Source organism: Ectobacillus antri (genome assembly GCF_003852715.1).
Classification (GTDB): Bacteria; Bacillota; Bacilli; order Bacillales; family Bacillaceae_G; genus Ectobacillus; species Ectobacillus antri.
The window spans coordinates 1-97,684 of the sequence record NZ_RIAV01000010.1; the positions used below are offsets into that span (position 1 = coordinate 1).

General features: G+C 38.3%; 107 protein-coding genes, 1 pseudogene and 3 riboswitches. Of the genes and pseudogenes, 72 read left to right on the plus strand and 36 right to left on the minus strand.

What is annotated here, in order from left to right:
* Positions 1–786 precede the first annotated feature (786 nt).
* Entirely contained in the window at positions 787–1,650 is an 864-nt protein-coding gene (locus EEJ45_RS10785; RefSeq protein WP_124564824.1) for a DUF1002 domain-containing protein, read from the minus strand.
* A gap of 184 nt (positions 1,651–1,834) precedes the next feature.
* On the opposite strand from EEJ45_RS10785, the gene EEJ45_RS10790 reads away from it, so the two are divergent.
* Together EEJ45_RS10790 and EEJ45_RS10795 are read left to right on the plus strand one after the other, a co-directional pair.
* Positions 1,835–2,269 (plus strand): peptidylprolyl isomerase, encoded by a 435-nt coding sequence (locus EEJ45_RS10790; protein WP_124564825.1) that lies wholly within the window; start codon positions 1,835–1,837, stop codon positions 2,267–2,269.
* A 404-nt stretch (positions 2,270–2,673) separates the two neighbouring features.
* Positions 2,674–3,036 carry a GNAT family N-acetyltransferase gene (locus EEJ45_RS10795; RefSeq protein ID WP_124564826.1) on the plus strand — a complete coding sequence of 121 codons (363 nt, stop codon included), beginning with the start codon at positions 2,674–2,676 and terminating at the stop codon, positions 3,034–3,036.
* Between the two features lie 9 nt (positions 3,037–3,045).
* On the opposite strand, the gene EEJ45_RS10800 is transcribed toward EEJ45_RS10795, so the two are convergent.
* A complete protein-coding gene (locus tag EEJ45_RS10800; protein WP_124564925.1) occupies positions 3,046–3,561 on the minus strand; it encodes a DUF309 domain-containing protein in 516 nt (171 codons plus the stop codon).
* 266 nt (positions 3,562–3,827) lie between these two features.
* On the opposite strand from EEJ45_RS10800, the gene EEJ45_RS10805 reads away from it, so the two are divergent.
* From EEJ45_RS10805 to phnF, 6 genes are all read left to right on the plus strand, one after another.
* Positions 3,828–4,565 (plus strand): segregation/condensation protein A, encoded by a 738-nt coding sequence (locus EEJ45_RS10805; protein WP_124564827.1) that lies wholly within the window; start codon positions 3,828–3,830, stop codon positions 4,563–4,565.
* 94 nt (positions 4,566–4,659) lie between these two features.
* A complete protein-coding gene (scpB, locus tag EEJ45_RS10810; RefSeq protein ID WP_124564828.1) occupies positions 4,660–5,235 on the plus strand; it encodes an SMC-Scp complex subunit ScpB in 576 nt (191 codons plus the stop codon).
* 267 nt (positions 5,236–5,502) lie between these two features.
* Complete coding sequence (locus tag EEJ45_RS10815; protein ID WP_380018249.1) at positions 5,503–6,399, plus strand: ComEC/Rec2 family competence protein; 897 nt, start codon at positions 5,503–5,505, stop codon at positions 6,397–6,399.
* A gap of 136 nt (positions 6,400–6,535) precedes the next feature.
* Positions 6,536–7,717 carry an N-acetylglucosamine-6-phosphate deacetylase gene (nagA, locus tag EEJ45_RS10820; RefSeq protein ID WP_124564829.1) on the plus strand — a complete coding sequence of 394 codons (1,182 nt, stop codon included), beginning with the start codon at positions 6,536–6,538 and terminating at the stop codon, positions 7,715–7,717.
* Positions 7,689–8,465 (plus strand): glucosamine-6-phosphate deaminase, encoded by a 777-nt coding sequence (gene nagB, locus EEJ45_RS10825; RefSeq protein WP_124564830.1) that lies wholly within the window; start codon positions 7,689–7,691, stop codon positions 8,463–8,465. Before nagA ends, nagB begins: the two co-directional genes overlap by 29 nt.
* Complete coding sequence (gene phnF / locus EEJ45_RS10830) at positions 8,407–9,138, plus strand: phosphonate metabolism transcriptional regulator PhnF (protein WP_124564831.1); 732 nt, start codon at positions 8,407–8,409, stop codon at positions 9,136–9,138. The genes nagB and phnF overlap by 59 nt, the downstream gene beginning before the upstream one ends.
* Positions 9,139–9,146: 8 nt before the next feature.
* On the opposite strand, the gene EEJ45_RS10835 is transcribed toward phnF, so the two are convergent.
* Positions 9,147–9,956 (minus strand): Cof-type HAD-IIB family hydrolase, encoded by an 810-nt coding sequence (locus tag EEJ45_RS10835; protein WP_124564832.1) that lies wholly within the window; start codon positions 9,954–9,956, stop codon positions 9,147–9,149.
* A 168-nt stretch (positions 9,957–10,124) separates the two neighbouring features.
* Between EEJ45_RS10835 and glcT the strand changes: the two genes are divergently transcribed.
* From glcT to EEJ45_RS10860, 5 genes are all read left to right on the plus strand, one after another.
* Positions 10,125–10,979, plus strand: coding sequence for a glucose PTS transporter transcription antiterminator GlcT (glcT, locus tag EEJ45_RS10840; RefSeq protein WP_124564833.1), 855 nt, complete (start codon positions 10,125–10,127; stop codon positions 10,977–10,979).
* A gap of 377 nt (positions 10,980–11,356) precedes the next feature.
* The gene (gene ptsG, locus EEJ45_RS10845; RefSeq protein WP_124564834.1) at positions 11,357–13,408 is read left to right on the plus strand and encodes a glucose-specific PTS transporter subunit IIBC; all 2,052 of its coding nucleotides are present in this window, start codon (positions 11,357–11,359) and stop codon (positions 13,406–13,408) included.
* A gap of 121 nt (positions 13,409–13,529) precedes the next feature.
* The gene (gene ptsH / locus EEJ45_RS10850; RefSeq protein ID WP_124564835.1) at positions 13,530–13,793 is read left to right on the plus strand and encodes a phosphocarrier protein HPr; all 264 of its coding nucleotides are present in this window, start codon (positions 13,530–13,532) and stop codon (positions 13,791–13,793) included.
* Positions 13,793–15,502, plus strand: a complete 1,710-nt coding sequence (gene ptsP, locus EEJ45_RS10855; protein WP_124564836.1) for a phosphoenolpyruvate--protein phosphotransferase — start codon at positions 13,793–13,795, stop codon at positions 15,500–15,502. Before ptsH ends, ptsP begins: the two co-directional genes overlap by 1 nt.
* 129 nt (positions 15,503–15,631) lie before the next feature.
* The gene (locus tag EEJ45_RS10860; protein WP_124564837.1) at positions 15,632–15,934 is read left to right on the plus strand and encodes an ArsR/SmtB family transcription factor; all 303 of its coding nucleotides are present in this window, start codon (positions 15,632–15,634) and stop codon (positions 15,932–15,934) included.
* 1 nt (position 15,935) lies between these two features.
* Here EEJ45_RS10860 and EEJ45_RS10865 read toward each other — a convergent pair whose 3' ends face one another.
* The 3 genes from EEJ45_RS10865 to EEJ45_RS10875 all read right to left on the minus strand — a co-directional run bounded on the left by EEJ45_RS10865 (position 15,936) and on the right by EEJ45_RS10875 (position 17,004).
* Positions 15,936–16,169 (minus strand): DUF3915 family protein, encoded by a 234-nt coding sequence (locus EEJ45_RS10865; RefSeq protein ID WP_124564838.1) that lies wholly within the window; start codon positions 16,167–16,169, stop codon positions 15,936–15,938.
* 97 nt (positions 16,170–16,266) lie between these two features.
* Positions 16,267–16,464 carry a hypothetical protein gene (locus EEJ45_RS10870; protein WP_380018264.1) on the minus strand — a complete coding sequence of 66 codons (198 nt, stop codon included), beginning with the start codon at positions 16,462–16,464 and terminating at the stop codon, positions 16,267–16,269.
* 81 nt (positions 16,465–16,545) lie between these two features.
* Complete coding sequence (locus EEJ45_RS10875; protein WP_124564840.1) at positions 16,546–17,004, minus strand: RNA helicase; 459 nt, start codon at positions 17,002–17,004, stop codon at positions 16,546–16,548.
* A gap of 78 nt (positions 17,005–17,082) precedes the next feature.
* On the opposite strand from EEJ45_RS10875, the gene EEJ45_RS10880 reads away from it, so the two are divergent.
* Together EEJ45_RS10880 and EEJ45_RS10885 are read left to right on the plus strand one after the other, a co-directional pair.
* Entirely contained in the window at positions 17,083–17,388 is a 306-nt protein-coding gene (locus EEJ45_RS10880) for an aminotransferase yhxA (protein ID WP_245999883.1), read from the plus strand.
* Positions 17,385–18,608 (plus strand): glutathionylspermidine synthase family protein, encoded by a 1,224-nt coding sequence (locus EEJ45_RS10885; protein ID WP_124564841.1) that lies wholly within the window; start codon positions 17,385–17,387, stop codon positions 18,606–18,608. The genes EEJ45_RS10880 and EEJ45_RS10885 overlap by 4 nt, the downstream gene beginning before the upstream one ends.
* Before the next feature lie 86 nt (positions 18,609–18,694).
* On the opposite strand, the gene EEJ45_RS10890 is transcribed toward EEJ45_RS10885, so the two are convergent.
* On the minus strand, positions 18,695–19,309 hold the full coding sequence (locus EEJ45_RS10890) for a nitroreductase family protein (RefSeq protein ID WP_124564842.1): 615 nt from the start codon (positions 19,307–19,309) through the stop codon (positions 18,695–18,697).
* A 260-nt stretch (positions 19,310–19,569) separates the two neighbouring features.
* Between EEJ45_RS10890 and EEJ45_RS10895 the strand changes: the two genes are divergently transcribed.
* Positions 19,570–20,856, plus strand: coding sequence for a sensor domain-containing diguanylate cyclase (locus tag EEJ45_RS10895; RefSeq protein ID WP_124564843.1), 1,287 nt, complete (start codon positions 19,570–19,572; stop codon positions 20,854–20,856).
* Between the two features lie 171 nt (positions 20,857–21,027).
* Positions 21,028–21,894 (plus strand): NAD(P)-dependent oxidoreductase, encoded by an 867-nt coding sequence (locus EEJ45_RS10900; protein WP_124564844.1) that lies wholly within the window; start codon positions 21,028–21,030, stop codon positions 21,892–21,894.
* Positions 21,895–22,054: 160 nt separating this feature from the next.
* Here the strand turns inward: EEJ45_RS10900 and EEJ45_RS10905 are convergent, their stop codons facing one another.
* The 6 genes from EEJ45_RS10905 to EEJ45_RS10930 all read right to left on the minus strand — a co-directional run bounded on the left by EEJ45_RS10905 (position 22,055) and on the right by EEJ45_RS10930 (position 26,872).
* Positions 22,055–22,318, minus strand: a complete 264-nt coding sequence (locus EEJ45_RS10905) for a hypothetical protein (RefSeq protein WP_124564845.1) — start codon at positions 22,316–22,318, stop codon at positions 22,055–22,057.
* A gap of 149 nt (positions 22,319–22,467) precedes the next feature.
* A complete protein-coding gene (locus EEJ45_RS10910) occupies positions 22,468–22,983 on the minus strand; it encodes a 1,2-dihydroxy-3-keto-5-methylthiopentene dioxygenase (protein WP_124564846.1) in 516 nt (171 codons plus the stop codon).
* Positions 22,961–23,590 carry a methylthioribulose 1-phosphate dehydratase gene (locus tag EEJ45_RS10915; protein ID WP_124564847.1) on the minus strand — a complete coding sequence of 210 codons (630 nt, stop codon included), beginning with the start codon at positions 23,588–23,590 and terminating at the stop codon, positions 22,961–22,963. Before EEJ45_RS10915 ends, EEJ45_RS10910 begins: the two co-directional genes overlap by 23 nt.
* A complete protein-coding gene (locus EEJ45_RS10920; RefSeq protein ID WP_124564848.1) occupies positions 23,562–24,245 on the minus strand; it encodes a 2-hydroxy-3-keto-5-methylthiopentenyl-1-phosphate phosphatase in 684 nt (227 codons plus the stop codon). Before EEJ45_RS10920 ends, EEJ45_RS10915 begins: the two co-directional genes overlap by 29 nt.
* Complete coding sequence (gene mtnW, locus EEJ45_RS10925; protein WP_124564849.1) at positions 24,242–25,483, minus strand: 2,3-diketo-5-methylthiopentyl-1-phosphate enolase; 1,242 nt, start codon at positions 25,481–25,483, stop codon at positions 24,242–24,244. The genes EEJ45_RS10920 and mtnW overlap by 4 nt, the downstream gene beginning before the upstream one ends.
* A 51-nt stretch (positions 25,484–25,534) precedes the next feature.
* A riboswitch (SAM riboswitch) is annotated at positions 25,535–25,639 on the minus strand.
* A gap of 42 nt (positions 25,640–25,681) precedes the next feature.
* Entirely contained in the window at positions 25,682–26,872 is a 1,191-nt protein-coding gene (locus tag EEJ45_RS10930; protein ID WP_124564850.1) for a pyridoxal phosphate-dependent aminotransferase, read from the minus strand.
* Positions 26,873–27,065: 193 nt separating this feature from the next.
* Here EEJ45_RS10930 and EEJ45_RS10935 point away from each other — a divergent pair, with 193 nt between their 5' ends.
* The 4 genes from EEJ45_RS10935 (at position 27,066) to EEJ45_RS10950 (ending at position 30,570) form a co-directional block, all read left to right on the plus strand.
* Positions 27,066–27,845 (plus strand): carbon-nitrogen family hydrolase, encoded by a 780-nt coding sequence (locus EEJ45_RS10935; RefSeq protein WP_124564851.1) that lies wholly within the window; start codon positions 27,066–27,068, stop codon positions 27,843–27,845.
* A 70-nt stretch (positions 27,846–27,915) separates the two neighbouring features.
* A riboswitch (SAM riboswitch) is annotated at positions 27,916–28,057 on the plus strand.
* A gap of 81 nt (positions 28,058–28,138) precedes the next feature.
* A complete protein-coding gene (mtnK, locus tag EEJ45_RS10940; protein ID WP_124564852.1) occupies positions 28,139–29,314 on the plus strand; it encodes an S-methyl-5-thioribose kinase in 1,176 nt (391 codons plus the stop codon).
* Entirely contained in the window at positions 29,311–30,357 is a 1,047-nt protein-coding gene (mtnA, locus tag EEJ45_RS10945; protein ID WP_124564853.1) for an S-methyl-5-thioribose-1-phosphate isomerase, read from the plus strand. Before mtnK ends, mtnA begins: the two co-directional genes overlap by 4 nt.
* A 63-nt stretch (positions 30,358–30,420) precedes the next feature.
* Entirely contained in the window at positions 30,421–30,570 is a 150-nt protein-coding gene (locus EEJ45_RS10950) for a YvrJ family protein (RefSeq protein WP_124564854.1), read from the plus strand.
* Positions 30,571–30,616: 46 nt separating this feature from the next.
* On the opposite strand, the gene EEJ45_RS10955 is transcribed toward EEJ45_RS10950, so the two are convergent.
* The 3 genes from EEJ45_RS10955 to EEJ45_RS10965 form a co-directional block, all read right to left on the minus strand.
* Positions 30,617–31,219: a DUF955 domain-containing protein gene (locus EEJ45_RS10955; RefSeq protein ID WP_124564855.1), complete on the minus strand. Its 603-nt coding sequence runs from the start codon at positions 31,217–31,219 to the stop codon at positions 30,617–30,619.
* 135 nt (positions 31,220–31,354) lie between these two features.
* Positions 31,355–31,615, minus strand: coding sequence for a hypothetical protein (locus tag EEJ45_RS10960; RefSeq protein WP_124564856.1), 261 nt, complete (start codon positions 31,613–31,615; stop codon positions 31,355–31,357).
* A 61-nt stretch (positions 31,616–31,676) separates the two neighbouring features.
* The gene (locus EEJ45_RS10965) at positions 31,677–31,997 is read right to left on the minus strand and encodes a hypothetical protein (protein ID WP_124564857.1); all 321 of its coding nucleotides are present in this window, start codon (positions 31,995–31,997) and stop codon (positions 31,677–31,679) included.
* A 702-nt stretch (positions 31,998–32,699) separates the two neighbouring features.
* Between EEJ45_RS10965 and EEJ45_RS10975 the strand changes: the two genes are divergently transcribed.
* Both EEJ45_RS10975 and EEJ45_RS10980 read left to right on the plus strand, forming a co-directional pair.
* On the plus strand, positions 32,700–33,155 hold the full coding sequence (locus tag EEJ45_RS10975; RefSeq protein ID WP_124564859.1) for an RDD family protein: 456 nt from the start codon (positions 32,700–32,702) through the stop codon (positions 33,153–33,155).
* A gap of 248 nt (positions 33,156–33,403) precedes the next feature.
* Positions 33,404–33,628, plus strand: a complete 225-nt coding sequence (locus EEJ45_RS10980) for a hypothetical protein (RefSeq protein ID WP_124564860.1) — start codon at positions 33,404–33,406, stop codon at positions 33,626–33,628.
* 20 nt (positions 33,629–33,648) lie between these two features.
* Here EEJ45_RS10980 and EEJ45_RS10985 read toward each other — a convergent pair whose 3' ends face one another.
* Positions 33,649–34,815, minus strand: coding sequence for an aminotransferase A (locus EEJ45_RS10985; protein ID WP_124564861.1), 1,167 nt, complete (start codon positions 34,813–34,815; stop codon positions 33,649–33,651).
* An 84-nt stretch (positions 34,816–34,899) separates the two neighbouring features.
* Between EEJ45_RS10985 and EEJ45_RS10990 the strand changes: the two are divergent.
* A pseudogene (locus tag EEJ45_RS10990) lies at positions 34,900–35,110 on the plus strand (CorA family divalent cation transporter); the annotation flags it as partial.
* Positions 35,111–35,229: 119 nt separating this feature from the next.
* Positions 35,230–36,207, plus strand: a complete 978-nt coding sequence (locus EEJ45_RS10995) for an HD domain-containing protein (protein WP_164464261.1) — start codon at positions 35,230–35,232, stop codon at positions 36,205–36,207.
* Positions 36,208–36,339: 132 nt separating this feature from the next.
* Here EEJ45_RS10995 and EEJ45_RS18445 read toward each other — a convergent pair whose 3' ends face one another.
* Together EEJ45_RS18445 and EEJ45_RS11000 are read right to left on the minus strand one after the other, a co-directional pair.
* Positions 36,340–36,486 (minus strand): hypothetical protein, encoded by a 147-nt coding sequence (locus tag EEJ45_RS18445; protein ID WP_164464262.1) that lies wholly within the window; start codon positions 36,484–36,486, stop codon positions 36,340–36,342.
* A gap of 134 nt (positions 36,487–36,620) precedes the next feature.
* Complete coding sequence (locus tag EEJ45_RS11000) at positions 36,621–37,391, minus strand: DUF3967 domain-containing protein (protein WP_124564864.1); 771 nt, start codon at positions 37,389–37,391, stop codon at positions 36,621–36,623.
* Between the two features lie 292 nt (positions 37,392–37,683).
* Here EEJ45_RS11000 and EEJ45_RS11005 point away from each other — a divergent pair, with 292 nt between their 5' ends.
* From EEJ45_RS11005 to EEJ45_RS11015, 3 genes are all read left to right on the plus strand, one after another.
* On the plus strand, positions 37,684–38,088 hold the full coding sequence (locus tag EEJ45_RS11005) for a DUF11 domain-containing protein (protein WP_124564865.1): 405 nt from the start codon (positions 37,684–37,686) through the stop codon (positions 38,086–38,088).
* Positions 38,089–38,454: 366 nt separating this feature from the next.
* Positions 38,455–39,252 carry a polysaccharide deacetylase family protein gene (locus EEJ45_RS11010; RefSeq protein ID WP_124564866.1) on the plus strand — a complete coding sequence of 266 codons (798 nt, stop codon included), beginning with the start codon at positions 38,455–38,457 and terminating at the stop codon, positions 39,250–39,252.
* A gap of 6 nt (positions 39,253–39,258) precedes the next feature.
* Positions 39,259–39,912 carry a YkyA family protein gene (locus EEJ45_RS11015; protein WP_124564867.1) on the plus strand — a complete coding sequence of 218 codons (654 nt, stop codon included), beginning with the start codon at positions 39,259–39,261 and terminating at the stop codon, positions 39,910–39,912.
* A gap of 10 nt (positions 39,913–39,922) precedes the next feature.
* On the opposite strand, the gene EEJ45_RS11020 is transcribed toward EEJ45_RS11015, so the two are convergent.
* Positions 39,923–40,360, minus strand: a complete 438-nt coding sequence (locus EEJ45_RS11020; protein ID WP_124564868.1) for a YkyB family protein — start codon at positions 40,358–40,360, stop codon at positions 39,923–39,925.
* A gap of 279 nt (positions 40,361–40,639) precedes the next feature.
* Here EEJ45_RS11020 and EEJ45_RS11025 point away from each other — a divergent pair, with 279 nt between their 5' ends.
* Together EEJ45_RS11025 and EEJ45_RS11030 are read left to right on the plus strand one after the other, a co-directional pair.
* Entirely contained in the window at positions 40,640–42,154 is a 1,515-nt protein-coding gene (locus EEJ45_RS11025; protein ID WP_124564869.1) for a Ppx/GppA family phosphatase, read from the plus strand.
* 117 nt (positions 42,155–42,271) lie between these two features.
* A complete protein-coding gene (locus tag EEJ45_RS11030; protein ID WP_124564870.1) occupies positions 42,272–44,380 on the plus strand; it encodes an RNA degradosome polyphosphate kinase in 2,109 nt (702 codons plus the stop codon).
* Between the two features lie 37 nt (positions 44,381–44,417).
* Here EEJ45_RS11030 and EEJ45_RS11035 read toward each other — a convergent pair whose 3' ends face one another.
* Positions 44,418–44,648: a hypothetical protein gene (locus tag EEJ45_RS11035; RefSeq protein ID WP_124564871.1), complete on the minus strand. Its 231-nt coding sequence runs from the start codon at positions 44,646–44,648 to the stop codon at positions 44,418–44,420.
* 324 nt (positions 44,649–44,972) lie between these two features.
* On the opposite strand from EEJ45_RS11035, the gene fadH reads away from it, so the two are divergent.
* A complete protein-coding gene (gene fadH, locus EEJ45_RS11040; RefSeq protein ID WP_124564872.1) occupies positions 44,973–45,737 on the plus strand; it encodes a 2,4-dienoyl-CoA reductase in 765 nt (254 codons plus the stop codon).
* A 27-nt stretch (positions 45,738–45,764) separates the two neighbouring features.
* Here fadH and EEJ45_RS11045 read toward each other — a convergent pair whose 3' ends face one another.
* The gene (locus EEJ45_RS11045; protein ID WP_124564873.1) at positions 45,765–46,775 is read right to left on the minus strand and encodes a BMP family lipoprotein; all 1,011 of its coding nucleotides are present in this window, start codon (positions 46,773–46,775) and stop codon (positions 45,765–45,767) included.
* Positions 46,776–46,853: 78 nt separating this feature from the next.
* A riboswitch (purine riboswitch) is annotated at positions 46,854–46,955 on the minus strand.
* A 402-nt stretch (positions 46,956–47,357) separates the two neighbouring features.
* Here EEJ45_RS11045 and EEJ45_RS11050 point away from each other — a divergent pair.
* Both EEJ45_RS11050 and EEJ45_RS11055 read left to right on the plus strand, forming a co-directional pair.
* Complete coding sequence (locus EEJ45_RS11050; protein ID WP_124564928.1) at positions 47,358–48,554, plus strand: EAL domain-containing protein; 1,197 nt, start codon at positions 47,358–47,360, stop codon at positions 48,552–48,554.
* A gap of 320 nt (positions 48,555–48,874) precedes the next feature.
* A complete protein-coding gene (locus EEJ45_RS11055) occupies positions 48,875–49,348 on the plus strand; it encodes a DUF3993 domain-containing protein (RefSeq protein WP_124564874.1) in 474 nt (157 codons plus the stop codon).
* A gap of 150 nt (positions 49,349–49,498) precedes the next feature.
* Here the strand turns inward: EEJ45_RS11055 and EEJ45_RS11060 are convergent, their stop codons facing one another.
* Entirely contained in the window at positions 49,499–49,732 is a 234-nt protein-coding gene (locus tag EEJ45_RS11060; RefSeq protein WP_124564875.1) for a glutaredoxin domain-containing protein, read from the minus strand.
* A 103-nt stretch (positions 49,733–49,835) separates the two neighbouring features.
* Between EEJ45_RS11060 and chrA the strand changes: the two genes are divergently transcribed.
* The 8 genes from chrA (at position 49,836) to EEJ45_RS11100 (ending at position 56,561) form a co-directional block, all read left to right on the plus strand.
* On the plus strand, positions 49,836–50,981 hold the full coding sequence (gene chrA / locus EEJ45_RS11065; RefSeq protein ID WP_124564876.1) for a chromate efflux transporter: 1,146 nt from the start codon (positions 49,836–49,838) through the stop codon (positions 50,979–50,981).
* Positions 50,982–51,120: 139 nt separating this feature from the next.
* On the plus strand, positions 51,121–51,357 hold the full coding sequence (locus tag EEJ45_RS11070; RefSeq protein ID WP_124564877.1) for a YkuJ family protein: 237 nt from the start codon (positions 51,121–51,123) through the stop codon (positions 51,355–51,357).
* Positions 51,358–51,652: 295 nt separating this feature from the next.
* Complete coding sequence (locus EEJ45_RS11075) at positions 51,653–52,162, plus strand: ribonuclease H-like YkuK family protein (protein WP_124564878.1); 510 nt, start codon at positions 51,653–51,655, stop codon at positions 52,160–52,162.
* 281 nt (positions 52,163–52,443) lie between these two features.
* The gene (gene cbpB / locus EEJ45_RS11080; protein ID WP_124564879.1) at positions 52,444–52,887 is read left to right on the plus strand and encodes a cyclic-di-AMP-binding protein CbpB; all 444 of its coding nucleotides are present in this window, start codon (positions 52,444–52,446) and stop codon (positions 52,885–52,887) included.
* Between the two features lie 55 nt (positions 52,888–52,942).
* Positions 52,943–53,815 (plus strand): transcriptional regulator CcpC, encoded by an 873-nt coding sequence (locus tag EEJ45_RS11085; protein WP_124564880.1) that lies wholly within the window; start codon positions 52,943–52,945, stop codon positions 53,813–53,815.
* Positions 53,816–53,887: 72 nt separating this feature from the next.
* Positions 53,888–54,610, plus strand: a complete 723-nt coding sequence (dapD, locus tag EEJ45_RS11090; RefSeq protein WP_124564881.1) for a 2,3,4,5-tetrahydropyridine-2,6-dicarboxylate N-acetyltransferase — start codon at positions 53,888–53,890, stop codon at positions 54,608–54,610.
* Between the two features lie 63 nt (positions 54,611–54,673).
* The gene (locus EEJ45_RS11095; RefSeq protein WP_380018234.1) at positions 54,674–55,798 is read left to right on the plus strand and encodes an N-acetyldiaminopimelate deacetylase; all 1,125 of its coding nucleotides are present in this window, start codon (positions 54,674–54,676) and stop codon (positions 55,796–55,798) included.
* Positions 55,799–55,892: 94 nt separating this feature from the next.
* Positions 55,893–56,561: a potassium channel family protein gene (locus EEJ45_RS11100; RefSeq protein ID WP_124564883.1), complete on the plus strand. Its 669-nt coding sequence runs from the start codon at positions 55,893–55,895 to the stop codon at positions 56,559–56,561.
* A 138-nt stretch (positions 56,562–56,699) separates the two neighbouring features.
* Here EEJ45_RS11100 and rnjA read toward each other — a convergent pair whose 3' ends face one another.
* Both rnjA and EEJ45_RS11110 read right to left on the minus strand, forming a co-directional pair.
* On the minus strand, positions 56,700–58,367 hold the full coding sequence (rnjA, locus tag EEJ45_RS11105; RefSeq protein WP_124564884.1) for a ribonuclease J1: 1,668 nt from the start codon (positions 58,365–58,367) through the stop codon (positions 56,700–56,702).
* Positions 58,364–58,576: a DNA-dependent RNA polymerase subunit epsilon gene (locus EEJ45_RS11110; protein WP_124564885.1), complete on the minus strand. Its 213-nt coding sequence runs from the start codon at positions 58,574–58,576 to the stop codon at positions 58,364–58,366. The genes rnjA and EEJ45_RS11110 overlap by 4 nt, the downstream gene beginning before the upstream one ends.
* Positions 58,577–59,041: 465 nt before the next feature.
* Here EEJ45_RS11110 and EEJ45_RS11115 point away from each other — a divergent pair, with 465 nt between their 5' ends.
* Complete coding sequence (locus EEJ45_RS11115; RefSeq protein WP_124564886.1) at positions 59,042–59,947, plus strand: DMT family transporter; 906 nt, start codon at positions 59,042–59,044, stop codon at positions 59,945–59,947.
* Positions 59,937–60,710, plus strand: a complete 774-nt coding sequence (locus EEJ45_RS11120) for a Cof-type HAD-IIB family hydrolase (protein WP_124564887.1) — start codon at positions 59,937–59,939, stop codon at positions 60,708–60,710. Before EEJ45_RS11115 ends, EEJ45_RS11120 begins: the two co-directional genes overlap by 11 nt.
* A gap of 150 nt (positions 60,711–60,860) precedes the next feature.
* Here the strand turns inward: EEJ45_RS11120 and def are convergent, their stop codons facing one another.
* Together def and EEJ45_RS11130 are read right to left on the minus strand one after the other, a co-directional pair.
* Positions 60,861–61,415: a peptide deformylase gene (gene def / locus EEJ45_RS11125; RefSeq protein WP_124564888.1), complete on the minus strand. Its 555-nt coding sequence runs from the start codon at positions 61,413–61,415 to the stop codon at positions 60,861–60,863.
* Between the two features lie 155 nt (positions 61,416–61,570).
* Positions 61,571–61,717 (minus strand): YjcZ family sporulation protein, encoded by a 147-nt coding sequence (locus EEJ45_RS11130; RefSeq protein ID WP_124564889.1) that lies wholly within the window; start codon positions 61,715–61,717, stop codon positions 61,571–61,573.
* Positions 61,718–62,286: 569 nt separating this feature from the next.
* Between EEJ45_RS11130 and pdhA the strand changes: the two genes are divergently transcribed.
* The 4 genes from pdhA to lpdA all read left to right on the plus strand — a co-directional run bounded on the left by pdhA (position 62,287) and on the right by lpdA (position 67,200).
* Complete coding sequence (gene pdhA, locus EEJ45_RS11135; protein WP_124564890.1) at positions 62,287–63,402, plus strand: pyruvate dehydrogenase (acetyl-transferring) E1 component subunit alpha; 1,116 nt, start codon at positions 62,287–62,289, stop codon at positions 63,400–63,402.
* A gap of 3 nt (positions 63,403–63,405) precedes the next feature.
* On the plus strand, positions 63,406–64,383 hold the full coding sequence (locus EEJ45_RS11140; RefSeq protein ID WP_124564891.1) for an alpha-ketoacid dehydrogenase subunit beta: 978 nt from the start codon (positions 63,406–63,408) through the stop codon (positions 64,381–64,383).
* Positions 64,384–64,488: 105 nt separating this feature from the next.
* A complete protein-coding gene (locus EEJ45_RS11145) occupies positions 64,489–65,781 on the plus strand; it encodes a dihydrolipoamide acetyltransferase family protein (protein WP_124564892.1) in 1,293 nt (430 codons plus the stop codon).
* A gap of 6 nt (positions 65,782–65,787) precedes the next feature.
* Positions 65,788–67,200: a dihydrolipoyl dehydrogenase gene (lpdA, locus tag EEJ45_RS11150; RefSeq protein WP_124564893.1), complete on the plus strand. Its 1,413-nt coding sequence runs from the start codon at positions 65,788–65,790 to the stop codon at positions 67,198–67,200.
* Positions 67,201–67,538: 338 nt separating this feature from the next.
* Here the strand turns inward: lpdA and EEJ45_RS11155 are convergent, their stop codons facing one another.
* Entirely contained in the window at positions 67,539–67,919 is a 381-nt protein-coding gene (locus tag EEJ45_RS11155) for a DUF1885 family protein (RefSeq protein ID WP_124564894.1), read from the minus strand.
* Between the two features lie 266 nt (positions 67,920–68,185).
* Here EEJ45_RS11155 and EEJ45_RS11160 point away from each other — a divergent pair, with 266 nt between their 5' ends.
* The gene (locus tag EEJ45_RS11160) at positions 68,186–68,308 is read left to right on the plus strand and encodes a GapA-binding peptide SR1P (protein ID WP_124564895.1); all 123 of its coding nucleotides are present in this window, start codon (positions 68,186–68,188) and stop codon (positions 68,306–68,308) included.
* Positions 68,309–68,342: 34 nt separating this feature from the next.
* Here EEJ45_RS11160 and EEJ45_RS11165 read toward each other — a convergent pair whose 3' ends face one another.
* Both EEJ45_RS11165 and EEJ45_RS11170 read right to left on the minus strand, forming a co-directional pair.
* A complete protein-coding gene (locus tag EEJ45_RS11165; RefSeq protein WP_124564896.1) occupies positions 68,343–69,167 on the minus strand; it encodes a protein-glutamine gamma-glutamyltransferase in 825 nt (274 codons plus the stop codon).
* A gap of 384 nt (positions 69,168–69,551) precedes the next feature.
* Positions 69,552–71,024 carry an aminotransferase class I/II-fold pyridoxal phosphate-dependent enzyme gene (locus EEJ45_RS11170; protein WP_465251911.1) on the minus strand — a complete coding sequence of 491 codons (1,473 nt, stop codon included), beginning with the start codon at positions 71,022–71,024 and terminating at the stop codon, positions 69,552–69,554.
* 526 nt (positions 71,025–71,550) lie between these two features.
* On the opposite strand from EEJ45_RS11170, the gene EEJ45_RS11175 reads away from it, so the two are divergent.
* From EEJ45_RS11175 to EEJ45_RS11190, 4 genes are all read left to right on the plus strand, one after another.
* Positions 71,551–72,510 (plus strand): NAD(P)H-dependent flavin oxidoreductase, encoded by a 960-nt coding sequence (locus tag EEJ45_RS11175; protein ID WP_124564898.1) that lies wholly within the window; start codon positions 71,551–71,553, stop codon positions 72,508–72,510.
* 9 nt (positions 72,511–72,519) lie between these two features.
* Positions 72,520–72,789, plus strand: coding sequence for a UPF0223 family protein (locus tag EEJ45_RS11180; RefSeq protein ID WP_124564899.1), 270 nt, complete (start codon positions 72,520–72,522; stop codon positions 72,787–72,789).
* 331 nt (positions 72,790–73,120) lie between these two features.
* On the plus strand, positions 73,121–73,309 hold the full coding sequence (locus tag EEJ45_RS11185) for a hypothetical protein (protein ID WP_124564900.1): 189 nt from the start codon (positions 73,121–73,123) through the stop codon (positions 73,307–73,309).
* A gap of 79 nt (positions 73,310–73,388) precedes the next feature.
* Positions 73,389–74,171, plus strand: a complete 783-nt coding sequence (locus EEJ45_RS11190) for an inositol monophosphatase family protein (protein WP_124564901.1) — start codon at positions 73,389–73,391, stop codon at positions 74,169–74,171.
* A gap of 101 nt (positions 74,172–74,272) precedes the next feature.
* Here the strand turns inward: EEJ45_RS11190 and EEJ45_RS11195 are convergent, their stop codons facing one another.
* Positions 74,273–74,452 (minus strand): DUF5325 family protein, encoded by a 180-nt coding sequence (locus EEJ45_RS11195; protein WP_124564902.1) that lies wholly within the window; start codon positions 74,450–74,452, stop codon positions 74,273–74,275.
* A gap of 349 nt (positions 74,453–74,801) precedes the next feature.
* On the opposite strand from EEJ45_RS11195, the gene typA reads away from it, so the two are divergent.
* The 3 genes from typA (at position 74,802) to EEJ45_RS11210 (ending at position 77,341) form a co-directional block, all read left to right on the plus strand.
* Complete coding sequence (typA, locus tag EEJ45_RS11200) at positions 74,802–76,652, plus strand: translational GTPase TypA (protein WP_124564929.1); 1,851 nt, start codon at positions 74,802–74,804, stop codon at positions 76,650–76,652.
* Between the two features lie 113 nt (positions 76,653–76,765).
* Positions 76,766–77,047 carry a YlaH-like family protein gene (locus EEJ45_RS11205; RefSeq protein WP_124564930.1) on the plus strand — a complete coding sequence of 94 codons (282 nt, stop codon included), beginning with the start codon at positions 76,766–76,768 and terminating at the stop codon, positions 77,045–77,047.
* A gap of 9 nt (positions 77,048–77,056) precedes the next feature.
* Complete coding sequence (locus EEJ45_RS11210; RefSeq protein WP_124564903.1) at positions 77,057–77,341, plus strand: hypothetical protein; 285 nt, start codon at positions 77,057–77,059, stop codon at positions 77,339–77,341.
* A 17-nt stretch (positions 77,342–77,358) separates the two neighbouring features.
* Here the strand turns inward: EEJ45_RS11210 and EEJ45_RS11215 are convergent, their stop codons facing one another.
* The gene (locus EEJ45_RS11215; RefSeq protein WP_245999884.1) at positions 77,359–77,760 is read right to left on the minus strand and encodes a hypothetical protein; all 402 of its coding nucleotides are present in this window, start codon (positions 77,758–77,760) and stop codon (positions 77,359–77,361) included.
* Between the two features lies 1 nt (position 77,761).
* On the minus strand, positions 77,762–77,962 hold the full coding sequence (locus EEJ45_RS11220; protein ID WP_124564905.1) for a YlaI family protein: 201 nt from the start codon (positions 77,960–77,962) through the stop codon (positions 77,762–77,764).
* Positions 77,963–78,077: 115 nt separating this feature from the next.
* Between EEJ45_RS11220 and EEJ45_RS11225 the strand changes: the two genes are divergently transcribed.
* Together EEJ45_RS11225 and EEJ45_RS11230 are read left to right on the plus strand one after the other, a co-directional pair.
* Entirely contained in the window at positions 78,078–78,533 is a 456-nt protein-coding gene (locus EEJ45_RS11225; protein WP_124564906.1) for a pyridoxamine 5'-phosphate oxidase family protein, read from the plus strand.
* Positions 78,534–78,679: 146 nt separating this feature from the next.
* A complete protein-coding gene (locus tag EEJ45_RS11230) occupies positions 78,680–80,008 on the plus strand; it encodes a PhoH family protein (protein WP_124564907.1) in 1,329 nt (442 codons plus the stop codon).
* Positions 80,009–80,087: 79 nt separating this feature from the next.
* Here EEJ45_RS11230 and EEJ45_RS11235 read toward each other — a convergent pair whose 3' ends face one another.
* A complete protein-coding gene (locus EEJ45_RS11235; protein WP_124564908.1) occupies positions 80,088–80,582 on the minus strand; it encodes a molybdopterin-binding protein in 495 nt (164 codons plus the stop codon).
* 258 nt (positions 80,583–80,840) lie between these two features.
* Between EEJ45_RS11235 and EEJ45_RS11240 the strand changes: the two genes are divergently transcribed.
* The 3 genes from EEJ45_RS11240 (at position 80,841) to pyc (ending at position 86,252) form a co-directional block, all read left to right on the plus strand.
* Positions 80,841–81,125: an Fpa/YlaN family protein gene (locus EEJ45_RS11240; RefSeq protein WP_124564909.1), complete on the plus strand. Its 285-nt coding sequence runs from the start codon at positions 80,841–80,843 to the stop codon at positions 81,123–81,125.
* A 122-nt stretch (positions 81,126–81,247) separates the two neighbouring features.
* Positions 81,248–82,417 (plus strand): FtsW/RodA/SpoVE family cell cycle protein, encoded by a 1,170-nt coding sequence (locus tag EEJ45_RS11245; RefSeq protein WP_124564910.1) that lies wholly within the window; start codon positions 81,248–81,250, stop codon positions 82,415–82,417.
* 388 nt (positions 82,418–82,805) lie between these two features.
* Positions 82,806–86,252, plus strand: coding sequence for a pyruvate carboxylase (gene pyc, locus EEJ45_RS11250; protein ID WP_124564911.1), 3,447 nt, complete (start codon positions 82,806–82,808; stop codon positions 86,250–86,252).
* A gap of 31 nt (positions 86,253–86,283) precedes the next feature.
* On the opposite strand, the gene EEJ45_RS11255 is transcribed toward pyc, so the two are convergent.
* Positions 86,284–87,180: a COX15/CtaA family protein gene (locus tag EEJ45_RS11255; RefSeq protein ID WP_124564931.1), complete on the minus strand. Its 897-nt coding sequence runs from the start codon at positions 87,178–87,180 to the stop codon at positions 86,284–86,286.
* A 964-nt stretch (positions 87,181–88,144) separates the two neighbouring features.
* Between EEJ45_RS11255 and coxB the strand changes: the two genes are divergently transcribed.
* From coxB to EEJ45_RS11285, 6 genes are all read left to right on the plus strand, one after another.
* Positions 88,145–89,194 carry a cytochrome c oxidase subunit II gene (coxB, locus tag EEJ45_RS11260; protein ID WP_124564912.1) on the plus strand — a complete coding sequence of 350 codons (1,050 nt, stop codon included), beginning with the start codon at positions 88,145–88,147 and terminating at the stop codon, positions 89,192–89,194.
* A gap of 20 nt (positions 89,195–89,214) precedes the next feature.
* Complete coding sequence (gene ctaD / locus EEJ45_RS11265) at positions 89,215–91,074, plus strand: cytochrome c oxidase subunit I (RefSeq protein WP_124564913.1); 1,860 nt, start codon at positions 89,215–89,217, stop codon at positions 91,072–91,074.
* Positions 91,074–91,697 (plus strand): cytochrome c oxidase subunit III, encoded by a 624-nt coding sequence (gene ctaE / locus EEJ45_RS11270; RefSeq protein WP_124564914.1) that lies wholly within the window; start codon positions 91,074–91,076, stop codon positions 91,695–91,697. Before ctaD ends, ctaE begins: the two co-directional genes overlap by 1 nt.
* Positions 91,698–91,700: 3 nt before the next feature.
* Positions 91,701–92,033: a cytochrome c oxidase subunit IVB gene (gene ctaF / locus EEJ45_RS11275; RefSeq protein ID WP_124564915.1), complete on the plus strand. Its 333-nt coding sequence runs from the start codon at positions 91,701–91,703 to the stop codon at positions 92,031–92,033.
* A 68-nt stretch (positions 92,034–92,101) separates the two neighbouring features.
* A complete protein-coding gene (ctaG, locus tag EEJ45_RS11280; RefSeq protein WP_124564916.1) occupies positions 92,102–93,007 on the plus strand; it encodes a cytochrome c oxidase assembly factor CtaG in 906 nt (301 codons plus the stop codon).
* Positions 93,008–93,077: 70 nt separating this feature from the next.
* On the plus strand, positions 93,078–93,431 hold the full coding sequence (locus EEJ45_RS11285) for an Asp23/Gls24 family envelope stress response protein (RefSeq protein WP_124564917.1): 354 nt from the start codon (positions 93,078–93,080) through the stop codon (positions 93,429–93,431).
* A 25-nt stretch (positions 93,432–93,456) separates the two neighbouring features.
* Here the strand turns inward: EEJ45_RS11285 and EEJ45_RS11290 are convergent, their stop codons facing one another.
* Entirely contained in the window at positions 93,457–93,819 is a 363-nt protein-coding gene (locus EEJ45_RS11290) for a YugN family protein (protein WP_124564918.1), read from the minus strand.
* 369 nt (positions 93,820–94,188) lie between these two features.
* On the opposite strand from EEJ45_RS11290, the gene EEJ45_RS11295 reads away from it, so the two are divergent.
* The 6 genes from EEJ45_RS11295 to EEJ45_RS11320 all read left to right on the plus strand — a co-directional run bounded on the left by EEJ45_RS11295 (position 94,189) and on the right by EEJ45_RS11320 (position 97,510).
* Positions 94,189–95,214 carry a CAP domain-containing protein gene (locus EEJ45_RS11295; RefSeq protein ID WP_124564919.1) on the plus strand — a complete coding sequence of 342 codons (1,026 nt, stop codon included), beginning with the start codon at positions 94,189–94,191 and terminating at the stop codon, positions 95,212–95,214.
* Between the two features lie 79 nt (positions 95,215–95,293).
* Positions 95,294–95,704, plus strand: a complete 411-nt coding sequence (gene ylbD / locus EEJ45_RS11300; RefSeq protein ID WP_124564920.1) for a YlbD family protein — start codon at positions 95,294–95,296, stop codon at positions 95,702–95,704.
* Between the two features lie 11 nt (positions 95,705–95,715).
* The gene (locus EEJ45_RS11305; RefSeq protein ID WP_124564921.1) at positions 95,716–95,961 is read left to right on the plus strand and encodes a YlbE-like family protein; all 246 of its coding nucleotides are present in this window, start codon (positions 95,716–95,718) and stop codon (positions 95,959–95,961) included.
* 63 nt (positions 95,962–96,024) lie between these two features.
* The gene (locus EEJ45_RS11310; RefSeq protein ID WP_124564922.1) at positions 96,025–96,594 is read left to right on the plus strand and encodes a histidine phosphatase family protein; all 570 of its coding nucleotides are present in this window, start codon (positions 96,025–96,027) and stop codon (positions 96,592–96,594) included.
* 55 nt (positions 96,595–96,649) lie between these two features.
* Positions 96,650–97,108 (plus strand): YlbF/YmcA family competence regulator, encoded by a 459-nt coding sequence (locus tag EEJ45_RS11315; RefSeq protein ID WP_124564923.1) that lies wholly within the window; start codon positions 96,650–96,652, stop codon positions 97,106–97,108.
* Positions 97,109–97,237: 129 nt separating this feature from the next.
* Entirely contained in the window at positions 97,238–97,510 is a 273-nt protein-coding gene (locus tag EEJ45_RS11320; RefSeq protein ID WP_124564924.1) for a YlbG family protein, read from the plus strand.
* The last annotated feature ends 174 nt before the right edge of the window (positions 97,511–97,684 follow it).

Sequence of the window (97,684 nt, forward strand, 5' to 3'; positions counted from 1 at the left end):
GTACACCTAACTTCAGATGTGCGCTCGCACGTGGTCCGCGAGCCGTTCTCGCGGTACACCTAACCTCAGATGTGCGCTCGCACGTGATCCGGTAGCCGCTCTTGCGGTACACCTAACCTCAGATGTGCGCTCGCACGTGGTCCGCAAGCTACTCTTGCGTTTATGTTTAGTCGCGAGTATTACCTATCAAATGCGAAGACTTTTGTGGGAAAAGCAACGAAAAGAACCAAGTGAGTTGAAGTGTGCCTATATGGTACAAATTTACTTAAAAAAATACACGCCCCACTCTTTTACACCCTAGAACATCTTGGCTTCGTGCTAACTAGACTCTTTCAAGATGTAAGCAAGAATGGCAAAAAAGCACGGCGATACCAAAAAGCGACGCCGTTTAAAATCCTAAGCTTAATAGAGAAATCAACGGCTCAGCTACCCACAGTCGCATAAAATATGTGACAATGGAAGCTGTATTTGAGTATGCCTAAAAAATAAGCTTTTAATCAAAAACAATAAAAAAGTCATCCCAATGCCTTTGGCATTGGGATGACTTCGCTAAAGTTGATGGCTAGACCCCTTTTTAACTATATAAGTCTACATAGTTTTTTCAATATATAAATAGCAAGAAAATAACAACTCCAGAACGCCTCACTAAGTGTGTATATTCTTACTTGACCCGTAAGCCTTGACTGCAACCATATATTGTTCGTTCTTCTATCCCACAAAAAAAAGAATGTCGGTTTTTCTAGTTGTACTTATAGCAGTAACCTACAGTCAAGAGTTTACATGTCTTTATTTGAACAAAGATTTAATAAAGTCTATGAAACTTGCAAAAATATCTTTGATTTGATCAAGAAACGTTTGTCCTTCTTCCGAGCTTAAAAAGGCAGATACTTGCTCTTTCGCTTTATTTAATTGATTCGTAACCTGATCCCAATCAATATTTAGGTTTTTCATTTTATCAAATAATGTAACTAGATTGTTTAGCTGCTCCTCTGTAAGGGTGATCCCGAGTTCTTTGGCTAACTTTTCAATCAAAATTCGTAAGTCTTCTATTGTTTTTGGCGGATTTTCAGCAATTGCTTCTTTTACACGTGTAACAAGCTCTACTGCTTTATCAGAACCAATTTGATCACCAAGCTTTGCAGTTGTAACCATTTCTTGGTTTGCAACTTGTTTTACTTCTTCAGGAATAGGCTTGTTGGCAGTTGTTTCATATGCTTTCATTAGGCCTGTTAAAGCAGCAGTTCCGCTTACTTGAAACGGTGCTGTAATATATATGTCTGCATCCTTGACACCTGCTGTAATCAATGCATTAGTGTACATGGCATCTGTAACCCAAGAAATGTTGTGGGTTTGTACCACGAGGCCAGAGCCTTTTTTTGTATACGTAATTTTAGATGAAGAAATAGCCTTTGTCCCAATTTGAGCTTTGGGAACGTATTGGCTCAAATATTTATGCTCTTCCGCATTAGAAACGAGAATGGTTTGAGCGTCAGCGGGCGCCTTCATATCATCGAGTACTTTCTGTTTTTGGTCTGCGGTTAAGTTTTCTCCAAGCGTAATAATTGTTTCTCCTTCAGCTACATCAGCAAGTACGTAAGTTGGCACAAGTAATGTAAATATAAGGAGAAGTGCTAACCATTTTGTTTTCAATACTATCGCTCCTTTGTAAAGTTTTGAGGGCAACATGCTAATTATAATATAACTGTATGCTTTGTCATCGGACTTTAGATGGATTTTATCAAAAATAAGGAAGAACGTCTATTCTACTATTTTTATTTTACAAGTCAAATGTGTTATGATTGAGCAGTATGAACGATAAGGAGGTTTTTTAGTTATGAAAAAAGGTTATATTTTAATGGAAAATGGTCAAAAGGTAGAGTTTGAATTGTTTGCAAATGAAGCACCAGGAACAGTAGCAAACTTTGAGAAGTTGGCGAATGAAGGCTTTTATAATGGTCTTACGTTTCACCGTGTAATCCCAGGTTTTGTAAGTCAGGGAGGCGATCCAAATGGGAACGGAACAGGTGGCCCTGGTTATACAATTAAGTGTGAAACAGCCGGAAATCCGCATCGACATAAAGCAGGTGCTTTATCAATGGCACATGCTGGTAGAGATACGGGCGGCAGTCAGTTTTTTATTGTTCATGAACCACAGCCGCATTTAGATGGTGTACATACAGTGTTTGGACAAGTGACAAGTGGTCTGGAAACAGTACTAGCTATGAGAAATGGCGATATCATGCAAGAAGTGAAAGTTTGGGAAGAATAAGACCTGTTTTTCAGGTCTTTTCTTGTAGGGTGGAGACAAGTGTACTGTTACTAATTAACCTGTTTGAATGGACGGGACCGGGTAGATTTCACAACTGGGCAAATTACGTTTGCAGGGACAAGTAACCGATTTGATAGAGTCATTTTCTATAGTAAAAATTAGTGATCTTCATAACGTTCCATTGTACTTATTATGTTTTGTAAACAGGAAATAATCTTTTCCCTTGGTATAAATAGTCAAGATATAATCCTTCTCACAGCTTATAAAATGATGTAGAATAAGAAATACTTATGACATTCTTAGGTGATTCACGCATATTCTAAAAGACAATCTTGAAATTAGCTTTGTATATTATATGTAGTGGTATGGGAAAGAAAGTTTTTTTATAAGAAGGGATAAATTTTATGCTGATTCGTTTCAAAAAAAGTTACGAAAAAATTGCAATGGGTCTTCTTTCATTTATGCCTACCGAAAAGGATTTAAAAAAGCTGCAAGTAACGGTTAAGGAATATGAAGAAAACCAAAATTGGCAGCTGTATTTATGGAAAGAAAATGAAGATGTATTAGGAATTATCGGTACTATTAAAAAAGAAGATGGGGTTGTGCATATTCAACACATTTGTGTTACACCTTCGCACCGTCATGCAGGAATTGGAACAAAAATGGTACAGGAGCTTCGTTCTATGATGCCAGGTGTTACCGTATGCGGAAATGAGCATACAGCTTCTTTTTGTGAGAAATGTGAAGCAGATCCGATACAGTTGTAAGGCGGAGAATTATCTCCGCCTTTTTTGTATTTGTTTGCTTCTTTCGGCAATCACATCTGTACGATCTCGTAATGTATGCTTGTTGATAAGATAAACATTGGTGGCATCGCTTGGTTGTCCCCATATAAAGCCTAGTTTTGCGCATTCCATGTTGCATAATTGTTTTAAATCATCTGCAATAAGAGGTAAGTTAATATCGGTATACGGTTTATTTGTTTCCATGCGATGCAATGTCTTAGTAAGTAATTCAATAAGCTGTGTTGTATCAAGCCCTAGTGTGTGTACTATGTGTAATTGCTCACTTAAGATACGAAGAGCGCTTTGCATCATGCGTTTTGCACCTTCCATGTTATTTCTTCTGTAGTGATAGAGTGATACGGCAATTTGTATGAAACCAACCAGGTAAGCATCGCGTTGTCCTCTCGGTTTCTCCTTCCAGTACTCTTCCAGAACTTCGTGACATTCAAAATAATCTCTGTCTCCATGAAAGTGAAGTAAGTATTGTATATACGCTTGAGGGTACAACATTATTCCTCCTTCTATTTGTTGTATTGTCATTGTACTATATATGTCGTCCGTTTCTCTCACAATACCTATGATTTTATACAGGATGTACTTTTTATAAGCTCTGTACCCACCTGAATAGCACCTGTTTCTTTATTGGATTAAAAAGAGAGTTCGTTTTATTACTTGTACATATAGCTTAAAACGCAATATGTATTTTTTTGTTGGATAGTATTGCAACATGCTCTATACTTATACTGTTATAGAAAATAGTTGGTGGGATGCTTGTGCAGTACAATATTAAAATAGATGCATTTGAAGGTCCGTTAGACTTGCTATTGCATTTAATACATCGATATGAAATTGATATATATGATATACCAGTTGCTGTTATCACAGAGCAGTACGTAAATTATATTCATACAATGAAAGAACTGCAATTAGACGTAGCAAGTGAATATTTGGTCATGGCTGCTACTTTACTTGCGATAAAAAGTAAAATGTTACTTCCTAAACATGAAGAGGAGTGGATTGAGGAAGAGCTTTTAGAAGACCCTAGGCAAGAACTGATGGAGCGATTATTAGCTTATCAAAGCTACAAACAAGCAGCTGTACAGCTTAGAGAAAAGGAACAAGAGCGTGCACAGTTATTTACAAGAGAACCTGTTGATTTCACTGACTATCAAAAGCAAGAACAAGGGGAGTATATCCCCGTAGATGTTACTTTATATGATATGTTGGCTGCTTTCCAGAAACTATTGAGACGAAAAAAAGTCCAAAAGCCACTTATGACAAAAATAGTTAGGCAGGAAATTTCTATTGAAAAAAGAATGGAAGAAATTATGCAGCAATTGGAGAAAGGTACGAGTAAAAAGCGATTTGATGAATTATTTGAAACAGATGCACGTGAAATACTGGTAACAAGTTTTCTAGCTATTTTGGAACTCATGAAGAAGAAGATGATTATTATCGAGCAGGAGCATAATTTTGAGGATATTTATATCATGAAGTCCCAATATGCTTAAATGTTATAAAAGAGCGTGATTGAGTTCATGATGTTCACAAAAGAGTATTGCATGAGGAAGTTAAGGATAGGCGAGAATGGAAGGAGTTATGGTTTTGAGTTATATAGAGCAAAAAGCGGTTGCAGAGGGATTATTATTTGCGGTCGGTGAAGAAGGGATTGAAATGTCGCGTTTGATGTATGTGCTCGACCTTTCAATGGAGGAAGCTTCTTCTATCATAGAAGAGTTACGAGAAACATATGAGCAGCCAGACCGTGGTTTTAGGCTAGTTGAGCATGGCGGAGCATATCGATTAATTACTAAAAAAGAGCACGCTCTTTACTACAAAAAGTTAATTGAATCACCAACTTCTTCTAGTTTGTCACAAGCTGCATTAGAAACACTTGCAATTATCGCATATCGCCAGCCCATTACCAGAACGGAAATTGAAGATATTCGCGGTGTTAAAACAGATAAAGCATTGCAAACATTAACAGCCAGATTGCTTATTAAAGAAATGGGGCGTGCGGAAGGAACAGGTAGACCCATTTTATACGGTACAACGAAAGAATTTCTAGATGCATTTGGTTTACAATCTTTGAAAGAGTTACCTCCGTTACCAAAGGAAACGGAAGACTTAGAAGAGGCTGATTTATTTTTTGATTCATTGAACCAGGTTTCCCTTGACTAGGGCCTGGTTTTTTTTTTTTGAGGCATTAAAGTTCGTTGGTGATTCCCTTTATGGGAATTTGCTTTCCGCGGGCTGTTAGAGTGCTACGTGTCTGCAGGGGCTCAATCTTCCACTCTAATCAACAAGAAAGTGTAGTTCTAATAAGGAAAGAAGGTCCTGTTATATTGTTCCCTTCGACTTGGCAAGTCTCCATAATACGCTGTATATTTCCTAGGAATTGTATAGTGATTTTCGATTGGGAAACAATATGAAAAAGGAGGTGGCCGATTGAAGTTGGTACGGATCTCCATGCATTGCCTTATATTTATTATTTGCTTTTGTTTATTTGGTGTATCTTATGCCAGTTATTCTCCCTCTATGCCAGTAATGAGAGTTGCTCGTGAATCGCAACGTACGCCTCTTACAGTTACCTTTTTAAAGGTTGGACAAGGGGACTCTACACTACTCTCGCTGCCAAACGGCAAGCATATATTAATTGATGGAGGTCCCCATGAAGCTGGGGAAGCCGTTATTCATAAGTTAATTGAGAAAAGAATTAAAAAATTAGATTTAGTAATTAGTACACATCCAGATATGGATCATATTGGAGGGTTAATACAAGTAATTCAGCAGGTACCAGTTACAATGATACTAGATAGCGGCAAGCATTATTACTCGTTAACATACCGGATGTATATAAGAAGTGTTAAAGAGCGTAAAATTCCGTTTATTGCAGCAAAAGAAGGGCAGTTCCTTCCATTAGATCCTAATATATCCATTCGTGTATTAAATGATGGTAAGAAAAAAGATGCTAATAATGAATCTTCCATTGTTCTGCAAGTTCGTTATAACAAAGCAGATTTTCTTTTAATGGGGGATGCAGATGTTGCGACGGAGAAAAGAATTATTGACCGATATAGCGTGCATGCTGATGTATTAAAAATTGGTCATCATGGCTCTTATACGTCATCGAGTGCGCGTTTGCTTACGAGTGCTAATCCGCAGTTTGTTGTATTGTCTTATGGAAAAGGAAATCCATATGGTCATCCTCATCAAAGTGTGATGAAGAGGCTACGAAAATATGGTATGCAAGTTTATTCGACTGTGTCAGGAGATATAGAATTTCAAACCGATGGAAGTAATATTGTAATTAATAGAAAAACCCCTTTGCCGCTTTTAAAATGAAGAGAATAAGACCATAGATGTATTTTCTTCATTTTTTCTTTTCAAATTTAAAGATATCAAGTATACTTTTAAATGTATAGACAACTAATTGTCTAGTTTTAAATCAAAAATCCAATCCAATAAGGGAGGATTTTGCATGAAACGAAAGGTTATTATCCGAGTTAAAATTTATACTGGCTATGAAGTAATTGAAGAAGGATATATTCGATATAACAATGTGATAGAAGAAGTAGGTAGTATGAGGAATTACAAAGCTTCTGACGATGAAATAGTATACGATGCAGCAGGTGGTATCATAATTCCAGGTATGATTGATATTCATATTCATGGTGGGTATGGCATTGATGTGATGGATGGAGAAGCGGAATTGTTACTAGCGTTTGAAGAGAAGTTACTACAAGAAGGTGTTACATCTTTTTTCCCCACAACTATGACACAATCTGAACAAGCCATTACTAATGCATTACAAAGTATGAGAGAAGCAAAAGAAAGAGGGGCCCACTTTCCTTATATCCATTTAGAAGGACCATATGTATCAAAAAAGAGAGCTGGTGCGCAGCCAATGGAACACATTGTACCAGTTAATATTGAGCAATTTAAGAAGTGGCAGAAAGAAAGCAATGATTTAATTAAATTAGTCACATATGCCCCTGAAGAAACAGATGCAGAAGAATTTGGTGGGTATTTACAAGAAAAGGGGATTGTTAGAGCTGTTGGACATTCTGATGCCACATTTGCGCAGTTACAAGAGCTGAATATCTGTCACGCTACACATTTATTCAATCAAATGAAACCCATGCATCATCGTGAGCCGGGCGTTGTGGGCTACGTGTTGTTGCAAGAAGATACTATGGTTGAAATTATCCCTGATGGTATTCATGTTCATCCAGAAATGATTAAACTTGCTTATCGTTTGAAAGGTGCAAAGAAAATAAGCGTTATTACAGATGCGATGCGAGCAAAAGGATTAAAGGATGGCGCATATGAGCTTGGTGGGCAAACGGTCTTTGTGAAAGAAGGAAAAGCCACACTAGCCGATGGGACGCTAGCAGGAAGTGTTCTCAAAATGGATGAAGCATTTCGAAATATTATAGCCTTTACGGGTTGTACGATTGAAGAAGCAGTGCTTATGACGTCAGTTAACCAAGCGGAAAAGTTTCAGCTTCATCGCAAAGGAGCACTATTGCCAGGGAAAGATGCGGACTTTGTAGTGTTAAATGAGGAACTATTTATTGAAGATACAGTAAGATGTGGTATTCATTTAAATTATAGTAATGGGAGGACGTGTGATGAAGATACTTATCGTAAATTCAAATGAAGAGTTGGCAAAAGCGGGTTATAATTGGATAGTAGAAATACTACGTACACAATCTACCCCAGTTTTAGGAATGGCTACAGGTAGTTCGCCTATGGGGATATATAAGTTAATGAGAGAAAATCATCTTGATGTAAGCCATACAGTCACGGTAAACTTAGATGAGTATATAAATGTGCCTGCCAATCACGAAAATAGCTACCATTGTTTTATGAAGAAACAATTATTTGATCATATCTCGTTCAAAAAAAATTTTCTACCAAATGGAATGGCAGAAAACTTACAGGAAGAATGCTTGCGATATGAACAGGTATTAGATGAATATCCAGTAGATTTACAAATACTAGGTATTGGAGAAAATGGACATATTGGTTTCAATGAACCGGGTACGTCGTTTTCTTCGCGAACACATGTTATTCAATTGACAGAATCGACAAGACATGCAAATCGTCGTTTTTTTAATCATGAACATGATGTGCCAACGCATGCTATTACTATGGGAATTGCATCAATTATGAAAGCGAAGCGAATTATGTTGTTAGCTATGGGTACTGCTAAAGCATCGGCTGTCCGACAACTACTAGAAGGTCCTATAACAGAGAAGTGTCCTGCAACTATACTTCGCGAACATCCCGATGTACTTATCATCACTGATCAGCAGGCGTTATCTTTATGTAGTGAGGAGAGTTTGTATGAGCATCAACAAGTATTCTCCATTTCCAATTTATTATCAAATTCAAGAATGGGTTAAAAACCAAATTGAGTCCGGAGAGTGGAAACCGGGAGATAAAATTCCGTCTGAACATGAGTTGTGTGAAAAATTTAGTGTGAGTCGAATGACCATTCGACAAGCTGTCAACAATTTAGTGGAGCAGGGGTATCTATTACGAAAACGAGGAATTGGAACATTTGTACAATTACCAAAAGTGGAACAACGCTTGCAAAGCATGACAGGCTTTACTGAAGACATGAAAATGAGGGGGATGCATCCAAGTAGCACATTGCTTAGCTTTGGCATCGTTGATGCATCTGCTAAAATAGCAGGAAAGTTAAAGGTAGCTGAAGGAACTTCCGTATACGAAATTCGTCGTATTCGTTTAGCCAATCAGGAGGCGATTGCTTATGAGACAACGTACCTTTCAGCAGATGTTGTCAAAGATATGAATGAAAGGATTCTTCAGCATTCTTTGTATGAACATTTAGAAGAAAGACTGGGGTATAAGTTACTTCGTGCTACGCAGACAATTGAAGCCTCTGTTGCTGGAGAGGAGGAGGCTACGCATCTGCAGATTGCGCATCGGGCACCGGTTCTCGTTGTGGAACAAACGTCTTATGATGAAAAAGATTTACCAATTGAATATGTAAAATGCATATATCGCGGCGATCGTTATAAATTTATTACAACCATCTCTCGGCAGAAATAGGAAAAACTTCACGCTTGTGGTGTGAAGTTTTCTTTGTTATATTTACGAACGTACTCAACAGCTTCTTTAACAGATGTGACAACATGCGCAGCATGTTGTTTAACCTCAGCATCTGCTATCTCCATAGCAAAGCTGTATGGTGTCAGTTTAAACATTGAAATGTCATTATACGAATCCCCAACACAAGCCATTTCATGGGGAGCAAGACTATGTTGTGCCAGTAACAATGAGATAGAAGACCCCTTATCAACATTGGCTGGAACAATATCTAAACAATTTTTGGCTGAAATAAAAGTGTTAACGTATTTTGGGAATCGCTGTTCGATTTGTTTTTGTAAATCAAGTAAATCTTCTTCTTCACCACCGACTGAAATTTTATTAGGATGCAACGACACTCCAATTTCATCTATGAGACTAGGCATTTCAATTGATGTCATTGTTGCTTTTTCCTCTAATTCCAACACAAATGGGGTTTTCTCTTCTATATAATAATTATGTTCATCACTTACATACCGTATAAACTTGCTTCCTTGTGTGATTTGTACCAAATCCTTTAAAATGGACGGTTCAAAAGCCGCCGAAAATAAAAGTTCGTTAGTTGGTGTATAAATAAATACACCGTTGACGCTAATCCGATGAAAGTCTGTCGCAATATCTTTCATTAAGGATGCAATTTCATTGTCCAGTCGACCAGAAGCAAAACACAGTACAACACCTTCTGATGCCAATTGTCTTAGTGCTAACAAATCCTGCTCGTCAATGACTCCTCCGTGACCCATTATTGTACCATCAATATCGCTTACAAACATTTTAATCACATGAAGCACCTCTTTCATACAGTATACGTTGTATTATTATAGAGGGACGACAAGACTTTGTCTAAGAAACTTGCTTTCTAAAAGTGGCAATGTTTTGCATTGACGAAAAAGAAGCATATTTTGTAACATGGAAATAAACTGCGTTTTTACGTAAGGGGGGTGGATTTTATGAAAGAATGTCTCAAAATCAAGAAAGTTTTAAATAATAATGTTATTATTGCTTCCCATAATCAGCACAATGAAGTAGTGGTAATTGGTAAGGGGATTGGATTTGGTAGAAAAACAGATGATATACTCGATGGAGAGCGTGCTGAGAAAATTTTTGTTTTAAAAAATGAACGAGAACAAGAGCAATATAAAATGCTTGTACCTCATGTAAGCGAACGATTAATTGAAATTATGAACGACGTATTGCTTTACATTCAGCAACGAGTAGAGGCACCCTTAAATGAGCATATTCACGTAGCACTTACTGATCATATTGCGTTTGCAATTCGCCGTTTAAAACAAGGATTTGCAATGGATAATCCCTTCTTAATGGAAACAAAGGCTCTATATCCACAAGAGTATAAAATAGCAACAGATGTGGTTTCTCTCATCAATGAACGATTACAGATAGAACTACCGGAAGGTGAAATTGGTTTTGTTGCGCTACACATTTATAGTGCTATAACAAATTCAGAAGTATCATCCGTAAACCAAAACTCTCGTCTCATTGCTCATCTTATCACATTGACTGAGGAGCAATTAGATTTGTTAATAGACAGAGAAAGCATTCATTATCTCCGTTTAGTAAGACATCTTCATTATGCGATTGAGCGCGTAAAAAATGGTGAAAAAGTAGAAGAACCTAAGCGATTTGCGGAAATTTTAAAAGATGAGTACCCAGTTTGTTATAATTTAGCGTGGAAACTTGTAAAAGTGATGCAAAACCAATTGCAACAGCCTGTGTATGAAGCGGAAATCGTTTATCTCACAATGCACCTACAACGATTAGTACAAAGCAAAATAAATGTAAAGTAGTATAGAATCAGACAAAGTACTGTAATGTAAATAAAGAAAATGTCGAATTTTGTAAGTTGAATACTGTTAAAAAAAAGTGTTGAATCGCTTACATGAGTTATGTATAATAGCATTACGACAAAAAGTCTATTTTTCGACAAATATTGCAATTGTTATTAAAGCAGTTGTGGATTAGTCATGATAGTTGAATATTGCATTTATTTTTATACTAATTCGACACGTGTTACTGATTCGATCAGGCATGAGTGAAGAAGGGAAGGAATGTTAGCGCATCAAAGGGGTATAATACCTTTGAAAAGCTATATCCTGCCTTTTTTCCTCATGCCTTTTTATGTTTGTCGGAAAAATATTAATAAGAAAAGGGAGGAAGATTCCAAATGTTTAAAAAACTGTTTGGTGTTCTTCAAAAAGTCGGTAAAGCCCTTATGCTCCCGGTTGCTATTCTACCGGCAGCGGGTATTTTACTTGGTTTTGGTAATGCGTTCCAAAACGAGACATTAACAAGCCGTATTCCTGCATTAAAAGCAGAATGGTTTGTAATGGTTGCAAAAGTTATGGAGCAATCTGGTGACATTATTTTCGCAAACCTTGCATTATTATTTGCAGTTGGTGTTGCGGTAGGTCTAGCGGGTGGAGAAGGCGTAGCAGGTTTAGCTGCTATTGTCGGATTCCTCATCATGAACAAAACAATGAGTGTGGCGCTGGATGTTGCAAGTAAGGTATCAGTAATTAATGCAGATACACCAGTTAAAGTTGGGTTTACTGATCCTTCTTATGGTTACGTTCTAGGTATTCCGACATTGCAGACTGGTGTGTTCGGCGGTATTATTGTCGGTATTCTTGCTGCTTATTGCTATAACAAATACTTTAATATTGAGTTGCCATCATACTTAGGCTTCTTTGCTGGCAAACGTTTCGTTCCAATTGCGACAGCAACATTTGCTTTAATTTTGGGTTTAATTATGATTGTGATTTGGCCACCAATTCAAAGTGGTTTAAACGCATTTTCTCACAGCATGATTGATACAAATAAAACATTAGCAGCGTTCGTATTTGGTCTAATTGAACGTTCTCTTATTCCATTTGGGTTGCACCATATTTTCTATGCGCCGTTTTGGTTTGAGTTTGGTTCTTACAAAGATGCTGCAGGTGAAATTATCCGCGGTGATCAAAAGATTTTCTTTGCACAGCTTAAAGATGGTGCTGAATTAACTGCAGGTACATTCATGACAGGTAAATTCCCATTCATGATGTTCGGTTTACCAGCAGCAGCTTTAGCAATGTATCATGAAGCACGTCCTGAAAACAAAAAGCTGGCTGCCGGTATTTTAGGATCTGCAGCATTAACTTCTTTCTTAACAGGTATTACAGAGCCAATCGAGTTTTCATTCTTGTTCGTTGCTCCTGTATTATTTGCAATTCACGCAGTGTTCGCGGGTCTTTCATTTATGATAATGCACATTTTAGGTGTTAAAATTGGTATGACATTCTCTGGTGGTCTTATCGACTTCTTATTGTTCGGTGTACTTCAAAACCGTACAGCATGGTGGTGGGTACCGGTAGTTGGTCTTGTATTCGCTGTAATCTATTACTTCGGATTCCGTTTTGTAATTCGCAAATGGAACTTAAAAACACCTGGCCGTGAAATCGTTGCTGACAATGACGATGAAGTGGCAGTTGAAGCGGGAGAGCTTCCTCGTGAAGTTCTTATAGCGCTTGGTGGCAAAGAAAACATTGCTTCTTTAGATGCGTGTATCACACGCCTACGTGTACAAGTAAAAGACCAAAAAGAAGTGAATAAAGATCGTCTTAAAGAGTTAGGTGCAGCTGGGGTACTAGAGGTTGGTAACAATATTCAAGCGATTTTTGGTCCGAAATCCGACACACTAAAATCCCAAATTCATGACATTATGAAAGGTCGTACACCGCAAGTTACAGTGGCGTCCGAGGTAAAATCGGCTCCTGCTGTTACAGAAGCAGTTGAAGAAATTGCGGTTCCAATCGATGGTAAAATCCTACCAATTACATCGGTTCCTGATCAAGTATTCTCAGGGAAAATGATGGGTGATGGGTTTGCGATTGAACCAAGTGAGGGTACAGTTGTTTCACCTGTAAACGGTGAGATTGTAAATGTATTCCCTACAAAGCATGCTATTGGTATTCAATCTGAAGGTGGAAAAGAGATTCTAATTCACTTTGGTATTGATACTGTAAAACTGGGTGGAGAAGGTTTTGAAAGCCTAGTTGCACAAGGTGATAAAGTAACACAAGGTCAGCCGCTTCTGAAGGTGGATTTAGACTTTGTAAAAAACAACGCGCCATCTATTATTACACCAATTGTCTTTACAAATTTAAAAGATGGACAAGAAGTTGTAATTACAGAAGGTACTGCCGCAAAAGGTCAAAAAGGCGTTATTACTATTAAGTAATTTGACGAAAAAAGTTCATACTTTATAATAGGTGATATGGTTGACCCTGTATCACCTATTATATAAAATGTAAATAAGGCATATTGTCTATACAACTGAAACACAAAGGAGATTATCAATTATGGAAAAAATCTTTAAAGTAACTAGTGAGTCAGGTATTCACGCGCGTCCTGCTACACTTCTTGTTAACACTGCAAGCAAATTTAACTCAGATATCAACTTAGAGTATGTTGGAAAAACCGTAAACCTAAAGTCTATCATGGGTGTAATGTCTCTTGGTATTCAGCAAGGTGCTGAAATTAAAATTACTGCAAACGGTGACGATGCGGCTCAAGCACTAGCAGCGATTGAAGAAACAATGAAAAACGAAGGTTTGGGAGCGTAATGTCTCTTAACATCAAGGGGATTGCCGCATCAAGTGGGATCGCAATTGCGAAAGCGTTCCGCCTCGAAAATCCTGAACTAATCATTGAAAAGAAAACTGTTGAGGATACAGCTGCAGAAGTGGTTCGTTTAGATGAGGCGCTTGCTGTATCTAAAAACGAATTGGCTGCGATTAAAGATCTTGCCTTTGCTGAACTAGGGGCAGACAAAGCGGCTATTTTTGAAGCTCATTTGTTAGTATTAAACGATCCAGAACTTGTAAATCCTGTAAAAGATAAAATTAAGGGTGAGCAAGTAAACGCTGAATATGCTATGAATGAAGTTGCTACAATGTTTGTGAACTTGTTTGAAAACATGGATAGCGAATATATGAAAGAGCGTGCAGCTGATATTCGTGATGTAACGAAACGTGTTCTAGCTCATCTGTTAGGAGTAAGCTTTTCTAACCCAAGCACAATTACAGAAGAAGTTGTTATCATTGCTGAAGACTTAACGCCTTCTGATACTGCACAGTTAAATCGTAAATACGCAAAAGGATTTACAACGGATATCGGTGGTCGTACGTCTCACTCTGCAATTATGGCACGTTCTATGGAGATTCCAGCCGTTGTAGGTACAAAAGTTGTGATGGAACAAATTAAAAACGGTGACATTGTCATTGTCGATGGTTTAGACGGCGATGTTATTGTAAACCCTTCTGCTGATGTTCTTCGTGCTTATGAAGAAAAGAAAGCCAAATTTGAAGAGCAAAAAGCGGAATGGGCAAAATTAAAAAATGAACCAACAGTAACGAGTGATGGTACGCATGTTGAGTTAGTTGCCAATATTGGTACACCTAAAGATGTAAAAGGTGTTATTGATAACGGCGGAGAAGGTGTTGGCTTGTACCGTACGGAGTTTTTGTATATGGGAAGAGACAACCTGCCAACAGAAGAAGAACAGTTTGAGGCTTATAAAACTGTTCTTGAAAGCATGGGCGGTAAGCCGGTTGTTGTGCGTACGCTTGATATTGGTGGAGATAAAGAACTTCCATACTTACATTTACCAAAAGAGATGAACCCATTCCTAGGTTATCGAGCAATTCGTTTATGTCTTGAGGAACAAGAAATTTTCCGTACGCAACTTCGTGCATTACTTCGTGCAAGTGTATATGGAAATTTAAAAATTATGTTCCCGATGATTGCAACGCTGGACGAATTCCGTCAAGCAAAGGCTATCCTGATTGATGAGAAAGACAAGCTTATTTCAGGTGGCATAAGTGTATCTGATAGCATTGAAGTAGGTATGATGGTAGAAATTCCATCTTCTGCAGTGCTTGCAGATCAATTTGCGAAGGAAGTTGATTTCTTCTCTATTGGCACAAATGACTTAATTCAATACACAATGGCAGCAGATCGTATGAACGAGCGCGTGTCTTATCTGTATCAACCATATAATCCGGCAATTCTACGCCTTGTTAAAATGGTAATTGATGCAGCACATAAAGAAGGAAAATGGGCTGGAATGTGCGGCGAAATGGCGGGCGATGCATTAGCTATTCCACTTCTAATCGGCTTAGGATTAGATGAATTCAGTATGAGCGCAACGTCTATTTTACCTGCAAGAACACAAATTCGTAAGCTGTCTAAAACAGAAATGCAAGAGCTTGCAAACAAAGCTTTAAATATGTCTACTGCAGAAGAAGTAGTAGAGCTGGTTAAATCCATCTAACACAAAAAAGAGCCGCTATGCCGGCTCTTTTTTATTAGAAAATTGCTTCTTCAGTTTCTACAGTTGACATAGCTTACAAATTCTTATATGATTCGTTCATCAGTTTAAACGAATGAGAGGATGGTTGCTATGGGACAAAAAGCTATTGATATGTTTCGAGCCTGTATACCATTGTTCCAAGCACTTAGTGACCCAGCCAGACAAGACATTATTTTGTTGTTGGCTGAGAATGAGGCGCTCACGGTTAATGAGATTACAGAGTTCTCTTCTTTATCAAGACCTGCGATTTCACATCATTTAAAAATATTGCGGACAAATAAGTTGGTAACAATTGAGCAAAAAGGAACACAACGATACTATTCACTTTCAATTGAAACGTCCGTTGCCATGTTAAAAGAACTTATTCAAACGGTAGAAGAAACGTGCATGTAGGTTATATGACGATGGCAATAATATCATTTGGATGAACGCGTAGTATACCGGAGGCTGGGATATTGCCTCCGGAGAACAAGGCAATGTGATTTGTGTATCCTTCAAATACAATGTTTTTGTAAACAGCATGTGTATTTCGAATCAGTAATTGTGCAATATATGTTCCTGATGCCACGTTTTGTAGTAGTGCACTTTGCATGTTGTTTCTCATTTCTTCTCGATATGACCAAAACACTGGAATTCCCTCCTTTGCAATAGCATATGGAGGAATGAATGTAAGTTGAAGATTTTAAATATAAAAAATAACGAGGTCTTATAGACCTCGTTATTTTTTATATTTGTTTTGTTTTATGACGAACGAGTATATATACTGGAAGTGCTAACAGAAACGGAAACGAAGACTGAGAGATATATTCAAGCCATCCTTTTTGCGGATTGAACTCTTTGGCAAATTGTAGAACGGTAATGTTAAAAGCATCGCCGAAAAGAAAGAACAACAAAACGGTTACAAGATAACTAAGGACCGCCATGAAGCTTCCATGAATCTTCAAAGTAATTCCCCCACAAATGATGTTTGCTATCATTGTAGCACATTTGTAATGAAAAATACATCAATATGTATCAGTAGTAACATAGATTACATAACAACCTCGGTCTTCATCAATCTCTGCACTATCCCGCTTACGTAGCCCAATGGTTGGGATAAATACATAGTCTTTTAGTAAATAGCGCAAAGCCTCCCAATGCGTACGCCCGTAAGGATGTAATTCCAATGTGTATAAAAGAGGCATATGATTTTCGGTGACATATTCACGAAACTCAATGTGTACGCCTTTGTTAGTATAAGAGTGTTCATCAGGAAAGGATGCGACCGGTCCGAGCTTTTCAACAATAAGCATATCCTTGTCTAGTTCCATCTCGTTTGAGAGAAGGCGATACTGTTCACCATTTAATACTAAGTACTCACACAATTGTCTTGCGTATATTTCATTTGGATCAATATTTCCCTCTAGATACGTATAGAAAGCTTGATATCTTTCATTTTCAGCAATATAGTAAGTAAGCTCCATTTTTAAAATTCTCCTTTCTTCTTTTTTTCTTTCATCATATCATAGAGAATAGAAGAGATGTAAAAAAGAGGTGCTTTAATGAAAAAAACAAACAAAGTATTACTTAGTGTAATGACCATTGCTGGGGCAACGGGTTGTAGTAATGAGACAACACTTCCTCCTAAGCCTAATGACTCGCAATGCCGTGACTATGAGTTTGATTATGATGAGGGAGTGTGGGAGTGCGATGATAGTAGTTCTGCTTATTATAGACATTATTATTATGGTGGCAATCGTTATGCAACTCGTTCAGAGCTAAGAAAGGATGCTAATTACAAAAAATATGTGCAAAGTGATGCCTTTAAAAAAGGATTTGGCAGTGGATCCAAGGTGAGTGGTTCATGAAAAAGAAGCGCACAGAGTTTTATAAACGAATAGATGAATTTTGGCCAGATTTATATGGAGAGGCATATGCGTTATTTGATGTTTTATTAATGAGTAATAAAGAGAAGCAAAAGATCGCTGAGGCATCTTGGCGAGTAGGAAAACTCTTTTTTAAAACGGCAACTTTACTGCGAAATTTAGATGATGCCACACTTATTACTATGTCATATCCAAAGGAAGCCTTAGCTTTTATTAAAATGGTAGCTCCTTTACCAGAATCTGTTATTGCTCGTATTGATTTTGTAGAGCATGCAGGTACATATAAGGTAATGGAATTAAATGCAGACACGCCCACCTTCATTAAGGAATTATTTCATGTTAACAGACTTGTATGCACGTATTTTAATTATGAAGATGTAAATCATGGAGAAGAAGTTCGTTTAAAAGAAGCTGTACATACGGCGATTACGACCTGCATACAAACTGCAGGAACCGCTGATCCTTACGTAGTATTTACAGCACACCAAGAAAATATTGAAGATCGATTTACCGCTTTATATCTGCAAAAATTATATGAAGGAAAATCTTCTTTTGTGCCGCTAGAGGAGTTGCAAATTATTGAGGGAGAAGGTCTGTTTGATGAGTCCGGTAAAAAAATTGATATCTTATACAGACAAACCTTTCCAATAGAAAGCCTTTTGCTAGATCGAGATACAGAAGGAAATCCCATTGGGCAGATGCTTTTACAATTGGTATTAACTAAAAAATTGCAACTGATTAATCCCCCATCAGCTTTTTTATTGCAAAATAAAGCTGTACAAGCTGTAATTTGGGGACTATACGAGGAAAGGCACCCATTCTTTACTGAGGAGGAGCATAGGTGGATTGGTGAGTATATGCTACCTACCTATCTAGAAGCAGACGCCTTTTTAGAGAAAGGCATCCCTTATGTTAAAAAGCCGACGTTTGGTCGGGAAGGTGATACAGTTGAAGTGTATGACAAAAAGGGAAGAATAGAGTTGGCAGATGCACAGCAATCTTACGCCGACTATGGTTTCATATATCAGCAATATATAGAATTACCGAAAGTAGAGGTAGATGTAAACGGCGAAAAAAAATGGCTTCATAAAATGTTTGGAAGCTTTTTGTTGCAAGGGACAGCAAGTGCGATTGGGTGTCGCGTTGGAGGAAAGATTACAAATAATTTATCTTATTATCTGCCAGTTGGAATTCCAAAATAAAAACGTGCGATTTCGCACGTTTTTTATTCTTTATACGCCTCAAAAACCTCAGTCATATGAAGCTAAGCAATCTAATTTTATTTTTCTTACATCCATTCTGCAATTTGATCGAGCTTCATACGAGCAGACGGATGACCTGGTACACTTGCTTCACCAATTGTAATAAGCATAACAGGTATGTAACGAGAAGGGATTTGGAAGGTTTCAATAAATTGCGCCGCATTATAACCACCAATTGGACAAGTGTCCCAGCCTTTGGCTTTGGCAGCTAGCATAAATTGCATAGCTGCTAGAGAAGCGTTACAAACAGCAGCTTCGCGAGCATATTGAGAATTGCTGTAGGCTCCCGCTACATTAGCTGCCAACTTATCTTTTGCTTCTTTGGTCATAAATCCTTGTACAACTAATGGCCCAAATACTTCATCTACGTTTTTTTGAGCTTCTAAGTCTCCTAAGACTGCTATAACAGCAGATGCATCGCGGATTTGCTGTTGATTGTATGCAATTGGATACAATTTCTCTTGAATGTCTTTGTCTTGAAATACGAGAAATTTCCAATGCTGCAAATTCCATGCAGATGGCGCTTTACCTGCAGCCAGCAGTAATTCGCTTAGTTCTTCTTTTGATATTGCTTTTTCAGGATTGTACGCGCGAGTTGATGTGCGCTCATTCATTACGGTAAAAAAATCTTTTGTTGTCATTCTTTTTTGCCTCCGTAAGCTTCTATTACTAATACTTACATTTAGTAAGTAAGGATTATAAGATACAACATTATTCTGTATAGTGTCAAGCTTTTTGCTCTTGCTAGTTAGTATGTCCGAAATATCATGAAAGTAGGAGAGGTGAGCCCTTTTTGCAAAATGAGGGATATTTGCACAAACTTATCTGTATGAAGGCTCATACAATACATAGGTAAAACAATAGGAGGTTCCGAACGCGTAAAGTGAGGGACAGACGCAAAATGAAAATTCTACATTTTTTATTAAACAATACAATTTTTCAAAATCTACTACATGATCTTAAAGTAAATGTTCTATTTGTTGGGCAGGATACAGACGCATTACTATTGACAAAGAATTTGCAACCCAATTGTTTATTCATTGTTGATAATATACATGATGGCCATATGTTATGTGAGGCAGTACAGCCGGAACTTATTATTTTGGATATTTCAACTAATCAAGTACACGAATTTATCGAGAAAATAAGTAGTCCTTCAAATGTTATTGTTATTCTGCAAGAGCGTACAGCAGCTACCTTTTCTTTGTTTGACAGTGGTGTTCGCTATTTCATTACACCTCCTGTTACACCTGAAAATTTATTAGCAGCAATCCAAAAAAACTTGTATGAACTAACACTACAAAGAGAATTAGATGCACAAAAAGATGTAGTGCGTGGCTTACTAGAATTTCAACAAGATATGTTACTTTTTGTAGAAGATGATGAACTAATGGATTGTAACCAAAATTTTCTACAATTTTTCGGTTATGACAATATTAGTGACTTTCGAGACAGCAATGAGGTTGTTGCCGATCATTTTTTAGATGCAAGAGGGTATTATTTCCCTGTTAATAAATGGGATTGGATAGAAGATTGTCTACAAGAACCTAGAAAAGTAAAAATGAAAAGTGCCTGGGGAGCAGAGTATATTTTTCTTCTTCGTGCTTCTGGTCTACCAGAGGATGGTACGCGGTTCATTCTTATCTTTAATGATATCACTGTCATTGAAAAACAAGAGATTGAAGCTCAGAAAATGGTAACGATGGATGTGTTGACTACAGCTTGTAACGCTTATAAATTTCAGGTTTTATTTGCGGAAGAATGGGAAAAAGGCTTTTTAAATGGCACTGTGTTTTCTCTTGTGTTGTTTGATTTAGATGAATTAAGGGATATTAATAATAAATACGGTAAAGACAGTGGAGATCTTGTGCTCGCACAATTGGGTGAACTGATTACTGCACATTTACATTCAAAAGATATCTTCGCAAGATTAGAGGAAGATACCTTTGCGTTACTTTTTCCTGCAACGACAGAGCGTGAAGCTTTTCAAAGAGCAGAGCAGCTACGGTTTTTTATTGAGACCAAAAAGTTTACAGGTGTACCTCGTTTAACAGCGAGTTTTGGTGTTGCAATGTATAAAAGTGGAGTAACGCGAGAAATATTAATGGGGCGTGCAAAAGCAGCTTTGAAGGAAGCAAAATACAAAGGTAAGAATCAGGTATGTTTATATAAAAACAGAAGAGATTAAATATTTCGCAACTTATGTTGCGTTTTTTTTGTTTATTTGGATAATAGAAGAGGGCGTGTGTTGGATTAAACCAACCAGGACGGCCAAATGAAAAAAAGATAGTACGCATTTCGTGTATTTTAAATGAATGAAGAACAGTACTTCATCCAGAATAGAAAGGAAGTAGAAGTAATGGAAACAATCGGGTTTATTGGAACAGGTGTAATGGGAGCTAGTATGGTTCAACATCTATTGCGGGGGGGATATGACGTAATAGTATATAATCGCACGAAAGAAAAGGCAATGGCATTGGTGGAGAAGGGAGCTGTTTGGGCTAATACTCCGCAAGAATTAGCAGAACAAGCAAGTGTTATCATGACAATGGTTGGTTATCCTCATGATGTGGAACAGTTATATATAGGGGACAATGGAATATTAACACATGCTCAACCGGGCAGTATTTGTATTGACTTTACAACATCTACCCCAACTCTAGCTGAAAACTTATATAAGCAAGCGAAAGAAAAAAATATACACATGTTAGATGCGCCTGTTTCTGGGGGCGATATTGGTGCAAGAGAAGCAAAGCTCGCTATTATGGTGGGAGGAGATGCTGAAGTATTTGAGAGGATTTTACCATTGCTACAGCTGTTAGGAACAAACATTGTGTTACAAGGTGAAGCGGGAAGTGGGCAGCATACAAAAATGTGTAATCAAATTGCCATTGCTTCTAATATGATTGGTGTATGCGAGGCAATTGCATATGCAAAGCAAGCAGGTTTGTCTCCTGAACAGGTGCTAAAAAGTATTTCTACAGGAGCTGCGGGAAGTTGGTCATTAAGTAATCTCGCACCGCGTATGATGAAAGGAGATTTTGCGCCAGGCTTTTATATTAAGCACTTTATTAAAGATATGAAGATTGCATTAGAAGAAGCAGAGCGTATGAATTTATCCTTACCGGGTTTAGCGATGGCAAAAGCAATGTATGAGGAATTAGCTGCTCGTGGAAAAGAAAATGATGGTACGCAAGCGCTTTATACAACGTATATACAGAGATAACGCATTATATTTCCAAGAATTGTTTAGTGTTTTAGACGAACATAAGTAAAAAGAAACGGGTCAAAGCCCGTTTCTTTTTATATTGACTTTGTTAGAAGTATTGCATTACAGATGCAAATTGTCTCCTAAGATCTCACTAAACTTCACCGTAATTTTTATATTATGAGCGTTCGGATTCAGGTTGAACCGGAAGAGAAACCAATTCTCCGATGATACGTTTGTTGGTAGCTGTGGTTCTCTTAACGAGATACAACAAAAACAAAAAAGAAATGGGGATGGATATATATATACCGAACAGAAGAGCGCTTACAATACAGGAAACGAAACCATATATGCCAATTTCAAATTGCTCACGAAGTAATCCGAAAATGGCTGGGAATATACCGCATATCATACCAATTATGAGGGATATAATCATATTCATCTTAAATCCTCCTCTTTAAATAACAGCTCTTATATCTAGTATAGTCGTGAAGTTCAAAAAATTTACACAAAACGTTCACAAAATAGACAAAAGTAGTGGATGAGAGGAGGTGATATGCATAAAAAAACCTGCGCTAGATGCGCAAGCTTTTATGCATAAATGGGAACCCAGCCTTCAGTCGTAACGAAAATCCGTACCGCAACAACTTGACGATCTTCCATTAATGTAAAGTAGTGACGAACATTTTCAGGCACAGAAATTAAGTCTCCTGGTTGTAGTTCTACATCAAAGAATCGGCCGTCTGTACCTTGGATGACGAAGATGCCGTGTCCGCTAACGATGAAGCGAACTTCATCATCTGTATGATGATGTTCACGTTGGAAGTTTTGTAAAAGCTGCTCTAAGTTTGGTGTGCTCTGTGATAAGGAAATTACATCGCTTGCTTGATAGCCGCGTCGAGCAGATATATCGGCAATTTCAGTAGCAAAAGTATCCAAAATTTCTTGTTTGTTCTCATCTGTTAAAGCAAAGTTTTCTTGCAAATGCGTTGGCAATTTGTCGATATCCCATTTTTCATAGATAACGCCTTGTGATTCCAAGAATGAAACAACCTCAGCATCTGTTTCGATACGTGTATTTATTTCATGAATGCGAATTTGTGCCATGATAAGCTCCTCCTTGTAATGAACATAATTTTAAGTGAAAACGAAATAAAAACTCGTATGCTTCTAAACGTCTCTTGGCATCAAAACCATTTTTCCCCCATACTGTAATGCCATGGTTTCGAATGAGCACAGCACCTGTATCTCCTGTGATATGAGGAAGAAAAGTTTCACCAAGAAGAGGAATGTCAGCATAGTTTTCAATAATAGGAATTGTAATTTTTGCTCCTTCTTCCCATATATCAAGTGCTTTAATAATCTCTTGATTGCCAATTGTTACTTCATGCTCGTATAGAGAAGAGATAACATTGTTTTCTATCGTATGAACATGTAGGACACAGCCAGCTTTAGTTTGATTATAGATATGAACATGTAAAAGCGTTTCTGCTGAGGGACGCAAATGGGTCTCTTCTATCGCACGACCGGTCTTATCTACTAAAAGAAAATCTTCCGGAGTTATTTTGGTTTTATCTTTCCCACTAGCTGTAATGAGAAATTGAAGCGGCTCATCACTTACTTTTATAGAAATATTGCCGCTTGTTGCGGGGAACCAGTCTTTAGCGGCTAAATCTTTTTTTATTTCACTCAACTCGTTCCAATATTGTTTCATGTTGCACCCCTAATCTCTGAAGCAAGTAATCTTGAATATCGTAAAACGTTTCGAATGGTATGCAAGGTATCTCAAGTTCATTACATTTTGTTAGTAAAAAGTCACGTGCGAAGACGAGGTCGGCCTGTTTAGCGGCCTGTAAATCTGTAATGGAGTCACCGATGATAATTTTAAGCGCATTCTTTTTACCAAGTCTTCTAAGAAGAGAAGGCTTGCAAAGACCGCAATCGTTTTCGCAAGCTTTGTCACAAGCATGAACCCAATCTATACGTATGTGAGAACCTGAGAAATCAGTTGCGTTACAATAAATTTGTTCCTGTGAAACTGACGTTTCCAATAGTGGGTGTACAAAAAAGTCCATACCTCCTGAAATAACATAAAATTCCAGTTCGTACCTTTGAGTAAAAGCTATAAACTCTTTAAAGCCTGCTCTAATTCGCGCTTTTTGCTGCAGGAAATGAATAATATCATGTTTTAACTCTGTTGAAAGAAGCTGAAACATTTGACTTACACCATCTCGGATAGAAAGATCTTGGGATAATACTTTATTTTTGATGTCTTCTGTTTGAGGTGGCCCAAATTCCTTCATAATCGCGACGATATTGTCTGTTTCAGTAATTGTTCCATCAAAGTCGCAAAAGATTTGAATCGTCATATTTTCACCTCTTCGGAAGGGTTTCCCCATAAATACAAGGCTTTTTGCAGAGCATCATCTTTGTACTGACTTAGTGGTATGCCTTGAAGAGTTGCGTCGATTGCTGCTCGGAAGGAGCGCCCACCCGCCGCTGCGCCGTCTGGGTGACCATGTACCCCGCCGCCTGCGTTGATAATGGAGTCTAGGCCAAAATCGCTAATTAGAAGCGGAACGAGTCCCGGATGAATACCTGCAGATGGCACAGGAAATGTTTGTTTATAAGTGGCAGGTTCTTTCAGAAATTGGGCGATTTGCAGAGCGTCTTTTCTATTTAGGGCGACACTGCCATATGGCGACGGAAACAAGGAGAAATCTGCACCGCATAGGCGAAGCAATTTTCCAAGTAAAAGCGGTGTTGAAATACCATAAAACTCCGACGAGGTTAGGGCACCGCTAACAGCAGGATGGGCCATAATTGGAATAGTGATATCCTTGTCTTCTGCCAGTGACTGCAAAACGTCAAGACCGTAAGCAAAGACATTAAATAAAAGTACATCAGCACCGGCTTCTACCGCGCGCTTTGCTTTCTCTCTTAAATCGAATGTGCGCCCTGATAAGTTAACAGCATACAGCGTCTTTGTTCCTTGCGTTTCATATATCTCTTGTAAAACTTCTTTGCCTGCTGTAATGCGTTTCGTAAAAGGAGTTAAGGGATTATCAAATAAGATTTCATCATCTTTGACTAAATCGACACCTCCTAAGGCTTGCTCTTTTAGCTGTTCTTTTAAAAATGACAAGTCGCGTCCGAGTACGCCTTTAAAAATGCTCATAAGAAGTGGTCGATCATGTACATTCACAAGCGTCCGAATTCCGTCTATTCCAAACTTAGGTCCAGGAAAAGCAGCTAAGATGTCGTCAGAAAATGTGACGTCGACAAGTTTGATTTCGCCATCCATTGAAAGTTTTCCAAATACTGTTGTTAAAATTGCCGGTAGGTCAGGAGAAAAGTTTAGGCTTGGATAATGAATTTTAACTAGTCCGCGTGTGACCGGCTTACCGAGATAAGCATCAGCTTGTTCATCCGGCTCCAATTCTTCGATACTGATAATAGTTCCTTTATATTTTTTTAGTTGTTGTTGCTCTAATAAGGGTAAATCGGTCCAAGATCCTACTGTGAGACCAAGTGCGATTCCCTCCGCTTTCTTTATTAAATTATGTTGCTTGTCGTGTATGAAGTATGTAGCAGTTACGCCCATTATGATTCCTCCTCAATAAAAAAACCTCTCGACAAGGAGAGGTTTTTTTCTGCATCCTTATCTTTCAGCATTATGCTGCGAGAATTAGCACCGTGCTTACTAGGTAAGTCGGTTGCCGGGCTTCATCGGGCTCGTCCCTCCGCCTGCTCTTGATAAAATGGCTTTATATTTTTTGAATAATTGGATTTTCGCAAAAAAAAGTCAGGATGTCAATGCTTTTTTGAAAATTCCTAATTGCGAGATTCGATTAACTGCCTCTCGTAGGCGTTCTTCTGTATGCAAAAGACCTACCCGTACATAACCTTCACCGTGTGAACCGAAACCAGAGCCGGGTGCTACCGCGACATGAGCTTGCTCAAGCAGAATGTCTGCAAATTGTTGCGAGGTATAACCCTCAGGTACTTTAAGCCATGCAAAGAATGACCCTTCTGGTGCAGTTACTTCCCAACCAATTTGATGACAAGCCGAAATGAGAGCATTTCTACGAGATTCGTAACAAGCAACTAATTCCGTTACACAATCTTGCGGTTGTAATAAAGCTTGACGAGCCGCTTCTTGAACAGCACCAAAGATACTGACATACATATGATCTTGCAATACATTCATTCCTTCAATCACGCTTGCATTTCCAACTGCAAAGGCGATACGCCAGCCTGCCATATTATACGTTTTGGAGAATGTATAAATTTCAATTCCGACATCCTTTGCACCTGGTGTTTGTAAGAAGCTAAGAGGTTTTTTACCTTCAAATCCAATCGCACCATACGCAAAATCATGGCAAATTAAAATGTCATGTTGTTTTGCAAATGCAACAGTTTCATCAAAGAATGCTGGTGTTGCAATTGCGCCTGTAGGATTATTAGGGTAGTTTAAAAACATCATTTTAGCTCGTTTTGCTACATCCCGGTTAATAGATCTGTAGTCCGGAAGAAATTGGTTTTCCGCCAATAGAGGCATCATTTCCATGTTTACACGTGCTAAAGCTGCGCCGGACCAGTAATCTGGATAACCTGGATCTGGAACCAGAATACTATCACCAGGTTCTGTAAAGCAAATAGGTAGCTCTACAAGACCGGCTTTACCCCCGAATAATATAGCAACTTCGGTTTCTGGGTTTACTGTTACCCCGTACTCTTTGGCATAAAAGTCAGCAACAGCTTGTTTCAAGGAAGGGTGACCACGAAAAGGTGGATATTTATGATGAACAGGTTCGGCTACTGCCTGTTGTAATGCTTGAATAATATGATTCGGCGTGGGCTTATCAGGGTTTCCTTGTCCCAAATTAATTACATCATGACCCTGTGCTATCACTGCATTTACCTTCTGTACCAGTCCTGCAAAGAATTGCTTAGGTAGCGAAGTTAATGTCGTGGAGGGTTTGAAATGTTTCATGTATTTCACCTCTTCGAAAAATTGTTGCAATTCTAGTGAACAATCATATATTCTTGTTGGGAGTTTGTAAAGAAAAATATAAACAGTGCTTTCTAGATGGAGACTAAGAAGTGTGCACGAAGGAAGAGGAGTTTTATCAGTGTGGCAAGAAGCGTAGATATGTGCGGAAGATGATGAAATAGGGGGGCTTGTGATGAAAGTAGCTTGTTTGCAAACCGATGTAATATTTGGTGATGTTGAAAAAAATATAGAACTTGTAGAAGTGATGCTGAAGGAAGCAATGCTAGGTAAGCCAGATATAGTAGTGCTTCCAGAGTTGTGGTCGACGGGGTATGACTTACAGAGATTAAATGTATTAGCCGATGAGAATGGAAAAGCCATGCAAGCCGTATTTAGTAAATGGGCAAAACAATTTGCTGTCACAATTGTGGGCGGATCGATTGCAAAGCGCATTGGAACCGATGTTACTAACACCATGTATGTCTATAATAAGCAAGGTGAATGCTTGATGGAATACAGTAAAGCACACTTGTTTCAACTGATGGATGAACATAAATATTTAACAGCAGGTAGTACAACAGGAATATTTTCTATTGAGGACACGTTGTGTGCAGGTTTTATTTGTTATGATATTCGCTTTCCTGAATGGATGAGAACGCACACAGTGGCAGGTGCAGAAATTTTATTTGTTGTGGCTGAGTGGCCCCTACCTCGTTTAGCGCATTGGGAGACATTATTGCGTGCCCGTGCTATTGAAAATCAGTGTTATGTGGTTGCTTGTAATCGGGCTGGTGCAGATCCAAATAATGTATTTGCTGGTAACAGTCTCGTTATTGATCCGTGGGGAGAAATTGTTGCACGCTTGGGACAGGAAGCGGGAATTTTATATGGAGAACTTCATAGAGAACGCGTGAAAGAAGTACGCAAAGGCATCCCTGTCTTTGCTGATCGGCGCAAAAATATTTATCAATAAACTATTGACAAAATACTTTTATTCTTGTTATGCTCGTTTTCGTAATCTTGAAAATTTCTGAAAAATAAAACTCTTATCTAGAGCAGGTGGAGGGACTTGGCCCGATGACACCCAGCAACCGACCGTAATACCATTGTGAAATGGGGCGATGTATTCGCCTGTAAGGCACGGTGCTAATTCCAGCAGAAAGAAAACTTTCTGACAGATAAGAGGGGAGAAGTTGCCTTCAAACCTCTTTCGTCGCGAAAGGGGTTTTTTTAAACCCCGCTATCATACATTTTGGGGGAATTTATATGACATATCAACCTTTGAACGAAGTAAAAGCGGTTTTATTGGCAAGAAAGTTAGGATATTTTACAGATACAGAGACTATAACTTGCCGTGAGATTGGAGACGGAAACTTAAATTTGGTATTTCATATTACAGGAACAGATAAAAGTATTATTATTAAACAGGCGTTACCATATGCAAAGGTGGTTGGGGAAAGTTGGCCACTTTCTTTAAAGAGAGCAACTATCGAGAGTCAAGCCTTGCAAATTCAGGCAAAATATGTACCTCATCTTGTTCCGCAGGTGTATTATCACGATGAACAGCTAGCTGTTACAGTAATGGAAGATTTATCGCATCTAACGATTGCAAGAACGGGTTTCATTGAAGGGGAAACATATCCACTTTTATCTGAACACATTGGTGAATTTTTAGCAAAGACTTTATTTTATACATCTGATTTTGGAATGGATACGCAGAGAAAAAGAGTGCTGGATGGTAACTTCATCAACCCGGATTTATGTAAAATTACCGAAGATCTCGTTTTTACAGATCCATTTGCCGATATTAATACAAATGCATTCGAAGTCGCTTTACGACCGCAAGTGGAAGAGTTATGGGGAAATGAAGAATTGCGTTTACAAGTCGCACAGACTAAATATAAGTTTTTAACTTGTAAAGAGGCTTTACTTCATGGCGATTTACATACCGGTAGCATTTTTGCTTCAAAGACGGAGACAAAAGTAATTGATCCGGAGTTTGCTACGTATGGACCAATGGGGTTTGATATGGGCCAATTTTTTGCAAATTTATTACTAAATGCGATTTCTCGCCCATATCACGAGCGAACTATTTTATTTGAACATATAGAAAAAACTTGGTTCGTTTTTGTTAGAATTTTTACAGACTTGTGGAAAAAAGAAGGAAAAGAAGCCTATACAACGAGTGAAAAGTGGCTAGAAAATATTCTTCAAAGTATTTTAAATGATACGGTTTTGTTTGCAGGATGCGAAGTTATTCGTCGTACGATTGGATTGGCACATGTTGCAGACTTAGATGGTATAGAAGATGAAGTTAGCAAAATTCGTGCCAAGCAACATGCACTTCGTTGTGGAAGTGCTCTATTACTGAGCAAATTTCCTGTACATATCTCTGTATTTAAAAATGTATTGATACAAACAACTGATGAGGTGACAGCATGACCGTAGGATTAAATGTACCGCGCTCTGTTCAATGGACCGGCCAATCTATTATTTTGTTAGACCAAACCAAGCTACCGCTCGAGGTGTACTATAAAGAATTAAAAACAGTGACTGAGGTGTGGAATAGCATTGTTGCTTTAGAGGTTCGGGGAGCGCCGGCTATTGGTATTACAGCTGCATTCGGTCTGGTACTTGCTGCTCAAGCAGCAAAAGCGGAGGAGATAGAAGAATTTTTCCAAAGCTTTAACACGGCAAAATCGTATTTAGCTAGCTCAAGACCTACAGCAGTCAATTTATTTTGGGCACTGAATCGTGTAACTGCCGCAATGCAAGGGGCTTTATCAGTGGGTGAAGCAATTGCTTTGGCAGAAGCTGAAGCAATTGCAATTCAGCAAGAAGATGAAGAAGTGTGCCGTGCGATCGGTGAGCATGCTTTAACGCTTTTTAATGATGGAGATGCTGTATTGACAATTTGTAACGCAGGAAGTATTGCTACAGCTCGTTATGGAACAGCATTGGCTCCTTTTTATGTGGCGAAGGAGAAAGGGTTAAATATAAAAGTATATGCAAGCGAAACGCGTCCAGTGCTGCAAGGTGCACGTTTAACTGCTTGGGAGTTGCAACAAGCAGAAGTAGATGTAACTTTAATTACGGATAATATGGCTGCAAGCACAATTGCTAGTAAGAGTATCACAGCAATTATTGTGGGTGCAGACCGAATTGTTGCTAATGGTGATACTGCAAATAAAGTTGGTACTTTTGGCTTAGCTATATTAGCCAAGCATTTTGAGATTCCATTTTATGTAGCGGCTCCTTTGTCTACATTTGATGTATCTTTACAAACTGGTGCTGATATTGTAATTGAAGAGCGCTCAGCTGAAGAGGTTACACATATGCAAGGTGTTCGAACAGCACCTGAAGGAATTGCAGTATACAACCCGGCTTTTGATGTAACGCCTCATCATTTAATAACAGGTATTATTACAGAAAAGGGCATTATAAGGGGAGATTTTGAAGTTGAAATAAAACATTTATTTTTATAAGGAATTACTTTTCCCTTTTTCTCTAGTAAAGAGTTATTTATATAGAGAAAGGAGGGAAAACTTATGGAGGAATGGGTTCATTTAGTCGGTAATGTGGGCTTTCCAATTGTCGTTACTTTATATCTGCTTCATCGTGTTGAAACAAAGCTTGATGCAGTGGTAGTTGCCATTGAGAAGCTTCCTCAGCATATGCAAACTATGAACAAAAGTTGAAATATAAGACAAAAAGGGCCATCATTGGTCCTTTTGTCTTGTAGTATTATTTACGCAACAGCGGGCTATTGAGAGCGACTTGAAGTTGGTTAGAGGTGAGTAGTGGGAACTTGGAGCGTGTATGGTAGGGGCCCGGAACAATCCCATGCATTAAATTAAAAGGATCTGGATGGTGAGGAGATCCTAGTGGGCAATCAGGATCGGCATTTGTTAGACGTGTGTTTTCGTTACGTGTTAATAAAATATGTCCGATTTCATGAGGAAATGTATACATATTTGCATATGATGCAGCGGCATTTGTTAAAATAATAAATCCTTTCCATGTATCATAATAACGCTGAGAATATGCGCAACCAATGACGTGCGGCTCTATGAAATAATTTCCGCCGACGTAGCAAACATAAATCTCTGAATTCGGTGCGACCTCTAGACAACTTTGGAGCATAGTGTGAACTTTGGGTTGTTGAGCGAACGGCAATGTATAGCTAATTTCACGATCATAAAAAATAAAGGGAAGTTGCTTCATCTCATCTAATTGGAATGTAATTGGACGCCAAATGGAATTTGTTAACATTACATCTCTCGCAAGTCGATTGTTTCTTGTGTGGGCATGCTGAGTTGTGAAAATACTTATATTAATATAAGTCATATAACACCTCAAATAAGTGATGTAACAATATATGTAGAAAAGGTGGATATGCCTGTATATTTGTCCTATTTTTGTATAAATCGGAGTCAATAAAAAAATATGAAAATGGCGGGGGGAAGCCGACATTTTACTATTTTAAATAAATTTTTTTAAAGTTTTTATATCGTTCATATGAGTTTTTTGCGTATGGTTAGATAACAGAGGTGGAAGGGACATATTTTCTTTTCCAAGTAATGCATTTAAATTGTTAAGCATATGCAGAAATTGTTCATCTGTAACCATTTTACTGGCATGTAAATAGCAAGCCATAGAATAGGCGATTGGACTTGTGTCTATAGTGACATTCATATTTACGTTAGAGTTTCCGCTGTTAGATACACTGGCGCGACTGCGCATGTCATCATCCTCCTTTAATAAGAAGCAGACCACAACGAGTAGTCTGCTTTTTATACTCCCATTATAATGATTCGTTTTCTCTTACTAGTCTGTTTAGCAAAGGTAATAGGTTTGATAGCAATTCTTCGTTTGAAATACTATTTGTTGTTGGAGAAACAGCTGTTTGGCCGCCTTCCAAGTCCCCGCGATTTTGAAGAGTAGACCCTAAATTTAAATTAACATTGGAGTTACCACTCTCTTGTACATGGGCGTGTACGTGTGCTGCTTTTTGATTTTCAGCAGATCTTGTTGTACCTAATACATCCTCTACCTCATCCGTTACACCTGCAACAAAATTTTGCCCTAAAATATTTGCCAAATTATTTCTGCTTCGTCTAGCCAAACTAACCTCTCCTTTATCTGTCGTTTCAATATGGTTACACCATACAATATGCAAATAGGGACAAATGGACATGGACAAATGAACTAGTACAAACGTTGGTTTTTGTACTGGCATTTTGTATGTAGTGGAAAAGGTGTAACTATATAAGTCTACGTCGTTTTTTGACATCCAAACAGCAAGAAAATCACAGCACCAGAACGCCTCGCTACGTATGTATGTTCTTACTTGACACTCGTACCTTTTAGGTCCTAACCGCAACTATATATTGCCGGTTCTTCTTTCCCACCAAAAAAATATTGGTTTTTCTAGTTGCGCTTATATATACATATTTTGGTGTTAGTGTATGGTCATGAAATAGTAGATAATAAACAAAAGGAGGCATTGGATGTTTCTTGTTATTTGTATTACAGCTTGCTGTCTGTCTCTTCTATTAACAAGTTTGTTTCACAACACAATCATTCCATACATACCTTCCTTGCTATATGCGCTAGGAAGTATATATTTTTTATGGTTGCACTTTTATATAAGCGATACAGTAGGAAAAATGTTATGCGGTTGGGCGGTTTTATTTGGAATTACTGCGTTACTTACCTTTTGTGTATCTGCATGGATGGAAGAAAAGAGAACGTGTTGATTTAGTTTACAACTGCAGAGTGACATGTTACGATGAGATTTGTAAATGATGGGGAAAGGTGAATAGAAATGAAGCTTAAAATACACAAATCAGCATTAACAATGACTCGCATCGGAGCAGCTGCAATAGATATGTTTTTAATTTCTTTTGTGTATGGAGTAATTGTAGCTGTTGCAACAGGAAATTATAGTGCGGTAGCTAATCGTTTTTATGTTAGTTTTGGAAATTATAAGTACGATCTAATATTCGTTTTAGTGTTGATGATAGTATATTTTGTATTTTTACCACTGGTATGGAATGGATTTACGGTGGGGAAAAAACTTACACGTACACGTATTGTGATGGAAGACGGTGCTCAAGCAGGATTAAGTACACTGCTTCTGCGCTTCATTGCAATTGTTCTGCCAAATATTATTTTGCTTGGAATGCCTGCTATTGTGAATATATACATTATGCTATTTCGCAAAGATAACAAAGGTTATCATGATATTGTAACAAAAACAAAAATTGTATCTGTTTTGTAATAATTGATTTGTAAAAATAATTTAAATCTTGTGCAAAATTTTACAAAATTCGATATGGTTAACAGGTATAATAGTTTTTATATAGGACTGGCATCTCCTATATAAGTACCCTCCATTGAGAGGCGCGCATCGATGAGCGTGCCCTTTTTTTATGGGACAAATCGTTCGAAGGTTACCTTGGTCACACAAATGTTAACGCTTTCATATTATGATTAGTGTTACAACAAGATGTGATGGAGGTGACATGAATGGAGAATATGACAAAATTCTTCCTTGCAGCGTTTGTAGGATGGCTATGGACGATGACTGCAGGAACAATTGATAGCTCTCTTACTTCTTTTTTCCACTTTTTCAATATCACTGCGTTAGATGGGTTTATCGATTTTCTGAAATATATGGTGATTTTTATTGGTTGGTTTGCGGTTGCGTTCTTTGGGTGGCGTGTGCTTTCAGACGCATGGAAACAAGACTGACCAATGTAAAAGAGAAGGAGTTATTTCCTTCTCTTTTCTTGTTCTAAGAACACTTGTAATCGATCGCAACCTTCTTTTAACATTTCCATGCTGTAAGCGTAGGAAAGACGAATGTAGCCTTCGCCATATTCTGAGAAAGCACTACCCGGTACAACTGCCAAACCAGCTTCTTTTACAAGGCGCATTGCAAAGGAAAAGGAGGTTTCCCCAAATTGTCCGATGTAAGGGAACAAATAAAAGGCACCGCCAGGATGTTGTACATCAAGTCCCATTGCTGTTAAACGATGGTATACATAGTCGCGTCGTTTCTTATATTGATGCCGCATCATACGAGGAGCCTCTTTTGCTCCTGTCAAGGCTTCGATTGCAGCGTATTGTGAAATAGAAGTAGCGCATGTTACGTTGTATTGATGAACCTTTAACATATGTTTGGTAATATAAGCAGGAGCAAACAAGAAGCCGATGCGCCAGCCTGTCATAGAGTGAGACTTTGACAGACCATTAATTACAATTGTTTTATTACGCATTGCCGGAATTTGCGCAATAGAGTGATGCGATCCCTCATATACCAGTTCGCTGTAAATTTCATCTGAGAGGACAAATATATCTTTGTCTTGTAAAACAGTTGCAATATCTTGTAATTCTTCCTGTGTTAACGTAATGCCGGTTGGATTAGAAGGATAAGGAAGCACTACACAACGTGTTTTCTCAGTGATAGCAGATGCTAGTGCTTTAGCAGTTAAACGAAAACCTGTATTTCTTACATCTACAAAAACAGGCACGGCTCCGCATAAACGAATAATGGGTTCATAGCCCGGATAAATAGGTGCTGGCAAAATAACCTCACACCCTTCCTCTAAAATGGTGCGAAATGCAGCATCAATCGCTTCACTTGCCCCGGCAGTCACAATAACTTCATCTATTGGTTCATAGGTGAGAGAATATCTTTCCTTGAGAAAGTTGGATGCTGCTATGCGCAACTCAAGCATGCCGGCATTATGTGTATAACTGGTCACATTATCAGATATGGCACGTTTGCCTGCTTCCTTGACAAATGATGGTGTCGGAAAGTCGGGTTGTCCAATTGTTAAGGAGATAAGGTTATCATATTCTTGAATCATATTAAAAAAGCGCCGAATACCAGAAATCTCGATGTTTTGTACACGTGTATTTAATAAATGTTCCATGTTAAGCAATAGCCTCCGTCATTAAGGTGTTTTTATTGTAACACATTTTTTAGTTCAGTTAGGTCTGAAATATTATGTGTGTTATCCATAACATCGGATTTTGCAAATGATATTATGAAAAAACTAACAATTATTTCAACAATTTTTATGCCATTAACATTTATAGTAGGTGTCTATGGAATGAACTTTAAATTTATGCCTGAACTTGGGCGGAAGCCTTCTTATTTTATTTTACGTTTGTTGTAATGGCACTTTAGTATGGTGGATGTACATGTGGTTTAAGAAAAAAGGTTGATTTGATAAATAAATACAACAGATATAGTATCTTTTCCCAAACGTTTTTCAAAAAAGTGAATATAATACCAAACCTATCATATGTATGTTGATAATCTTACGAAAACGGGTGGTGAAAGAATGCGGCAAACGTTTAAACAAGCATTCATATATGAGCCTTTGTATCGTTATGAAGTGACTGCACTTCCGCATGAACTCGAACTATTTCAAAGTAAAACGTTGAGAAGACTTAAGTTTTTAACACATTATGGAACGGCTTCTCTTTTTTCATCTATCATGCATTCGCGCTTGGATCATACAGTAGGTGTATGGTCTATTATTGCCCGTTTTTTTCCACAAGAGCAAGAGTTGCGGTTGGCAGCACTTCTTCATGATATTGGGCATTTGCCGTTTTCTCATGCAGTGGAGAAAACCTTGGGGTTTAATCATCATCAAAATACAGAAAAATTAATAGAGGAAGGAGAAATTGCAGGGACTTTAAGAAAATATGGGTTCAAACCAACAAGCATCACCACGCTTTTAAACCAGAATACACCATTGACTAATACGACGTCATATTTAGGAGCGGATCATTTTGATAGTTTTTTGCGAGATGCATATTTTGAAGGTGGGACTGTGCATAACCCATATGAACTCGTAAATAAAATTCATTTTAATGGAAATGTAATTGAAACAGATGTAGAAACAGGATTGCATATTATGGATGCAATGGTTGTTGATCATACTTCATTTTTAAGTCCGTATGCGTTAGCAATAGATGGATTATTAGCAAAAGCAATTGAAGCTTACAGTGAGTTTCATAGTGTAAATATTTCATTTATTGAACCGTTGACTAATTATGAGCTGATATATCATTTGCAAACGAGTGAATCTCCGCTTGTTAAAGAGTTAATAAAAATTATATTATGGGAACCTTATCGCATTTCTGTTTCAGAGGAAATTAAAAAGGAAGCGCTGCAGGTCGAAGTGAAGAAAATTTACGACAAAGAAGTGCTGGTAGACGGAAAACCAATTACGTTAGTTTCTCAAGTAGCACGTGAAAAATTGCAGCAAATTCGTGATCTGCAGAAAACATATTATGTTACGTATGAAAAATAAAAGGTATATGTAGGAAGTAAGAAGAGTTTACAGGGAAAGAATATAAGGGTAGGTATAATTCCCTTGGGTTTTCTATTGCTGTATGCTCTAGATACGTATAAGATACAAAAACACCCCGTAGTCGGGGTGTTTTTAATAACCGTAATCCCAATCAATTTCATTTTCACACCAGACCATTGTAGTAGCGGATGGTAGGTAAGAGGTTTCAAAAGTGTACTTGTCTACATCCTCTAGAATTGTAATACAATCATCTTGTAAAAAAACAGCTGTTCCTTTCATAAACCAACGTCCCCCTTTAATAGTACTACTATTATAAATAGTATGCGAATGTATGAGTAGTAGCTATAGGCAGGACAAGTGTGTCAAAAAGCTGTAACAACTTTTGTTTCAAAATGTTCACTTTTTATTACGTCTTATGGGCGAGAAGGTGCTTTATCAGACTTAAAGCGTGTCAAAATATTACGAATGGATTTAAATACCGTTTGTTCTTTTGATGCGGCAATCATTCGTTTTGTTTCCTGCATTTCTCGAATGAGCTGCATAAGCTGCTCATCTCGTGTGGTTTCCTTTTTTTGCATGTGATTGAATAGCTTTCCCATCTTTTCCTCTTGCTTGGCTTCTTTCTTATATAGGTGATTGAGTAAGTTGTTCAATTTTGCTTCTTGTTTATCTTCATTCTTGTGTACATGATGTACCAAATCGTGAATCAATTCCTCTTGTTTAGACTCCTTTACATACACTTGTTGCATCAATTCATCTAACTTATCATCCTTTTGCCGATTTTGCGAAATTAACGTGGAGTTTTGATGAATGATGGCTTCATTTAGTTGCGCTAATGTATCCAGCTTTCCCATGAACTCATCGAATTTTTTGTTTTGTTGTTGAATGGTAATGCTCACATCTTCTACAGAAGTGATGGGCTTTACAGGAACAGGTATCGACGTATCTTGATGTTTATCTTGTAGTAATGAAACAACAGCACTATGTATATCTTCGTTGAGCCCTTCAACCTTCTCGTGTAAGGACTTGATCAAGCGTAAATCTTCATTTGTATATAAGCGTGTGTTGGAAACCGTATGAAACTCGAAGCCATATTGCTCCAAGATTTGACTGTATTTCCGTATCATATTACCAGGAATGCCAATCTTATTAGAGGCATCCTTTGTTTTAAAAGTCCCGCTCATAAGCCAATTCCCCCTAAAAAATAGTTCGTACTTACAAATTCCACCTCTTTATTTATTCCTCCTTTGAAAAAGAATGTCGGATGACTGTAAGTTTTCTACAAGACTCGCTTAAAAGAGTGAAAAGGTGCCAAAAAAATAGAGAAAAATGTTGTAATTTGGCATGATGTTAAAGCAGTATTGATAAATGAAGAAACGCGAGAGTGTAATATGACATATTTTAAATGTTTGCGAAGTTTTTACATATACATATTAAGTGAGGAAAATTCAAATTAATGTGGGTGGTGTAAACATCGTGTTAGAAGTAGTTATTTTTGTACGCGGTGAAGAAGTGGGAGCAGCTTGGGAAAACACAATAACGGTTAGGTCAGGTCAACGAGTACATGTTAAAATAGAAGTGTGTAATAATGGTAGAGATAAAGTTAACCATTTTTCATTAAGTCATATGCTTCGTGACAATATGATATTAATGCCAGTCACGTTAGACGCACAAGAGGGTGAAGCGACGGTACTTTTCCGCTTGATAAGATGGATTATTCCATCCTTGCAACCTGGACAATGTGCCATATTATATTTTGGTGTAGTGGTAGGAGATAACAAATCCCCCATTTTAACTGCGAGCTATACGTATCGGGCGTTAAAGCAGCTAAAAGGCCCATATTTGGCGAAAAAAGCCGTGTTTCAGACAGATGGCATGTAATTTTCCTGTGAAATTCTTTTTAGGCCCATCTTAAATTGAGATTATTTTAAAATAATGTTACAACGTTCTTTAAAAAATACCAAAATACGCATATAATGGATATTGTGCAGGATGGATATTATGTAGAATGGATGGTAAATTTAAATAGTTAGGGAATTACTGCGATAAAACAACATTCACCATGTACTTAATGTATTCCTTTTTATTTAGACTAAATAGGCGATACTGTAGCTATCAAATAAGTAACTATTATGACTATAAAAGGGTTTTGTAGGTATTTGGGGTTAGCTTGGTTTTTATACTATTTTATATTGAGATAGGGTCCTAGTAAGCTAGTTTACAGGGAACGGGAAAGGATCGGGTAACATGCTAACTGCGCTACATAAACATAGAGGGTTATTTATAGCGGGATGTATCGCTGTATTCATAATCATACTTTTGTCTGTAAAGTCTTTTTCAACTTTAGTAAATGCAGAAGAGCGCTATACCATACAGCTCGTAAGCGAACAGCCGACAGGGGATTTAAAAAGGATAGAGCCTGAAAAATATAATGGAAAAATCCGTAAAATTGCTTATTTGACATTTGATGATGGCCCAAGTTTATATCAAAAGTCCATTTTAGATGTATTGGCTCAGCATGATATTAAAGCAACATTCTTTTTGGTGGGACCTAATGTTGCAAATCATAAAGAGAGTATGAAGCGCCTTGTGAAAGAAGGACATTATCCTGGTTTGCATAGTATGACACATAATTATAAGAGGTTATATCAAGAAGGCCAAATTGCAGTTGAAATGAAACAGGTTCAAGCTATTGTACAAGAGGTAACGGGCGTAAAAGCGAACTTGACGCGTTGTCCTTATGGAAGTATGCCCGGATTAACTAAGCCATTACGTGATCAACTGGTCGCAGATGGCTTTAAGGAATGGGATTGGACCATTGATTCATTAGATTGGAAATTCCCAGGAAACCCAAACGCAGTCACACATGCAGTTCTTTCTAAAGTGTCAAAGAATGTGGAGGTAATTCTTCTACACGAAAAAGAGCAATCTCTTCAAGCGTTACCAGCTATTATTGAAGGCTTGCAAAATAAGGGATATGACTTTGAAGTATATAACGAGAATGCGCATTTTTCATTAAACTTTTGGCACGATAATCGGATGTGAGGAACGGTGAACAGATTGGATAGGTTAATCATCATAGTGACCATTATCGCATTGTTAACTGGATGTGGGACAAAGCCTGAAGACGAGCTGTATAGAGTATTTGAGAGTGCAGCTAAGAAAGAAAAAAATATGTTTGAAACAACGCAAAAATTACAGACACTTGAAGTAAAAAGCAAGCAATTGTATGAAGAAATTTTAATTGCAGGTCAAGAAAATAGTGAAAATGCAAAGGAGTATCTTACAAGAGCAATAAAAAACACAAAAGAACGTGAGAAGGTATTACAGGAAGAAAATAAAATGCTTGATACAGCTTATCAGCGTATGCAAGATACCCATAAAAGTATTGAATATTTGGAAGAAGCCCAATTAAAAAAGCAGGCCAAAGTTGTTTCAAAAGCCTATGCAGATCGTTATCAGGCATTTCGTGCTATGCAAAGTAGCTACAAGAAAGTGTTAGAAGCCGAACTTGTTTTATATGAAAAACTTCAAAATACGAACGAGACGCTAAAACAGATTAGTATACAAGTCAAGCGCGTGAATGAACTATATGTGGATGTTGGAGCAAAAAAGGAAGCCTTTAATATGTATACAAAACAGTATAATGAAGCAAAAGCAGCCTTTTATCGTATGGCTAAGTTTGAAATAGAGTCCAATGTATGAGCATCGGACTCTATTTTTTTGTATATGCTCGCTTATACCATGGTTCGGGTTGTACAAGCTTTTGTTCTTGTTCATATGCTTCAAGACCAATGTATTGTTGTAATATTTTTTTGGCGGTAGATAAACTCATTTGCGTTTTAGGATTACGATATGTTTGATTGAGTGCACCAAGATGGGGAAGCGTACGGAAGTCTTCTTTAGAAGGTGGGATATGGAAATAATAGTCACCTGCATGTACCAACACATCAGATTGCTGTTGACTTAAGCGAGGATTACGTGAAAAATGCAATCCTTTTTTTACTGCCTTTCCTTCATGAATCAATTTCTCGAGTGCACGTTTTTTAAGCCAATATAAGTATTTGGGATTTGTGGCGGCTTTAGCGTGGCGATTTATAACGAATACAGCCTGAGGAAGATGTGCAAATGATGCAGATGAGGTTTCGTTCATGCTTTTGCCTCCTAAGTAATTACATAAATTTTTGTTTTGTCCATTCGTAAAATGAAATATCATAAGAAAAACGATATAGTATTTTTATGTATGCATACTACAGTTCACGAGATGTATATACATTATCATGGATTCCTATCGGTTTGCAATATCTGTTCTTTTTACTTTGTAATTGTTGGCTTTGCAAGCAATGCTCTTGTACAATAATGAAAAACTATGATATAAGTACAATGATATCTCTCTGTACTTATATTGTTATTATAAGAAGGGTGATACTAATTGATTGCTAAATACGGCATTATCGATATTGGATCAAATACAATCCGTTTAGTGATTTATGAAAAACAAAGTGAAGGAGTATATCGTGAAGTTGAGAATATAAAGGTAACAGCACGACTCCGGAAATACTTAGAAAGTGGTAAATTAAGCACAGAAGGCATTGCGCTACTGCTACATATCTTAAGACAATTTCAAGAAAGTACCCGCTTTCATCAGCTACAACATGTAATTTGTACGGCAACAGCCACAGTTCGACAAGCGAGTAATCAAGATTACATACAAGTATTGGTAGAACAGCAAACAGATTTTACTTTAAAAGTCTTATCAGAATATGAAGAAGCATACTATGGATATTTGGCAGTTGTAAATACAACCTCGTATAAAGAGGGTATTACAATTGATATTGGAGGAGGTAGCACCGAAGTTACCTATTTCCGAAACCGTGAGCTGCTACACTATCATAGTTTTCCGTTCGGTGCGTTATCTTTAAAACAGCAATTTATTGCAGCAGATGTTCCAACACCAGCTGAATATATGCAATTGCAGCGCTTTTTGGCAGAACAATTCCAAACCTTATCTTGGCTAAAAAAAGATGTGCCTGTTATTGCAATTGGCGGAAGTGCACGAAACATGGTGAAGGTGTATCAAAATATAATTTCTTACCCTTTATATGGTCTTCATCAATTTGAAATGAACCTAAAAGATGTAGAAACTGTCTTGGATTATATGAAGGGCTTGTCAATGCATGAATTGCAAAAGCTCGAGGGGCTGGCAAGAGACAGAGTAGATACCATTCTTCCGGCTATCACTGTATTTCAAAGTCTCTTAAGGTATACAGGAGCACCTTCATTCATATTAAGTAGAAATGGATTACGTGAAGGGCTGTTCTTTCAAGAACTTACCGCACCTCTTGGCGTACCATATTATCCAAACGTTTTAGAAGAAAGCTTTTATTTATTGGCGCGTGAATACGAAGTTGATATGGACCGAGTCTTAGAACTTATGAAGCATGCAATCATGCTATGCGAAGAGTTACAAGCTTGTCGTGCTGCTACGTTTTCTCAACAAGATTTGCAATATATGAGGATGGCGGTCAAGGTATATAATATTGGGAAATATATTGATGAAGAAGCAAGCAGTCAACATACATTTTATTTACTTGCCAACAAAAGTATTAACGGTATGACGCATAAAGATCGTGTACGACTTGCTCTTACTGCATCTTATAAATCAAAGCTATCCTTTAAAACCTATATCCGTCCGTTTGAGACGTGGTTTACGAAAGATGAGCAAAGAGCGATTCGACTTGCGGGGGCTATCTTGCAACTTGCTGCTACGTTGCATGCGACGAAACGTCCGGTAGTACAGAGTCTAAAGATTGAAGACCGCGGAGATTTATGTATCCACATTCAATGTAGTCAAACAGTGTTTGCAGAAAAGATTCAGGCTGAAAAGCAAAAAAAACAGTTGGAAAAAGTATTAAAACGTAATATTGAACTGCACTTTTATATATAGACTATGCGAGTAACTTGTGTTGTCATATAAGTATAGTTTACAAAAATTTTACATTAGGTACTACAAGGGTTTGCTATGATAACTATAGTAAAAAAGCTTAAAGGAAGTGCGTTTTCTATGGAAACTCTACATAATGATGCTATTAATCTTAATGATACTGCGTATTTTAATAATCGTGAACTGAGCTGGCTTGCATTTAATGAACGGGTATTAGAAGAAGCATTAGACGAACGAAATCCCTTATTGGAACGCTTAAAATTTACAAGTATTTTCAGTTCCAATCTAGATGAATTTTTTATGGTTCGAGTCGCAGGCTTAAAAGATCAAGTGAAAGCGGGCTTTAACCAACCAGAAAACAAAGCAGGGCTAACCCCAAAGCAACAGTTAAATGAAATTTCAAAGAAAACGCACTCTTTAGTAGAATTGCAATATGAGACCTATCAACATACTCTCTTGCCGGCACTAAAGCAAGAAGGAATTGAACCATTGTCATTTCAGCATTTAACAAAGGAACAACGCTTATTTATCGAAGAACTTTTTGATGAACAAATTTTTCCTGTCTTAACACCTGTTGCTGTTGATGCATACAGACCATTCCCTATGTTACTTAACAAAAGTTTGAATTTAGCTGTTATGTTATACGATGAAAAGCAAGCTATTGAAGAAAACAGAACAAAACTGGGAATCGTCCAAGTGCCCTCTGTATTGGAGCGTTTTATTTTTGTCCCTTGTAAGGAAGGGAAACGAAAGTTTATTTTCCTAGAAGATGTAATCAGTAATTTTACTCATAAATTATTTACAGGCTACCGTGTGTTATCTGTAACGCATTTTCGGATTACAAGAAATGCAGATTTAACGATTCATGAAGAAGGCGCTCGTGACTTACTAAAGGTAATTGAAAAAGAGTTGAAAAAGCGTAAATGGGGTGCGGCAGTTCGACTTGAGATTGGGAAGCAAGGGATGGATGAGCGGGTCCTGTCGTTGATGCATGGTGTACTGGAGGTACATGATAAAGATTTATATATCATTGATGGTCCTCTTGATTTGACCTGTATGTTCTCTCTGTATCGAACACTTGCGCATACGCATGAACATCTGATATACGAAGCGATGATACCGCAGGCGCCGCAAGATTTGGCGTCTCATGAGGATATATTTGAAAAAGCTTTAGAGCAGGACATCTTATTGCATCACCCATTTGAATCCTTTCAGCCTGTAATTGATTTTGTACAAGAAGCTGCAGAAGATCCAGATGTACTGGCAATTAAACAAACACTATACCGTGTAAGTGGTGATTCAAAGGTAATTCAAGCCTTGAAAACAGCTGCGGAAAAAGGTAAGCAAGTAACCGTTCTAGTAGAGCTGAAAGCAAGGTTTGATGAAGAAAATAATGTGCATTGGGCAAAAGAGTTAGAACAAGCAGGATGCCACGTTATTTACGGTGTAAGCCATTTAAAAACGCATAGTAAAATTACATTAGTTGTCAGAAGAAAACATGGAAAAATTGAAAGGTTTGTTCACTTAGGGACAGGAAATTATAATGACGTTACAGCCAAATTTTACACTGATATTGGATTTATTACTTCTCGGAAGGAATTTGGCATTGATGCTACCAATTTCTTTAACTACTTAAGTGGCTATACCATGAAACCGCAATTTCACAAAATTTCAGTTGCTCCTCTTGATATCCGAGATACATTTATTGAGCATATTGAGGAGGAAATTCGTCTTCATCGACAATATGGGGATGGTTATATTATTGCAAAAATGAATTCCTTGACCGACAAAATGCTCATTCAAAAGCTATATGAAGCATCACGAGCAGGAGTGAAGGTAGATTTAATTGTTCGAGGTACATGTTGCTTGCGTCCTGGTATCCCGAGGGTAAGTGAGAATATTCGTGTCATCAGTATTGTGGGACGCTATTTAGAGCATAGTCGTATATATTATTTTCGTCATAATGGCCAAGAGCAAGTGTACTTATCATCTGCTGATTGGATGACAAGAAATATGGAAAAGCGTGTGGAAATTGCATTTCCAATCCTAGAAAGCAATATGAAGCGTCGGGTTATTGAGTTGTTGCTTCTACTGCTTTCAGATAATGTAAAAGCTCGTGAACAAAACGTAGAAGGCGAATATCAGTATGTAAAACGAACAGATGAACAAGAAGTTGATAGTCAGCTCATTTTGTTTGAGATGGCTTATGATGAGACGGATGAAGAGTAAAAGACCACAATATTGTGGTCTTTTATAGTTTTTTGGTTTAATAAGGTCCGTATGGTACTGGAGGCGGACATGGATAAGGTCCGCATGGATAAGGTGCATAAGGATAAGGTGGATAGAAAGGTCTAGGTCCGGCCAACAAAGCCCCGCCTAGTAGTCCACCTGCAATCCCAGCTAGAAACGGGAACCCGAAAAATGGAACGAACCGTGCATCGCCCGGTGGAACGGGAGCAGAACGATAGGCAACAGGTTGATAATGATATGGATACATCGTAATACCTCCTTCTTTAAGCTCTATGTATTGTATGGGAAATTGTCCTTTTCGGAGCAAGTACAATCTATAAATAGGCAATTTATATCTTTGTATTCATATAAATGAAAGTAAGAAATTTCAGAAGAAAGAAAAGCGGAGGATGTTGACGAATAGTAAAATAGACTTCATCTAGTGTAACAAAGAGATTTATTCGCTAACCTTTTAATTGCCTATCTGTTAAAATTTTAATGAATTTAATTTTTAGAAATTTTAAATAAAATCAACTATTTATCTATAAGAGATGATAAAATGAATATGTATTCAGTTAAGGGGGGATAGGAGATGAAAGGAAAAGTAGCAATTATTACAGGTGGGTCAAATGGAATGGGAAAAGCAATCGCAGCTCGTTTAGCAAGGGAAGGGGCGTTTGTTGTCATTACTGGTCGTACACTTGAAAAGCTAACCGAAGCTAAGCAAGAAATAGAGCAATTCGAAAACCAAGTATTTCCTGTACAAATGGATGTTCGTCAGCCAGAGCACGTGGATCATATGGTGGCAGAGACGCATAAAGCCTTTGGGCGCATTGATTACTTAGTAAATAATGCTGCTGGTAACTTTGTTTGTGCAGCGGAGGATCTGTCTGTGAATGGGTGGAACTCTGTAATCAATATTGTGTTAAACGGGACGTTTTACTGCAGTCGTGCAGTAGGTAAATATTGGATTGAGCATGGTATTAAAGGCAACATTATCAATATGATTGCGACATATGCTTGGGATGCGGGGCCAGGTGTCATTCACTCTGCTTCTGCTAAAGCCGGTGTGTTGGCAATGACGCGTACGCTGGCGGTAGAATGGGGACGTAAATACGGAATTCGTGTTAATGCTATTGCGCCGGGACCGATTGAACGTACAGGAGGAGCAGAAAGGTTATGGATTTCGGAAGAAGCTGCCAAGCGTACGTTGGCGAGTGTGCCGCTCGGCCGTTTAGGAACGCCAGAAGAAATTGCAGGTTTAGCTTATTATTTACTTAGTGATGAATCCGCTTACATAAATGGGGCATGTATGACAATGGATGGTGGACAGCATCTTCATCAGTACCCATTCTAAAAGGGTGACTTAACGGTCACCCTTTTCTTATTTTGTTTTTGGTACAATAATTTCGCCATTTATAATCTTTTGTTTATAAGCTTCAATTTGCATGAGTACCTCTTGGTTTAGATTATCAGTGCGTTCGGACAACTGAATGCCACCTTCTTTTAATCCATATACAAGGTTTTGTCCATCGCTGTACGTTCCTTCTTTAGCTCGTTTAGCTACATCGTACACTGCAACATCTACTTTTTTGATCATAGATGTTAAGGTAACGTTTTCTGGCATACCTTCTTCATACTGGTCACGATCTACGCCAATTACCCAAACGGACTTACCTTTCTTTTTAGCGTTTTTTGCTTCTGTAAATACGCCGCTGCCAGTACCGCCAGCTGCTGTATAGATAATGTCAACATTTTGTCCGTACATACTAGATGCTAATTGTGCTCCTTTTTCAGGGTTTTTAAAAGAACCTGCATAACCTGTTATAATTTCAATATTGGGATTAACTGCTTTTACACCCGCTTTAAACCCATATTCAAATTTTTGAATTAAATCAATATTCATTCCACCAATAAAACCTACTTTATTTGTTTTTGTGCTAAGGGCGGCTGCTACACCTGCAAGAAATGAACCTTCTTCTTCTTTAAAGGTAACGCTTGTAACATTTTTTTGATTTACAACATTGTCGACAATGACGAAATGTTGATTAGGATACTGCTGTGCTGCACTGTTAACGGCTTTATCTAAAAAGGAACCAATTCCAAAGATAAGTGGATAATTTGCATCTGCAAACTTTGTTAGATTTGGAATATAATCGCTATCAGAAGAAGATTGAATATACCGGTATCCATCATCTTTCACCAAATTTGCTTCTTTACCAAATTTAGATAAGCCTTCCCAAGCAGATTGATTGAATGCTTTATCATCGATCCCGTTTAAGTCAGTAACCATACCTACTTTAAAGGAAGTATCGGTTGAATCTGTACTGCCACATGCTGATAAGATTCCTGCAGAGAGGAGTACTAAGGATAAAATAAAGATTAATTTTCTCATGTTGTTCTCTCCTTTATGTGATTGGAACCCCATAAAAAAAGTCATTGCTCCAGTTTCTTGAGAGAAGGAGAAATGACAAAAACAATCCCGTTCCCTCATAGTCCGACTGTTTACGGTAGTCGGGTAGAAACTTTTGGACCATATTACCAAATTTATATGAGGATCATATGAAGTTGCTATCATCGTATCAGCAATTTCAATTTCGGTCAACAATAAGTATGATGTCTGACGACAAACCCTTTTGTATTTTTGACAAATTTGTGACTTTTCATCTCTGTGAGTTTACAAGAGTGGAAAAATACGTTACATTAAAAACCTCTTTTTTTCTTCATAGTAGAAAATGCTAATTCCCCTTAGCATTTCCCCTTCTTTCTCTACACATGGTGTAGGGATTTTTTTTTTTGATACAAAAAGAATATCGATTTTTCTAGTTGTACTTATATAGCATGTAGCCTTTTATTATGTACTGCTTAAAAAGAGAGTTTGTTTTTTATTCGCATCTATTTATATGTGTTGCTCTTTTTATTCTCATGATATAATCGTTGAAAACGAGGAGGTGCTTGCGTGGATGCATTAGATATTATGACAAACTTAGATAGCGTCTTGCCGCACTTTCAAGCGATTTTTAGTGCGGATGGACATACTGTTATTGGTTATGAAGTGATAGGAAGGGTTGAAACGCAGAAGAACATTGAGAGTTTGAGTTCGTTTTTTGGAGATGATTCTGTCCCTGATGAGTATAAAAGAGAAGTGGATGATATTATTACGGCGAAAGCGTTGGATATGGTAACAAGCACAGGTGAAGAATATTTGCTGTTTTTACATCGAGATGCCACGTTGCTATTACACGATGCTGATAATCAGTTTTTGTCTAGCTTGTTGCATTACGAAGAACAAGGTTTAAAACTGAGCAATATCGTATTAGAAATCACTGAGCATGATTTTCAAGGTGATCTCGATCAATTAAATCATTTGTTACGCTATTATCGTACATATGGTATTAAGTTGGCTCTTAACAAGGTGGGTGCCGGTAGGAGTAACTTAGAACGAATTAGCTTATTGAATCCAGATATTTTAAAAATTAGTCTTAAGCAACTTGGGCAAAATTCACAATTTCAAGCTCATCAAGACATTTTATACTCTTTATCTCTACTTGCAAGGCGTATTGGCGCCACTCTTTTATATGAAGATATTGATGCGTTTTATCAACTGCAATATGCGTGGCGGAATGGTGGACGTTATTATCAAGGTAATTACTTAAAGGAATCTCTTTCTCATTTTTTGGCTGTTGATGTATTAAAAGACAGATTGCGGGGAGAATGCCATGACTTCATTTTACATGAGAAACGTCACCTACAGCGTGTATATGATGTGACGAATCACTTGCAAGCTTATATAGAGCAGATATTACTTAAGCACCCCCAAGGGAAAGATTTAAATAAATGGCTGCTTCAGTGTGCTAATGAAATTGGTAATTATGGTTTTCGTCTTTACATCTGCGATGAAGATGGATTTCAGCAATGCGGTAATGTTATGAGAAAATCCGGAAATTGGGCGATTTATCCAGAATATCACCAAAAAAATTGGAGCTGGCGACCATATTTTCTGGAAAATATCATGAAATTACGAACGGATAAAAAGGGAAGATTATCAGATGCTTATGCAGATATCGAAACAGGAGAAACGATTCGTACATTCAGTTTTCCAATTGAAGATAATCGGTATTTGTTCATTGATCTTACATATGAATTTTTATTTGAACAAGATATTATGAGATAAGGCGCGAACTATGGTTCGCGCTTTTTTAATAAAAATGTAAAATAAAGATGAGCTAACTGTTCAGTGGATGGATAGGTTGTTATGAGGTGTCTGCTTACAAAGTATGGTATGGTTACCATGTGTACACACCTGGTTACTTTTAAATTTTTCAGTGTAAACTCCAATAAATTGGAAATATTGATAGATATCAACAACAAATGCTGTCTATTGCTGTAGTGATTTTACGAATGAAAACAACGCAATCGATAAGAAGATATTGCTACAATAGAGATATGTACAAAGATCGTGTGTTGTAAAGGACAAGCTAAGGAGGTTAAAAAATGAGAAAATATGGTGCCTGGGTTGGTTTTTGTTTACTATTAGCGTTTATTATTGGACAAAGTGTAGCATCAGCAATTGGGGAAAATGAGCAGATTGACAAACAGGAAATTTATGGAACAATTGAAGCGGGTTATGCAGCACAGTACAAAATTCGTGGTAAACAGTGGGCACCAGAAAAAATGTACGATATATTAACACCATATTTCACAAATAATTTCTTGCAAGTGTTCACTGACGAAAATAGTGGTGATACAAAGGCAAGTGGTGGATACTTACTGAAGGAAAAAGCTCCTTTCTCTTTTGGGAGCGCTACAAAGGTTACATATGATGATGAACACAATCTGGTATATGTGTACGAAAAAATAGAAAAGAAGAAAGTATATGAAGTTGTAACGCTGGTAAAAGAACAAGGGAAGTGGAAAATAGGGGGGTATAATGCATACGAAACTCTACCTAAGGAAATTGTCAAATAAGACGAGCCGCTTGTATAACGCAAGCGGCTTTTGGTGTGAGGATTTGTATGCTGTCGTTCATTTGTTTATAAAGTTATGAGCTCTAGAATTAGCAAGCAATTGTATGAGAGACAAATGATGCTTCTATGTAAGCTCCTAATGGTTTTTTGATTATAATTGTAGTAGCTCTTCTAGACGCTCTATATTAAATCCAATAACAGCTTCTCCGTTAATAATAACGGTGGGTGTAGAATAAGCGTGATACTGTTCTGTAAGGCGTCTTGCAGCATCAGTATCTACTTTAATATTATATTCTGTATAAGTTAAATGATGGTGTTGAAAAAATAACTTTATAATCTCACAAGGGGGACATTCTGGCTGTGTATATAATTCAATCTGTTTCATAGCATCTCCTATTTGTATAAGTTTGCTTCTCATTATAAAATAGTTTGGGGAAGAACGACAAGGATGAAAGTAGTTTTCACCAAAGTAAAAAAGAGGTGAAAAGGTGAGACATTATTGGCATGTATTCTTAATCGCTTTTCGACTAGGGTGTACATCGTTTGGAGGTCCTGCTGCACATATTGGTTACTTTCGTGAAGAGTACGTGGTAAAGCGAAAATGGTTAGATGAGCAAACATATGCAAGTTTAGTGGCTTTGGCGAACTTTTTACCAGGACCGGCCAGCAGTCAGGTGGGCATTGCCATTGGTACATTACGAGCAGGAATAGTAGGCGGTTTTTTTGCGTGGCTTGGATTTACACTTCCTTCTGTTTTAGTGTTAACCGTGTTTGCTTTTCTTATGAATCGGTATGGATTTGAGCGAGCACCTTGGATTCAGAGTTTGAAATTAGTAGCAGTTGCGGTCGTGGCACAGGCTGTCTTTGATATGGGAAAAAAGCTAGCGCCTGATCGATTGCGACAATCTATTGTACTAGGAGCTGCTGCATTTGTTCTTGTATTGGAGGAACCATTCATCCAAATAATTACGTTAATAATCAGCGGTATAATTGGTTATTTTGCTTATCAAAAGGAGCAGGATAATTCTGTGGCAGTAACATTTTCTCTTTCTAAAAGAATAGGCGTGATCGCGTTTGGCTTATTTTTTATATTGTTATTAATTTTACCGATTCTTAATGCAAACACTTCATCACAATTATTACATTTGTTTGATTCAATGTATCGAACAGGTTCATTGGTATTTGGAGGTGGACATGTTGTTTTACCTCTGCTCGAGCAAGAAGTAGCAGTGAATAAAGATACTTTTTTGGCAGGCTATGCACTTACGCAGGCGATGCCAGGACCTTTATTTACATTTGCAAGCTATGTTGGGACCGTGTTGTATGGAATTGGAGGTACCATCATTGCTACCGTTGGGATATTTTTACCCGGCTTTTTACTCATGATCGGCGGATTATCATTTTGGAATACTTTGCAGCATAAACATGCCGTTCGCACAGCCTTGCTTGGTGTAAATGCAGGTGTTGTGGGGATATTACTTGCAGCATTATATGATCCTATTTTTACAGATACAATAAAAAGCGATGTAGATATCGTTTTGGTACTGTTTTACTTTGTGTTATTTCATGTCTGGAAGGTAGCATCGTGGAAGATTGTGTCATTGGCTTTATTAATAGGATTGTTTATTTTATAATTTTTTTCGACAAATTTATTGAGTTTCCTTGGGCAAACCGTTATTCTAGACATTGGGGCAATTTTTCTGTTACATACGGATAGAATCAATGCTAATGTAAAAGCTATTTACAGGAAGAATATAGAAAGGAGAGATGGTTATGTCTCTACTCCAAGGAATTTTAACTCGCTTAATTAGCTTAAAAGAACAAGCTGCAAACGGTGAAGTGGCGCAGCGTTATTTTGAGGTTAACGGTGAACGTAAGTGCAGCGTGAAATATTTTGATAAAAGTGATACATATGAATTAGAAGTGTATCAACCAGGCGAAAAGCCACAAACATATCAATTTGATAACATTGATATGGTTGCTATTGAAATTTACGATATGATTTCATAAAAAAGCAGTGTCCAATTATGAATTGGACACTGCTTTTTTTGAAAGGTGTGTAAAAATTTGTTGTTAATAATAGTTACTTGTTGATTAGAGTGGAGGAGATTCTCCCACTAAGGGCATGTTTATAACGGATATTCACAAGGGCTGTAATAGCTCTATATGAAAAATAAATAGTGAGTTTTTCTATTAGTATCTATATTCGCTCGAAACATGCAGGATTGTAGTCTTTCTTTGTATAATGGTAAGCATGCCTGCATATATTGGAAAAAAGTCTGCCTCTAAAAAGGACGTGACATATATGGAAGGATATCGTTTTTATAATTTATCAGAACAAAGCATGGATTTTAATACGGTATTTTTACGTATATATGAATTCATGCGTGAAGACCCTCTTCATGCTTATCGCTTATCAATCGGAACAGACTCACAAACCCATCATGACAGTACAAGATTTATCACTGCAATTCATCTCCATCGAATAGGAAAAGGGGCATGGGGGTGCTTGCGCAATCAAACGGTACATAGAAAAATGGAAAGTCTACGAGAGAAAATTCATTTAGAAACGTATTTTAGTCAAGAGATAGCTTATCTATTTACTCCAGAGCATCTAGGGCTGTTAATGGAGTTATTACAACCCTATAAAGAAGCAAAATTTTCTATGGAAATTCATTTAGATATCGGAAACTATGGGTTGACTAAAGAGTTTATTTTAGACATGACGAATCGTGTTAAGGCGATGGGATTAGTCGCAAAAATTAAACCAGATGCTTACGCTGCATTTAGTTATGCAAATCGATATACGAAATAAAGCAAACTGTAGGACTACCAATATCGGTGGTCATTTTTTCTCTTGTTATGGTACAATGAAAGATGGAATTATGTAATATCCTTTTTAGATGAAAGGGAAGAATGATTGAGGTTACACCCAAGGGGAAAAGGCCTAAGAAATCTACGTGCTGAGTATACGGATGGAACGTGTCGTTCTTGCCCTTTTGTTTTCTTGTAGCAAAGCTACTGGTACTGATATGAACAAGAGTATACAGTGTAGAATTAAAACGAAAAGAAATTAAAAAATGGGGGAACACAGCAATGAAAAGTCTTCCTGCTGAAGGATTCAAAAACATATTTGTCAAGGATTTACTAATTTCCTCAGAGAAGGTGGCGCATGTACAGATTGGGAATAGTTTGGAACATGCCCTTCTTTTATTGGTGAAATCCGGATATTCCGCAATTCCTGTATTAGACCCCACCTATAAGTTAAAAGGCTTAATTAGTACAGCGATGATGCTCGACGGTATTATGGGGCTTGAGCGCATCGAATTTGAGAGATTAGAACATATGAAAGTAGAAGATGTTATGAATAGCGAAATTGTGAAACTGCAGCTGGATGATACATTTACAGAAGCACTGCAAGCAGTTATTAATCATCCGTTTGTATGTGTGGAAAATGAAGCAGGTTATTTTGAAGGGATTTTAACAAGACGAACCATTTTAAAACTTTTGAATAAGCAAGTGGGTAAACAGAGTAAGTAAAAGGCGTGCAGCTTCTATAAGGGGCTGCTCGTTTTCATGGAGAGGAGCTGTAAATTTGCAATTAGATGATTTTCGTATGATGGTTATATTAGCTGAAGAGCTGAATATGAGAAAAGCCGCTGAGCGGTTGTTTGTATCACAGCCTGCGTTAAGTCAAAGGTTGCAGTCCATGGAAAAACAGTGGAATATGAAATTTTTTATTCGTTCGCAAAAAGGCTTAACAATTACGCCGGCTGGCGAAAAGGTAGCTACCTATGCAAAGGACATGCTTATGCAAGAGGAGAATATAAAAAATGAACTGTCTTCCTTACAAGAAAAAACGCATGGGACGCTAAAAATTGCTGTGGCATCTATTATTGGTCAATATTGGCTACCACGTGTATTGAAGAAGTTTGTAGAAGCGTACCCACATGTACAAATCTCTTTATTTACGGGATGGAGTAGTGAGGTACAGAAGTATTTTTACGAGGGAGATGTACATCTTGCGATACTAAGAGGCTCTCAAGAGTTTCCGGGAAGAAAATGGCATTTACTCACGGATGAATTGTATTTAGTTGATACAGAGATTGCGAATCCAAGAATGCTTCGTGAGACAAATAAACCCTTTATTCAATTTAAAAGTGATTCCACTTATTATTCGCAAATACAAGGATGGTGGTATGGTTTGTTCTCGCACCCGCCAAGACGGACCATTGTTGTAGATCAGATTGAAACATGTAAGCAAATGGTGCTGCATGGTATTGGATACGCTATTTTACCCTCTAGTGTCTTGCAGGAAATGCCAAATCATGTGTATAAAATACCTCTATCAGTGGATAATAAACGACTTACGCGAGAAACATGGCTATTGGTCAATGATACGGCATTAGAACTGAAACAAGTAGAGGTATTTGTGGAGATGCTTATGCAATTTGTTTCAAAAAAGTAAATCTTTCAACTTGCTGTTATCCTCATGCTTTGATAGAGTAACAAGTATGAAACGTTTAGGAGGAATTCCGCTATGAAAATGATGGATGCAAATGAAATTATCACATTTATTCAAAAGAGTGAAAAGAAAACACCGGTTAAGGTGTATATAAAAGGTCAGTTGAAAGACATTGAATTTCCGGAAAGTCTGCAGGCGTTTGTTTCTAAAAAGACAGGTGTCCTTTTTGGAGAATGGTCTGAAATCAAAGCAGTGCTGGCGAAATATGAAAATGAAATCGTTGATTATGTAGTAGAAAGTGATCGTCGTAACTCAGCCATCCCGCTTTTAGATTTAAAAGGCATTAAGGCACGTATCGAGCCGGGTGCAATTATTCGTGACCAAGTAGAGATTGGTGACAATGCTGTTATCATGATGGGAGCGGTTATTAACATCGGTGCTTCTATTGGTGAGGGTACAATGATTGATATGAACGCTGTACTTGGCGGTCGTGCTACAGTAGGAAAAAATGCACACATCGGTGCAGGGGCTGTACTGGCGGGTGTTATTGAGCCACCTTCAGCTAAACCTGTAATCGTAGAGGATGATGTGGTAGTAGGTGCTAATGCAGTTATTTTAGAAGGTGTTACAGTTGGCAAAGGTGCGGTTGTAGCAGCGGGAGCGATTGTTACAGAAGATGTCCCTCCTTACACAGTAGTAGCGGGTGTGCCGGCACGCGTTATCAAAGAAATCGACGAGAAAACAAAGTCTAAAACAGAAATTAAACAAGAGCTTCGTCAATTAAATCCGGAAAACTAAACAAATGTCAAAAGCGTAAGTACGTGGAGTGCTTGCGCTTTTTTGTAAATGGTGGTGACATATATGGAGAATGTATTCATTCAGATACGAAGAGACCTGCATCAAATTCCTGAGCTTGGTTTTCAGGAAACGAGAACACAACAATATATATTAAACTATATTTATTCTTTACCTAAAGAACGCTACGAGATACAAACGTGGAGAACGGGGGTTCTTGTAAAAGTATTAGGGCGAAATCCCATAAAAACGATTGGGTATCGCGCTGATATAGATGGTCTGCCAATTGAGGAAGAGACGGGATATTCTTTTGCTTCTTCACATCAAGGCATGATGCATGCTTGCGGACATGATTTACATATGAGCATTGCGCTCGGTGTTTTAACTGAAATTGTAAATTGTCCTATTGATGATGATGTAGTGTTTATTTTTCAACCGGCAGAGGAAGGGCCAGGTGGTGCGCAGCCGATGATTGAAAGTGAAGAATTCAAACGCTGGAAACCGGATTTGATTTTTGCATTGCATATTGCACCTGAGTATCCCGTTGGAACGATAGCTACAAAAAAGGGCTTGCTATTTGCAAACACATCTGAATTGTTTATTGATTTAAAAGGAAAAGGGGGACACGCGGCATATCCACACCAAACCAATGATATGGTTGTTGCTGCTAGTTATTTGGTCACACAGCTACAATCTATTGTAAGCAGAAATGTGAACCCTTTGGATGCGGCTGTTATTACAGTTGGGAAAATTACCGGCGGTACTGTACAAAATATTATTGCGGAAACAGCGCGGCTAGAAGGAACCATTCGTACGCTTTCGGCCGAGTCTATGGAGAAAGTAAAGGAAAGAATTGAAGCGGTTGTACAGGGGATTCAGGCTTCTTTTCAATGCAAAGCAAGTATTGATTACGGCTCTATGTATTATCAAGTTTTTAATCACGAAGAGCTGACTGCGGAATTTATGGATTTTATAAGAGAAGATACGGATGTACAGGTAATAGAATGCAAAGAAGCCATGACGGGAGAAGATTTCGGTTATATGCTCCGCGAAACACCTGGGTTTATGTTCTGGTTAGGAGTAGAGTCGGAATATGGATTGCATCATGCTAAGCTACAACCAAATGAAGCGGCTATTCCTGCAGCAATTTCGCTACTTACTAGGTATATCTCTTTTAAAGGAACGCGTTAAAAGGATTGTATATAGGTGAATTTGACTCACATGATATAAAATATGTTAAAATGGTCGATAGTAAAATGGAATTCATAATTTGGAGGAGTTTTGTGTGGGTGTGAAGAAAAAAGAATTTGCTGTTATTGGACTTGGACGTTTTGGTGGTAGCATTTGTCGTGAACTCGTACAATTAGGTATGGAAGTAATGGCAATTGATATGGATGAAGATCGTGTAAATGAATACTCTAGCATAGCTTCTCATGCTGTAATTGCAGATACAACTGATGAAATGGTTTTGAAAAGTTTAGGTATTCGTAACTTTGATCATGTTGTGGTAGCGATAGGTGATAATATTCAGGCGAGCATTCTTACAACATTAATTTTAAAAGAGCTTGGTGTAGAAAATATAACGGTAAAAGCACAAAATGACTACCACGAAAAGGTTCTTCGTAAAATTGGTGCTGATCAAATTGTTCACCCAGAACGTGATATGGGAGCACGTATTGCTAATAATATTGCCTCTAGCAGTGTATTGGACTATTTGCAATTATCGGATGAGCATAGCATTGTTGAAATTATTGCAAATGAAAGATTAAATGGTCAAAATCTGCAAGATTTAGATATTCGTGCAAAATTCGGTTTAAATATTGTGGCAATTAAACGAGAAAATCAAGTTATTGTTTCGCCTCGGGCAACAGAAACACTTCGCACCGGAGATGTATTAGTCGTCATAGGAAGTGACAATGATGTAGATCGCTTTGAGGATTTTTTAACACCTTAATACACAAATGCCCCGCCATATTGGCGGGGCATTTTTTTGAACGTTATAAGTGGTTAAAAAACTATCTGAGCTTCTCGTCAAACTCTGTGCTAAAAATTGTTCTTGTATAGAATGAAACAGGCGCCGATGTTTTCCTTGTTACACTTCCATAATAATTGGTAAAATCATTGGCTTACGCTTGGTTTTTTCATATAAAAACGGTGCCAAGGTGTCTGTAATTTCGTTTTTAATTTCAGACCATTGTGTTGTTTTACGCTCCATGACTCTATTTAGGTGTGTTGCAATCAATGTTTGTGCATCATTAATCAGATCGCTACTTTCTCGCATGTATACGAAACCGCGTGAAATGATGTCTGGGCCAGCGGCGATTTTAAATTCCTTCATATCAATACTTACTACAACAATAACGAGACCTTCTTCAGAAAGGATGCGTCGATCGCGTAGCACAATGTTACCAATATCTCCTATACCGTTTCCATCAATATATACAGAGCCGGATGGGACTTTACCAGCAACTGTTGCTTCGTCAGCGCGAAGTGCCAACACGTCGCCGTTATCTAAAATAAAGCAGTTCTCTTCAGGTACACCGCAATCAATCGCAAGCTGTGCATGCATTCGTTGCATACGATATTCACCATGAATAGGCATAAAGTATTTTGGCTTAATGAGACGCAACATTAATTTTTGTTCTTGCTGACCACCGTGACCGCTTGTGTGAATATCTGCTAAAGGTCCGTGAATCACCTCTGCACCCGCACGATACAACAGGTTAATCGTACGACTTACACTAATCGTATTTCCTGGGATAGGTGATGAGGAGAATACAACTGTATCGCCAGGAATGATTTGAATTTGACGGTGTGTACCATTGGCAATACGAGAAAGAGCCGCCATTGGTTCTCCTTGACTTCCTGTACATAAAATGACAACTTGGTTAGCAGGAAGTCGATTGATTTGACCGGCATCCACAAATGTTTCTTTTGGACAACGAATGTATCCTAATTGTTGTCCAATATCAAGAGCTGCTTCCATACTACGTCCAAATACAGCTATCTTACGATTGTTGACAACCGCAGCTTCAACAACTTGCTGAAGACGGTGAATGTTAGAGGCAAATGTAGCAAAGATAATACGTCCGTCCACTTTACGGAACATATCATTAATGCTGTCTCCCACTCGTCTTTCGGACATTGTAAAGTTTGGAACTTCGCTGTTTGTGCTATCTGAAAGTAGACATAGCACACCCTCTTTTCCGATTTCAGCCATTTTTGTTAAGTTAGCCGGCTCCCCAACTGGTGTGAAGTCAAATTTGAAATCTCCCGTATGGACAACTTGTCCTTGTGGCGTTTTTACCACAATACCGTAAGAGTCTGGGATGCTGTGTGTAGTACGGAAAAATGTCACAGCGGTATGCTCGAATGAAATAATATCATCTTCCTTAATCTCAATCAGTTTTGCTTTGCGAAGCAAGCCATGCTCTTCAAGCTTATTTTTAATAAGACCAAGCGCTAGTTTGCCCCCGTAAATCGGAATGTTCACTTGACGAAGTAAATATGGAATTCCACCAATGTGATCTTCATGTCCGTGCGTGATGAAAAGACCTTTAATTTTTTCTTCATTTCTTACAAAGTACGTGTAATCAGGTATTACATAATCAATTCCCAAAAGTTCATCTTCCGGGAATTTAATGCCGGCATCGATAATAATAATTTCATCTTGATATTGAACCGCATATGTATTTTTACCGATTTCGCCCAGTCCGCCCAAGGCAAATACAGCGGTTTGATCTGCTTTTAAAAATTTCATGCGTATTCCGTCACTTTAAAGTTTTCACTTTGTTTCTCGTATTCAAGATGAGCACCGGCAAGCTCTTGAATGAATTCGATATTATAATGAAAAGGTGATAATTTTGTACGAATGTCACGTTCAGACTCTCCTTCTACGTAAAGCACCTTTGTTTTTTCACGAACAGGCGCCTCCATAGCAGAATCTTGATAAAATACTTTGAAAATCATTGTAAAACCTCTCCTTGTCTCTATTTTTGCGCTACCTTTAACCTATTATAAAGGAAAAGTACTATATTTTCATGTTTTTTCGATAGAAAGAAGAGAAAAGCCTATTAGGCAAGGTTTCTCTTACGTATAAGACCGTTCCAGTAGCACTTTAGTTTTTCTTTTAGTTTTCTTTTCATTATTGACCTTCCTTTCAGGTTTTCAAACATAGATATTGTTTATAGTATGAGAAGAGGATTCAAAATTCATGTATGAAACAGTAACTTGACAATTCGTATATAATATATAGGTGCAGATAAAATTTTTTACATAAGAGAAAAGGGCTGGTTATGTAAGGGAAACATTAGTACTTATAAAAGCCTACTCTAAGCAAGTAAGATGCTGTAACACTTTCGTTTTGTTCCTGCCACGCTACAAGTAGTGATTGTGTTTATTATTTAATGAAGTGAAGGAAAGAGAGGGACAAATTTGGGGAAGCTATACGGCGCATTATTGACGCTAAGTGTGATTTGGGGTGCTTCATTTCTATTTATTAAAATATTGGTAGCTGATTTAGGACCTTGGGGTGTGGTGTTTTGGCGCTGTTTGTTTGGCGCAATTACACTTCTTTGTGTGTTAGTGGCAAAACGAGAAGTTATTAATTGGAGAGAATTACCTGTAAAGATGGTTGTATTGGTAGGATTTGTGAATAATGTATTGCCCTTTGGATTTATTGCAATTGGTGAAACAAAGGTTTCAAGCGGTATGGCCTCTATTATTAACGCAATGACACCTATTTCAACTGTTATTGTCGGGTATGTATGCTTTAAGCTACACGTGAGGAGAGCGCAGTGGATGGGTATTCTTCTTGGTTTCTTTGGTATTTTACTAGTGATGCGCTTTAATGTTAAGCAGTTGATTAACGGTGACGTGAACGGTGTATTACTAGTGCTACTCGCGACTTTATGCTATGCAATTGGTACACAGCTCTCTAAACGTTTTTTACAGCATCTTTCCGTTTTAGTACTGTCGGCAACCACGCTTCTATCTGCCTGTGTAATCAGCTTTTTTATTATGATATTGGTAAGTGATGAGGGTTTTCGCATGGTATCCTCCTCACAGACGTTGGTTTCATTAGTTGGGCTAGGGACCCTTGGGTCTGGCTTTGCGTATTTGCTATTTTATTATATGGTGAAAGAAGGAAGTGCAGAATTTGCTTCTTTTGTTACTTACATTGTGCCTTTATCTGCTTTGCTCTGGGGAAGTCTTTTATTGGAAGAAGACATTACATATCACATGCTGATTGGTTTAACATTTATTTTTGGAGGTATATATCTCTCAACATTTCAAAAGAAGCAGTCAACAACCAGAAAGGACTATAAATATGAACAATAAAATTGTATTTTTTGATATTGACGGAACACTTCTTGACCATGATAAACGTATTCCTGCGTCTACAAAGAAAGCTGTTAAACAGCTGCAGGAAAATGGTGTTCATGTAGCAATTGCTACAGGTAGAGCACCATTTATGTTTGAAGATATCCGAAAAGAATTAAATATTCATAATTACGTTAGCTTTAATGGACAATATGTTGTATTTGAAGATGAAGTTATTTATAAAAATCCGCTTCCTGGAGATAAGTTGCATGAGTTTACGCAATTTGCTAACGAAATAAACATGCCGCTTGTGTACTTGAATGAAAAAGAAATGAAGGCGAATGTTCCTGATCATCCATTTGTGAGCGAAAGTATGGGAAGCTTGTTTTTTGACTATCCACTATACGAACCTAATTTTTATCAAAATCAAGAAATTTATCAGACTTTATTATTCTGCGAAGCCGGGAAAGAACAGCAATTTATACATGACTATCCTCAATTTCATTTTATTCGTTGGCATGCGTATTCTATGGATATTATTCCTAACGGCGGCTCAAAGGCAAAAGGCATTGAGCGTTTTATCGAGAGACTTGGATTTAAACATGATCAGGTTTACGCATTCGGTGATGGCTTGAATGACATTGAAATGATTAGTGAGGTTGGAACAGGTATCGTAATGGGAAATGGACATGAGAAATTAAAACAAGTAGGTAAATATGTAACCAAAGATGTAGGGCAAGACGGTATTCTACACGGTCTCCAGTGGGCAGGATTGTTATAAAATATGATTGGTTAAAGTTCTAGTGAGCAGTGATTCTTGTTAGCGCCATGTCGTTGACTTATTTTCTTCTCGCTCATTACCTCTTCCAATTATTAGTTTAGAACTTAAATATAGCTATTAGAACGATAAAAAGCAGGCATTGCCTGCTTTTTATCGTTCTAAAGGAGTTGCATTTTCCGGATGAGCAAATGGATTTTCATCATTAATGTGATCATAAAACATAACGCCGTTTAAATGATCAATTTCGTGTTGAAAGACAATAGCTGGCAATCCTTTTAGTCGCAATTGTACTTCTTGTCCATTTAAATCCACACCTTTAACGGTAATGCGTGCATAGCGAGGAACAAAGCCAGGTACAGCTCGATCTACAGATAAACAACCCTCTCCGCCGCTTAAGTAAATACGGTCTACAGAATGACTAATGATTTTAGGGTTAAATAAAGCATAGCTATACAAAGTACCATCTGTATCTGTGACATGAACAGCGATATATCGTTTACTTACACCAATTTGTGGTGCTGCAATTCCAATGCCTGGACGAAGCTCGTACTTTGCAGCAAGCTCTGGATTTTGGCTGTTTTTTACAAACTCGAGCATACTTGTCAGGATATGTATATCCTCTTGCGTAGGAGGCAGTGTTACTTCAGAAGCTCTTTGTCTCAGTACTGGGGCACCTTCACGTACTACATCTTTCATAGTAAGCATATGATTCTCTCCTTTCCGTATCTGTAGTGTAACAAAGTCGGTGAATAAAGTCATTGCTTAAACGTATACAGTACAAATTATAACAAGGTGTTAAGCAAAATGATAAAAAAAGAAAGAGCCACAGCTCTTCCTTTTTCATGTTTTTTTCTTTTACATTAATGGATGCAAGCAGCACCGACGATGATCAAAAGAATGAACAATACAACAATTAAAGCGAATCCGCGTCCGGCACCATAGCCACAGCCGCCATAGCCGTAAGCCGGCGCAGTGTAAGTTGGGTAACAATATGTGTATCCTTGCATGAAATTTACCTCCTTTTTCGTTTCCGCTTATATTGCGGTTAGTATAACGTATGAAAAAATGAAAAATGTGTGTAGATAAATGCCCAGTGACTAAGAAAATAAACAATTTTTATCATGATTAAACAACATCTTTTAGAGAAATAAATAGGAAAGTTTTCTCTGGGTTAAGTGGTGGCTAAGTAAAGAGTAATTATGTAAATGAATATGTGTGAGCAAAAAACGCCAGAAGTTAAAACGTTTACATATTATACTATGATAAGACATAAGGAGAAATGGGAATAATATAACAGAAGGCTGTTGTTGATTAATACAGGTATTAATAAAAGGTGTTTCAAGGAAATTGTAAGCTCTTTTATTTTTCGAGAAAAATTCAAAATCAAAGTAATTGACAGGCTTCGTGCAGAGTTGTAAACTAAAAAACGTGATTATTATTGTATTAATTATTTGTTAGAAAAGATTAGTACAGATGGTGGCATTTCCAAATACCTTTACACAGTCAGCATATAGGCTGTGAAGGGAGCACGGCTCCTGCCGATAGTATGTTCATAAAACAGGAAGAGGTGAACGGAATGGGTACTGAAACAAAAAAGGCCCTGATAAATGTAGATGAGCAATTCAAAGCAATTGAATCCACATTTCAAACAATCCAAATTTTGAATGAAGAAGGCGAAGTAGTAAATAAAGACGCAATGCCTGATTTAACTGATGAGCAGCTTAGAGAACTAATGAGCCGTATGGTTTATACGCGTGTATTAGATCAACGCTCTATCTCGTTAAACCGTCAAGGTCGCTTAGGTTTTTACGCGCCAACTGCAGGACAAGAAGCTTCTCAACTAGCAAGTCATTATGCACTTGAAAAAGAAGATTTCATATTACCTGGTTATCGTGACGTACCGCAAATGATTTGGCACGGTCTGCCACTTTACCAAGCATTCTTATTCTCTCGTGGTCATTTCATGGGTAACCAAATCCCTGAAGGTGTAAACACAATTTCACCGCAAATTATCATCGGTGCGCAAATCATCCAAACTGCCGGTGTGGCACTAGGTATGAAATTCCGTGGTAAAAAATCTGTTGCAGTAACGTACACAGGTGATGGCGGTGCATCCCAAGGTGACTTCTACGAAGGTATGAACTTTGCAGCAGCTTATAAAGCGCCTGCAATCTTTATTGTTCAAAACAACCGTTTTGCAATTTCAACACCTGTTGAAAAGCAATCTGCTGCGAAAACAATCGCACAAAAAGCAGTAGCGGTAGGTATTCCTGGTATTCAAGTAGATGGCATGGATCCACTTGCAGTATATGCGGCTACTCGTTTTGCTCGTGAGCGTGCTGTAAACGGTGAAGGTCCAACTTTAATTGAAACACTAACATTCCGTTACGGTCCACATACAATGGCTGGTGATGACCCTACTCGTTACCGTACAAAAGATTTAGAAAACGAATGGGAAAAGAAAGATCCAATCGTACGTTTCCGCAAATTCTTAGAGAAAAAAGGCATTTGGTCTCAAGAAGATGAAGAAAAAGTAATGGAGCAAGCAAAAGAGGATATTAAAGAAGCAATCGCTAAAGCTGACCAAGCTCCTAAACAAAAAGTAACTGATTTGATGAAAATCATGTACGAAAAAATGCCATATAACCTACAAGAGCAATTTGAAATTTACACAGAGAAGGAGTCGAAGTAAGCCATGGCGCAAATGACAATGATTCAAGCAATCACAGATGCGTTACGCGTCGAAATGAAAAACGACCCTAACGTATTGGTGTTCGGGGAAGACGTGGGCGTAAACGGCGGCGTATTCCGTGCAACGGAAGGACTGCAAGCCGAATTCGGTGAAGAGCGCGTATTTGATACGCCACTTGCAGAGTCCGGTATCGGAGGTCTTGCAATCGGTCTTGCTTTAGAAGGCTATCGTCCGGTTCCTGAAATTCAATTCTTTGGTTTCGTATATGAAGTAATGGATTCTATTTCAGGCCAAATGGCGCGTATGCGTTACCGTTCCGGTGGTCGTTACACGTCTCCAATTACTGTTCGTTCACCATTTGGTGGTGGTGTTCATACACCAGAACTACATGCGGACAGCTTAGAAGGTCTTGTTGCGCAACAACCTGGTCTAAAAGTTGTTATTCCTTCAACACCTTATGATGCAAAAGGTCTTTTGATCTCTGCAATTCGTGACAACGATCCTGTTATTTACTTAGAGCATATGAAGTTATATCGCTCTTTCCGTCAAGAAGTACCTGAAGGTGAATATACAATTGAAATTGGTAAAGCTGACGTAAAACGTGAAGGTACAGATGTATCTGTTATTGCTTACGGTGCAATGGTTCATACTGCACTTAAAGCGGCTGAAGAGCTTGAAAAAGAAGGCGTTTCTGTAGAAGTAGTTGACCTTCGTACAGTACAGCCTTTAGATATTGAGACAATTATGGCTTCTGTTGAAAAAACAGGTCGTGTTGTAGTGGTACAAGAAGCACAAAAACAAGCAGGTATCGCAGCAAATGTTGTAGCTGAAATCAATGACCGTGCTATTCTTAGCCTAGAGGCGCCAGTTGTTCGTGTAACAGCTGCTGATACAATCTTCCCGTTCTCTCAAGCTGAGAGCGTATGGCTTCCAAACCATAAAGATGTTGTAGAAGCAATTCAAAAAGTAATGAACTTTTAATCTTAGCTGTAAAAGAAATCAGAACATCTGATTTCTTTTACTTGTATAAAATCGTGCGTTTCAAGCGACGATAAACACGACAAACAGTACAGGGAGATGAAATCCGTGGCATTTGAATTTAGATTACCAGATATCGGTGAAGGCATCCATGAGGGTGAAATTGTCAAGTGGTTTGTAAAACCTGGTGACGAAGTAAACGAAGATGATGTGCTTTTAGAAGTACAAAATGACAAAGCAGTTGTAGAAATTCCTTCTCCTGTTAAAGGAAAGGTATTAGAAATCCTTGTTGGTGAAGGTACAGTGGCAGTAGTAGGAGACGTGTTGATTAAGTTAGATGCTCCTGGCTATGAAAACCTAAAGTTTAAAGGGCATGACGAAGAGGAAGCACCTAAAGCGGAAGAAGTAAAAGCAGAGGCACCTCAAGTTGCAGCTCCGTCGGCTGAAGCTGACGAGAATGTACGCGTAATTGCAATGCCTTCTGTGCGCAAGTATGCACGCGAAAAAGGTGTAGATATCCGTCTTGTACAAGGTTCAGGTAAAAACGGCCGTGTAGTAAAAGCTGATATTGATGCATTTGTAAATGGTGGACAAGTAGCTGTGGCTGCAGTAGAAGCACCAAAAGCAGCAGATCAACCGGTAGCAGAAGCAGCACCAGTTGCAGAAGTACCAAAAGCACAACCAATTCCAGCTGGCGAGTACCCTGAGACTCGTGAAAAAATGAGTGGTATCCGTAAAGCAATTGCGAAGGCAATGGTAAACTCTAAACAAACAGCACCGCACGTAACGCTAATGGACGAAGTAGACGTAACAGAGCTTGTTGCACATCGCAAAAAGTTTAAAGATGTTGCAGCTGAAAAAGGCATCAAATTAACGTACTTGCCTTATGTGGTAAAAGCATTAACATCTGCACTTCGTGAATATCCAATGCTAAACACATCTTTAGATGATGCTACGCAAGAAGTTGTTCACAAGCACTACTTTAACATCGGTATTGCAGCAGACACTGACAAAGGTCTTCTTGTACCGGTTGTAAAAGATGCAGATCGTAAATCCATTTTTGCTATCTCTGCTGAAATTAACGAGCTGGCAACAAAGGCGCGTGAAGGCCGCTTAGCTCCAAACGAAATGAAAGGTGCATCTTGCACAATTACAAACATTGGTTCTGCAGGCGGACAGTGGTTTACTCCAGTTATCAACCATCCTGAGGTTGCAATTCTTGGTATTGGCCGTATTGCTGAAAAACCTGTTGTGAAAAACGGTGAAATCGTAGCAGCTCCTGTATTGGCGTTGTCTTTAAGCTTTGACCACCGTCTAATTGACGGCGCAACTGCGCAAAAAGCATTGAACCAAATTAAGCGTCTATTGAATGATCCACAATTACTTGTAATGGAGGCGTAATGTGACATGGTAGTAGGAGATTTCCCGATCGAACTAGATACAGTCGTTGTTGGTGCAGGCCCTGGTGGATACGTAGCTGCAATTCGTGCTGCGCAACTTGGTCAAAAAGTAGCAATTATTGAAAAAGGTAACCTTGGAGGCGTGTGCTTGAACGTAGGATGTATTCCTTCTAAAGCATTAATTTCTGCAGGTCACCGCTATGAGCATGCTAAGCATTCTGCTGACATGGGTATCATGGCTGAAAACGTAACAGTAGACTTTTCTAAAGTACAAGCTTGGAAAGATAGTGTTGTTAAGAAGTTAACAGGTGGCGTAGCAGGGCTTTTAAAAGGTAACAAAGTAGAGATTATTAGCGGTGAAGCGTATTTTGTAGATGCAAACACATTGCGTGTAATGACTGAGTCTGCTGCGCAAACATACACATTCAAAAACGCAATTATTGCTACAGGTTCTACACCAATTGAAATTCCAGGCTTCAAGTTTTCCAAGCGTGTTATTGACTCTACAGGCGCACTAAGCTTACCTGAAATCCCTAAAAAAATGGTTGTAGTAGGCGGCGGTTACATTGGTATGGAGCTTGGTACTGCTTATGCAAACTTCGGTACAGAAATTACCATTTTAGAAGCTGGCGAAGAAATTCTAGCTGGTTTCGAAAAATCCATGAGCTCTATTGTTAAGCGTGGCTTAAAGAAAAAAGGCAACGTGGAAATTCATACAAAAGCGTTTGCTAAATCTGTACAAGAGACAGAAACAGGCGTAACTGTAAGCTTTGAAGTAAACGGCGAAATGAAGTCTGTTGATGCAGATTACGTTCTTGTTACAGTTGGTCGTCGTCCAAACACACAAGAAATTGGCCTTGAGCAAGTAGGCGTAAAAATGACTGATCGCGGCGTTATTGAAATTGACAAACAATGCCGTACAAGTGTATCTAACATCTATGCAATCGGTGACATCGTTCCTGGACCACCACTTGCACATAAAGCTTCTTATGAAGGTAAAATTGCTGCAGAAGCAATTAGCGGACATCCGGCAGAAATTGATTATATTGGAATTCCTGCTGTATGTTTCACTGATCCAGAATTGGCGTCTGTTGGTTATACAAAGAAGCAAGCAGATGAAGAAGGCATGGAAGTAGTTGTTTCTAAATTCCCGTTCGGTGCAAACGGTCGTGCACTATCTCTAAACAGCACGGATGGTTTCGTACAACTTGTAACTCGTAAGCAAGATGGCTTAATCGTAGGTGCTCAAGTAGTGGGTGCAGGCGCTTCTGACATTATCTCTGAGCTTGGTTTGGCAATTGAAGCTGGTATGACAGCTGAAGATATTGCTCAAACAATCCATGCTCACCCAACTTTAGGTGAAATCACAATGGAAGCTGCAGAAGTAGCACTTGGCATGCCAATCCATATTATAAAATAAACAAAAAAAGAAGCATCTAAAGATGCTTCTTTTTTTGTTCTCTCAATGCAAAAAACTCATATAGTAATAACAAATGCGGATGTACAAGGAGTCGGTTTCGTGCGGAAAAACGGACTAGTTATGCTGTATCATCTTTTGATATGGATTGGATATTCAGTCGTTATCATGCTGTCCCCAAGAGATAGAATACAATTCAAAATTATGCTATTTGTTATTTTTTTTTATTTTGCATATGTGGTAGCATGTTCAATTTTACCAAAAAAGGGTATGGCATTTCGGATCTCAATTAGTAATTGTATGTTTTCATTTTTAGTAAGTCGCGCTGCTCAAATTTTTTTCTAACGTTTATAAAAATACATTATTCTTCCGTTGAATAGATGCAATTCTCCGGACCATTTCTTTGCAATAAATCGGCAAAATTCATTAGCTTTTCCTTTGTCACCGAATGTAGCGTTTGTGGGTAATGAAATTTGGATAACAGATTGTTCCGCTCCTATAAAAATAGAATGATAGCGTTCATGTTTTGATATTAAATGTAACGTAGATGCTGATGTTTCTACAACTTCATAAGGAAAAGCAGCTTGTTCATAAGACCAGTTCAATTGTTGTCCCGTTTGTGAGGTAACCTCTTGGTAGGTATATAATAAATCCTTTACATCTTGAATGGAAACTGTTTGCTTTGCTGAATTTGAAACCAGCTTTACAAAAGCATGTTGCATAAAACTTCCCCCTTGTAACGTCAATAGCTGTATTTTATCATTTTTTAAAAATTTAGAAAATAAATAAAACATAAGTAAATCTTATTTTGCAAGTATTTTATACAAATTCATTTACACAAGCTTTAAAATGTAGCATATTATAAACTATAAAATTTATTATTATGTCACAATAAAGGGTATTGACCTAAAGAGTATAACATATTAAAATAACAGTAAGGAAAATAAAAGCGGTTACAAAAACTCTTCGAACCTAGGGGGAATGGAACATGGGAACAATTGTATGCCAAATTTGTGAAAACACGATTGCTCATTTTGAAGATGAAAAAGTAACGGTATTATACGGAAAGTGCTGCTCCGGTTGCAACAGCTCGGAAAAACAAGCTGAATAAGAAAAAAGAGTCTGCACGCAGACTCTTTTTAGTTTTATACTACACTCGTAGTGTGTCCAATTGTAGCAATGATGGCGTCTTCACGAATTGGAACAACTTTTATTGTTGTTTGTAACTTTGTCGCATACTGGCTCATCTCAACACTATTAATACGTGTCGTAAGATCCGAAAGATAAGCCGACAAAAATGCTCCTGGAAAGCGTCTTGTATTAAGGGTAACAATAATATTTTCTTTAGTTTTTACACCAACACCATGGCCGTAAAACAAATTGTCATTTAGATATATAGTATTTTCTCCTTGCCATTCAATTGTCGCAGGGTTAACTTGTGGATTTTTGAAGTAGACAAGATCTCCAGGAAGAAGCTCTCCACCATTTTTAGTCACTAACTTCAAGTCTTTATCGTAATCCCATGTATAAAGCAACAAATCAGCAAACAGTTTATTAAAGGTTTTTTCTGTATATAAATCTAATAATGCTTTGTAAATAACAATAATCATTGCTGTTGCACATTCTGTTCCGTATTTAGTACCATTTTTAAAAATATCACGTATTGCAAAAGCAGGTAATTTACCCTGCTTTAGACGAAAGCCGCCTAGAGGTGTTGTTTCCCAAAATGTATTGTTGCAGTATGCATATTTAAAAGTTCTAAACTGTATTCCGCTATTAAATAGGTCAATACAAGCTAAAATAATGCTCACACGGAATTGTACATCAAAGGCAAGCTGGTTAATAGTTTGATAAGCATATACTTCTTGATTGCTGGTCATTTCATCTAATATCTTTTGTTTTTCATCAAAAAAAGGCTCTGCGGAATCTTCTAGTAAAGGAAGCACAACAGAGCGACCAATGACAATCATAATCCACCTCACTTTACGTTTTCTGCAAGATTTTAAGGTATATGAACAAATAGAATGCTAAGATAAAAACAACAAAAAAACGTAAGACTGCTTTACTCAATTATGAGTATGATTTGGCGAGAACTTTTTGGGCCCTGACAACACCTACGTGCCTCTGGTTCTTTTATCTAGGATGTGATAAAACTCGTTATTGATTTGCAGGACTCCTTTTGAACTGCTTTCTCTATAGGAGCTCTCACCTCCTCTATACCAATCAATAAGTACCTCTTATCGATATCAGGCTTTAACACAGTCTTTATCAAAAGAATGTTGTTTTTCCATCTGTTCATATACTTTTTTGTTATCCTATGAGGTATGGGCAAAATGGGTGAAAAAATAAGCCCATCAAGTGATGGGCTTATATTCCTTAATAACGCGTAATGTTTTTAGTTCCATGTCTTCAGGTCCTTGAACAGGAAGACCTGCTTCCATATTTTTTTGAATATAATCAAGGTTATCCTGTGTAATGATTTCTCCTGGTGTAAAGATTGGGATGCCTGGTGGATATACCATTACAAATTCGGCAATAATTCGTCCTGCAGCTTCTTCAAACGGTACAATTTCTGTCTCTGAATAGAAGGCATCTCGTGGTGATAAAGCCAATACTGGAATATCAGGAACTTGTGCTGCAATTTCTACTTTGCCATCTGTTTTTGCTTGGAATGTAGAAGATAAATCACGAAGAGCAGCAATTAAAAGAGCTGCCTCTTCCTCTGTATCCCCTAAAGTGATGATACAAAGAATATTATATAAATCTGACATTTCCACTTCTATATTGTGTTTTTCGCGCAGCCAGCGCTCTGCATCGTGTCCTGTAATGCCAAGATCTTTTACTGATATGATGAGTTTAGTTGGATCAAAATCAAACGTAGCATCTGTACCTAGTCGCTCTTCTCCTGGACAATACAACATATCAATATTATTAACAGCACGTCGAATGTCTTGTGCCAATGCAATCGTCTGAGTAAGTAAAGCTTTTCCTTCTGTTGCTAATCGTTTACGTGCTACATCAAGAGAAGCTAATAAAATATAAGAAGTAGATGTAGTTGTAAGCATGCTAATGATAGATTGAACATGCTTTACATTTATAAGTCCTTCCTTGACATTTAAAATTGAGCTTTGAGTAAGTGAGCCTCCTAATTTATGAACACTTGTTGCTGCCATATCCGCACCTGCTTGCATTGCAGATAGAGGAAGGTCTTCATGAAAGTGGATATGAACACCATGTGCTTCATCAACAAGAACTGGTACGTTGTAAGAATGTGCGATATCAACTATTTGTTTTAAATCGGCGGCAAATCCAAAGTAGGTCGGATTAATTACTAATAATCCTTTAGCATCCGGATGAGCTTCTAGTGCATGCTTAACTGAAGCAATTGTCATGCCATGTGAAATACCTAACACGGGATCAATTTCCGGATGAATAAAAATAGGCTTGGCGCCTGAGAAGATAATCGCAGACATAACGGACTTATGCACATTTCTCGGTACTAGAATTTTATCGCCGGGTCCACATACGCTCATAACCATTGTCATAATCGCACCGCTTGTACCTTGCACGGAGAAGAAAGTATGATCTGCTCCAAAAGCTTTAGCAGCCAATGCTTGCGCTTTTTTTATCATACCTTTTGGATGATGCAAATCATCTAAAGGTGCAATGTTAATCAAATCAATGGATAAAGCATTATGCCCAATAAATTCCCTAAATTCAGGATCCATTCCTTGGCCTTTTTTATGGCCTGGAATATGGAATTGAACGGGATTTTTTTTGCTGTGTTCAACTAAGGATGTGAACAACGGTGTTTCAAATTGGGACAATCTATACACCCCTTTACCTGTAATAAATTTATCTGAACAGTAGCTGTCATTCGATACAAAACAAATGAATTATATCACTAATAAAACTGAATGTATAGGAAAACTATAGATTTTTCATTTAGTCAATTGGATTGCTTAAAAGTGACTTGTAAATTTAGACTGTGCAGTAAGGAAGTACAAGGTGACCCCCTATCAAAATGTGTTTTCTTTCCTCTTGCAGTGAATAAGAGTGTCAACCAATATTGTAGCGAATATGCATAGTGTTTAGAGTTTATTTAAACATCGATGATAATTGAAAGCAAAAGATTATCGCTAGTGCGAGAAAATATTTTCGTTCTCCAAGAGCGTGAAGAAGTACGCTTGATATACTAGCGTAACCTTGAAGCAACTAGCGCAATAGTAGGTAATCATACTAGAGGATCTTATTTTAACCTGTAAATGCGGGTATGCCTAATGATGTCTAGGAAGGAAGAAGGAGTGCTAAGGGCTAGTGAAGAAGTAGTGTAATAAAAAGGAGAGTGGTATAATGGATTGGAACACACGCCTAACAAAGTTACTGAACATTGAATATCCAATTATTCAAGGGGGCTTAGCATATTTGGCATATGCGGATTTGGCAGCGGCTGTTAGCAATGCTGGTGGGCTTGGACAGATTACGGCGATGAGCTTGCCTTCTCCCGAGGCGCTTCGAGAGGAGATACGTAAGGTACGATGCATGACGGATAAACCGTTTGGTGTAAACTATGCAATTGGACAACATGGTAGACCATTTGAGCATATGCTAGAGGTTGCTGTTGAAGAGAATGTTCCTGTTGTGACAATGACAGGTGGTAACCCAGCTCCTATTATAAAGCAATTAGCAGGAACGGCTATTAAAAAACTCGTGTTAGTTGCAACGAGACGACAGGCTGTAAAAGCAGAAGAACTTGGTGCTGATGCTGTTATGGTGGTTGGACAAGAAGGTGGCGGACATCTTGGTCGTGAAGATGTAGGAACAATCGTATTAGTACCGCAGGTTGTTGATGCTGTATCTATTCCTGTTGTAGCTTCTGGTGGGATTGGTGACGGTAGGGGCTTAATGGCAGCGCTTAGCCTTGGTGCGGAAGGTATTGAGATGGGGACACGTTTTATTGCTACGCAGGAGTGTGTGCATGCTCATCCGGCTTATAAAGACGCTTTGGTACAGGGGACAGAAAGTGACACAGCAGTTATCAAAAGAACACTAGGAGCACCTGCCCGCGTAATTCGCAATGCTTGGACAGATCAAATTTTACAGCTAGAACAGCAAGGGAAAGGTTATGAAGAACTTCAAGATTATATTAGTGGAAAAGCAAATAGGGCGTACATATATGAAGGTAACGAAGAGCAAGGATTCGCATGGGCGGGACAAGTAATGGGAAGAATTAAAGATATCCCTACTGTTCAAGAACTATTTATCCGCATGTTAGATGAAGCTACCATAATTCGAACAAAATGGAAGTCATGAGGTGAAGGTATGGAATATCAATATCCTATGGATTATACTTGGTCCACGGACGAAATCATTGATGTAATTCATTTTTATGAGGGCGTTGAGAAAGCATATGAAACCGGGCTACAAAAGGATGTGTTTATGCGCTTATATCGCCGGTTCAAGGAAATTGTTCCAAGTAAAGCAGAAGAAAAAAAACTATGTAATGAATTTGAAGAAATGAGTGGTTATTCCGCTTACCGTGTTGTACAAGCGGCAAAATTGCTAGGAGACAGCGACAAAATTAAGATGTAAACAGTTGAATGTCTTTGAAGTAAAAATCGTCCAAATCCTTTAGATTTGGACGATTTTTATCATTTGGATCAAAATGAATTGAGTAGCATAGTTTAGTGAATAAGCCGCAACTCAATAAAATGATAAGTGCTATAACGGGAAAAGTAAATTAATATCTATTGTCTCATAGCTTGTATCATTCAAAAAATGGTGCTCAAAAAAATTTTTTAGGTAAAAATACAAATTTGTTGCATAGAGGATTTATCCCACATAATATAGTATAAAACAAAATAACTGAAAATTAAGTAAATTAAGCTTAGGGGCAAACTACATGAAGGTGGGAGGCAAACAAATGAGACAGGTGATTAACGCACTGAAAAGAACAGATGCAGAAAAACGGATTCCGGTATTGCGATTAGAGCTCGATTACGAATTGGCGGTATTATATGATGCGATGGTTGAAAATGACGAAACGAAAAAAGAAGAGTGCAAAAGAAAGTTAGAGACGCTCAGACTTGAAATGATTCGCCTAGAAGCGTAATAATAAGGTATGTATAAAACCAAAATTGGTGCGAACCTTATGCATAGGTTCGTTTTTTCTGTGAAAATGAGGTGTTGCAATGGATTGGAATGAGGTAGCGTTACATGCAAAACAGTGGATGCTTGAAGCGGGGGGACTGCTGAGGGATTCTTTAGAGACATCTCTCACAATTGAAACGAAATCAAATGCCTCTGATCTTGTAACTAATATGGATCGACATATTGAACAGTTTTTAATTGAAAAAATCTTAGAGCGATATCCGCTTCATCGCATTCTTGGAGAAGAAGGATACGGAAATGAAGAAGGATCTTTACAAGGAACGTTATGGCTCATTGATCCAATAGATGGTACGATGAACTTTGTGCATCAAAAACGCAATTTTGTGATTTCTATCGGTATTTATCATAATGGACAAGGAAAGATTGGTTTAGTATATGATCCTGTCCATGACGAAATGTACAGTGCTGTTCAAGGGCAAGGTGCTTATTGTAATGATACTGAGATTCCGAAATTAAAGGCAGGTATAGTGGAAGAAAGTGTAATTGGTATTAATGCGACATGGCTGACAAGGAATCGTATGCTAGATTATGAACGTATGGGTGAATTGGTCCGACGTTCTAGAGGATCGCGTTCTTATGGGTGTGCGGCGTTAGAGATGGTGTATGTAGCAACGGGAAGACTAGATGGGTATATTACGCCAAGATTATCTCCCTGGGACTTCGGCGGAGGAGCAGTTATTTTATCAGAAGTCGGAGGCATTGTTACAAACTTTAATGGGGTAGCCTTGAGTCCTATTGAAAAAGGGCCTATATTAGCAGCGAGACCCGGTGTTTATGAAGAACTTTTAACATATGTAAAGTAAAAACAGACAATGCGATGTCTAAAAGAGTACGTCGCATTGTCTGTTTTTAAGCATGCTTACAATTGAAAGTGGCAATACTGAGATGCATAAATGACTATGTATTAGGAGTGTTTACGTAATTTTCGCTTTGTGACAAATCCGTAGCCGATAGAAACAATCGTTCCAATCACACATACAATGGCACCTGCAGAACTTTTTTCTGCAATCATAATACCAATGCCAATCATAAAAATAACGGCAACAAGAGCAATCATTAACAACCGATATTGAATATGTTCCATGTTTTCACCTTCCGCAATAATCTCAATTCATGTGGTCTAAAGATAAAAGAAAAAATCTTCAAACAGTTTATGCAGTATTTTTATTGTACTGTATGAAATGGTAAGAAAACAACTATATCAATAAAGAAAAACGATATTCTTTTAGCTGAATGGGAGAAGTGAAAACGTTCCAAAATCAGTTTAAATCTGTAATATATGTAGAACAGACGCAACGCGGTAAATTAGATATATGAGTCAGATGAACATTATGAAAGCGGTTTAGTAAGTAATGCGCTACATTATAGATTGCAACCGTTAGGTTTCGCTCTTATAATAGAAAAGGATGAAAAAGAGACACTAGGAGTTGGATATATTGAAAAAACGAGAAGATTTACGTAATATCGCGATTATCGCACACGTTGACCATGGTAAAACAACGTTGGTTGACCAGTTGCTTCGTCAAGCGGGAACATTCCGCAGCAATGAGCAAGTAGATGAGCGCGCGATGGATTCTAATGACTTAGAGAGAGAACGTGGTATTACAATTTTGGCTAAAAACACAGCCATTAATTATAATAATACGCGCATTAATATTTTGGATACACCGGGCCATGCTGACTTTGGTGGAGAAGTAGAGCGCATTATGAAAATGGTAGATGGTGTACTACTTGTTGTGGATGCTTATGAAGGATGTATGCCACAAACACGCTTTGTATTAAAGAAAGCGTTGGAGCAAAAGCTGACACCGATTGTTGTTGTTAATAAAATTGACCGTGACTTTGCTCGTCCAGAAGAAGTAGTTGATGAGGTTTTAGATTTATTTATTGAGCTTGGTGCTGATGAAGAACAGTTAGAGTTTCCTGTTGTATTCGCTTCTGGTATTAACGGTACAGCAAGTTTAAGCCCAAATCCGGCTGACCAAGAAGAAAATATGAAATCCCTGTTTGATACAATTATTGAGCATATTCCGGCACCAATTGATAATCACGAGGAGCCGCTTCAATTCCAAGTTGCATTGCTTGACTATAATGATTATGTAGGTCGTATTGGAATTGGGCGCGTCTTCCGCGGTACGATGAAGGTAGGACAACAAGTTGCTTTAATGAAGCTTGATGGTACTGTAAAGTCTTTCCGTGTAACAAAAATCTTTGGTTTCTTTGGTTTGAAGCGTGAAGAAATCCAAGAAGCAAAAGCGGGTGATTTAGTAGCAGTATCTGGTATGGAAGACATTAATGTCGGTGAAACAGTTTGTCCTGTTGAGCATCAAGAAGCGCTTCCTGTACTTCGTATTGATGAGCCGACATTGCAAATGACGTTCCTTGTAAACAACAGTCCGTTTGCAGGACGTGAAGGTAAATTCGTTACAGCTCGTAAGATCGAAGAGCGTTTGCGTGCGCAGCTACAAACGGATGTAAGTTTGCGTGTTGAAAATACGGATTCTCCGGATGCTTGGATTGTATCTGGACGTGGAGAGCTTCACTTATCTATTCTAATTGAAAATATGCGCCGTGAAGGATATGAATTACAAGTATCCAAGCCAGAAGTAATCATTAAAAATATTGATGGTGTACGCTGCGAGCCGGTTGAACGTGTACAAGTAGATGTGCCAGAAGAGTATACAGGTTCTATTATCGAATCTATGGGTGCTCGTAAGGGTGAAATGCTTGATATGATTAACAACGGAAACGGTCAAGTGCGTCTTGTATTCATGGTACCAGCACGTGGGTTGATTGGTTATACAACAGAATTCTTAACGCTAACACGTGGATACGGCATTATCAACCACTCATTTGACAGCTATCAGCCGATGCAGCCAGGACAAGTTGGTGGACGTCGTCAAGGTGTACTCGTTTCTATGGAATCTGGAAAAGCGTCTACGTACGGCATTATGCAGGTAGAAGACCGTGGTATCATTTTCCTTGAGCCTGGTACAGAGGTGTACGAAGGCATGATTGTTGGTGAACATACGCGTGAGAACGACTTAACAGTTAACATCGTGAAAGTAAAACAAGCGACAAATATTCGCTCTGCAAATAAAGATCAAACAACAACAATGAAAAAACCGCGCATTATGACACTTGAGGAATCTTTAGAATACTTGAACGAAGATGAGTATTGCGAAGTAACACCTGAATCCATACGTTTGCGGAAAAAGATTTTGGATAAAAATGAACGCGAACGTATTGCTAAAAAGAAAAAGTACGCGGAAATGGAGCAATAAAAAAAATCCCGACGAAATTGTCGGGATTTTTTGTAGACAGTTCAAATAAAGAGCTTTACTCTTATAGTAGTATAAGCAAAAGGGGAGAAATAAAAGTGGATGTATTGGAGAGAATGTCGTTTTTTGCAAGGCTTTACAATGTAGCTGAAAATCCAGAAATTGGTATGTGGTGGCTGTACGGTACGATCATTGTACTTAGTATATTGGTATATAATTTGGGTTTTGCTAGAAAGCTACCGGTATTGCAGAATGTCATTATATATATACTACTTATTTTAGGTTGCTCCATTTTAACGTTCTTTGCAATCTTTTTACCTGTAGCGGAAGGATTAGTAGTAGCGGCTATCGTATTGGGGATTTATAAAATGCGTTTGCATCAAGCAAAGCAGGCTTAGGAGGGACCGATGCGTTCAATACAGGATGCTCTTTACAATTGGTTAACTATTAAAACTGTAGCCGAAGCTAGACCGGATGACGAAGCGGCAAAGGAAACATATGCCTTGTTTGCCGATATGCTTTTTCATGAACATGGCGTAACAGAAACAAAACTTGAAAAACATGAGGAAATGTATATGGTATATTACACTGCCCATGGGTTGGAGAAAACGGCGCGCTTTCCATCTGAATTAATCGATTGCTATGTGGAGCAAATGGAGCGAGAGCCAAAAAAGTTTCAAAACTATAAGTAAAAGGTGACTCGCTTGAGTCACCTTTTACTGTATGTGTAGGCAAGTGATATGGCATATAACATATGACCAATTATCCATAAACTAAAGGCAAACCAATCATTCGGCGCCGGGACATCTTTTATGGCCAGTACGCTGAGGGGAAAGTATAACAAAATAGTTGGTAACGTGAGAAGGCAGGCGGCTTGCCAGGGGTGATAGCCTCGTTTTGCGAGTATATGCAATACCATGCCAATTAGCAAAGAAATGATTAAGTGAAAAGAAAACTCAGTCACTTCAGGCCATTGTTGATTCATATAGGGAATAAAATCGACGTTGAGGAGCAGGGTATATACCTTACTTCCTGTTAGAGCTTGCATGAATTTTAGAGATAAACCTAATACAATCCCCGCAATTGTACCTGCTAAAAGCCCTTTTTGCACCTTACCACTCCTCTTCAGTGTTTTTATCGCGATAGAGATGGAACTTTCCTGTTGCTAACCGTGCTTTTGTTCGCGCGGTAATTCTATCCTGACAGCTTTCGCACATATATGTATGAATAGGACGATTGCGCAACCGTTTTGCAATAGGGTTTTCATCATCCAGCTTTTCAATGGTTTCACATAACACACATTTAACTCTCATCTTTTCACCTCTATTCAAAATCCGTTATTCTCAGTATAGCACGTTTCAAACAGTAGAAAAAAATATTTTAATTATTCAGAATTAGGTGTATCATGAAGGAAAGGGAGGTGTGACAATGGCAAATGCAGTAGAATCTACATTAAATGACGAATTGCTTTATGCTTTACGTGAGGAACGAATTATAACTGTCGCCACAATTGATTTTGAAAAAGCGTCTCCAAATGTTAGTGCAATTTCGTGGGTATATGCTATGGATATGGCAACCGTTCGTTTTGCAGTAGATCAACGCTCTCGCATTGTAGAAAATATCCGCCATAACCCGAGCATTGTATTAAATATAATGGCAAATGAGTCGGTCTATTCTGTAGCAGGAAGTACTCGTATTATAACAGATCGTATGGAAGGGGTGCCTCTGAAATTGGCGTTACTTGAGGTGCATATTGACGAGGTACGCGATGTCATGTTTTATGGGTCCAAATTATCTACAGAACCAAAATATGAAAAAACATACGACTTACGTGCAGCTACTAAGCTGGATAATCAGGTGCTAACCGCAATTAAACAAATATAAATATGCTTCTATACGATGTTACATGGGATTTACACAGATGTTTTTCTTGTAACACATTCTATCTCTGCTTGGTGTGACATATATTGATAGCAAACGGTTCGTCCTATCGGATAGAATCTTGTTCAGTGGAGTCGGGGGGTAGCAGATTGAGCAAAATATATGTGCTTGACACGAATGTGCTTTTACAGGATCCATTGTCAATCTTTTCTTTTGCGGACAACGAGGTAGTAATCCCTGCAGTTGTTTTAGAGGAAGTGGATTCTAAAAAACGTTACATGGATGAAGTTGGGCGAAACGCCCGTCATGTATCTAAACTCATTGATAAATTTCGTGAAATCGGCAAGTTGCATGAAAGCATTCCGCTTGAAAATGGCGGCACATTTCGTATCGAATTAAACCACCGTTCGTTTGTGCAATTGCAAGAAATTTTTGTGGAAAAAACCAACGATAATCGTATTTTAGCAGTCGCGAAAAATCTGTATTTAGAAGAACAGAGTAAGCCGGACGGAAGACCTGTCATTCTTGTGAGTAAAGATGTTTTGGTACGAGTCAAAGCTGATGCACTGGGATTGCAAGCAGAAGATTATTTGAGTGACCGTGTAATTGAAATGGATAATATATATACAGGCTTCTTAGAGTGTTACATACAAAAAGAGATTTTAAATAAATTTTATGAAAAAGGGGAACTACCGGTCACGGATTTGGCTAATCATCCATTTTATCCTAATCAATTCGTTTTAATGAAAGATGTAGTTGGAGGGTCTGGATCAGCTGTTGGGATTGTGGATCAGACCGGTAAAAAGATTAAGAAGCTGGTGTTTCAAAATGAGCAAGTTTGGGGTGTGCGTCCGCGAAATGTACAACAGATTATGGGAATGGAAATGCTGCTACGGGATGATATTCCGCTCGTAACGCTAATCGGGAAAGCTGGCACAGGTAAAACATTGTTGGCGCTTGCTACCGGATTGATGCAAACGGAAGATTTAGGATTATACAAGAAGCTGCTTGTGGCACGTCCAATTGTCCCAGTTGGAAAAGATATCGGTTACTTACCCGGAGAAAAAGAAGAAAAACTTCGGCCGTGGATGCAACCAATTTACGATAATTTGGAGTACTTATTCAATACAAAAAAACCAGGCGAGCTGGATGCGATTTTGGCAGGTATGGGTTCCATCGAAGTGGAGGCCCTCACCTACATTCGCGGACGAAGTATTCCAGAGCAATTCATTATTATTGATGAAGCACAAAACTTAACAAAGCATGAAGTCAAAACGATTTTAACGCGTGTAGGAGAGCGGAGTAAAATTGTGTTGATGGGAGATCCACAACAAATTGATCATCCGTATTTAGATGAATACAATAATGGTTTAACATATGTGGTAGAGAGATTCAAGGAGCAAAAAATTAGCGGTCATGTCAAGTTTGTCAAAGGTGAGCGTTCGAACTTGGCACAACTGGCTGCTGATTTATTGTAAAAAAGGGCGCTTTTTTGTAGCGCCCTTTTTATGTAAAACAAAAATGCAACCATTAAAAACAGTCGTTAGTTTTTAAACTTTATATAACAGTAAGCTGTCTAATGTGTGTAATTGGAGCAGTTTTGTTGCGTCCATCTCCAAAATAAAAATGTGCTGGCCCATCTTGTAGGGGTTTACCCTCTTTTGAAAAACCAAGAATAGCGTCCATGGCTTCTTCCATAGTAAGGGTATATGTATTGATTTCTGTTTTGAGTAAAACCTTTTGCGCATCAGTACCAGGCATGGCGTGCTCTAAAAATGGCCGTAAGGGTATACCGAATGTGCCTTTAATAATTTTTTCTTTTTCAAATCTAGAGATACTTTTATTAACCGGCGGGAATAGCGCCCCTTCACGAATCTCTCTATCCCAATGAGCAGAAACCGCTTTTTTGTAAGCTTCTAATTCATCAGAATTGGAACGTTCTTCTTCAAAATAGGTAAGCAAATCTACTTTTCGATCATCAAAAATCCATACTCCGGGATCTAGTGTGATGGAGTACGATACATTGCCGTTAATGAATATAATATCACTCATTGTGATTTTCCCCCTCTGCATATATGATTCCCATAACACCTAACAATGTTTACACGTACTAAATACAGTAATAGATGTACTTTGAAATAAGCCATTCTTTTCCTATGACTATGTTAAAGCGCTTATCTAAGTATAATCTGATTATGAAGTGTTGTCATCTGTAATGGAGTAGAGAAATATTTCTATTGCATTTTCCTGTAACTATCTTTAATATTAAAAGATAGTTAGGAGAGTTGGACGGAAACGGAGGGAATGAATTTGGCGTCTGAGACAGTAACAAATCATCAGGAAAAGGCACTAGCCCTTCTAAAAGCTGATGCAGAAAAGATTTTAAAACTCATTCAAGTACAGATGGACCATCTGACTATGCCCCAATGTCCGTTGTATGAAGAGGTGCTGGATACGCAAATGTTTGGATTGTCCAGAGAAGTTGATTTTGCCGTTCGGCTCGGGCTCATTGAAGAAGTGCAAGGAAAAGAAATTCTTGGGGAATTGGAACGAGAATTGTCCGCTTTGCATGATGCTTTTACAAAGAGACAATAGCGGGTTCAAATAGAGAGCTCAAACTCATGTTTGAGCTTTTTTATCATTCATGCCATATACGGCAGGATGAATGCGCAGATACATAGAATAAAGGAATTATTACGCAAGAAAGAGGAATGAATATGAAAAAGTCATGGAAGTCATTGGATTACTCTTTAATACTTCCACTTATTTTGTTGTGTGCGTTCGGTCTGATTATGGTATATAGTGCAAGTTCAATTGTGCCTCTAGTAAAGGGGAGTCTGAAAGGTTTGAAAAGCGATTATTTTTTTCTTTCACAGTTGAAAGTCATGATACCAGGTTTTTTATTGGTGTTACTTATCTATCGGTTGCGTTTAGCTATATTTAAAACGCGGTTAGTTATATTAATAATTTATACAGTGGTGCCTATAGTATTACTGTTGACAGTTATCAAAGGTGATGTAGTAAATGGTGCAAAAGGTTGGATTTTCGGTGTGCAACCTGCGGAATTTACTAAGCTTGCAGTTATCATTGCACTTTCTCGTTTCTTGGCAAAAAAGCATGAACAGCCGATTTCATATATGCAAGGTATTGGCAGTATAACGCTTTTTCTAATAATGGTACTTGGATTAATTTTAATGCAAAAAGATTTAGGAACAGATTTATTAATTGCTGCTGTTATTGGTGCCATGTTCTTATGCTCAGGTGTTTCTATAAAATTACTTTTAAAGCGTTTTACAGTTACCGGGATTGTATGGGGGCCGATGCTTTATATTGCCTACAACCATGTTTTGAATGCCGAGCAAAAGTCCCGTTTCACAGCTGCTATAAATCCGTTTGCAGATGCGGAGGGAGACGGCTTTCATCTCATTAACTCCCTTATTGCTATTTCAGAAGGTGGGGTAAGAGGGGCTGGACTGGGAAACAGTATTCAAAAGCTTGGGTTCTTACCAGAACCTCATACAGATTTCATTATGGCAATCATTGCAGAAGAGTTAGGGATTATGGGTGTTCTTATCGTTCTGGTAAGTTTGCTCACTATTATACTTCGTTCATTTCAATTAGCACGTCAAAGCAAAGACCCGTTTGCAAGCTTTCTAGCAATTGGTATAGGGAGTATGTTAGCTATACAGACTTTTGTAAATATAGGCGGTGTAACAGGTTTGTTGCCTCTTACAGGTGTACCTGTTCCATTTATTAGTTCTGGAGGTAGTTCCCTACTTGTCAATCTCATGTCGGTAGGACTGCTCTTAAATATATCAGCGCAGGTTCGAGCGCAAGAAACAAAACCAGATTTACCAGCAAAGCCTCATCTTGTGGTGATAAAGTAAGGTTAGGTAAAGAGGATAGCTGTTTTATTTTCATATAGTATCGTAGAACAATAAAAAGCTGTCGATTTCATTCGGTAGCTTTTTACAATATGTATGAATTTGATAACAGTGAGAAGAAGAATAGCTATATATTGTAGTAGTAAGCAAAGAAAATGTCGATAAAATGGCTTAAGATGACCAATTGTTAATAAAAACATAAAAAACAAATAAATTAGTATGTTATATTTTCTTTATGTGACATACTTTTTCGTGATGAATGTTTTTTTGTATGGTATAATAAATTTGTGTAACAGATCATGCAGAATACTTATCATTTTCTTCAAAATAAGGTATGATGATTAAAATAGTTTTCATACCTGCCGTCGCAGCAAAGTAGAGGGGGATTTATATGGAAAAGTTGCAGAATATTCGAAAAGTCCTGGTTGCTAACCGTGGTGAAATTGCTATTCGTGTGTTTCGTGCGTGTACAGAGCTAGGACTGCGTACAGTAGCCATTTATTCGAAGGAAGATACTGGTTCCTACCACCGTTATAAGGCGGATGAAGCCTACTTAGTAGGAGCCGGAAAAAAGCCGATTGATGCGTATTTAGATATTGAAGGCATTATTGAAATTGCAAAAAGCAATCAAGTCGATGCCATTCATCCCGGCTATGGATTTCTATCAGAAAATATTCATTTTGCAAAGCGTTGTGAAGAAGAAGGAATCATTTTCATAGGCCCTAAAAGCGAACATTTAGATATGTTTGGCGATAAGGTAAAAGCGAGAGCACAAGCACAAGCAGCCAATATTCCGGTAATCCCAGGCAGTGATGGCCCTGTAGAAAGCCTGCAAGAAGTCGTTGCGTTTGGCGAAGAGCATGGGTATCCAATCATTATTAAAGCCTCGTTAGGTGGCGGTGGACGAGGAATGCGTATCGTTCGCAATGCTTCCGGTGTTGAAGAAGCATATCATCGTGCGAAATCAGAAGCAAAGGCTGCATTTGGTAGCGATGAAGTGTATGTAGAAAAATTTGTAGAAAATCCAAAACATATTGAGGTACAAATCCTAGCAGATCAAGGCGGTAATATAGTTCACTTATACGAGCGCGATTGTTCTGTACAACGCCGCCATCAAAAGGTAGTTGAAGTAGCGCCGAGTGTTTCTTTGCCAGAAGGTCTGCGGATGGCAATTTGTGAAGCAGCTGTACAGCTTTGTAAAAATGTACACTATTTAAATGCCGGTACGGTAGAATTTCTTGTAAAGGAAGATAAATTTTACTTTATTGAAGTAAATCCTCGTATACAAGTAGAGCATACTATCACTGAAATGATAACAGGTGTGGATATTGTTCAAACACAAATTTTAATTGCAGATGGGTTTCTGCTTCACAGCAACAGAGTTGGCATTCCGGCGCAGGAGGAAATCCGAACAAATGGTTATGCCATTCAATCACGTGTGACAACGGAAGATCCGTTAAACAACTTTATGCCAGACACAGGTAAAATTATGGCATATCGCTCTGGCGGCGGGTTTGGCGTTCGTTTAGATACTGGTAACAGTTTTCAAGGAGCTGTTATTACGCCGTACTATGATTCCTTACTCGTTAAGGTAACCACGTGGGCGCTCACATTTGAGCAAGCTGCGGCAAAAATGGAGAGAAACTTAAAAGAATTTCGAATTCGCGGCATTAAAACAAATATTCCATTTTTAGAAAATGTGGTCAAACATCCAAACTTTATGTCGGGTGAATATGATACCTCTTTCATTGATTCATCACCTGAATTATTTGTGTTTCCAAAGAGAAAAGACCGCGGAACGAAAATGCTTTCTTACATAGGTTCTGTTACAGTTAACGGTTTTCCGGGTATTGGTAAGCAAGAAAAGCCAATTTTTGCTGAGCCGCGTATGCCAAAAGTCAAATATTCTGAACCAATCTCGTCCGGTACAAAACAAATTTTAGAAGAGCGCGGCGCAGACGGACTTGTCAAGTGGGTGCAGGAGCAAAAGCGTGTACTTTTAACTGACACAACGTTCCGTGACGGTCATCAATCACTTCTTGCAACGCGTGTTCGTACGCAAGATTTAAAGCGAATTGCTGAGCCAACAGCACGGTTATTGCCAAATCTATTCTCTGCAGAAATGTGGGGCGGTGCCACATTTGATGTTGCCTATCGTTTCTTAAAAGAAGATCCGTGGGAACGTTTGTTGCATCTGCGCGAGCGTATGCCAAATGTATTATTTCAAATGCTGCTCCGTGCTTCTAATGCAGTAGGTTACAAAAATTATCCAGATAACGTTATTCGTAAGTTTGTCGAGTCTTCCGCACAAGGCGGGATTGATGTGTTTCGTATATTTGACAGCTTAAACTGGGCGGAAGGCATGAAAGTAGCTATTGATGCAGTTCGGCAAAATGGTAAGCTAGCGGAAGCGGCAATTTGCTATACAGGTGATATCCATGATTCGTCACGCAGCAAATATGATTTGAAATACTATATCAATTTGGCAAAAGAGTTGGAGAATGCAGGAGCGCATATATTGGGAATCAAAGATATGGCTGGTTTATTGAAGCCTGCAGCTGCGTATGACCTGGTATCTAGTCTAAAAGAAACAGTTTCTATTCCGATTCATTTGCATACGCATGATACGAGTGGAAACGGCATTTTCACTTATGTAAAGGCAATTGAAGCTGGGGTAGATATTGTTGATGTTGCAGTGAGCTCTATGGCTGGCTTAACGTCACAGCCAAGCGCGAGTACGTTATATTATGCACTTGAAGGAGACGAAAGATGTCCGGATATAAATATTAAAGCCCTAGAGGAGCTTTCGCATTATTGGGAAGATGTTCGTAAATATTATGTAAGCTTTGAAAGTGGCATGAATGCGCCGCATACGGAAGTGTATATGCACGAAATGCCAGGTGGACAGTACAGCAATCTACAGCAACAAGCAAAAGCGGTTGGTTTGGCAGATCGTTTTGATGAAGTAAAGACCATGTATCGTCGTGTCAATGATATGTTTGGTGATATTGTCAAAGTTACACCGTCTTCTAAAGTTGTGGGTGACATGGCGTTGTTTATGGTGCAAAACAACTTAACAGAAGATGCGGTATATGAGCGTGGTGAAACGCTGGATTTTCCTGACTCTGTCGTTGAGTTATTTGAAGGATATTTAGGACAGCCACACGGTGGGTTCCCGAAAGAGTTGCAGCGCATTATTTTAAAAGGAAAAGAGCCTATTACCGTACGCCCGGGTGAATTGCTGGAGCCTGTAGATTTTCAGGATTTACAGGAAACATTATTCCATAAGTTGAAGCGTCAAGTAACAATGTTTGATTTATTGTCGTTTGCCTTATATCCAAAGGTGTTCATGGAATATCAAACGATATTTGATAAGTTCGGCAATGTTTCCGTTTTGGACACACCGACATTTTTCTATGGGATGCGTTTAGGAGAAGAAGTAGAGATGGAAATTGAAAGAGGAAAAACACTAAATGTTAAACTTGTTTCCATCAGTGAGCCGCAAGCCGATGGCACGCGTGTTGTATACTTTGAATTGAACGGTCAACCTCGTGAAGTAATTATTAAGGATGAAAGCATTAAATCAGCGATTGCACAGCGTATTAAAGGGGACAAAGACAACCCGCAGCATATTAGCGCGACAATGCCAGGTACGGTTATTAAAGTACTCGTAAAGCCAGGTGACACGATTAAAAAAGGAGAATCCTTGGCAATTACAGAAGCTATGAAAATGGAAACGACTGTACAAGCACCGTTTGCTGGTGTGATTAAAGAGCTGTTTGTAAAAGATGGCGATGCTATCCAAACAGGTGATTTGCTAATCGAACTTGTAAAATAAAAAAATCCTATCCCCAATGGGGATAGGATTTTTAACGTGTTTTACTTCTTCTTGCAAGCATGCACAGATAGCACAGTACAGCAAACAAGCAAGAAATAAACAATGCATGTAACAATGCAACGTATAGATTTAGTTCTGTATACACAACAAGCATACCGGAAACAGCTTGCAAGGATACCAAAATGAGTGCGATGAGCCAGCCCCAATAGATAACGCGCTCATGCTTGTATTGACGAACAGCTAAAACAGCCGCATATAAAATCCAGAAGAAGATAAGTATTGCAGCAAAGCGATGACCCATCTGTACCCACTCGTGAAACTGTGTCGGAAGAGCGCTGCTTTTGCTGCAAAGCGGGAAGCTAGGGCATGCTAAGCTAGCTCGCTCATGGCGTACAAGAGCCCCTGTGTATACAACGATGTAGCTATACAATGTAATACCGTAAATGTGAAATTTCATTTTTTTATCAACAATAAGGGCTTGCGCATTAAACTTCTTGTCCACTTCAAAGATTAGCAGTGTCAGCAAAATAACAGATGCGAACGAAATTAAAGAAATACCGAAGTGAAGTGCCAATACAGCAGCTGATTGTCCCCAAACAACAGCGGCAGCTCCAAGAAGGGCCTGTGCAATTAGAAATAAGAAAGAAACGACAGCAAGTGGTCTTGCTTCACGTGCTTTTAGGAAAAACCAAGATAGTACACATAATAAAAGCACTAGAATCCCCGCAGAACCTGAAACAATTCGATGACTCAATTCGATGACCGTTTCTAAAGTCAAAGGATCGGGTATGATTTTTCCGTGGCAAAGCGGCCAAGATTTACCGCAGCCTTGTCCGGAGCCTGTTTTTGTAACAAGAGCTCCCCCAAGTAAAACCAATAATAAAACAAAGCTTGTTATAACGCCTAGAATTTTTAACAAACGTTGCAAACGGTTCACTCTCTTTCTCTATGAAGTTATAGTGGTACATATAAATACAAGTAGAAAACAATGCAACACCGGATAGGGCATCAGGGTTAACGCATAACTGTAACATATAAATTTAGGTTATGGTTTCCTGAATAACTTTTTCATTGTGTTTACCGTATTACCATAATATCCGCGGTAAAAGCAAGAAAACAAATTTCAAAATGAAAACGCTATTCCTACAGACTGCTATTATACACGATAGCTCATAGGACAGAGCAAGTGATATATGACAAAAAAAGTACAATTTTAGAAAGTATAGCGAGATACATTTATGAGTATAAACAATTGTGTGAGAAATTTGACAAAATGGTTTATCATAATAAGGTATTTCATGTTATGATTATAGTAGAAAGCGCAATGTTGTGAAAAGACACAAAAATTTTAAGTTTCTTTCACAAATTCTTCATAAAATATGTTTTAATATAGTCGAGTAAGTTTATAGACTAAGTGATAGGGCTGCCGTTCTTAGATGCGGGCAGGATAAGTACGGTTTCTAGTTCTCTATAAAACAATATTTCTACTGTAATAATATTGTTATATAGGTCTGCAATGAAAATGTACATGGTTTTAAAGGGACGGTATTTGTGATCTTGAAAATGATTTGTTATTCATGTATAGGATCACAGCCATGTAACGTACATCAGAATTTGTACGCGCTTTCTCTCTCAACGAGACAAATGAATAATGGGGTTACATAGGTAATGCCTAGTCGTTGCCATTTTGATATGTATGCATAAAAAATCGACTTGTTATACGGTAAGGGAATAGGTGGGCGCAGGGCTTTGTGTCACTCGCGGTTTTTTATGTACTTCTTCATGAAACACGCTTAGGTAGCTTTTTTAAGAAGAAGGGGGAATTTTTACATGGGGTTTACTTTAATTTTTATAAAGTACAATCTAATCAACAAAGAAAGTGGGGTTTATGAATGATGAAACAGTGGCGACTGGTTTCGCTCGTTTCCTTGCTGGCTTTACTGTTAGGGGGATGCGGTAAAGACTTTCAATCTACCTTGATTCCGCAAGGTGAAGTGGCGAAGATGCAATATGATTTATTGCTATTATCAACTGCAATCATGGTACTTGTTGTATTGGTGGTTACAGCAATCTTTATTTATGTAGTCGTGAAGTTCCGTCAAAAGAAAGGGCAGGAGAACTATATTCCAAAACAGGTGGAGGGCAATCACAAGCTTGAAATCATTTGGACTGTAATTCCGATTCTTCTCTTGTTGGTGTTGGCTGTTCCAACTGTTACGTACACCTTCAAGCTGGCAGATGTAAAGCCTGCGCAAAAGCAAAAGCTTGATAAAGATACGATTGTTATTGATGTAAGTGCACGCTTGTACTGGTGGGAATTTGCTTATAAAAATGAGAAGATTGTGACTTCTCAAGATATGGTGATTCCGACAGGGAAGAAAGTGTATTTAAATTTGAAGGGAGCAGATATTAAGCACGCATTCTGGGTACCTTCATTAGCAGGAAAAATCGATACGAACCCGGACAACGTGAACATGATGTGGTTGAAAGCTGATAATCCTGGTACTTATAACGGATTTTGTACAGAACTTTGCGGCCCGTCCCATGCTTTAATGCAGTTTAAGGTAAAAGCGGTTAGTCCGGAAGAATATGAGGCTTGGACAGCATCCATGAACAAGCTTGATGGTAAACAGGAAACAGCATCTGCACAAGCAGAAGAAGGGAAAGAAATTTTCCAAAAGAGCTGTATCGGTTGCCATGCGGTAGATGCAAATGATGCACGACCAGCCGCTGCACGTATCGCGCCAAACTTGGCTAACTTTGGTGATCGTGAGTTAGTAGCTGGTATCGTGGAAAACAATGAAGAAAATGTGAAACAATGGTTAAAAGATCCAGAAGGCATGAAGCCGGGGAACTTAATGACTGGTAAATACGGCAATTTAACCGATGAGCAAGTAGATGCATTAACTGCCTATCTACTAGGTTTAAAAGCTGAGAAGTAAGGGGAAGAGGGGGTAAAGACGTGAGTTCTGTAGCAAAGAAAAAAAGTGTTCTTTGGGACTACTTAACAACGGTTGACCATAAGAAGATTGCCATTCTCTACTTGATGGCAGGTGGCATATTCTTTTTAGCCGGCGGCTTGGAAGCGTTGTTTATTCGTTATCAGTTGGCGATTCCCAACAATGATTTTCTTGTAGGGGATGCATACAACCAGGTGCTGACGATGCACGGCACAACGATGATTTTCTTGGCAGCAATGCCGCTTGTGTTTGCATTTTTGAACGCGGTTATACCGCTTCAAATCGGGGCGCGAGACGTAGCGTTTCCGTATATTAACGCACTAGGCTTTTGGTTATTCTTTTTTGGTGGCGTTTTCTTAAATGCAAGTTGGTTTTTAGGGGGCGCACCTGATGCAGGATGGACATCTTACGCATCACTAACAATGGCTGCAAAAACACATGGTGTGGATTTTTACATACTGGGGCTTCAAATTTCCGGTATCGGAACATTAATTGGTGGTATTAACTTCTTGGTAACAATTATTAATATGCGTGCGCCAGGTATGACATATATGCGTATGCCTTTGTTTACTTGGACTGGGTTTGTAGTATCTGCTTTAATTTTGTTTGCGTTTCCTCCGTTAACGGTAGGTTTAGCTCTATTAGGACTGGATCGTTTATTCGGAACACAGTTTTTTAATCCGGCGCTTGGTGGTAACACAGTAATTTGGGAGCATTTGTTCTGGATTTTTGGTCACCCGGAAGTATACATCTTGATTTTGCCGGCATTTGGTATTTTCTCCGAGATTCTTGCAACGTTTTCTAAAAAGCGTTTGTTCGGATATTCTTCCATGGTATTTGCAACGGTATTGATTGGATTTTTAGGATTCATGGTATGGGCGCATCATATGTTTACAACGGGTCTTGGTCCAATCGCAAACTCCATTTTTGCAGTAGCAACAATGGCGATTGCGGTACCGACTGGTATTAAAATTTTTAACTGGCTCTTTACGATTTGGGGCGGAAATATTCGTTTTACAGTAGCGATGCTGTACGCAGTTTCTTTTATTCCAACGTTCGTAATGGGCGGTGTTACAGGTATTCAGCTAGCATCAGCTCCAGCTGACTATCAGTTCCACGACTCTTATTTCGTAGTAGCGCACTTTCACTATGTTATCGTGGGCGGGGTTGTATTAGGTCTATTAGCAGGTGTGCATTATTGGTGGCCACTTATGTTTGGGAAGATTTTGGATGAAGGTCTTGGTAAGGTATCGTTTTGGTTGTTCTTTAGTGGCTTCCACTTAACGTTCTTCATTCAGCATTTCTTAGGCTTAATGGGAATGCCGCGTCGCTACTTTACTTTTTTACCAAATCAGGGTCTAGAAACAGGGAACTTAATCAGCTCTATCGGCGCAATCTTTATGGCATTGGGCGTAATTGTACTATTGTACAATATCGTGAAAACAACAGTTTCTGGTAAACCTGCCGGCCGTGATCCTTGGGGAGACGGACGTACACTTGAGTGGGCATTGCCAAGTCCGACACCAGAATACAACTTTAAGCAATTACCGTTTGTACGCGGTTTAGATGCATTCTGGATTGAGAAAATGGAAGGTAAAAAAGAAATGACGCCGGCTGAGCCTGTTGGTGATATTCACATGCCAAACTCATCTTTCTTACCGTTCGTGACGTCTTTCGGATTGTTTGTTGCAGCGTTTGGAGCCATGTATATGGAAGGTGGAAAAGACAAGCTGTGGCTTGCAGTAGCGTTAATTGGTTTACTGATTACACTCGGTGCGATGTTCCTTCGCTCTGTAATTGATGATCACGGCTATCATATCCATAAAGAAGACTTAGAGGATGACAAGGGGGGGAAGGCATAATGCATGTAGAAGAGAAATTCACAGCTGAAACATTCCCTGCTGATGCAGAAAGAGCGACCCTTGAAGGGAAAAATAAGTTTTTAGGATTTTGGTTGTTCCTTGGGGGAGAGACGGTACTGTTTGCCTCTCTCTTCGCCACATACCTATCTTTGAAAAATTCAACAAACGGTGGGCCGTCAACACAAGAAATGTTTGATATGACACTTGTGTTTGTTGCGACAATGCTCCTGTTAACAAGTAGTTTAACAAGCGTGTATGCTATGTATCACATGAAAAACTTTAACTTCAAGCAAATGCAATTTTGGTTAATTATTACTGTATTGCTTGGTGCAGGGTTCTTGGGTCTTGAAATTTATGAGTTCAATCACTATATACATGAGTATAAGTTGACGATGAAAAGCAGTGCGTTTGGCTCAGCATTCTATACGCTAGTCGGTACGCACGGTGCGCACGTATTCTTTGGTTTGCTATGGATAACAACGTTGGTAGTTAGAAATGCGAAGCGCGGACTAAATTTATATAATGCACCGAAGTATTATGTTGCTTCGTTGTATTGGCACTTTATTGACGTAGTTTGGGTGTTTATTTTCACTGTAGTATATTTAATGGGGATGGTGGGATAAACAATGGCGACAAAACAAACTGGAAATCCAAATGTAGATCTTGCCTATCGTAGGAAGAAAAATGCAGAGGAAATGAGACATCAGGTCATTACTTTTGCATTAATGATTTTCTTGACGGTTGTAGCATTCGTTGCAGTTGCATATCCAAAAACGTTCACGCCACTTTTTGCGGTACCGTTTATTTTGGTGTTGGCTGTTGTGCAAGTTATTTTTCAATTGTATTATTTCATGCACATGAGTCACAAAGGACATGAGGCTCCTTCATTGTTCTTATACTCAGGTATTTTAGTTGCGTTTTTAACTGTACTGGCATTTGTAACAATTGTTTGGTTGTAAGATGACAAGAAGGGATTGATGTAAATCAATCCCTTCTTTAGCAATAATCTAAAGAGGAGCGTTGTAATATGAGTAATTTATGGGTTTTCGGCTTTGAAGCGTTATGGAGTCCTGTATTTTTTATCTTTATAGCTGCAATTACAGTTGTTTATTTTCTAATTATTGGGAGATATAATTCTTGGTTTCCTAATGCTGAGAAAGTAAGCAAACGGCAGCAAATATACTTTGTAAGTGGAATGATATTATTGTATACCGTTAAGGGTGGACCACTTGATTTACTGGGTCATATTAGTTTTAGTGCCCATATGACGGAAATGGCCATCTTGTTTATTGCGGTGCCCCCATTGCTTATTTTAGGAATCCCCCAATGGCTTCTTGCATATGCGCTTAACTACCAGCCTGTGCGGGCTACAGTAAATATATTCGCAAAGCCACTTATTGCTTTGTTTGTATTTAATGGGTTATTCTCCTTGTATCATTTGCCGTTTGTTTTTGATGTGGTAAAGCAAAGTCAACTGTTGCACCCCATCACATTAGCGATTTTATTTTTTATGGCAATTATGATGTGGTGGCCTGTATTAAATCCATTACCGCAAATGCAAACATTAAGTGAAATTCAAAAGATAGGTTATATCTTTGCCAATGGCATGCTGTTAACACCTGCTTGTGCACTGATTATTTTTGCAAGCAAACCTTTATTTTTAACATATACTGACCCACAAGCGTGGCTAAAGGCCATGGAGTTGTGTGTTCCTGCAGGTACACTTTCATCTTTACAATTAAGTGGTCCTGAATTTTTAAATTGGCTGCCTCCTTTAGAAGATCAACGTACGGGTGGAATTGTGATGAAAATTGTACAAGAACTTGTATATGGTACTTTAATTGGTTATGTGTTTTTTAGATGGGTGAGACAAGAAAAGGAGAAGGAAAAAAGTGGCGTTTATGATATGCCACCATATGTGGGCTCTGAATAATTCCATTTGCCGTCCGAACCGCATTTACTTCGTGTGCATACAATGAAAGAAAAAAGCAAAGCGGAGGCCGATGATGGGGCTTGAACTGATTAATCCACTGGAGACTTGGCATAAAGCAGACCGCACGTTGAAGGAGCTCATACATCTACTTGTATGCGAAGTGAATGGTGTGCTTTACACTGTTTCAAACATAAGAGAAACTTTGTTTGGAATCGCTTGTAGTAAGCGTGTAGAAAAAGGGATTACCTTGTCATATGAAGAAACAGGGATTGTAGTTAGAATAAAAGTCGCTTTGTCTTTGTGTTTCCCTATACTGGAAACCTGTTGCTTTGTACAGGAACATGTTAAAAAAGAAGTAGAAACGATGATCGGAATGCCTGTTCAGGCGGTTCACGTGCATGTCGTAAGAGTAGTGAAGAAATAAAAAAAGCAGCAAACATGCTGCTTTTTTAATCTGTAGGCAATGCTTTTAATGCTGTGCTTATATTATGTAAAAGCTGTTTGCTTTTTTGTAATACGTTGTTTGGAAACTGTTCTCCTTCGCCATACTCTACACCGTGCGGATAATAATGCTTGCCAAGTAACGGTGTCAAAAGTTTGACACGAGCGTGACGTCCCCCTAAGTCACCCTCAATTGCGTAAGCTTGTACTCGTAAATAATATACATCTTTTAATAATTCGAATTTATAGTCATATGTTGCACGTTCATAGTCCCATTGACCAGCTAAAACGAATCCATAGTCATTCATAATTTCAGTTAGGCGAGAGAAATCAACAATTTGCTCATCTAACTCTGTCCCATTCAACTTCATGGTATGTCCCCCTTTGTATGAAAATGCTGTCTAGATTTATAATAGTACGAATAGTAAGAAAGCGCAATTAATTATAGAAATAAACTCGTTATGAAATCTTTATGAATATGTCCTGTATCATAAAATATGATATATTGAGAATACATAACATGTATGTTTATATATGCAAGTAAAACAGCTAATACTTTTGAGATGGGAGAGAAGAAGAGAACGTAAGTAGCAGCCAGTATTTAAGAAGGTTGCAAGCTCGCTAAATAATATACATCTGACAAACAGTTTTTCTACTTTGGTATGCTATTACGTTAAAACAGATACTTGTACATATGTTAGTACGAGTTTGAGGTAGTTGAAATACAGGAGGCATCTTGCTTGAAAACACTTCTTAGAATTATTGCTGTAACAATTGTTCTATTAGTAGGAAATCTATACGGCAAACTGCTGATAAACGAATATGTAACGAAAAAACCAAAACAACAATTTAAGCCGCATATATCTGAAAATCTTACTCAACATGCAGAACCATCGGTTGCCCAATTGTTGGGCAGAGAGTTAGAAAGTTTATTGGCAGAATATGGGGAGCCAGAGCGTGTCGAACCATCTGCTTACGGATATGAATGGTGGATTTACAATCAAAACTTGCAAAGCTATGTGCAATTTGGAATTCAAAATCATAAGGTGGTAACTATTTATGCTGCAGGTGTAAGTGCAAACGTACTTCCCTTTCGCATTCAGCAAACACATGCTGAAATTTATGAGCAGTTTCCATTTTCATATGAAATTGCATTGAAGCATGAAAACAGTAGCTATCAGTTTGAGCTATCGGAAGAAGAATTTAATGAGCAACCTCTTGTTGCGTTACCAAATGGATGGGCGCAGTTATATTTTGATAAGTTTACACGTGAGCTGGTAGGTGTTCGCTTCATGGATGAAGAGGTGCTTTTAAAGCAACGACCATATCAGCTGGTATATAGTGGGGAACTCTTGGAGCCACCAAATTTATCTTATAGCAATCTTGTGCAAGTAGAACAAGGCAATGCCAGACAAGTTTTAGATTTGACCAATGTGATTCGATTACAACATGAATTGCCGCTTTTGAAATGGGATGAATCTGCAGCGCAAGTGGCATACTTGCACAGTAAGGATATGAAGGAAGAGAATTATTTTGCACATGAATCTCCTAAATACGGTACACTCGGTGACCGTTTAAATAAAGGAGCGGTGCAATTCAAAGCGGCTGGGGAAAATATTGCTGCGCATTATTTGGATGCTATTGCAGCTGTGCAAGGGTGGTTGAACAGTGAAGGGCATAGAAAGAATGTACTGAATGAACAATTTACAAATTTAGGTGTAGGAGTACACCAAACATTTTATACAGAGAATTTTTTGCAGAAATAAGGCATATGGTACGCCTAAAAAATAGGCGCACCATATGCCTTGTTTGTTCTTACAATAGTAAAAAGGAGAGGTGATTACGATGACAACGGCAAACAAACGATCGCACCCATCCGTTCAGAAGTTCAAAGAATTTGTAAGAAATCATCCAAAAATGATTTATGAGGTGCGAAACGGATCAAAAACATGGCAGCAATTTTATGAAGAATGGTATTTACTCGGAGAGAATGATCCAATTTGGCAGGTGTATAAGCAAGATGGCGAGCAAGAATCTGTTGCGGCAGCACAAGAAAGCGTTGTTGCAGCAGGTGTCATGGGGCAAGTGATGTCATTTATTAAAAATATTAATATGGATCAGGTGCAATATCATTTAAACAATGTAACAAGTACGATAGGTAGTGTACAGCAGGTTATTCAGCAATTTAAAGGAAGCGCTAGTGACCAAAATAGTACACCCCAACAAAACAATCCGTTTTTCTTTCAAAAGGATTAGGAGGAAAATCTGTGCGCAAAGAAATTATGGATTATGTACAGTCCCAAGAGGATTTGCAAAAATTTATCCGAGAACAGCCATATTGGTATCGTAAACTATCGCGCAGTCCTGATGAGCGAGACAATTTTGAATTAGCTGCATTGCAATATTATCAAAAGACAATTCCAGATCGAGTTGCTAAATTTCAAAACCAATTGGCAATGGCATCCATTATGGTTGATATGTTCCAATATATGAAGCAACAAAACGGCTTGTAAAACTATCCGTCATGTAAAAGTTCTGATACAATGGAAAGTGAGTATAAAAAAGGAGCTGTTTGCATGACGGAAATTTGTTTGGTCCGACATGGACAAACTGACTGGAATTTTAAACAAATTATTCAAGGGAGAGAAGATATCCCGTTAAATACAGTTGGAAAAAAGCAAGCTGAGCAGAGCGCATCTTTTTTAAGCCAAGAAAAATGGGATGTAATCATAAGCAGCCCGTTACTTCGTGCGAAAGAAACAGCGAGTCTCATTCAAAACGCAGCTGGAATTCCAGAGTTACATCTGGACGAACGTTTTATTGAGCGAGATTTTGGTAGTGCTTCCGGGCGTCCAGTTGCTGAAGTTCGGGAACAAATTGCAAAGGGAGAAGTTGCAGATATGGAAACTGATGAGCAACTTGTTGAGCGATGTTTTTCTGCTCTATGCGATGTCGCCAAGAAACACAAGGGAAAAAGAATTATTATTGTTGCCCACTCCCATGCCATTAAAGCCATTCTTCATGCCATTCATCCACAAGAGATTCATTTTAAAACGCCTCTTCAAAATGCGTGTGCAAATTACGTGGCTTTGCAGGACAAGGCATGGCATGTTCGGCGGTATAATGTGGCTGAGCATATTGTGTAAGGTGTTAGGACTTCTCTGAAACATATGCTATCATAAAAAATCGGAGGTGTCTGATATGATTATTGCTACGCTAGAAAGCGTATTAATACTAGAAGAAGCCGAGCAGCTTGCTCGGATGATTATAGATTCTGAGGAAGCTTCAGTGTATCGTGCTGCTTATCATGATTTACAACAAGATGAGGAAGCACAGCATTTAATCCGGGAGTTTGTCAAAAAGAAAGAGCTGTATGAAGAAGTGCAGCGCTTTGGCAAGTATCATCCAGATTATAAAAAGGTTATGCAAGAGATTCGAGATATTAAGCGGGAAGTTGATTTACACGAACGTATTGCTGCGTTCAAAAAGGCTGAGACTGCAATGCAAAAACTATTGGATGAAGTTAGTGTTTGTATCGGTACTGAAATTTCACCGTATATCAAAGTTCCTACCGGAAATCCATTTTTTGATTCTGCAGGAGGTTGTAGCGGTGGCGGTTGCGGTACGGGAGGTAGTTGTGGCTGTCGCAAGACGGGTTGACCTGAAAAGGTCCCCGTTATGTTTGAAATAGAATGAGTTAAAGAAGAGATAAATTATTCTATACAGACTATGCTTCGGGCCACGCGATGTTAATATGTATATAAATTTAGACGAACAAAGGAGATTAATATGTTCGGACAACGACAGAGTATTATTGTATATTTACATTCGTTAAAGCATGCTAAACTGCTTCGTAAATATGGAAACATTCACTATATATCAAGGCGATTAAAGTACGTTGTACTGTACTGCGATATGAATCAATCGGATGCTTTACAAGAGAAGTTAAATGCTTTTCCGTTTGTGAAACGTGTAGAACCATCCTATCGTCCGTTCTTAAAAACGGAATTTGAGAACTCTAAACCGGATCGCGCGAAAGAATATGATTATAAAATTGATTAATATAAAGAAGAGCTCTGTGCAATCGCACAGAGCTCTTCTTTATAGGAATACAAGTGTTCTGTGCCTAAACAGTCGGCTCCGCTTTTCTTAATGTCTAGCTACGCCTCCTAGGCACTCTCACCTAAGAACCTCGGCCACAAAAAGGCAAAAAGCGCCTTTTCGAGCCGAGAACCT

Coding starts and splice junctions, on each gene's coding strand:
- EEJ45_RS10790 (WP_124564825.1), top strand. CDS start 1,835: ATGAAAAAAGGTTATATTTTAATGGAAAATGGTCAAAAGGTAGAGTTT.
- EEJ45_RS10795 (WP_124564826.1), top strand. CDS start 2,674: ATGCTGATTCGTTTCAAAAAAAGTTACGAAAAAATTGCAATGGGTCTT.
- nagA (WP_124564829.1), top strand. CDS start 6,536: ATGAAACGAAAGGTTATTATCCGAGTTAAAATTTATACTGGCTATGAA.
- nagB (WP_124564830.1), top strand. CDS start 7,689: ATGAAGATACTTATCGTAAATTCAAATGAAGAGTTGGCAAAAGCGGGT.
- phnF (WP_124564831.1), top strand. CDS start 8,407: ATGAGCATCAACAAGTATTCTCCATTTCCAATTTATTATCAAATTCAA.
- glcT (WP_124564833.1), top strand. CDS start 10,125: ATGAAAGAATGTCTCAAAATCAAGAAAGTTTTAAATAATAATGTTATT.
- ptsG (WP_124564834.1), top strand. CDS start 11,357: ATGTTTAAAAAACTGTTTGGTGTTCTTCAAAAAGTCGGTAAAGCCCTT.
- ptsH (WP_124564835.1), top strand. CDS start 13,530: ATGGAAAAAATCTTTAAAGTAACTAGTGAGTCAGGTATTCACGCGCGT.
- ptsP (WP_124564836.1), top strand. CDS start 13,793: ATGTCTCTTAACATCAAGGGGATTGCCGCATCAAGTGGGATCGCAATT.
- EEJ45_RS10860 (WP_124564837.1), top strand. CDS start 15,632: ATGGGACAAAAAGCTATTGATATGTTTCGAGCCTGTATACCATTGTTC.
- EEJ45_RS10870 (WP_380018264.1), bottom strand. CDS start 16,464: ATGGCGGTCCTTAGTTATCTTGTAACCGTTTTGTTGTTCTTTCTTTTC.
- EEJ45_RS10875 (WP_124564840.1), bottom strand. CDS start 17,004: ATGGAGCTTACTTACTATATTGCTGAAAATGAAAGATATCAAGCTTTC.
- EEJ45_RS10880 (WP_245999883.1), top strand. CDS start 17,083: ATGAAAAAAACAAACAAAGTATTACTTAGTGTAATGACCATTGCTGGG.
- EEJ45_RS10885 (WP_124564841.1), top strand. CDS start 17,385: ATGAAAAAGAAGCGCACAGAGTTTTATAAACGAATAGATGAATTTTGG.
- EEJ45_RS10890 (WP_124564842.1), bottom strand. CDS start 19,309: ATGACAACAAAAGATTTTTTTACCGTAATGAATGAGCGCACATCAACT.
- EEJ45_RS10895 (WP_124564843.1), top strand. CDS start 19,570: ATGAAAATTCTACATTTTTTATTAAACAATACAATTTTTCAAAATCTA.
- EEJ45_RS10900 (WP_124564844.1), top strand. CDS start 21,028: ATGGAAACAATCGGGTTTATTGGAACAGGTGTAATGGGAGCTAGTATG.
- EEJ45_RS10905 (WP_124564845.1), bottom strand. CDS start 22,318: ATGAATATGATTATATCCCTCATAATTGGTATGATATGCGGTATATTC.
- EEJ45_RS10910 (WP_124564846.1), bottom strand. CDS start 22,983: ATGGCACAAATTCGCATTCATGAAATAAATACACGTATCGAAACAGAT.
- EEJ45_RS10915 (WP_124564847.1), bottom strand. CDS start 23,590: ATGAAACAATATTGGAACGAGTTGAGTGAAATAAAAAAAGATTTAGCC.
- EEJ45_RS10920 (WP_124564848.1), bottom strand. CDS start 24,245: ATGACGATTCAAATCTTTTGCGACTTTGATGGAACAATTACTGAAACA.
- EEJ45_RS10930 (WP_124564850.1), bottom strand. CDS start 26,872: ATGAAACATTTCAAACCCTCCACGACATTAACTTCGCTACCTAAGCAA.
- EEJ45_RS10935 (WP_124564851.1), top strand. CDS start 27,066: ATGAAAGTAGCTTGTTTGCAAACCGATGTAATATTTGGTGATGTTGAA.
- mtnK (WP_124564852.1), top strand. CDS start 28,139: ATGACATATCAACCTTTGAACGAAGTAAAAGCGGTTTTATTGGCAAGA.
- mtnA (WP_124564853.1), top strand. CDS start 29,311: ATGACCGTAGGATTAAATGTACCGCGCTCTGTTCAATGGACCGGCCAA.
- EEJ45_RS10950 (WP_124564854.1), top strand. CDS start 30,421: ATGGAGGAATGGGTTCATTTAGTCGGTAATGTGGGCTTTCCAATTGTC.
- EEJ45_RS10955 (WP_124564855.1), bottom strand. CDS start 31,219: ATGACTTATATTAATATAAGTATTTTCACAACTCAGCATGCCCACACA.
- EEJ45_RS10960 (WP_124564856.1), bottom strand. CDS start 31,615: ATGCGCAGTCGCGCCAGTGTATCTAACAGCGGAAACTCTAACGTAAAT.
- EEJ45_RS10975 (WP_124564859.1), top strand. CDS start 32,700: ATGAAGCTTAAAATACACAAATCAGCATTAACAATGACTCGCATCGGA.
- EEJ45_RS10980 (WP_124564860.1), top strand. CDS start 33,404: ATGGAGAATATGACAAAATTCTTCCTTGCAGCGTTTGTAGGATGGCTA.
- EEJ45_RS10985 (WP_124564861.1), bottom strand. CDS start 34,815: ATGGAACATTTATTAAATACACGTGTACAAAACATCGAGATTTCTGGT.
- EEJ45_RS10995 (WP_164464261.1), top strand. CDS start 35,230: ATGCGGCAAACGTTTAAACAAGCATTCATATATGAGCCTTTGTATCGT.
- EEJ45_RS18445 (WP_164464262.1), bottom strand. CDS start 36,486: ATGAAAGGAACAGCTGTTTTTTTACAAGATGATTGTATTACAATTCTA.
- EEJ45_RS11000 (WP_124564864.1), bottom strand. CDS start 37,391: ATGAGCGGGACTTTTAAAACAAAGGATGCCTCTAATAAGATTGGCATT.
- EEJ45_RS11010 (WP_124564866.1), top strand. CDS start 38,455: ATGCTAACTGCGCTACATAAACATAGAGGGTTATTTATAGCGGGATGT.
- EEJ45_RS11020 (WP_124564868.1), bottom strand. CDS start 40,360: ATGAACGAAACCTCATCTGCATCATTTGCACATCTTCCTCAGGCTGTA.
- EEJ45_RS11030 (WP_124564870.1), top strand. CDS start 42,272: ATGGAAACTCTACATAATGATGCTATTAATCTTAATGATACTGCGTAT.
- EEJ45_RS11035 (WP_124564871.1), bottom strand. CDS start 44,648: ATGTATCCATATCATTATCAACCTGTTGCCTATCGTTCTGCTCCCGTT.
- fadH (WP_124564872.1), top strand. CDS start 44,973: ATGAAAGGAAAAGTAGCAATTATTACAGGTGGGTCAAATGGAATGGGA.
- EEJ45_RS11045 (WP_124564873.1), bottom strand. CDS start 46,775: ATGAGAAAATTAATCTTTATTTTATCCTTAGTACTCCTCTCTGCAGGA.
- EEJ45_RS11050 (WP_124564928.1), top strand. CDS start 47,358: ATGACAAACTTAGATAGCGTCTTGCCGCACTTTCAAGCGATTTTTAGT.
- EEJ45_RS11055 (WP_124564874.1), top strand. CDS start 48,875: ATGAGAAAATATGGTGCCTGGGTTGGTTTTTGTTTACTATTAGCGTTT.
- EEJ45_RS11060 (WP_124564875.1), bottom strand. CDS start 49,732: ATGAAACAGATTGAATTATATACACAGCCAGAATGTCCCCCTTGTGAG.
- EEJ45_RS11070 (WP_124564877.1), top strand. CDS start 51,121: ATGTCTCTACTCCAAGGAATTTTAACTCGCTTAATTAGCTTAAAAGAA.
- EEJ45_RS11075 (WP_124564878.1), top strand. CDS start 51,653: ATGGAAGGATATCGTTTTTATAATTTATCAGAACAAAGCATGGATTTT.
- cbpB (WP_124564879.1), top strand. CDS start 52,444: ATGAAAAGTCTTCCTGCTGAAGGATTCAAAAACATATTTGTCAAGGAT.
- dapD (WP_124564881.1), top strand. CDS start 53,888: ATGAAAATGATGGATGCAAATGAAATTATCACATTTATTCAAAAGAGT.
- EEJ45_RS11095 (WP_380018234.1), top strand. CDS start 54,674: ATGGAGAATGTATTCATTCAGATACGAAGAGACCTGCATCAAATTCCT.
- rnjA (WP_124564884.1), bottom strand. CDS start 58,367: ATGAAATTTTTAAAAGCAGATCAAACCGCTGTATTTGCCTTGGGCGGA.
- EEJ45_RS11110 (WP_124564885.1), bottom strand. CDS start 58,576: ATGATTTTCAAAGTATTTTATCAAGATTCTGCTATGGAGGCGCCTGTT.
- EEJ45_RS11120 (WP_124564887.1), top strand. CDS start 59,937: ATGAACAATAAAATTGTATTTTTTGATATTGACGGAACACTTCTTGAC.
- def (WP_124564888.1), bottom strand. CDS start 61,415: ATGCTTACTATGAAAGATGTAGTACGTGAAGGTGCCCCAGTACTGAGA.
- EEJ45_RS11130 (WP_124564889.1), bottom strand. CDS start 61,717: ATGCAAGGATACACATATTGTTACCCAACTTACACTGCGCCGGCTTAC.
- pdhA (WP_124564890.1), top strand. CDS start 62,287: ATGGGTACTGAAACAAAAAAGGCCCTGATAAATGTAGATGAGCAATTC.
- EEJ45_RS11140 (WP_124564891.1), top strand. CDS start 63,406: ATGGCGCAAATGACAATGATTCAAGCAATCACAGATGCGTTACGCGTC.
- lpdA (WP_124564893.1), top strand. CDS start 65,788: ATGGTAGTAGGAGATTTCCCGATCGAACTAGATACAGTCGTTGTTGGT.
- EEJ45_RS11155 (WP_124564894.1), bottom strand. CDS start 67,919: ATGCAACATGCTTTTGTAAAGCTGGTTTCAAATTCAGCAAAGCAAACA.
- EEJ45_RS11160 (WP_124564895.1), top strand. CDS start 68,186: ATGGGAACAATTGTATGCCAAATTTGTGAAAACACGATTGCTCATTTT.
- EEJ45_RS11165 (WP_124564896.1), bottom strand. CDS start 69,167: ATGATTGTCATTGGTCGCTCTGTTGTGCTTCCTTTACTAGAAGATTCC.
- EEJ45_RS11175 (WP_124564898.1), top strand. CDS start 71,551: ATGGATTGGAACACACGCCTAACAAAGTTACTGAACATTGAATATCCA.
- EEJ45_RS11180 (WP_124564899.1), top strand. CDS start 72,520: ATGGAATATCAATATCCTATGGATTATACTTGGTCCACGGACGAAATC.
- EEJ45_RS11185 (WP_124564900.1), top strand. CDS start 73,121: ATGAGACAGGTGATTAACGCACTGAAAAGAACAGATGCAGAAAAACGG.
- EEJ45_RS11190 (WP_124564901.1), top strand. CDS start 73,389: ATGGATTGGAATGAGGTAGCGTTACATGCAAAACAGTGGATGCTTGAA.
- EEJ45_RS11195 (WP_124564902.1), bottom strand. CDS start 74,452: ATGGAACATATTCAATATCGGTTGTTAATGATTGCTCTTGTTGCCGTT.
- EEJ45_RS11205 (WP_124564930.1), top strand. CDS start 76,766: ATGTCGTTTTTTGCAAGGCTTTACAATGTAGCTGAAAATCCAGAAATT.
- EEJ45_RS11210 (WP_124564903.1), top strand. CDS start 77,057: ATGCGTTCAATACAGGATGCTCTTTACAATTGGTTAACTATTAAAACT.
- EEJ45_RS11220 (WP_124564905.1), bottom strand. CDS start 77,962: ATGAGAGTTAAATGTGTGTTATGTGAAACCATTGAAAAGCTGGATGAT.
- EEJ45_RS11225 (WP_124564906.1), top strand. CDS start 78,078: ATGGCAAATGCAGTAGAATCTACATTAAATGACGAATTGCTTTATGCT.
- EEJ45_RS11235 (WP_124564908.1), bottom strand. CDS start 80,582: ATGAGTGATATTATATTCATTAACGGCAATGTATCGTACTCCATCACA.
- EEJ45_RS11245 (WP_124564910.1), top strand. CDS start 81,248: ATGAAAAAGTCATGGAAGTCATTGGATTACTCTTTAATACTTCCACTT.
- pyc (WP_124564911.1), top strand. CDS start 82,806: ATGGAAAAGTTGCAGAATATTCGAAAAGTCCTGGTTGCTAACCGTGGT.
- coxB (WP_124564912.1), top strand. CDS start 88,145: ATGATGAAACAGTGGCGACTGGTTTCGCTCGTTTCCTTGCTGGCTTTA.
- ctaE (WP_124564914.1), top strand. CDS start 91,074: ATGCATGTAGAAGAGAAATTCACAGCTGAAACATTCCCTGCTGATGCA.
- ctaF (WP_124564915.1), top strand. CDS start 91,701: ATGGCGACAAAACAAACTGGAAATCCAAATGTAGATCTTGCCTATCGT.
- ctaG (WP_124564916.1), top strand. CDS start 92,102: ATGAGTAATTTATGGGTTTTCGGCTTTGAAGCGTTATGGAGTCCTGTA.
- EEJ45_RS11285 (WP_124564917.1), top strand. CDS start 93,078: ATGATGGGGCTTGAACTGATTAATCCACTGGAGACTTGGCATAAAGCA.
- EEJ45_RS11290 (WP_124564918.1), bottom strand. CDS start 93,819: ATGAAGTTGAATGGGACAGAGTTAGATGAGCAAATTGTTGATTTCTCT.
- ylbD (WP_124564920.1), top strand. CDS start 95,294: ATGACAACGGCAAACAAACGATCGCACCCATCCGTTCAGAAGTTCAAA.
- EEJ45_RS11310 (WP_124564922.1), top strand. CDS start 96,025: ATGACGGAAATTTGTTTGGTCCGACATGGACAAACTGACTGGAATTTT.
- EEJ45_RS11315 (WP_124564923.1), top strand. CDS start 96,650: ATGATTATTGCTACGCTAGAAAGCGTATTAATACTAGAAGAAGCCGAG.
- EEJ45_RS11320 (WP_124564924.1), top strand. CDS start 97,238: ATGTTCGGACAACGACAGAGTATTATTGTATATTTACATTCGTTAAAG.